At 67.8% G+C, this 113,332-nt stretch carries 110 protein-coding genes and 2 tRNA genes (2 of these 112 cut by a window edge); 63 read left to right on the top strand and 49 right to left on the bottom strand.

Features of this window, described 5'->3' with window-relative positions; translation table 11 throughout:
* Together cysS and GO308_RS05770 are read right to left on the bottom strand one after the other, a co-directional pair.
* On the bottom strand, window positions 1–720 hold the start of the coding sequence (cysS, locus tag GO308_RS05775) for a cysteine--tRNA ligase (protein ID WP_240884474.1). It extends 729 nt beyond the left edge of the window; only the first 720 of its 1,449 coding nucleotides appear in the window; the start codon lies at window positions 718–720; its stop codon lies beyond the left edge, outside the window.
* A 22-nt stretch (window positions 721–742) separates the two neighbouring features.
* Window positions 743–2,344, bottom strand: coding sequence for an NAD(P)/FAD-dependent oxidoreductase (locus GO308_RS05770; protein WP_240884471.1), 1,602 nt, complete (start codon window positions 2,342–2,344; stop codon window positions 743–745).
* An 86-nt stretch (window positions 2,345–2,430) separates the two neighbouring features.
* Between GO308_RS05770 and GO308_RS05765 the strand changes: the two genes are divergently transcribed.
* Window positions 2,431–2,820, top strand: coding sequence for a hypothetical protein (locus GO308_RS05765; RefSeq protein ID WP_240884469.1), 390 nt, complete (start codon window positions 2,431–2,433; stop codon window positions 2,818–2,820).
* 70 nt (window positions 2,821–2,890) lie between these two features.
* Window positions 2,891–3,292 carry a glycine zipper 2TM domain-containing protein gene (locus GO308_RS05760; RefSeq protein ID WP_066480899.1) on the top strand — a complete coding sequence of 134 codons (402 nt, stop codon included), beginning with the start codon at window positions 2,891–2,893 and terminating at the stop codon, window positions 3,290–3,292.
* Between the two features lie 13 nt (window positions 3,293–3,305).
* On the opposite strand, the gene GO308_RS05755 is transcribed toward GO308_RS05760, so the two are convergent.
* From GO308_RS05755 to xseA, 5 genes are all read right to left on the bottom strand, one after another.
* A complete protein-coding gene (locus GO308_RS05755; RefSeq protein ID WP_240884467.1) occupies window positions 3,306–3,731 on the bottom strand; it encodes a hypothetical protein in 426 nt (141 codons plus the stop codon).
* Between the two features lie 68 nt (window positions 3,732–3,799).
* Entirely contained in the window at window positions 3,800–4,330 is a 531-nt protein-coding gene (locus GO308_RS05750) for a superoxide dismutase family protein (protein ID WP_082731840.1), read from the bottom strand.
* Between the two features lie 42 nt (window positions 4,331–4,372).
* A complete protein-coding gene (locus tag GO308_RS05745; RefSeq protein WP_240884465.1) occupies window positions 4,373–5,311 on the bottom strand; it encodes a M23 family metallopeptidase in 939 nt (312 codons plus the stop codon).
* The gene (locus GO308_RS05740; RefSeq protein WP_066480896.1) at window positions 5,308–5,508 is read right to left on the bottom strand and encodes a DUF2093 domain-containing protein; all 201 of its coding nucleotides are present in this window, start codon (window positions 5,506–5,508) and stop codon (window positions 5,308–5,310) included. The genes GO308_RS05745 and GO308_RS05740 overlap by 4 nt, the downstream gene beginning before the upstream one ends.
* A gap of 19 nt (window positions 5,509–5,527) precedes the next feature.
* A complete protein-coding gene (gene xseA / locus GO308_RS05735) occupies window positions 5,528–6,910 on the bottom strand; it encodes an exodeoxyribonuclease VII large subunit (protein WP_240884463.1) in 1,383 nt (460 codons plus the stop codon).
* On the opposite strand from xseA, the gene purD reads away from it, so the two are divergent.
* Both purD and GO308_RS05725 read left to right on the top strand, forming a co-directional pair.
* On the top strand, window positions 6,909–8,168 hold the full coding sequence (purD, locus tag GO308_RS05730; RefSeq protein ID WP_240884460.1) for a phosphoribosylamine--glycine ligase: 1,260 nt from the start codon (window positions 6,909–6,911) through the stop codon (window positions 8,166–8,168). The two genes, xseA and purD, sit on opposite strands and share 2 nt — an antisense overlap.
* A gap of 47 nt (window positions 8,169–8,215) precedes the next feature.
* Window positions 8,216–8,827 (top strand): hypothetical protein, encoded by a 612-nt coding sequence (locus GO308_RS05725; RefSeq protein ID WP_240884458.1) that lies wholly within the window; start codon window positions 8,216–8,218, stop codon window positions 8,825–8,827.
* A 9-nt stretch (window positions 8,828–8,836) separates the two neighbouring features.
* Here the strand turns inward: GO308_RS05725 and GO308_RS05720 are convergent, their stop codons facing one another.
* The 3 genes from GO308_RS05720 to GO308_RS05710 form a co-directional block, all read right to left on the bottom strand.
* Window positions 8,837–10,306, bottom strand: a complete 1,470-nt coding sequence (locus GO308_RS05720; RefSeq protein ID WP_066551072.1) for a methyl-accepting chemotaxis protein — start codon at window positions 10,304–10,306, stop codon at window positions 8,837–8,839.
* A 98-nt stretch (window positions 10,307–10,404) separates the two neighbouring features.
* Window positions 10,405–11,772: an FAD/NAD(P)-binding protein gene (locus GO308_RS05715; RefSeq protein ID WP_066672854.1), complete on the bottom strand. Its 1,368-nt coding sequence runs from the start codon at window positions 11,770–11,772 to the stop codon at window positions 10,405–10,407.
* A gap of 14 nt (window positions 11,773–11,786) precedes the next feature.
* Window positions 11,787–12,875: a Gfo/Idh/MocA family oxidoreductase gene (locus GO308_RS05710; RefSeq protein ID WP_240884456.1), complete on the bottom strand. Its 1,089-nt coding sequence runs from the start codon at window positions 12,873–12,875 to the stop codon at window positions 11,787–11,789.
* A 31-nt stretch (window positions 12,876–12,906) separates the two neighbouring features.
* Here GO308_RS05710 and GO308_RS05705 point away from each other — a divergent pair, with 31 nt between their 5' ends.
* Together GO308_RS05705 and GO308_RS05700 are read left to right on the top strand one after the other, a co-directional pair.
* Entirely contained in the window at window positions 12,907–13,803 is an 897-nt protein-coding gene (locus GO308_RS05705) for an aldo/keto reductase (RefSeq protein ID WP_240884434.1), read from the top strand.
* Window positions 13,800–14,891, top strand: coding sequence for an LLM class flavin-dependent oxidoreductase (locus GO308_RS05700; RefSeq protein WP_240884433.1), 1,092 nt, complete (start codon window positions 13,800–13,802; stop codon window positions 14,889–14,891). Before GO308_RS05705 ends, GO308_RS05700 begins: the two co-directional genes overlap by 4 nt.
* Window positions 14,892–14,958: 67 nt before the next feature.
* Here the strand turns inward: GO308_RS05700 and GO308_RS05695 are convergent, their stop codons facing one another.
* Complete coding sequence (locus GO308_RS05695; protein ID WP_066480884.1) at window positions 14,959–15,456, bottom strand: MucR family transcriptional regulator; 498 nt, start codon at window positions 15,454–15,456, stop codon at window positions 14,959–14,961.
* A 454-nt stretch (window positions 15,457–15,910) separates the two neighbouring features.
* Here GO308_RS05695 and GO308_RS05690 point away from each other — a divergent pair, with 454 nt between their 5' ends.
* A complete protein-coding gene (locus tag GO308_RS05690) occupies window positions 15,911–16,564 on the top strand; it encodes a Crp/Fnr family transcriptional regulator (protein ID WP_066480883.1) in 654 nt (217 codons plus the stop codon).
* Between the two features lie 9 nt (window positions 16,565–16,573).
* Here the strand turns inward: GO308_RS05690 and GO308_RS05685 are convergent, their stop codons facing one another.
* From GO308_RS05685 to GO308_RS05650, 8 genes are all read right to left on the bottom strand, one after another.
* Window positions 16,574–18,058, bottom strand: coding sequence for a tetratricopeptide repeat-containing protein (locus tag GO308_RS05685; RefSeq protein WP_240884432.1), 1,485 nt, complete (start codon window positions 18,056–18,058; stop codon window positions 16,574–16,576).
* Between the two features lie 53 nt (window positions 18,059–18,111).
* Window positions 18,112–18,603, bottom strand: coding sequence for a nucleotide synthetase (locus GO308_RS05680; protein WP_156442224.1), 492 nt, complete (start codon window positions 18,601–18,603; stop codon window positions 18,112–18,114).
* 5 nt (window positions 18,604–18,608) lie between these two features.
* The gene (locus GO308_RS05675) at window positions 18,609–20,225 is read right to left on the bottom strand and encodes a toll/interleukin-1 receptor domain-containing protein (RefSeq protein ID WP_066672864.1); all 1,617 of its coding nucleotides are present in this window, start codon (window positions 20,223–20,225) and stop codon (window positions 18,609–18,611) included.
* Window positions 20,226–20,421: 196 nt separating this feature from the next.
* Window positions 20,422–21,357, bottom strand: a complete 936-nt coding sequence (locus GO308_RS05670; RefSeq protein WP_240884431.1) for a hypothetical protein — start codon at window positions 21,355–21,357, stop codon at window positions 20,422–20,424.
* Entirely contained in the window at window positions 21,348–24,038 is a 2,691-nt protein-coding gene (locus tag GO308_RS05665) for a protein kinase/lanthionine synthetase C family protein (RefSeq protein WP_240884429.1), read from the bottom strand. Before GO308_RS05665 ends, GO308_RS05670 begins: the two co-directional genes overlap by 10 nt.
* A 57-nt stretch (window positions 24,039–24,095) precedes the next feature.
* Window positions 24,096–24,512 (bottom strand): hypothetical protein, encoded by a 417-nt coding sequence (locus tag GO308_RS05660; RefSeq protein ID WP_066480873.1) that lies wholly within the window; start codon window positions 24,510–24,512, stop codon window positions 24,096–24,098.
* Window positions 24,513–24,705: 193 nt separating this feature from the next.
* Window positions 24,706–27,057 (bottom strand): EAL domain-containing protein, encoded by a 2,352-nt coding sequence (locus GO308_RS05655; protein WP_240884421.1) that lies wholly within the window; start codon window positions 27,055–27,057, stop codon window positions 24,706–24,708.
* A gap of 73 nt (window positions 27,058–27,130) precedes the next feature.
* Window positions 27,131–28,819, bottom strand: a complete 1,689-nt coding sequence (locus tag GO308_RS05650; RefSeq protein ID WP_240884419.1) for a FecR family protein — start codon at window positions 28,817–28,819, stop codon at window positions 27,131–27,133.
* A gap of 133 nt (window positions 28,820–28,952) precedes the next feature.
* On the opposite strand from GO308_RS05650, the gene GO308_RS05645 reads away from it, so the two are divergent.
* On the top strand, window positions 28,953–30,611 hold the full coding sequence (locus tag GO308_RS05645; RefSeq protein WP_240884417.1) for a ShlB/FhaC/HecB family hemolysin secretion/activation protein: 1,659 nt from the start codon (window positions 28,953–28,955) through the stop codon (window positions 30,609–30,611).
* Window positions 30,612–30,668: 57 nt separating this feature from the next.
* On the opposite strand, the gene GO308_RS05640 is transcribed toward GO308_RS05645, so the two are convergent.
* On the bottom strand, window positions 30,669–31,682 hold the full coding sequence (locus GO308_RS05640) for a sugar kinase (RefSeq protein WP_240884416.1): 1,014 nt from the start codon (window positions 31,680–31,682) through the stop codon (window positions 30,669–30,671).
* Between the two features lie 304 nt (window positions 31,683–31,986).
* Window positions 31,987–32,076: transfer RNA gene (locus GO308_RS05635), tRNA-Ser, on the bottom strand.
* A 108-nt stretch (window positions 32,077–32,184) separates the two neighbouring features.
* Here GO308_RS05635 and GO308_RS05630 point away from each other — a divergent pair.
* From GO308_RS05630 to mazG, 10 genes are all read left to right on the top strand, one after another.
* Complete coding sequence (locus GO308_RS05630) at window positions 32,185–33,231, top strand: lytic murein transglycosylase (protein WP_240884414.1); 1,047 nt, start codon at window positions 32,185–32,187, stop codon at window positions 33,229–33,231.
* Entirely contained in the window at window positions 33,215–34,027 is an 813-nt protein-coding gene (locus GO308_RS05625; protein ID WP_240884412.1) for an SPOR domain-containing protein, read from the top strand. Before GO308_RS05630 ends, GO308_RS05625 begins: the two co-directional genes overlap by 17 nt.
* A 30-nt stretch (window positions 34,028–34,057) precedes the next feature.
* Window positions 34,058–35,227, top strand: coding sequence for a D-alanyl-D-alanine carboxypeptidase family protein (locus GO308_RS05620; RefSeq protein WP_066478706.1), 1,170 nt, complete (start codon window positions 34,058–34,060; stop codon window positions 35,225–35,227).
* Complete coding sequence (gene tmk, locus GO308_RS05615; protein ID WP_240884410.1) at window positions 35,224–35,847, top strand: dTMP kinase; 624 nt, start codon at window positions 35,224–35,226, stop codon at window positions 35,845–35,847. Before GO308_RS05620 ends, tmk begins: the two co-directional genes overlap by 4 nt.
* Window positions 35,844–36,815, top strand: coding sequence for an AAA family ATPase (locus GO308_RS05610; RefSeq protein ID WP_240884408.1), 972 nt, complete (start codon window positions 35,844–35,846; stop codon window positions 36,813–36,815). Before tmk ends, GO308_RS05610 begins: the two co-directional genes overlap by 4 nt.
* A gap of 9 nt (window positions 36,816–36,824) precedes the next feature.
* Window positions 36,825–38,378, top strand: coding sequence for a methionine--tRNA ligase (metG, locus tag GO308_RS05605; protein WP_240884404.1), 1,554 nt, complete (start codon window positions 36,825–36,827; stop codon window positions 38,376–38,378).
* Window positions 38,375–39,181: a TatD family hydrolase gene (locus tag GO308_RS05600; protein ID WP_240884402.1), complete on the top strand. Its 807-nt coding sequence runs from the start codon at window positions 38,375–38,377 to the stop codon at window positions 39,179–39,181. Before metG ends, GO308_RS05600 begins: the two co-directional genes overlap by 4 nt.
* Window positions 39,178–39,942, top strand: a complete 765-nt coding sequence (locus GO308_RS05595) for an MBL fold metallo-hydrolase (RefSeq protein ID WP_240884399.1) — start codon at window positions 39,178–39,180, stop codon at window positions 39,940–39,942. Before GO308_RS05600 ends, GO308_RS05595 begins: the two co-directional genes overlap by 4 nt.
* Complete coding sequence (locus GO308_RS05590) at window positions 39,939–40,568, top strand: TIGR02281 family clan AA aspartic protease (RefSeq protein WP_240884397.1); 630 nt, start codon at window positions 39,939–39,941, stop codon at window positions 40,566–40,568. The genes GO308_RS05595 and GO308_RS05590 overlap by 4 nt, the downstream gene beginning before the upstream one ends.
* A 143-nt stretch (window positions 40,569–40,711) precedes the next feature.
* Window positions 40,712–41,440, top strand: coding sequence for a nucleoside triphosphate pyrophosphohydrolase (gene mazG / locus GO308_RS05585; protein WP_240884395.1), 729 nt, complete (start codon window positions 40,712–40,714; stop codon window positions 41,438–41,440).
* Window positions 41,441–41,456: 16 nt separating this feature from the next.
* Here mazG and GO308_RS05580 read toward each other — a convergent pair whose 3' ends face one another.
* The 4 genes from GO308_RS05580 to GO308_RS05565 all read right to left on the bottom strand — a co-directional run bounded on the left by GO308_RS05580 (window position 41,457) and on the right by GO308_RS05565 (window position 45,500).
* Complete coding sequence (locus GO308_RS05580; protein ID WP_066478689.1) at window positions 41,457–41,942, bottom strand: SH3 domain-containing protein; 486 nt, start codon at window positions 41,940–41,942, stop codon at window positions 41,457–41,459.
* A gap of 4 nt (window positions 41,943–41,946) precedes the next feature.
* Window positions 41,947–43,350, bottom strand: coding sequence for a nitronate monooxygenase (locus GO308_RS05575; protein WP_240884394.1), 1,404 nt, complete (start codon window positions 43,348–43,350; stop codon window positions 41,947–41,949).
* An 84-nt stretch (window positions 43,351–43,434) separates the two neighbouring features.
* Entirely contained in the window at window positions 43,435–44,571 is a 1,137-nt protein-coding gene (locus GO308_RS05570; RefSeq protein WP_240884385.1) for a glycosyltransferase family 4 protein, read from the bottom strand.
* A gap of 5 nt (window positions 44,572–44,576) precedes the next feature.
* Window positions 44,577–45,500: an alpha/beta hydrolase gene (locus tag GO308_RS05565; RefSeq protein WP_240884383.1), complete on the bottom strand. Its 924-nt coding sequence runs from the start codon at window positions 45,498–45,500 to the stop codon at window positions 44,577–44,579.
* A gap of 18 nt (window positions 45,501–45,518) precedes the next feature.
* On the opposite strand from GO308_RS05565, the gene GO308_RS05560 reads away from it, so the two are divergent.
* From GO308_RS05560 to GO308_RS05525, 8 genes are all read left to right on the top strand, one after another.
* Window positions 45,519–46,907 carry a protein adenylyltransferase SelO family protein gene (locus tag GO308_RS05560; RefSeq protein WP_240884381.1) on the top strand — a complete coding sequence of 463 codons (1,389 nt, stop codon included), beginning with the start codon at window positions 45,519–45,521 and terminating at the stop codon, window positions 46,905–46,907.
* Window positions 46,908–46,984: 77 nt separating this feature from the next.
* A complete protein-coding gene (astD, locus tag GO308_RS05555; protein WP_066478677.1) occupies window positions 46,985–48,397 on the top strand; it encodes a succinylglutamate-semialdehyde dehydrogenase in 1,413 nt (470 codons plus the stop codon).
* A gap of 116 nt (window positions 48,398–48,513) precedes the next feature.
* On the top strand, window positions 48,514–49,302 hold the full coding sequence (gene cobA, locus GO308_RS05550) for a uroporphyrinogen-III C-methyltransferase (protein WP_066478675.1): 789 nt from the start codon (window positions 48,514–48,516) through the stop codon (window positions 49,300–49,302).
* Window positions 49,299–49,595, top strand: a complete 297-nt coding sequence (locus GO308_RS05545; RefSeq protein ID WP_066670605.1) for a DUF2849 domain-containing protein — start codon at window positions 49,299–49,301, stop codon at window positions 49,593–49,595. Before cobA ends, GO308_RS05545 begins: the two co-directional genes overlap by 4 nt.
* Window positions 49,595–50,041, top strand: coding sequence for a hypothetical protein (locus GO308_RS05540; RefSeq protein ID WP_066670591.1), 447 nt, complete (start codon window positions 49,595–49,597; stop codon window positions 50,039–50,041). The genes GO308_RS05545 and GO308_RS05540 overlap by 1 nt, the downstream gene beginning before the upstream one ends.
* A 29-nt stretch (window positions 50,042–50,070) precedes the next feature.
* Window positions 50,071–51,702 carry a nitrite/sulfite reductase gene (locus GO308_RS05535; RefSeq protein WP_066478669.1) on the top strand — a complete coding sequence of 544 codons (1,632 nt, stop codon included), beginning with the start codon at window positions 50,071–50,073 and terminating at the stop codon, window positions 51,700–51,702.
* A complete protein-coding gene (locus tag GO308_RS05530) occupies window positions 51,695–52,120 on the top strand; it encodes a DUF934 domain-containing protein (protein ID WP_066478665.1) in 426 nt (141 codons plus the stop codon). The genes GO308_RS05535 and GO308_RS05530 overlap by 8 nt, the downstream gene beginning before the upstream one ends.
* A complete protein-coding gene (locus tag GO308_RS05525) occupies window positions 52,113–52,886 on the top strand; it encodes a phosphoadenylyl-sulfate reductase (RefSeq protein WP_240884379.1) in 774 nt (257 codons plus the stop codon). Before GO308_RS05530 ends, GO308_RS05525 begins: the two co-directional genes overlap by 8 nt.
* Window positions 52,887–52,894: 8 nt before the next feature.
* Here GO308_RS05525 and GO308_RS05520 read toward each other — a convergent pair whose 3' ends face one another.
* The gene (locus GO308_RS05520) at window positions 52,895–53,677 is read right to left on the bottom strand and encodes an enoyl-CoA hydratase-related protein (protein WP_240884377.1); all 783 of its coding nucleotides are present in this window, start codon (window positions 53,675–53,677) and stop codon (window positions 52,895–52,897) included.
* A gap of 77 nt (window positions 53,678–53,754) precedes the next feature.
* Between GO308_RS05520 and GO308_RS05515 the strand changes: the two genes are divergently transcribed.
* From GO308_RS05515 to GO308_RS05430, 18 genes are all read left to right on the top strand, one after another.
* A complete protein-coding gene (locus GO308_RS05515; protein ID WP_066478759.1) occupies window positions 53,755–54,516 on the top strand; it encodes a class II aldolase/adducin family protein in 762 nt (253 codons plus the stop codon).
* A gap of 48 nt (window positions 54,517–54,564) precedes the next feature.
* Window positions 54,565–55,098, top strand: a complete 534-nt coding sequence (locus GO308_RS05510) for a (2Fe-2S)-binding protein (protein ID WP_066549442.1) — start codon at window positions 54,565–54,567, stop codon at window positions 55,096–55,098.
* 98 nt (window positions 55,099–55,196) lie between these two features.
* Complete coding sequence (locus tag GO308_RS05505) at window positions 55,197–56,162, top strand: RcnB family protein (protein ID WP_240884375.1); 966 nt, start codon at window positions 55,197–55,199, stop codon at window positions 56,160–56,162.
* A gap of 87 nt (window positions 56,163–56,249) precedes the next feature.
* Window positions 56,250–56,942: a 2OG-Fe(II) oxygenase gene (locus tag GO308_RS05500; RefSeq protein WP_240884374.1), complete on the top strand. Its 693-nt coding sequence runs from the start codon at window positions 56,250–56,252 to the stop codon at window positions 56,940–56,942.
* Window positions 56,943–56,991: 49 nt separating this feature from the next.
* Window positions 56,992–58,755: a single-stranded-DNA-specific exonuclease RecJ gene (recJ, locus tag GO308_RS05495; RefSeq protein ID WP_240885201.1), complete on the top strand. Its 1,764-nt coding sequence runs from the start codon at window positions 56,992–56,994 to the stop codon at window positions 58,753–58,755.
* 67 nt (window positions 58,756–58,822) lie between these two features.
* A tRNA-Glu gene (locus tag GO308_RS05490) sits at window positions 58,823–58,898 on the top strand.
* Between the two features lie 396 nt (window positions 58,899–59,294).
* A complete protein-coding gene (locus GO308_RS05485; protein WP_240884372.1) occupies window positions 59,295–59,918 on the top strand; it encodes a response regulator in 624 nt (207 codons plus the stop codon).
* A gap of 100 nt (window positions 59,919–60,018) precedes the next feature.
* Window positions 60,019–61,845 carry a methyl-accepting chemotaxis protein gene (locus tag GO308_RS05480; protein WP_240884370.1) on the top strand — a complete coding sequence of 609 codons (1,827 nt, stop codon included), beginning with the start codon at window positions 60,019–60,021 and terminating at the stop codon, window positions 61,843–61,845.
* Between the two features lie 28 nt (window positions 61,846–61,873).
* Complete coding sequence (locus tag GO308_RS05475; RefSeq protein ID WP_066672914.1) at window positions 61,874–62,143, top strand: STAS domain-containing protein; 270 nt, start codon at window positions 61,874–61,876, stop codon at window positions 62,141–62,143.
* Complete coding sequence (locus tag GO308_RS05470; protein WP_240884368.1) at window positions 62,140–64,278, top strand: chemotaxis protein CheA; 2,139 nt, start codon at window positions 62,140–62,142, stop codon at window positions 64,276–64,278. Before GO308_RS05475 ends, GO308_RS05470 begins: the two co-directional genes overlap by 4 nt.
* Window positions 64,275–65,141: a protein-glutamate O-methyltransferase CheR gene (locus tag GO308_RS05465; protein ID WP_240884366.1), complete on the top strand. Its 867-nt coding sequence runs from the start codon at window positions 64,275–64,277 to the stop codon at window positions 65,139–65,141. Before GO308_RS05470 ends, GO308_RS05465 begins: the two co-directional genes overlap by 4 nt.
* Window positions 65,138–66,166 (top strand): chemotaxis response regulator protein-glutamate methylesterase, encoded by a 1,029-nt coding sequence (locus tag GO308_RS05460; RefSeq protein ID WP_066478636.1) that lies wholly within the window; start codon window positions 65,138–65,140, stop codon window positions 66,164–66,166. The genes GO308_RS05465 and GO308_RS05460 overlap by 4 nt, the downstream gene beginning before the upstream one ends.
* Before the next feature lie 34 nt (window positions 66,167–66,200).
* Window positions 66,201–66,722, top strand: coding sequence for a chemotaxis protein CheD (locus tag GO308_RS05455; protein ID WP_240884364.1), 522 nt, complete (start codon window positions 66,201–66,203; stop codon window positions 66,720–66,722).
* Between the two features lie 22 nt (window positions 66,723–66,744).
* On the top strand, window positions 66,745–67,113 hold the full coding sequence (locus GO308_RS05450) for a response regulator (RefSeq protein ID WP_066478750.1): 369 nt from the start codon (window positions 66,745–66,747) through the stop codon (window positions 67,111–67,113).
* A 24-nt stretch (window positions 67,114–67,137) separates the two neighbouring features.
* Window positions 67,138–67,578 carry a chemotaxis protein CheW gene (locus GO308_RS05445; protein WP_066549454.1) on the top strand — a complete coding sequence of 147 codons (441 nt, stop codon included), beginning with the start codon at window positions 67,138–67,140 and terminating at the stop codon, window positions 67,576–67,578.
* Window positions 67,579–67,615: 37 nt separating this feature from the next.
* Window positions 67,616–68,659 carry a chemotaxis protein CheB gene (locus GO308_RS05440; RefSeq protein ID WP_240884363.1) on the top strand — a complete coding sequence of 348 codons (1,044 nt, stop codon included), beginning with the start codon at window positions 67,616–67,618 and terminating at the stop codon, window positions 68,657–68,659.
* On the top strand, window positions 68,649–68,972 hold the full coding sequence (locus GO308_RS05435; protein WP_066549457.1) for a hypothetical protein: 324 nt from the start codon (window positions 68,649–68,651) through the stop codon (window positions 68,970–68,972). The genes GO308_RS05440 and GO308_RS05435 overlap by 11 nt, the downstream gene beginning before the upstream one ends.
* Window positions 68,969–69,385 (top strand): response regulator, encoded by a 417-nt coding sequence (locus tag GO308_RS05430; RefSeq protein ID WP_240884361.1) that lies wholly within the window; start codon window positions 68,969–68,971, stop codon window positions 69,383–69,385. Before GO308_RS05435 ends, GO308_RS05430 begins: the two co-directional genes overlap by 4 nt.
* 186 nt (window positions 69,386–69,571) lie before the next feature.
* On the opposite strand, the gene GO308_RS05425 is transcribed toward GO308_RS05430, so the two are convergent.
* Window positions 69,572–70,570, bottom strand: coding sequence for a tetratricopeptide repeat protein (locus tag GO308_RS05425; RefSeq protein ID WP_240884359.1), 999 nt, complete (start codon window positions 70,568–70,570; stop codon window positions 69,572–69,574).
* 145 nt (window positions 70,571–70,715) lie between these two features.
* On the opposite strand from GO308_RS05425, the gene GO308_RS05420 reads away from it, so the two are divergent.
* A complete protein-coding gene (locus tag GO308_RS05420) occupies window positions 70,716–71,537 on the top strand; it encodes an alpha/beta hydrolase (protein WP_240884358.1) in 822 nt (273 codons plus the stop codon).
* 43 nt (window positions 71,538–71,580) lie between these two features.
* Here GO308_RS05420 and GO308_RS05415 read toward each other — a convergent pair whose 3' ends face one another.
* Window positions 71,581–73,314, bottom strand: coding sequence for a DUF885 domain-containing protein (locus GO308_RS05415; protein ID WP_066478624.1), 1,734 nt, complete (start codon window positions 73,312–73,314; stop codon window positions 71,581–71,583).
* 135 nt (window positions 73,315–73,449) lie between these two features.
* On the opposite strand from GO308_RS05415, the gene GO308_RS05410 reads away from it, so the two are divergent.
* The 3 genes from GO308_RS05410 to GO308_RS05400 are packed head-to-tail and all read left to right on the top strand — an operon-like array spanning window position 73,450 to window position 77,082.
* Window positions 73,450–74,781: an MFS transporter gene (locus GO308_RS05410; protein WP_240884357.1), complete on the top strand. Its 1,332-nt coding sequence runs from the start codon at window positions 73,450–73,452 to the stop codon at window positions 74,779–74,781.
* Complete coding sequence (cysK, locus tag GO308_RS05405; protein ID WP_066478620.1) at window positions 74,778–75,698, top strand: cysteine synthase A; 921 nt, start codon at window positions 74,778–74,780, stop codon at window positions 75,696–75,698. Before GO308_RS05410 ends, cysK begins: the two co-directional genes overlap by 4 nt.
* A 37-nt stretch (window positions 75,699–75,735) precedes the next feature.
* Complete coding sequence (locus GO308_RS05400) at window positions 75,736–77,082, top strand: cell wall hydrolase (RefSeq protein ID WP_240884356.1); 1,347 nt, start codon at window positions 75,736–75,738, stop codon at window positions 77,080–77,082.
* Here GO308_RS05400 and GO308_RS05395 read toward each other — a convergent pair.
* The 12 genes from GO308_RS05395 to GO308_RS05340 all read right to left on the bottom strand — a co-directional run bounded on the left by GO308_RS05395 (window position 77,016) and on the right by GO308_RS05340 (window position 88,169).
* Entirely contained in the window at window positions 77,016–78,590 is a 1,575-nt protein-coding gene (locus GO308_RS05395; protein ID WP_240884354.1) for a PH domain-containing protein, read from the bottom strand. The genes GO308_RS05400 and GO308_RS05395 overlap by 67 nt on opposite strands.
* Entirely contained in the window at window positions 78,587–79,066 is a 480-nt protein-coding gene (locus GO308_RS05390; protein ID WP_240884348.1) for a PH domain-containing protein, read from the bottom strand. The genes GO308_RS05395 and GO308_RS05390 overlap by 4 nt, the downstream gene beginning before the upstream one ends.
* A gap of 57 nt (window positions 79,067–79,123) precedes the next feature.
* Entirely contained in the window at window positions 79,124–80,926 is a 1,803-nt protein-coding gene (locus tag GO308_RS05385) for an acyl-CoA dehydrogenase C-terminal domain-containing protein (RefSeq protein WP_240884342.1), read from the bottom strand.
* Between the two features lie 11 nt (window positions 80,927–80,937).
* On the bottom strand, window positions 80,938–81,369 hold the full coding sequence (locus GO308_RS05380) for a MerR family DNA-binding transcriptional regulator (RefSeq protein WP_066478609.1): 432 nt from the start codon (window positions 81,367–81,369) through the stop codon (window positions 80,938–80,940).
* A gap of 31 nt (window positions 81,370–81,400) precedes the next feature.
* The gene (locus tag GO308_RS05375; protein WP_240884341.1) at window positions 81,401–81,907 is read right to left on the bottom strand and encodes a hypothetical protein; all 507 of its coding nucleotides are present in this window, start codon (window positions 81,905–81,907) and stop codon (window positions 81,401–81,403) included.
* Window positions 81,904–82,260: a phosphoribosyl-AMP cyclohydrolase gene (gene hisI, locus GO308_RS05370; protein WP_066478605.1), complete on the bottom strand. Its 357-nt coding sequence runs from the start codon at window positions 82,258–82,260 to the stop codon at window positions 81,904–81,906. The genes GO308_RS05375 and hisI overlap by 4 nt, the downstream gene beginning before the upstream one ends.
* 55 nt (window positions 82,261–82,315) lie before the next feature.
* On the bottom strand, window positions 82,316–82,873 hold the full coding sequence (locus tag GO308_RS05365) for a DUF924 family protein (protein ID WP_240884339.1): 558 nt from the start codon (window positions 82,871–82,873) through the stop codon (window positions 82,316–82,318).
* The gene (locus tag GO308_RS05360) at window positions 82,870–83,670 is read right to left on the bottom strand and encodes an SDR family oxidoreductase (protein ID WP_240884336.1); all 801 of its coding nucleotides are present in this window, start codon (window positions 83,668–83,670) and stop codon (window positions 82,870–82,872) included. The genes GO308_RS05365 and GO308_RS05360 overlap by 4 nt, the downstream gene beginning before the upstream one ends.
* 12 nt (window positions 83,671–83,682) lie before the next feature.
* Window positions 83,683–84,450 (bottom strand): SDR family oxidoreductase, encoded by a 768-nt coding sequence (locus GO308_RS05355; protein ID WP_240884334.1) that lies wholly within the window; start codon window positions 84,448–84,450, stop codon window positions 83,683–83,685.
* 163 nt (window positions 84,451–84,613) lie between these two features.
* On the bottom strand, window positions 84,614–85,660 hold the full coding sequence (locus tag GO308_RS05350) for a phosphotransferase family protein (RefSeq protein WP_240884332.1): 1,047 nt from the start codon (window positions 85,658–85,660) through the stop codon (window positions 84,614–84,616).
* Complete coding sequence (locus tag GO308_RS05345; RefSeq protein ID WP_240884330.1) at window positions 85,657–86,742, bottom strand: Zn-dependent alcohol dehydrogenase; 1,086 nt, start codon at window positions 86,740–86,742, stop codon at window positions 85,657–85,659. The genes GO308_RS05350 and GO308_RS05345 overlap by 4 nt, the downstream gene beginning before the upstream one ends.
* 143 nt (window positions 86,743–86,885) lie before the next feature.
* Entirely contained in the window at window positions 86,886–88,169 is a 1,284-nt protein-coding gene (locus tag GO308_RS05340; protein ID WP_240884328.1) for an acyl-CoA dehydrogenase family protein, read from the bottom strand.
* Window positions 88,170–88,332: 163 nt separating this feature from the next.
* On the opposite strand from GO308_RS05340, the gene GO308_RS05335 reads away from it, so the two are divergent.
* Both GO308_RS05335 and GO308_RS05330 read left to right on the top strand, forming a co-directional pair.
* Window positions 88,333–89,598, top strand: coding sequence for a TetR/AcrR family transcriptional regulator (locus GO308_RS05335; protein ID WP_240884326.1), 1,266 nt, complete (start codon window positions 88,333–88,335; stop codon window positions 89,596–89,598).
* A 92-nt stretch (window positions 89,599–89,690) separates the two neighbouring features.
* Window positions 89,691–90,245, top strand: a complete 555-nt coding sequence (locus tag GO308_RS05330) for a hypothetical protein (RefSeq protein WP_231726078.1) — start codon at window positions 89,691–89,693, stop codon at window positions 90,243–90,245.
* Window positions 90,246–90,252: 7 nt separating this feature from the next.
* Here the strand turns inward: GO308_RS05330 and GO308_RS05325 are convergent, their stop codons facing one another.
* A complete protein-coding gene (locus GO308_RS05325) occupies window positions 90,253–91,560 on the bottom strand; it encodes an MFS transporter (protein WP_240884324.1) in 1,308 nt (435 codons plus the stop codon).
* Between the two features lie 64 nt (window positions 91,561–91,624).
* Entirely contained in the window at window positions 91,625–94,348 is a 2,724-nt protein-coding gene (locus GO308_RS05320) for a TonB-dependent receptor (RefSeq protein WP_066549504.1), read from the bottom strand.
* Between GO308_RS05320 and GO308_RS18590 the strand changes: the two genes are divergently transcribed.
* Entirely contained in the window at window positions 94,302–94,436 is a 135-nt protein-coding gene (locus GO308_RS18590) for a hypothetical protein (RefSeq protein ID WP_276616513.1), read from the top strand. The two genes, GO308_RS05320 and GO308_RS18590, sit on opposite strands and share 47 nt — an antisense overlap.
* A 118-nt stretch (window positions 94,437–94,554) precedes the next feature.
* Here the strand turns inward: GO308_RS18590 and GO308_RS05315 are convergent, their stop codons facing one another.
* Window positions 94,555–95,628 carry an acyl-CoA dehydrogenase family protein gene (locus GO308_RS05315; protein ID WP_240884322.1) on the bottom strand — a complete coding sequence of 358 codons (1,074 nt, stop codon included), beginning with the start codon at window positions 95,626–95,628 and terminating at the stop codon, window positions 94,555–94,557.
* Between the two features lie 51 nt (window positions 95,629–95,679).
* On the bottom strand, window positions 95,680–96,894 hold the full coding sequence (locus tag GO308_RS05310; protein WP_240884321.1) for an acyl-CoA dehydrogenase family protein: 1,215 nt from the start codon (window positions 96,892–96,894) through the stop codon (window positions 95,680–95,682).
* A gap of 217 nt (window positions 96,895–97,111) precedes the next feature.
* Between GO308_RS05310 and GO308_RS05305 the strand changes: the two genes are divergently transcribed.
* The gene (locus tag GO308_RS05305) at window positions 97,112–97,807 is read left to right on the top strand and encodes a glutathione binding-like protein (protein ID WP_240884319.1); all 696 of its coding nucleotides are present in this window, start codon (window positions 97,112–97,114) and stop codon (window positions 97,805–97,807) included.
* 37 nt (window positions 97,808–97,844) lie between these two features.
* Here the strand turns inward: GO308_RS05305 and GO308_RS05300 are convergent, their stop codons facing one another.
* Window positions 97,845–98,642: an SDR family oxidoreductase gene (locus tag GO308_RS05300; RefSeq protein WP_240884317.1), complete on the bottom strand. Its 798-nt coding sequence runs from the start codon at window positions 98,640–98,642 to the stop codon at window positions 97,845–97,847.
* 103 nt (window positions 98,643–98,745) lie between these two features.
* Here GO308_RS05300 and GO308_RS05295 point away from each other — a divergent pair, with 103 nt between their 5' ends.
* From GO308_RS05295 to pyrF, 9 genes are all read left to right on the top strand, one after another.
* Window positions 98,746–100,278: a class I adenylate-forming enzyme family protein gene (locus tag GO308_RS05295; protein WP_240884315.1), complete on the top strand. Its 1,533-nt coding sequence runs from the start codon at window positions 98,746–98,748 to the stop codon at window positions 100,276–100,278.
* Window positions 100,275–101,045: a thioesterase family protein gene (locus tag GO308_RS05290; RefSeq protein ID WP_240884314.1), complete on the top strand. Its 771-nt coding sequence runs from the start codon at window positions 100,275–100,277 to the stop codon at window positions 101,043–101,045. The genes GO308_RS05295 and GO308_RS05290 overlap by 4 nt, the downstream gene beginning before the upstream one ends.
* Before the next feature lie 123 nt (window positions 101,046–101,168).
* Window positions 101,169–101,804: an EF-hand domain-containing protein gene (locus tag GO308_RS05285; protein WP_066675190.1), complete on the top strand. Its 636-nt coding sequence runs from the start codon at window positions 101,169–101,171 to the stop codon at window positions 101,802–101,804.
* 110 nt (window positions 101,805–101,914) lie between these two features.
* Window positions 101,915–102,631, top strand: a complete 717-nt coding sequence (locus GO308_RS05280; RefSeq protein ID WP_066478736.1) for a response regulator — start codon at window positions 101,915–101,917, stop codon at window positions 102,629–102,631.
* Window positions 102,628–103,983 carry a HAMP domain-containing sensor histidine kinase gene (locus GO308_RS05275; protein WP_240884312.1) on the top strand — a complete coding sequence of 452 codons (1,356 nt, stop codon included), beginning with the start codon at window positions 102,628–102,630 and terminating at the stop codon, window positions 103,981–103,983. The genes GO308_RS05280 and GO308_RS05275 overlap by 4 nt, the downstream gene beginning before the upstream one ends.
* Before the next feature lie 39 nt (window positions 103,984–104,022).
* On the top strand, window positions 104,023–104,721 hold the full coding sequence (locus GO308_RS05270; protein ID WP_066675201.1) for an endonuclease/exonuclease/phosphatase family protein: 699 nt from the start codon (window positions 104,023–104,025) through the stop codon (window positions 104,719–104,721).
* 24 nt (window positions 104,722–104,745) lie between these two features.
* Window positions 104,746–107,043: a patatin-like protein gene (locus GO308_RS05265; RefSeq protein WP_240884311.1), complete on the top strand. Its 2,298-nt coding sequence runs from the start codon at window positions 104,746–104,748 to the stop codon at window positions 107,041–107,043.
* A 76-nt stretch (window positions 107,044–107,119) separates the two neighbouring features.
* Window positions 107,120–107,479, top strand: coding sequence for a lipopolysaccharide assembly protein LapA domain-containing protein (locus tag GO308_RS05260; protein WP_240884309.1), 360 nt, complete (start codon window positions 107,120–107,122; stop codon window positions 107,477–107,479).
* Complete coding sequence (pyrF, locus tag GO308_RS05255; protein WP_240884300.1) at window positions 107,479–108,153, top strand: orotidine-5'-phosphate decarboxylase; 675 nt, start codon at window positions 107,479–107,481, stop codon at window positions 108,151–108,153. Before GO308_RS05260 ends, pyrF begins: the two co-directional genes overlap by 1 nt.
* A 6-nt stretch (window positions 108,154–108,159) precedes the next feature.
* Here the strand turns inward: pyrF and rmuC are convergent, their stop codons facing one another.
* The 3 genes from rmuC to recR all read right to left on the bottom strand — a co-directional run bounded on the left by rmuC (window position 108,160) and on the right by recR (window position 110,781).
* Window positions 108,160–109,548, bottom strand: a complete 1,389-nt coding sequence (rmuC, locus tag GO308_RS05250) for a DNA recombination protein RmuC (RefSeq protein ID WP_240884298.1) — start codon at window positions 109,546–109,548, stop codon at window positions 108,160–108,162.
* A gap of 66 nt (window positions 109,549–109,614) precedes the next feature.
* Complete coding sequence (gene def / locus GO308_RS05245; RefSeq protein WP_066478552.1) at window positions 109,615–110,139, bottom strand: peptide deformylase; 525 nt, start codon at window positions 110,137–110,139, stop codon at window positions 109,615–109,617.
* Between the two features lie 45 nt (window positions 110,140–110,184).
* Window positions 110,185–110,781, bottom strand: a complete 597-nt coding sequence (gene recR, locus GO308_RS05240; RefSeq protein ID WP_240884296.1) for a recombination mediator RecR — start codon at window positions 110,779–110,781, stop codon at window positions 110,185–110,187.
* Window positions 110,782–110,839: 58 nt separating this feature from the next.
* Between recR and fmt the strand changes: the two genes are divergently transcribed.
* Both fmt and truA read left to right on the top strand, forming a co-directional pair.
* Window positions 110,840–111,742 (top strand): methionyl-tRNA formyltransferase, encoded by a 903-nt coding sequence (gene fmt / locus GO308_RS05235; protein ID WP_240884294.1) that lies wholly within the window; start codon window positions 110,840–110,842, stop codon window positions 111,740–111,742.
* Window positions 111,739–112,497, top strand: a complete 759-nt coding sequence (gene truA, locus GO308_RS05230; RefSeq protein ID WP_240884292.1) for a tRNA pseudouridine(38-40) synthase TruA — start codon at window positions 111,739–111,741, stop codon at window positions 112,495–112,497. Before fmt ends, truA begins: the two co-directional genes overlap by 4 nt.
* Here truA and GO308_RS05225 read toward each other — a convergent pair.
* Window positions 112,484–113,332 carry the 3' portion of a class I SAM-dependent RNA methyltransferase gene (locus tag GO308_RS05225; protein ID WP_240884284.1) on the bottom strand. It continues 363 nt past the right edge of the window, so only the last 849 of its 1,212 coding nucleotides appear in the window; the start codon falls outside the window, past its right edge — the gene reads right to left on this strand; the stop codon is at window positions 112,484–112,486. The two genes, truA and GO308_RS05225, sit on opposite strands and share 14 nt — an antisense overlap.

Here is a 113,332-nt window from a genome sequence, read left to right as displayed (position 1 = left end):
GCCGGTGTGGATGTCGAACGGGAAGCCGAGCGTCTCCTCGCTCATCACGCTGCATTCCAGGTGCCATCCGGGCGCGCCTTTGCCCCAGGGGGAGTCCCATTCCATCTGGCGCGTCTCGCCCGGTGGGGTCTTGCGCCAGATCGCGAAGTCGGCGGCGTTGCGCTTGCCGTCGACCGGGTCGATGCGGCTCTCGCCCTCCTCGGTGCTGGCGCGCGCGAGTCGGCCGTAATCGGCGACGGTCGACACGTCAAAATAGAGGCCGCTCGGCAGCTCGTAGCAATGCTTGTCGGCGATCGACTTCGCGAATTCGATCATGCGGGGCACATAGTCGGTGGCGATCGTCCACTGCGCAGGCTCGGTGATGTTGAGCGCCTTCACGTCGGCCCAAAACGCTTCGGTATAATGGTGCGCAATGTCCCAGATCGACTGGGCGCGCTGGGCGGCGGCCTTTTCCAGCTTGTCCTCGCCCGCATCGGCATCGTCGGTCAGGTGGCCGACATCGGTGATGTTGATGACATGGGTGAGTTTATAGCCCTTGTAGCGCAGCACGCGCCCCAGCGTGTCGGCGAACACATAGGCGCGCATATTGCCGATATGCGGATAGTTATAGACCGTCGGGCCGCAGCTATAGACGCGCGCCTCGCCGGGGTGGACGGGCTCGAAGGTCTCGAGCCGGCGCGTCAGGCTGTTGTAGAGCCGCAGGGGAGGGGCGTCGGTCATAGGCGCAGGCTTTAGCGGCGGCTCAGCGGCGTGCAAATCCCCGGCGTTTCCAATCGCGCACGATGGCCCGCGCGGCATTGTGGCCGGGCGCGCCGGTGACGCCGCCGCCGGGATGCGCGCCGGAGCCGCACAGATACAGCCCTTTGAGCGGCATTCGATAATCGGCATGGCCCAGCATCGGCCGCGCCGACCAGAGCTGGTCGAGCGACATGCGGCCGTGGAAAATGTCGCCGTCGACCAGCCCGAACTTGCGCTCCAGGTCGAGCGGGGTGTGGACCTGGCGCGCGACGATGCTGGCGGTGAAGCCGGGGGCGAAGCGTTCGACGGTGGCGATCGCGGCGTCGGCCGCGTCCTCGCGCGCGTCGTCCCAGCTGCGGCCGTCGGGCAGCATGGGGGCGAAATGCTGGCAGAACAGGCTGGCGACATGCGCGCCCGATGGGGCAAGGCTGTCGTCGAGGGTCGAGGGGATCAGCATCTCGACCACCGGCTCGCGCGACCAGCCGTGAACCCGCGAGTCCTGCCAGGCGCGGTCCATGTAGTCGAGGCTGGGGGCCATGATGATTCCCGCGCCGAGATGCGGCCCGGCCTCGGGCAATGCGGTGAAGCGGGGCAGGGCGGAGAGCGCGACGTTCATCCTGAGCGTGCCTGATCCGCCCTTCAGCCGCGCGGCGCGCGCGCGGAAATCGGCGGGCAGATCGCTTGGGTCGATCAGGCGGTTGAAGAGCAGCTTCGGCCCGACATTGGAGACGACGCGCACTGCCGCGATTTCCTCGCCGCTCTCCAGCCGCACCCCGGCGACGCGCCCGCCATCGGCCAGCACCCGCGCAACCGGGGCGTCGGTGCGCAGCGTCACGCCGGCCGCGCGGCATGCCGCCGCCATCGCCTGGGTGATCGCACCCATGCCGCCGATCGCGTGGCCCCACGCGCCCTTTTGCCCGTTCACCTCGCCGAAGACGTGATGAAGCAGGACATAGGCGGTGCCCGGCGTGTCGGGACTGGCGTAATTGCCGACGATTGCATCGAAGCCGAACAGCGCCTTGACCGGATCGCTATCAAACCAGCCGTCGAGAAATTCGCGCGCGCTGAGCGTGAAGAGGTCGAGCAGGTCGCGCTGGGCGGCAAGATCGAGCCGCGCCAGCCGCCGCGACTGGCCGAGTGCCGCCAGCATCGCGCCGACGCCGCCGCCGACATTGGGCGGGGCGGTGAGCGCCAGGTCGCGCAACACGTCCGCCACCCGATCGAGCGCCGCGGCATAAGCAGGCAATGCATCGGCATCGCGGACCGAGAATTTGGCAAACTCGGCTCGGGTATCGGCCTGTCCGCCCGACAGCAGATAGCGGCCGTCGGGCAGCGGCAGGAAATTGGCGATCGGCCGGTCGACGACGCGATAGCCGTGATCGTGCAGCCGCATGTCGGCGATGACGCGGGACTGGAGCAGGCTGACCGTGTAGCTCGCGGTCGAATTGCGGAAGCCGGGGTGAAATTCCTCGGTCACCGCCGCACCGCCCAATATCTCACGCCGTTCGAGCACACAGGTCTTCAGCCCCGCCCGCGCGAGGTAGAAGGCACAGACCAGGCCGTTATGACCGCCGCCGACAATGACGGCATCGAAGCGGGTCGACATGGCGCGCACGCTAACGATCCGCACATGGCTGGGAAAGGGCGGCGCCAGCGGGTAGAAGAGGCCAGCATGGAAAGCGAGGCCGCGACGTGATCTATATCCTGCTCAATTTCGGCGCGATCGCCGCGGCAACGCTGGCCGGGCTGATCATCGGCGTCGCCTTTCTGCGCCTTGGCAGCGTGCGGGCACGTCCCGGCGTCCGGTTGCTGCTGGTCGCGATCGTCATGGAGTTCTGGCTGGCGTCGATCCTGGCGGGCGCACTGATCCTCGCCCCGCCCAAGGGCGGCGAATGGACGATGGCGATCGGGTCCGCCTTCGTCATCTGGATCGGCTTCGTCCTGCCCGTCCTTGCCGTCGGCCACACCGCGCGGGGACAGGGCGCGCGCGTCGTCGTCGCCGACGCGGCGCATTGGCTGGCGGTGATGCTGGCGCAGGCGGTCGTGCTCAAGCTGATCGGCTTGGTGCCGCCGCCGGCCTGACGCCCGCTGCAACCTTTCGCACCCCCCAGCGGTTCACTTGTCCGAGAACAACATGGACGGGAGATCGGCGATGCGCGCGATGATGATGGGTGTTTCGGCGGCTGTGCTGCTGGCAGGCTGTACCGGGCTGAACCAGTATGACGACGGCTATTCGAACTATCGCAACTATGACTATAACCGGCCCGACCCGTCCTATGGCGGTTATGACGCGGCGCGCTATTACCGCGAGGATCGCCGCGCGCGCGAACGCCGGCTGGCGGAAAATGAGCGCATCTATCGCGGCCAGGACGGCCGTTATTATTGCCGCCGCCCCGATGGCACGACCGGGCTGATCGTCGGCGGTATCGCCGGCGGCGTGCTGGGCAACCTGATCGCACCGGGCGGATCGGAGACGCTGGGCACCGTGCTGGGCGCGGCCGGCGGCGCGATTGCCGGGCGCGCGATCGAGCGCGGCCGGGTCAGCTGCCGCTAGGACGCCGCCGCCGCTAGCTGGCGGGTGTGCGCGGCTTGCGAACGGCAGGCCGCGCCGCCGCCGGTTTGCGCGGCTTTGCGACCGTCGGCTTGGGGGCGGCCGGCTTTGGTGCTGCCGGCTTGGGCGCGGCCGGCTTCGCCGCAGTCTCCGTCGGCGCAGCGGGTGCCGGCGTTTCGGTGGGTATTGCCGCCGCCTTCACGGTCTTGCGCTTCGGCGCAGCGGTTGAGCTGTCCTTCACACGCGCACGGATTTCGCCCGCCAGTGCCTCAAGTGCGATTGCGGCGAGTTCGGCCAGAACCGGATGCTTGGCGAGCGCCTTCGCGCTCGGTTTGCCGAGCGGAAAATCCCTGGGCAGATTGAGCGCAGCGAGCGCACGTTGCGCGGCGCTGCCCTTCTTGCCTTCGCCCGATTTCTTTGCGTCCGCGTTCTTCTTCGGCATCGCCTGGTCTCGCCTCCACTGGGGGAGGCGAGTGTTCCGCGCGGCGACCCGCTTGTCAACGCGGCCGCTCAGGACGCGGCGAACACTCCACAGGCGACTCGACCGCCGCTGTTGCCCGACGGATCGGTCTTCAGATCGTCGGGGCCGGCATGAACGACGAACGCCCCGCCGTCGGCATCGAGCAGACCGTCCATCGTACCGCCCGCCAGCGTGAATTCGACGCGGCCATTGCCGGCGGCATCGACAGTGAGGTTGGGCAGGTCACCCGAATGCGGGCCGGCGGGGTTCATGCTGCCGTGCTGACGCGCGGTCGGGTTCCAGTGGCCCCCGGCGGTCGTGAAATCGGGTGCGTCGCACCGACCCACGGTGTGGACATGGATCCCGTGCTGGCCGGGCGTCAGCCCGCGCGCGTCGACGCGGACCTCGATCCCCGTCGCGGCGGCGGTGGCGGTCACCCGGCCCGCGTCGCCGCCCGTCGCCGTGCGCAAATCGGCCACCGCGATCGGCCCGGCCGTATCCGCCGTCGCAACCGTTTCGCCATCCATCGCGCAACCCGCAATCAGGGGCAGGGTCATCAGAGTGATCAGGGTCAGTTTCATCGCGTGGCGCTCCCATGTTCCGGTTCGGCTCGATGTTCAGCTTCAATCCTCCGCGGCGCGCGCGGTTCCGCTGGTGCCCGTTCTCTGCGCGTCGAAACGCGAGATTTCTTGCGCGTTCCCGGCATCTTCGCGCGCGGGCGGGCCAAGCAGCACGACCGGATCGATGCGCGCGCCGTGCCAGGTGACCCCCCAATGGAGGTGCGGCCCCGATGCGCGACCGCTCGCCCCGATCGCGCCGATCGGCTGACCCTGACGCACTTGGTCGCCTTCGCGCACGTCGATGCGTGACAGGTGGAGAAAGGCGCTGTTCAGTCCCATGCCGTGATCGACGATCAGCAGCCAGCCCTCGAGCGTGAAGGGCGAGTCCGCGGCGAGCGTGACCACGCCGTCGGCGGGCGCGACAACCGGCGTGCCGGCGGCGCGCGCGACGTCGACGCCCGAATGATAGGCACCGGGTTCGCCGCGATAGATGCGCTGTGATCCGAACCGCCCCGAAATGCGGCCGTTCGCCGGCCAGACAAAGGCTTGTCGCCAGCCCGCGCTCTCGCTCATCCGGTCGCGCGCGGCGGCGATGCGGGCCAGCTCGACGGGACGCCGGGCGGCGAACTCGGCGCTCGGCTGGGGAAAGCGCGCTACCCTGTCGAGCCGCTGGATCGGCCAGTCGCGCGGGGCGACCGCGATCTGCTGGCGATGCAGGACACCGGCTGCGTCGGTGAGCGCCAGCGTCGCCATCGGCCCGGCATCGCGATCGATCGCGACCAGGAAGCTTCCGTCCCCGGCGACCCCGACCGCGCGATCGTCGAGCATGAGCCCGCTCCAGCCGCGCGGGACCCGGCCGCGCGCAATGCCGCCCTGAACGAACGGGCGATCGAGCTGGACCACGGCCATCAGCGAAACGGCCCGATCGTCATTCCGGGCCAGCACTGGCGACGCGACGACGACCGCCGCGATCACACAGGCACCAACCGTGCGCAGCCTCATCCGCCCGCAAGCCGCGCGGTGGCGATCTCCGCACTGGCATAGGGTTCCTGGCGCGCGACGCTCCAGTAGCGCAGCGCGTCGAGCGGAATGCGCTCGCCGCTGACCGCGCAGACCACATGATCGCCCGCGCTGAGCATCCGATAGCCGTTGGCGAGATAGTGGAGGCGCGCCGCGCGCGCGGTGTTCGACATCAGCATGGCTGGCCTGTTTCCTGGTCTAGAGCAGGCGTTGCTGCTCGGGTTTGTCGTCAGGATAGGGCTTCGATCCCGCGCGCTCAACCTTGGCATCAATCGCGCCGTCGCGGAAATGGAGCGTCAGCGCGCCCGTCGCGCGCGCATCCGCCGCGCTCGTCACCGCCTGGCCGTTGAGGCGCGCGGCCACGCGGACATAGCCCTTGGCGAGCAGGTTGTCGGGATTGCCGGCATCGAGCCGCGCCCCCGCCAGCCGCAGCGCGGCGCGGGCCGCATCGAGCCGCCGGTCGAGCATCGCCGGACGCAGGGCACCGCCCGCGCGGTCGAGGCTGCGCCGCGCCAGCACCACCCGGCGCTCGAGCGCGAGCCCGAGACGCTGCGCCAGGTCGTCGGTGCGCTGGCGCTGCGGGCCGAGCAGCGCCTCGCGCCGCGGGATCAGCCGGGCAAGCGCGGCCAGCCGCTCGGCGGCACGATCATGATAGCGGCGCGCGCACCGTTCGCTGCGCAGCGCCAGCGTCGCCACCTGATGGCGCACATCTGCGAGCACCGGCACCGCAATCTCCGCAGCCGCGGTCGGTGTCGGCGCACGCAGATCGGCGGCGTAGTCGGCAAGCGTCGTGTCGGTTTCGTGCCCGACGGCCGAAATGACCGGGATGGTGCAGTCGGCGATCGCGCGCACCACCACTTCTTCGTTGAAGGCCCACAGATCCTCGATCGAGCCGCCGCCGCGCGCGACGATCAGCAGATCGGGGCGCGGCATCGGCACGCCATCGACGGGCAGGGCGTCGAAGCCGCGGATCGCGCGCGCCACCTGGGCGGCGGCGCCGTCGCCCTGGACCTGGACCGGCCAGACGATCACATGGCTCGGGCAGCGATCGGCGAGGCGGTGCAGGATGTCGCGGATGACCGCCCCGGTGGGCGAGGTGACGACGCCGATGACGCGCGGCAGAAAGGGCAGTGGCCGCTTGCGCGCCGCGTCGAACAGCCCCTCCGCGCCAAGCTGTGCCTTGAGCTTTTCGAGCAGCGCCATCAGCGCGCCTTCGCCGGCCAGCTCCAGCCGGTCGATCACGATCTGATATTTGGACCGGCCCGGATAGGTCGTGACCTTGCCCGTCGCGATCACCTCGATCCCGTCCTGCGGGGCGAAGGGGATGGCAGCGGCGGCACCGCGCCAGATCACCGCATCGATCACCGCGCCTTCGTCCTTGAGCGCCAGATAAACGTGCCCCGACGCCGCGCGCTTGTAGCCGGAAATCTCGCCGCGCAGCCGGACCTGGCCGAACTCGCGCTCGACGGTGCGTTTCAGCCGGCCCGACAATTCGCTGACGCTTTCCGGCGCGGCGTTGTCGCCCGGCACCGTCTCGGCTACCAGCCGCGTCACTGAATCGTCGAACAAGGGATCGGGCATGAACGTCCTGCTGATCGGATCGGGCGGGCGGGAACATGCGCTTGCGTGGAAGCTGGCGCAATCGCCGCGTCTCGATACGCTTTATGTCGCGCCTGGCAACCCCGGCATGGCCGCGCACGCGACCCGGGTCGCGCTCGATCCCGCCGATCACGACGCGGTCGTCGCCTTTTGCGGCCGCCACGCGATCGCCTTCGTGGTGATCGGGCCGGAAGCCCCGTTGGTCGCGGGCCTTGCCGACCGGCTGCGCGCCGAGCGCATCGGCGTCTTCGGCCCCAATCGGGAGGCCGCGCAGCTGGAAGGATCGAAGGGCTTTACCAAGGACCTGTGCGCGCGCGCCGGCATTCCGACGGCGCGCTATGTACGCGTCGCATCCCCCGACGCCGCGCGCGGGGCACTGGCCGGCTTCACCCTGCCGTTGGTGCTCAAGGCCGACGGACTGGCGGCGGGCAAGGGCGTGATCATCGCAACCACGCCCGACGAGGCGGACACGGCGATCGTCACGCTGATGGCCGAACCCGGCGCGGAGCTGGTCATCGAGACGTTCCTGACCGGCGAGGAAGCGAGCCTGTTCGTGCTGACCGACGGGACGCACCTGATGCCCTTTGGATCGGCGCAGGACCACAAGCGGGTGGGCGAGGGCGATACCGGCCCCAATACCGGGGGCATGGGCGCCTACAGCCCAGCCGCGGTGCTGACGCCGGAACTGATGCAGCGCGCGCTGGACGAGATCGTGCGGCCGACGATCGACACGCTGCGGCGCGACGGCATGCCTTATTCTGGCGTGCTTTATGCCGGGCTGATGCTGACCGACGGCGGTCCGATGCTGATCGAATATAATTGCCGCTTTGGCGACCCGGAGACGCAGGTGCTGATGATGCGGCTGGAGGACGACCTGCTCGAGCTGATGCTGGCGACCGATGCGGGCACGCTGGGCGACCATGCGCCGGCGCGCTTCGCCGACGAGGCCGCGCTGACCGTCGTGATGGCGGCTAGCGGCTATCCCGGCCAGGTGGCGCCCGGCGCGCCGATCGCCGGCATCGAGGCGGCCGAGGCAACCGGCGCGCGCGTCTTTCACGCCGGCACGCGGCTGGCCGACGACCGGCTGGTGGCGAGCGGCGGGCGGGTGCTGAACGTCACCGCCACGGGGCAGAGCGTCGCTGCGGCACAGACGGCGGCCTATCGCGCGGTGGACCGCATCGACTTTCCCGGCGGCTTTTGTCGGCGCGACATCGGCTGGCGCGAAGTCGCGCGCGGCTGAACCGACCGGCACTGGTCGGCGGCGGCATCGGTGATATGAGTGCGCCCATGGACAAATCGCTTCCGCCCTCGACCCCCCTGGCTGCCGCCGACCGGATGTGGCCTTTCACGCTCACCCATTTCGTCCTGATCGGGCTGTTCGCGCTGGTCGCGCTTTACATCATCTGGCGGGGACGGCGGCTGAAGCAGCGGCGGCGCGAGGCGGAGGCCGAGCTGCTGGAAAGCGGGCATGGCTTTCGCCTGGACGCGGGCAGCCCCGATATCGAGGATCAGCCCGCCCCGGTCGCACCGGTCCCGCAAGAAGCTCCGGCACCGCAGCTGCAGGCCGCACCGGTTCCGTCGCAAAATCCGAAACCGCAGGTGCAGGCCGAACCGCCGCCGGCGTCACCCGCCGCTGCATCGGACCTCACGATCCTGAAGGGCGTCGGGCCACGGGTCGCGGCGCGACTGGCCGAGGAGGGCGTGACGTCGTTGGCCGTGCTCGCTGCGCTGACGCCCGAGCGTGCCGCGACGATCGACGCCGCGCTGGGCAATTTTGCCGGGCGGATGGCCCGCGACAAGTGGGTCGAACAGGCGCGGCTGATCGTGGCGGGCGATGTGTCGGAATATGAGCGGCAGTTCGGCGCGCTCGATCGCGGACGGCCCGCGCAATCGGGCTGAGCCGCGCGATCAGGCGGTCGCTTCGACCAGCTGGTCGCCGGCGTTCACCAGACTTTCGGCCAGACCCGACGCACCGATCGCCAGCGATCGGGCATCCTGGGCATCGACATAGGCAAATTCGAAATTGCCCCAGCGCCGGCCCCGGAACCAAAGCGGCACGAACACCGTCTTAAGCGGCAGGAAATCCTCCTCGCCCAGCGCCATGCGGTAGCAATTGAGCATCGCCGGCGCGCTGCTCTCGATCGCGCGGCGGGTGGCGTCGTCCATCATGATCCGGCGGTCGCGGCACCATTTCATGTTCCAGGCGATGTCCTTGCCCTGGCGCTGGGAGCGCAGCGTCAGGTGGGTGGGCAGATAGCCGTTCACGTCGCTGATGACCGATCCGATCATGCCCGGCGACCAGGTGCTTTCGCGGTCGAGGATCGGCCGGATGTGCCGGTCGGCGAAATCGTTGAACCCCGTATCGTAGCGCGGCGGGTTCGACCCAGGGATCAGGCGGTAGTTGCAGTCGAACACCGCATCCTCGCTCACCTCGCCACGGGCGATGCCGGCCTCGACAAGCCGCTCGATCTCGCGTGCGACCTCCTTCGCGCGCTCGATCGATGGCGTGTCGCCCGTTTCCAGCCCCGACATCGCAAGCCGGTCGAGCGTCAGATTGGCTTCGACCTCGAGCGTGTCCACGCGGGCGCGGGCGCGGGAAAGGTTCACTGCGTTGATTCGCAGCGCATCCGCGAATTTGGCGATGTCGCGGCTGGCCTCGGCCACACTCGCCTCGATGCCCGCGACCGCCTCGGTCACCTCCGCCGACTGGCCGTCGACCATGGTGATGATCTCGCCGGCATCGACCATGCTCGCCCGGATGCGTGCCAGTCCGCGTTCGGCCGACAGGCTGCGCATCATCCCGTGCTCGATCTCCTGGACCAATCGCGATGCTTCACCCGACAGCACGTCGATCGTCGTGTCGATGCGGCGGGTGGCTTCGCGGGTTTCGCTGGCCAGCCCCTTGACCGCGGCGGCGACGACGCCGAATCCGCGGCCCTCGACCCCGGCGCGCGCCGCCTCGATTGCGGCGTTGAGCGCGAGCAGGTTGGTCTGCGTCGCGATCCGCGCGATCACGTCGGAGACCGAGCGCACCTCGCTCATCGCGTTCGACAGGTCGGTGACGTGCGCCCCGAGGCCACTTACCAGCGTCGTGAGTTCGCCGAAGCTCGACGTGGCTTCCTCGATTGCCTGGGCGTTCTGTTCGAGCTTGCTGCGGACCTGATCGGACAATTTGCGGGTCTGGGCCGCGGCATGATCGGCGGCCTGCTGGTTGATGACCAGCCGGTCGACGACGCGCGACAATCCGCCCAGATCGACGCTCTGTTCGCTGATGTCGGAGGAAACCTGGCCAAGCTGGCCGGCGATATCGGCGCAATTGATGACCAATGCACCAAGCGCCCGCGACGTCTCCTCGATTGCGTTCCCCGTTCTGGTCACCGCGCCGCTTCTCTGAAACCGTGGTTAACGCGATCTAACGCCGCAATCTTATGATATTCCTAATTTCGTGCGGTGGTGCGCGCGTCGGGTGCGTTCGATCAAAGTCCCTCGCCGCCGACCCAATGCGCGTTGGACAGGGTACGCGCGACGTTCCAGGTCTGGACGCGGATGTCGGGCACGGCGACGACCTCCCAATAGGCACCCCGCGTCATCGGGCCGATCGCGTGGATTCGCGGGTCGGGCGTCCCGTCGCGGCCGAGCACGCAGGTGTCGGCGGCGATGTCGATCCCCAGCCGCGCGGCGTCGGGCCGGATGCGGCCGCTGTCGAGCAGCTGGCGCAGCAGCGGCTCGGTGCTGCGGAGCAGGTCGCCCTGGGGCCCGGTGCAGTTGACCATCCGGCGGACATGCTCGCGCACGCTTCGTTCGTCGCCGCGCGGTTGCCATTCGATGGCCAGCCCGGAAATGTCGGACACCGCGCTTCGCACCCGCCCGGCGCGGAAGCTCAGCCGGCCGGCCGCGACGAGTCGATCGATCCGCTCCGCGATCTCCGGTGCCAGCCGGTGGCGATGCACATCCCAGAATGGGCGCAGATGGCGCAGGAAGCGCCGCCGCGTCGCGACATCCGCACCCGACCACATCAGCTGGGTCACCGGGCGCAGCGCGTCGACCGCACAGCGCCAGTCGCTGCCCGGGGCCGCCGCCGCGGCCCGGACCAGCCGCGACAGCTCCGACAGGCGCTGGGCGGGCTTTTCGTGCCAGGGGGTCACCGGCGGCTGGCCGATCATGTGCGCGCGCGGACGCAGGCCCCGCCGCGACATGGCGACGATGCGCCCGCGAAACCCGCGCCGGTCGAGTAGCAGCGCGGCGTCGACGGCGGTCAGCCCGGTGCCGAGCAGCAGCACCGTATCGTCGTCGGTCAGCCCCTCGGCGATGTCGGCGGCCCATGGGTCGTCGCAATACTGGTCGCGCGGCAGCCTGTCGGGATCGACGCCCGGTGGCGCATGCGGCGGCAGGTTGCCGAGCGCCAGCACCGCGCGCTCGAAACGCGCCGCGGTGCCATCGTCAAAGCGCGCCTCGACACCCGTTGCGTCGCTGGCGAGCGCGACGACGTCGCCGTTGACGACGCGCAGCCGATCACCGGCGCGCGCGCGCGTTTCCGCCAGCAGCGCGGCGAGATAGCGGCCATAGGCGGTCCGCCGGACGAAGCTGGTCGCGCCACCCTCGCCATTGGCCTCCAGCCAGCGGACGAAGTGACCGGGGTCGTCGGGCAGGGCGCTCATATTGCCGGCGCGCACATTGAGCAGGTGGCTGTCGTCGGCGGCGCTGTAGGCCACCCCGCGCGCGACCTGGCCGGGCCGGCGTTCGACCAGCGTCGCGCGCGGCCCATCGTGGCGCATCAGGTTGATCGCGAGCAGCGTGCCCGAAAAGCCGCCACCGACGATCAGCACATGATCGCCCGGGTTCATCGGCGCGCTCAGGCTCAAAGGCCCAGCTCCGCCATCGCGACGACGCGGTGTTCGCGTGCGCTGAGTTCAGCGGCGGCACCCATCGCCACCGCGCGCAGCCCGTCCTCGGCGGTTACCTGTACCGGACCTTCGCCCCGGATCGCGGCGGCAAATGCCTGATGCTGATAGAAGGTCGCGCCGTGGTGCGAGCCCGCCGCCATCGCGGCCTCATCGACGGGGACATGCCAGCGTTCGACCGCCTTCGGCCCGCGCCAGTCGACGCGCGGGCTGAACACGAGGTCGCCGGGCGGGATCAGCACATCGAGGCGGGCGCGATCGCCGGTGGCCGACATCTCCTCCTGATGCTCGGCGCCTTCGGCAAACATGCACAGGTCGAGCATCGCGCGCACGCCGTTGGCGAAATCCACGACGGTGTAGCTGTTGTCGAGAATGTCGGGGGCGCGGCCTTCATAGCGTTCGTCAAGATGATTGACGTCACGGCCGCCCGAACAGAAGACGCGCACCGGCTCCGACCGCACGATCAGTCGCATCAGGTCGAAGAAATGGCAGCATTTCTCGACCATCGTCCCGCCGGTGTTGCGGGCGAAGCGGTTCCAGTCGCCGACCTTTGGCAGAAAGGGAAAGCGATGTTCGCGGATCGACAGCATCCTGAGCTGGCCGACTTTGCCCGCATGCACCTGCGCGATGAACTCGGCCGCCGGCGGCATGAAGCGATATTCCATCGCGGTCCAGAAGGGGCGGGCGCGGTCCCGTGCCTGATCGACCATCCAGCGCGCGTCGGCGATCGTGGTGGCCAGCGGCTTTTCGCACAGGATCGCGACATCGCGGTCGAGCAGACGCGCCACGACATCGCGATGCGTGTGGTTGGGCGCGGCGATGACGATCGCATCGACATCGGCGGCGGTGGCGAACGACGCCACGTCGTCGAACGCGCGCACGCCCGCGGCCCGGTCCCCCAATGCGGCGCGTGCCCAATCGAGCGAGGCGGCGACCGGATCCGCGATCGCGACGATTTCGGCACCGGGCAGGATCATCAGGTTGCGCAGATGTTCGACCCCCATCATGCCCGTGCCGACAACGCCGTAGCGGATCGCAGCTACCATCCGTCAAATCCCTGTGCCAAAGATCGTCGCCATGACGAGCCTCCGCCTTTCTCCCGATCCGCGCCCGCTGGGCAAGAGCGAACTGATCGTATCTCCGATCGCGTGGGGGATGTGGCGCTTCACCGGCACCGACGTGGCGGCGGCGCGCGCGCGTGTCGATGCCGCGCTTGAAGCGGGCATCACGCTGTTCGATACCGCCGACATTTACGGCTATGGCACGCCGGAGGGCTTCGGCTCTTCGGAGGCGCTGTTCGGCCGGGTGCTGGCCGACGCACCGGCGCTGCGCGACCGCATGGTCATCGCGACCAAGGGCGGCATCACCCCGCCGCGCCCCTATGATTCGAGCGCGGCCTATCTGGCGGCAGCCGTCGACGCCTCGCTGGCGCGGCTGGGGATCGACGTGATCGACCTCTACCAGATCCACCGCCGCGATTTCATGACCCACCCGCAGGAGGTGGCCCACGCGCTCGCCGCAATGGTCGCCGCCGGCAAGGTCCGCGCGATCGGCGTGTCCAATTACAGCCCCGCGGAGGTCGACGCGCTGCAGGCGTTCCTCGACCTGCCAATCGTCACGACCCAGCCCGAATTCTCGCCGCTGCGCGTCGCGCCGCTCTATGACGGCACGCTCGACCAGGCGATGGCACGCGACATGGCGGTGCTCGCGTGGTCGCCGCTCGCCGGCGGTCGGCTGCTCGACCCCGATCATCCCGCGCATGGGCTGCTGGCCGAACAGGGTGCGGCCCATGGCGTCGACGTGACGGCGGCGGCGCTTGCCTGGGTGATGGCGCATCCAGCGCGGATCATACCGATCGTCGGATCGCAGCAACCCGACCGCATCCGCGCATCGGCCGACGCCTACAAGGTCGAATGGACCCGCGACCAATGGTATGCGGTGATGCAGGCCGGGACAGGGGAGCGCCTGCCATGAACGGAACCGAACAGCCGTGTGAGATCAGCTGGTTCTCGGCGCTGTGCGACGATGATTATGAATTTCTGGGGGTCTCCGATCCCCGGCTGAAGTCGAGCTGGGAACATTGCCGCGATATCGTGCTGCAGGCCGAAAGCGGCGGCTTCGACAATATCCTGCTGCCGTCGGGCTATGCGCTCGGCATCGACACCACCGCATTCGCCGCGGGCATCGCCGCGCTGACCCGGCGCATCCGTTTGCTGATGGCGGTCCGGATCGGCGAGAGCTGGCCGCCGCAGCTGGCCCGCCAGATCGCGACGCTTGACCGGATGCTCGGGCTGACCGGCGGCGGGCTGCCGCGGCTGACCGTCAACATCATCTCCAGCGACCTCCCGGGCGAGACGCTGGACAGCGCGCCGCGCTACCAGCGCACGGTCGAGGCGATGCACATCCTGCGCACATTGCTCAACGGCGAGCATTTGAAGTTCGACGGCGATTTCTGGAAGCTCGATCTGGCGCCACCGGGGGTCACCACGCTGACCGGGAAATGCCCGCCGCTCTATTTCGGGGGCCTGTCACCCGCCGCGCGCGAAGCCGCCGCGCAGGGGTGCGACGTCTATCTGATGTGGCCGGATTCGATGGCCGGCGTCCGCGCGATCATCGCCGATCTGCGCGAGCGGGCCGCGCGCCACGGCCGCACGCTCAAGTTCGGCTATCGCGTCCATGTCGTGGTGCGGGAGACCGAGGCCGAGGCGCGCGCCGCGGCCGACCGGCTGCTGTCGCGACTCGATGCCGAAACCGGGGCCGCGATCCGTGCACGCTCGCTCGACAGCCAGTCTGCGGGCGTCGCGCGCCAGGCGGAGCTCCGCGAAGCCGCCAGCGCCAGCGACGGTTATGTCGAGGACAATCTGTGGACCGGCATCGGCCGGGCGCGTTCAGGCTGCGGCGCGGCGATCGTCGGCGATCCGGATCAGGTCCTCGCCAAGCTGAACGCCTATCGCGCGGAAGGCATCGATGCCTTCATCCTGTCCGGCTATCCGCACGCCGCCGAAGCCGACCTGTTCGCACGTCACGTATTGCCGCGCATCGCGCACGCGCCGCTCGGCTGAGCCAGACGTCAGCGGCAAGCGCGCGATTTCGCGCGCAGCGGGCGACCTGCACCCGCTGCGCGGCCGGTCAACCCTGCTTGGTTGCGCGGCGCCGCGTCGGTGCCGCCGGCGCGTCGGTTTCGGCGGCCTTGGGGCGACGGCCCCGCGATCCGAGCCCGATCTTTTTGGCCATGGCGCGCCGCTGTTCCGAATAGCTTTCGGCGACCATCGGATAATCCGGGCGCAGATTGTACCGCTGACGGTATTCCTCCGGCGTCAGGCCGTGAGTCGAGAGATGACGGCGCAGCGTCTTGTAAGGCTTGCCGTCGATCATCGAAATGATCGCGTCGCGCGATGCCAAAGACTTGCGGACCGACACCGCAGGCTTGTGCTCCATCGAGCCCGCCGAGTCTTCGCTCTCGCCACCGGCATCAGCGGCGCCGGCAAGACCGGTCAGCGTCGTATGCATGGTCCGAAGAAAAGCGGGGACCTCTTCCGCCGCAATCCGGTTGTTCTGATTGCCGAGCCAGGCGATCGTCAATTCGGTCGCGAGCTCGACTGGGTTAAGCGCGGTTTCGTCTGTCATGGTTTCTCTTTCTTGCTTCATGCCGCGGATAATCGCGCGCGATTAATCCATTTCGGCGCTATTTTAATTTGACGCAAGGTGAAACCTCTTCCCGGGGGCAAGTTCATTCACGCGCGCAATCGATTGGCGTTCGATTTCGGGACTGGTCCGGGCGCGACCGGCCCGTCAGGTCCCGGCAATCCGTCGTCACCAATCCACGACCTTGCGCGAGTCGACCTTTTCGCCCGCGAAAAGGCGGCCCGGCCGCGAGCGGCCGGGCCAAGGTGCGGTCCCGCCTGACGACGGTTCCGTCGGGTCGCGATATCGTCATAGGCGCGTCGGGCAGGCCGCGTCGTGATGAAGGTCACGCCCGGTCGATCCAAAGTTGCGCGTGTCGTTCAAAGCGATGGTATAGGGGTGCGCACGGTCGACGGCGGCGGGTGCCCGTCGCGGGTTAGTTCCGGGGGGAAGCGAGGTGCCGAGAGTTGATCGGATCGCAGCCGTTTCGGCGTTCCTGGGATGCGAAACCCACCTGGCAACCGTGCTCGAGGCCCAGATGAGCCGCGTCGCCTATGCCCGGTCCGACGTGATCGCGCACCAGGGCGACGCCGCCGACCGGTGCTGGCTGATCATCGACGGGCTGGTCAATGTCGAGTTCATCGGGTCGGACGGCCAGCGGTCGCAATTGACCTTTCACGGTCCGGGCGAGGTCATGGGCGCCTATCCCGCCGCGACGACGCATCGCGCCGACCTGATCGTCCAGCGCGATGTGGAGGCGCTGACCATCGCGTCGCGCTCGCTCGACCGGCTGGCGACCGAGCATCAGCAGATCGGCGCCGGGCTGGCACGGCTCTTCGCGCGCCAGCTCGACTTCGCGCTCGATCGCATGACCGCGCGGTCGACGTTGAGCGCGGTCGGACGCGTCTATGCGGAAATCCTTCGGCTTGCGGGCGAGACCCGCCGGATCCAGCCCCTGCCGAAGGTCACCTCGCTTGCCGTCGCGGCGAACACGACCCGCGAGACGGCGTCGCGCGCCATCGCGGTTCTCGAGCGTCGCGGCATCGTCGAGCGGGCCGGCGGTGCGCTGACCATCGTTTCGCCTCGGTTGCTCGCCGAACTGATTGCCTGATCGGCGCCGCTACGCGTCGCGCCCCGCGCCGGCCACCGTCCAGACAGGCATCTCGCCATAGGCGGTCGACAGTTCCTGGTCGGATTCGCAGCGCAGCTCGGGCGCGAGCAGCAGCAGCGCCAGCCCGACCGCGCGCGAGGCAAGCAGCTGGCCCGGCGCGGCCGCCGACGCGATCAGCCCCGCCAGCTCGACCAGCCGAGCGGCGTCGTCGCTGCCGATCACCGGACCCGCGGTCAGGCCCAGGCGAAGCGCGGGCGCGCTTGCCAGCGCATCGAGCGCGACCCTGGCGGCGGCGGCAGGATCGGCGGCACGATGATGGCCTTCGGGCGCGATGCGGCTGAAAATGTCGGGGGCAGCTCCGGTTGTGCCACGGGCGGGCGGGGCGGCAACGATTGCCGTGATTTCGGCGTGCGGAATCGTCGCGACCGGCGCGCTCGATCGGGGTGCGGCAACGCGGATGAGCGGCAGTCCCATCCGTTCCCACGCTCGGTCGCTCGCCGCCGATGACTGGGCGTCGCCCGCAGCCTGATCGACCAAACGGAGCGCGACCGCCTGCGCTTCGAGCGCGCGTGCCTGACAGATCGCCGAGCCCATCGCGACCTGCGCCGCGAACTCGACGGCCGCGAGCGACACGTCCTGCCCCTGTGCAACCACCTCCACCGAGGCACTCCGCGCGAGCAGGCGGTCATACCGCTCGCCCCAATGATCGCCGAACGGCATCACCGATTGCCGCCGGAAAATGTCGGGACGCGCCGGCAGGACCAGATGCAGTTCGGCACCGCGATCCACCAGCAGCTCGGCGATGACGATGTCGGCGCCCGCCGCGAGCGCGCCATAGGCAAAGCCGCAGCGCAGCCGGTCGAGCCGATCGGCAAGGTCGCGACCGGATCCGCCGATCGTGGGGTCAAAGTGGATCAACCCGCTGAAGTGAAGCGCGGCGGGTGGAGCCAGCTGTTCCAGCCAGCGGTCGTCCGCACCGACGCAGCCGAGCAGCAGCCTGAACTGGCGCAGCGTGGAGGCGTGATCCTCCCACGCGTCGGGCGCGAGCGCGATCGCGTCGCGGAGCAGGTCGGCGGCCGTCTCGACCGGTCCGGTGTGCAGCGCGGCCTCCGCCCGGGTGGCGGCCAGCCAATAAGCGGTGTCCGGCTCGTGATCGCCCTGGTCGAGCAACGCGATCGTGGCGGCGGCGAACTCGCGCGCACGCGCGAAATTGCCGGCGAGCCGCTCGATCGCGGCCGCATTGATCAGCGGATAGGTCGCGCGACGACGCCGGGCAGCGGAAAGGTAGGCGTCGCGCGATTCCGCCAGCAGGCGCGAACGATCATCGCCCTGGGCGGCGACCGCCCGGTCCTTCAGCAGTCGCCCCCTGAGGTTCAACAGATCGTAATCGTCTTCGGCATGGCTGCCCGCCGCCTGCTCGAACATGCGCCAGGCACGCAGCGTATCGCCGGACCGCGCGACCCGGACGATCCGGCGCAGGTCGAGCCGATCCATCTAGAGCCGACCCGGGCAGGATGGTGCGAGCGAAAGGCGCATGAGACTGGCCATCAGCGGAAATTGTGCATGCGCGGCGGCGGATTGGTGATGTCGGGATCGACCGTCAGGGGCACGAAACGCACATTCTTGCGATCCTTCCCCCGCTGCAGGAGGTCGAGATTGATGTTGAAGCCGTGACGCGTATCGAACTTGCCGCCACGGTTGAACCGAGCCGTGAAGCGCGCGCGCCGATAGCGATCGAGCTTCTCGTCATAATCGAGATATTCGATGCCGCCGTAAAGCGAACGCTGGTCCGACTTGAAGGTAACGGCGTCGAACTGCTTCGAAAAGAAGATCTGCCGGCCCTCGAGCCGAACCTCGACGATCGAATCGCGTTCGATGGCGATGATGTCGGGTACCTTCAGATCCTGTTGCTGAAGCGTCAGCAGCACCTCGCCATTGTCCGCCGCAAGGCCGACGGTGAAGACGATCACGTCCTTCACCTCGTCGGACACCGTGGCCCGCGTGTTGAGCGGAACGTGCGTGGGAATGGTCGTGCACATCATCGTCACCTTTCATTTGAGGGAAATTGCTGCTCGATTCTGGCGTTCCAGGTCTTCCAGTCGCGATTGGCGGGATCGGAGCGCTGGAGCGCCGCCATTGCCGCATGCGCGGTGCCCGCCATTTCGACCGCGCGCGCTTCCGCGCCGGACTTGCGAAGGATCTGGGCCAGCGAGAAACGCGCGAGCGCCGCGTCCTGGCGGATGCGGGCGTTGCGCGGATCGCCCGCAACCAGCCGGTCGAGGATCGCGATCTGGCGGTGGCGCTGCGCCAGCGCCGACGTGATCTGGCCGTTCGCCTCCAGCGCCTGCGCCATCCAGGCGTGCCGGTTGGCGAGATCGAGCCGCAGCGCGGTATCGTGAGGCGCAGCCGCGGAAAGGCGGGCCATCGTCGCCAGCGCACTGGCGCAGCTTTGCAGGGCGGCGGGGAGGGTGCGTTGATCCTCGACCTCCACCGAACAGAGATTGCCGTGCGCATAGGCAAGTTCGCGCCGATAGGCAGGGTTGTTGCGATCGGCCGCCACCAGCCGCAACGCCAGCGCCTTGTATCGTGCGAAATGCGCCGACGCCGCCGGGCGCGCCTTGCGCATGAAGGCGACATAGCCGAGCCAGAACTCGCTTTGGGCATGCGCATAGAGGCGCTCGGGATCGTCGGGCGCGGCGGCGAGCAGCGCGGCGGTCGCCTGATGCGCTTCGGCGAACTTGGCGGCGGCGGTGGCGAACGCGCCCGATCGCTGCTCGTCCTCGCCCATCGCGTGCAGCACGCGCGCGCGGCGCTCGAGCGAGCCGGTCGGGAGTGCGGCCAGGTCGCCCTGCGCCGCATAATAGGCCATGGCGCGGCGATTGACGACGTCGAGCACGTCGAGGCGGCCCACGCCGCGCAGCCGGCCGCGAAGGTCCGTCAGCATGAATTCGATCAGCTGTTCCGCCTGTTCGCGCTGCTGCTCCGCCTCGCGCTGGGCGCGGATGGCCATGATCAGCGCCACCGCCAGAACCAGCACCGACAGCGTGGCCAGCGCCGTCGCGATCGCCACGCGGCGGAGCCGCCGCTGGACGTGCCGCTGAACCAGCAGGTCGAGCGGCACGCCGATGACCCCGGCGACCAGCTTCAGATAGGCGAGGAGACGGCCGTCGCCATGGCGCGTGAAGTCGGCCGCCGCGGGTTCATCGACGGCGCCAAACGACCGCGGCTGGCAGATGCCCGGCGGAAAGGCGGTTTGCGGCGTTCCCCTGACCAACGCGGCGAGGACGGGGCGATCGGGATGCAGCTGGCGGAATCGCCGGATCTCCAAGTCCACCCAGGCAGATTCGCGCGCGGCCGGCGAGCAGAGCACGATCAGGCAGGCGGACGCCGCCAGCGCCTCGTCCACCGCACCGCTCAGGCTGGCGGACGCGGCGAGCTCGCTGCGATCCATGAAGATCGGCGTCAGGCGGCGCGGCGCGACTCCACGCGCGGTCGAACGGCCGACCAGATGCCGGGGCACGCGATACCCTTCCAGCCAGCGATGGATCGCGCGCGCGATCGGCGCGTCGCTGTGGCTGTAGCTCAAGAATGCGCGATATTCCGGCTCAACGGCGACCTCGGGCTCCGCCGGTGGTGTCTCGCCTGGCGCGCTGGTGCCCATATCGCCCTCACGCGGCACGGACTCCCGGCCTTGGAACAAGGCACGCTGCTCCGCCCCCGCGCAACCCTGCGGTAACGCGGCCGGTGAAGGCAAGTGCAAACCCCGAACAACCGCAAATTGCGGGGGCAGCCGGCCCCGGCGCCCCGGTCCCGGACGATTTCCGCCGGAGACATGCCGTCGGCGTGCGGCACGGCCGTCACGCATCCGCGCGCGCCGACCGCGAGCCGAGCTGGTCGTCGACCGCGCCGAGCAACAGCCTGGCGGCGTGCGCCAGCCTCGGCCGGTCCATTTCCAGGAAGCGCGCGGCGTGGCGCGAAAAGTCGGCGTCGTTGCCGCGCCGCAGGGCGATCAACGCGCGGATCCAGTGCAGCCCGGCGACCAAATCGGGATGGGTATCCGCCGGGCCGATCGAAGGCCCTTCGCACGCGCGCAAATCGACCTCGGGGATGGCAAGGTTCATCAGCGCTTCGTCCATCAGCGCGGCGCGCTGGGCATCGGTCAGGGCGACCGGGGTCCGCCACGTGACGGGGATGGCGAGCGTCCATTCCGCGCACGGGTCGGCGGCCGCGCGCAGCAGCGTCAGCACCTGATCCAGCGTGACCTGGGCCGGAACGGAATAGCTGTAGGTGCGGATAACGTTGCGCACGAGATGCAGGCAACGAAACCCCATGTCGTGACCGAATTCGCGCTCGAGACGGCAGCACAGGCGGATGGCGGCGAGCAGGCGGTTGATCGCGCCCTGAAGATCGCCGGTGCGGTAGGCGAGATACGCCTCCGCCGGCAGCTGGAACGAGGCGGACGCGATCTGGGCATGTATCGACACCTCCGGCGCGGACGCGATCGCCTCCGCGCGCGCAAAGAGGTCGCCGGCCTCGACCATCATCCCCTTGCGGACAGCCACCAGGCCGCTTTCGCGAACCTCCTCCGCCGCGATGATCGCGGTGACGTCGGCGAGTGGCAGCGACGTGGCGAGTTTCATCAAGTAAGTGCTGCTGAAATCGCGGGCTGCATCGACCGGTGCGGTCGTGACATCGTGCCTGAGAAACACGCGCCGGGCGTCGGCCAGCCGGCGATCCGCAGGGGGACGCGGCGCAAGACTGCGCGGGTGAGCCGTGGTCGTCATCAGTTGCATGCCAACGCTCCCTTCATCGCTTGGGGCTTGAGGTTCAGGTCCGCCGTCAGGTCGACGCCCAGCGGCATGCCGACGGCAAGGACGTCCGCCCGCGCCAGCCGCGCCAGGAAATGCGCGACGCCGGCGCTGCCGATCATCAGGTCGGCGGTGGGGATGTGCGGGTTCTCGACCATCCAGGAGATCCCGTGCGCGTCGCGGCGCTGCAGGCCGATCAGCGTCGCGGAAATGCGCCGCGCGCGTGCGAGCCACTGCGGGTCGTCGAGGACGCGGGCGGCCTCCAGGTAAATCTCGCCCAGGCCGGCAAGGCCGTGGCACTGGCTGAGATTGGGATGACAGGGGCTGAGTGCGTGCGCACCCAGCGCATCGCGGGCAAGGTCTGCCCAGCGCGCGTCGCGATCGAGCGCGTAGAGCGCAAGCAGCGCCAACGCGATCCCCGGACCGCCATGGCACCACCAGTGCCACGCATCGTCGGGGTCCTGCGCACGCGGCCACCAGCTGTGCGCTCCGTTGCGTCGCGCCTGTCGAACCAGCCATTCCCCACCGGCCCGTGCCGCCGCCATGGCGTCGCGGTCCCCCCGGGCGCGGGCGTGCACCGCCAGGAAGTGGACGATTCCGGCGACGCCATGTGCGAACCCGGTATAGACGGTGCCCTCCATCCCGCTGACCCCGTCGGGCCACGCCCAGCTGCCGTCGGCGCGCTGACGATCGATCAGATAGCGCGCGCACTGGTCGGCATAGCGCGCCAACCCCGGCAGGCGCGCACCATGCGCGGCCTGGAGCGCCGCCAGTCCCTGGCCGGCGGCGCCATGCGTCAGATCGGGCCAGTCGAGCGGGCCGGAAAACACCTGGTCCAGATAGGCCTCGAACCAGCGGCCGCGATCGATGAGGCCGGCGTCGACCGCCTCGACAAAGGCGAGCGCGACCCCCGCCTCGCCGAAATGCAGGCCGGGCATCTGATCGTCGGGCGTCGCCGCATGCGCGAGCAGCCAGTCCACCGCGCGTTCGGCGAAATCGCCGACCTGCGCGGCGCGCGCGCCCAGCCGCACCAGCCGCGCCGCGCCATAGAGCACGCCCGCGACGCCGCGGTTCGCGCTGCGGAACAGCCGATAAGCCTGCGGCACCGACAGGCTGGCGTCATGGCCCAGTGCCTGGAGTTCGGGGGAGAGCGGCAATCCCGTGCGATCGTCGCGCAGACCGCCCGCGACCAGCCAGCTCAACGCACCGTCGAGCAGGGCGTCGTCGGCGCGGTCGGCGCGCGAGCTGATCGCGATCGTCCGCGCATCGATCCGGCGCAAGCGGGCCTCGACCTCGGCAATCGCCGGGCGGTCGGCCGGATCGGCGGCGAGCAGATCGACCGCCAGCGCGATCAGCGCCGACGGCGCACCGCTCAGCATCGTGAGGCGACCGGCAAGATCCGCATCCGCCGCCAGTGACATGCGCCGCGGATCGAACCCGGTGATCGCATTGGCGATCAGCGCGCCGACCGCGTACAGATCGTCGGCAAACGCGGCCGCGCCGCCGGCCTGTTGCTCGGGCGAGATGAAGCCCATCGTCCCCTGCATGAACAGCGCGTCGCGCTCGCCGACGGGGGCCGCCATTTCGAGGTCGAGGAGCCAGGTCCGGCCATCCGCCCCGACGCGGACGTTGCGGGGCGACAGGTCGCGATGAACGACCCCGCGGCGATGCAGGTCGCCGAGCGTCGCGGCGAGCCCGATCAGGTCGCCGATCAGCTGTTCGCGATGCGCGATATCGGCGCGATCATAGCGGCGGGCGGGTCGATCGGAAAAGTCGCGACCCTCGACATGATCGATCGCGAGGAACAGGCTGTCGTCGCGCTCGAACACCATATGGTGCCGCGGAATGGTGACATCGTCGCTGAGCCACGCGGCGAGCGCATGCTGATGCGTCAAGCGGTCCCACATGTCGCGTCCCTTGGGGTCCGACATGCAATGGCGTCGGCCTTCCTTCAGTACGATCAGGCCGCATTGCTCGGCGGACCGCATGTCCGCAGAGAGGAACACCGATCCCTTGGGGTGCGCGCTCAGCGAATCGAGCAGGAGGAAGCCGGGACCGATGAGGCGCGAGGCGAGCGACGAGTCGGTTGCCGCGGCGGGTGCCGATGAGGGCGCGGAGGTCGATCCCCCGGCCGTGGGCCAGGCCGCGAACGGATTGGCAATGCCATCGGGCGCGACGAAGGGGACGCGATATTCGGCCCCCGCAGGTGCCGAGCCGGCGGCCAGATTGCCGAGCCGGTCGCGCGTGAATGCCGGGTCGAACTGCCCGAAACGCGCATACAGCGTTTCGCCGAGCGGCAGGTCGGTGACGATCCGGGGCCCCGACAGGCCGGAAAGCAGGGGCAGGAGCGCTCGGGCCAGCGTCAGCGCCAGCGTGTCGGACGCGGGATAGATCGTCGCGAACTTTCCGATCTGGGTCGCGCCGAACGTCCCCTCGTTCAGCTCGCCGAGGATGCGTGCATCGCGGGCGATCTTGAACGGCGTGGCGTGCGCGCGCAGCACCGGCAGGATGCGCGCGATCACCGTCGGTGCCTCCACCTGGATCGACGAGATGTGCAGCTTCCAGCCGAAATCGCGGTCGGGCCTGCCCACCGCCGCCCATACGCCGGTGTCGCGGACCTCAAGGCCCCTTGACGTCAATTCTGCCAGATAGTCGGTCGGCTGCATCTTTTCAGTCCCTCGTCATGACATCCGGGTGCCCGCCGGACACCCGGATGCCGGCGGTCAGCGCATGAAGCTGGCGAACCGCTGGTTGATCTCCGCCTGGACCCGCTCGCCGATTTCGGCCGGGTTGATCACCAGGCTGCCGGGATCGGTGCGCAGGCTGCTCGTCGCGCAGCTCACACCGCAGCTCACGCCGCAGCTGCCACCGCAGCTCACGCCGCAGCTTCCCCCGCAGCTGCCGCCGCAGCTGGCGCCGCAATTCTCCGCCAGGCTGCCGGGCGAGAAACGCCCGGTCGCCAGGCCGACGACCAGGTCCTCGGGGTTGATGCGCAGGATCGCGGCCTTTTCCTCACGCGAGAGGAAGCCGACCGAGCCGAGCGTCTCTTCGGTCTTCCAGACGAGATTGTGGAAGAATTTGGGGTCTTCCTTGGCCTGCCGGATCAGGTTGGCCATTCCCTCGATGTTCTTGCCTTGCATGATGTGTCCTTCCTCTGAATGTGCGTCTGCGACCCGACATTCAGGAGGGAGGCGATCCGGTTTCGATGGAGACCGGTCGTCTCGTTCGCTCCGACACCGTAACTGCACGGTTGCGGCGGGGACGAATGTGACCAAGATCACGCCTGGAGGATTTTTTCGGTCGTCGTGCTGGCCGACCGCGAGCGGGGAACGGTTATCCCGCGCGTTTCAGGGCCAGCGGGGCAGCAGCCGCCGCCGGTTCGACGGGCACTCCGGCTGCGTCACTTGCCAGGCGCTGAAGCAGGTCGCCGGCGGGCATCGGCCGGCCGATGAAATAGCCCTGCGCCATGTCGCAGCCGATCGACTTCAGGAAGTCGAGGCACGCGCTGTCCTCGACGCCTTCGGCCACGACCTTGAGCCCCAGTTCGTGCGCGAGGTTGATCGTCGAGCGGACGAGCACCCCGTCGCTGCGATTCTGGTGGGCGAACTGGATGAAGCTGCGATCGATCTTCAATTCGTTGAGCGGCAGCTGCTTGAGGTAGGTCAGCGTCGACTGGCCGGTGCCGTAATCGTCCATCGAGATCGCGATGCCCATGGCGCGGAACGACTGCAGCGCGGCGACCGCGCGATCGGGATCGTTCATCGTCGCCGATTCGGTCACTTCGAAAATGAGCGAGGCGGGCGCGACTCCGCTGCGTTCGATCAGCCCCCGCAACGCGGTGATGAACTCTTCCGAACTCAGCAGCTTGGCGGAGATGTTGACCGCACCGTTGATCGCATGGCCCTTAACGCGCCAGGCGCGCAGGTCGTCGATCGTCTGGGCAAGCACGTGGAGGGTCAGCTTCGCGATGCGATCATTCTGCTCGGCGAGCGGGATGAACAGGTCGGGGCGAAGGAAGCCGCGGACCGGGTGCTGCCAGCGAACCAGCGCCTCGACACTCGCGATCCTGCCCTCGCGCAGGTCGAGCTTCGGCTGATAGGCGACCTGGATCTCGCCGCGTTCGATCGCCTCGTCCAGCTCGCTCAGCAGCGACAGCTCGCGGTCGATCGCCTCGTCGTCCTGGGACTGGTGGACGTACCACCCGGTCCCAAGCGCAAAGGCCTGCGCCGCGGCGAGGCCGGCCTGGGCGACGGTACGATCGAAATGCGCCACCCCCGCGTCCTCGGCAAAACCGATGGCGAGGGTGACGTCGACGCGGCGCCCGGCGACATCGATCGGGCTGAGCATCGTGGCGCGCAGCGCCGCCACCCGCTGTTCGATGTCGGTCCGGTCGTAACAACGCCAGGCGAGCACCCGATCCTCGATACGATAGACGGTCGCCCCCTGGGACACGAGCGCGACCCGGTCGCGAACGCGCCGGACCAGCTCTGCCGTCGCCGCACCGCCCAGGCCCGCCGCGATCTTTTCGAAATCGCCGACATAGGCGGTGAGCACGCCTTCGCCCCGATAGGTCTTGAGCGCGTCGATCAGCGCATGACGATTGGGCAGCCCAGTCTCAGGATCGTGCAGCCTGCGGCGGCGTGCGGCGGCGGCGGCGCGCATGCAAAGCGTGGCAATCCCGGCACAGGCGATCGCGACCAGTGCGGGGGCGAGCGGGAAAATCCAGTCGAGGCGCGCGTCGACGAGCAAGGCCGCTCCGACCAGCACGGTCGGGCCGCCGACAACCATCACGGCCAGGGTGCGACGCGAACGCGCATTGAGGATCGCGACCCCCAAACCCAGCCCGATCAGCAGCGGAAGCGGCCAGCCGCCCTCGCGCGGGCGCCCGTTGCGAAGCGTTTCCGCCGCCAGCGCCTGGATCACCACGCCGGGGATGACGCCATGCCTGGGCACCGCGTAACGATCGCCCAGCTCGACCGCGGTCGCGCCGATGACGATACTTTTGCCGCGAAGGGTGGCGGGGTCGAAGCGGCCGTCACGAATGTCGATGAAACTATGCCTGGGGATCGATCCCGGCTCGATCGCGAAGTCGATCGGAAAATCGGTATCGGCCGACCCGTTGACCCCCGCGATCATGGCGGAAAGGGAAGGGCGCGGCGTGCCGTCCGTCACCGTGCCGAGCAACATCCGGCGCACCAGCCCGTCCGCGTCCGGCTGGACGGTGACTGCCGCAAGCGCGGCATGCGCCCGAAAGGCGGGGATCGGGAGCGAATCGGTCCAGCTGTCGGCGTTGCTGCCGGTCCGCTGGCTGAAGGTCGGCAGGACGACCTTTCCGTCGGCGCGGGCGATCGATGCGGCGAAGGCTGCATCTTCGGCCGGTACGGAGGCCGAGGAGACATCGACGTCGAACGTTATGTTGGTTACGCCAGCCGCGTGAAGACGATCGACCGCGCGCGCATATTGGCCGCGCGGCCAGGGCCAGCGATCGATCGCCCCGATGCTGCGTGCATCAATCTCGACAATGTGAAGCTCGCCCGATGCGGGATGGGCGCGAAGCTGCCAGCTGAGTTGCCGGATCACCCGGTCAACGCCGACCCCCCACCCGAGAATACCGGTCGCGAGGGCGAGCGCACAGCTCAACGCCGCCGCGGCCAGCCGCCAGTGATGGTTCAATCTCTCGTGCAAGTGCGTGCCAACCTTCGGCGCGCACCGTAGCACCCGGGTGCTAACGGCGCGTCAACAAGGCGACGGCGTGAGGTTACCGGTCCTTGCCCTTGCCGCCGCCGTTGCCGTTGCCGTCGCCGTTGCCGCCCGCGTTACCGTTGCCGTTCCCGCCAGCGTTGCCATTGTCGTTGCCACCGGCGTTCCCGTTGCCGTTCCCACCGGCATTGCCGTTGTCATTGCCACCAGCATTGCCGTCGCCGTTCCCGCCAGCATTGCCGTTGCCGTTCCCACCGGCATTGCCATTGCCGTTGCCGCCAGCATTGCCATTGCCGTTCCCGCCAGCGTTGCCGTTGCCGCCAGCATTGCCGTTGTCGTTCCCGCCGGCATTGCCGTTGCCGTTCCCGCCGGCATTGCCGTTGCCGTTCCCGCCAGCATTGCCGTTGCCGTTTCCACCGGCGTTGCCATTGTCGTTCCCACCGGCGTTGCCATTGTCGTTCCCACCGGCGTTCCCGTTGCCGTTGCCGCCAGCGTTGCCGTTGTCGTTCCCACCGGCATTGCCGTTGCCGTTGCCGCCAGCATTGCCGTTGTCGTTGCCACCAGCATTGCCATTGCCGTTGCCGCCAGCGTTGCCATTGTCGTTGCCACCGGCGTTGCCGTTGCCGTTCCCGCCGGCGTTGCCGTTGCCATTGCCACCAGCGTTACCGTTGTCGCTCCCGCCGGCGTTGCCGTTGCCATCGCCACCAGCGTTACCGTTGTCGCTCCCGCCTGCGTTGCCGTTGCCGTTGCCGCCAGCATTGCCGTTGTCGGTCCCACCGGCGTTGCCGTTGTCATTGCCGGCAGCGCTTCCGTTGCCGTCGCCGCCGTTATTGCCGCTGGCGTTGCCGTCCAGGTTGTTGGCCACACCGTCATCAATCGTTGGGGCGCGCACATCGGCAATCACCGCGCGGATCGTCGCTGCCTCGATACTGGCGATCTGCATCGCGGTCGAACCGCCGACCAGGCCATTGGTCACCTTCCCGAGATCCGCTGCGGTGGCCGTGATCGGGCTGGTGATCATCTGAACCTGATCGATTTCGACGGCGCGATCCACGCTCGCAGGCGTGGTGGTCGCAACCTGGCCATCGGTGCGGGCGTCGGCCTCTGCGGTGCCATCGGGATCGGCGGGCGCAGGGGCGGGCGCCTGCGCACCCGGCGCATTGCGCTGGGGCGAATCGATCGTCCGCGTATCCCGGCCCTGCACGGTCAGTCGAAACCGGTCCGCGGCAGACACGATCGCCACCACACCCGGACGAATCAGTTCGCGCGCGCCGCCGTCGCTCGTCGCGGTTTCCACGGCTCCTTCGACGACCTGAAGCGACGATCCCTGGTCGGTGACGGTGATGGAGAAGGTCGTGCCCTTCACCACCGCGGCGAGATAGGGGGTGCGCACGCCGAAATGCGGATTGGGCTTCTTCTCGATCTGGAAGATCGCGTTGCCCCAGTCCTGCAGCACGTCGACGACGCCGCGCTGCGCCGTCGCTTGCGGGATGCGCACGCGGCTGTTGGCGTTGACGGTCATGAAATCCTTGCCGCGCACCACCACGACGCGTCCGCCCGCACCAGTCGCGACGGTGGCACCTTCGGCGACCGGCGTGCCGCGTTTCGCCGCGTGCTTGCCGGCCGCGTCCTGGATCGTCACCGGCCCGGATGCTTCGCTGATGGTCCAGCCGTTGCCCTGGGCCAATGCCGCCGGGCTGGCGGACATCAGGAATGCAATTGCGGCGATCTGAGCGAACCGATTCATGGTCAAAACCTTTGTATGGAGTTTGCCATTTATCGGGCGAGGCTTTCGCGGATGTTTTCATGCCTGGTTAACGCACTGATCCCTTGAGGAAGTTGTAACGCTTGGCACGCTATTGCGGCGTCGAAGATTGACCATGTCCACGATCCGCACCACCCTCTTGGCGCTCGCCCTTTTCGTTGCGCTTCCGTTCGGAGCCCCTGCTTTCGGGCAGAACGCGCTCGACCGCGTACAGCCGCCCGCCACGCGCGAGGAGCGCGCGCCGGCCGACACCCGCACCGAAAGCGAGCCCGTTCAGGTCGATGTGGACCAGCCGGCAACGGCGGCATCCCCGTCAAGTCGCGCGGTGATGGTGGGCGCGATCGCCCTAAAAGGGCTGCGCAGCCTGGCCCCGGCCGATTTCGCCGACCTGCTGGCGACGCGGGTGGGGCGCACGCTGACCCCCGATGCGCTTGCCCGGCTGGCATCCGACATCGCGGAACGCGCCCGTGCGCGGGGACTGGTGTTCGCGTCCGCCTGGATCGGCATACAGCAGATCGAGAATGGCGTGCTGACCATCGAGGTCGACGAGGGCCGGATCGAGGAGATCCGCTTCGACGGTGCCGAGGACCGGGCGGTGCGCGCGGCGCTGAGCCCGCTGATCAGCGACGCGCCGGTGCATGTCGGCGCGCTTGAACGGCGTTTGCTGATCGCCGGCGATATCGACGGGGTGCAGATTCGCAGCAGCCGCTTCGTGCGCGAGGGCGGGCGAGGGATTTTGATCGTGCGCGTCGTCCGTGACCGGATCGCCGGGCGGCTTACGTTCGCAAACGAAGGGACCCGGCCGATCGGCCCCGAACAGCTGACGCTCGACGTCGATTTCAATGCGCTGCTGGCCACCGACGATTCGCTGACCCTGACCTGGTCGGGAACCGCGATCGAGCCGAACGAGCTGCAGTTCGGCCGGATCCGCTATGAAAAGCGCATCAACCGCAGCGGGACCGAATTGTCGGTCACCGCGACAGGATCGGGCGCGCGCCCCGGTGCCTATCTCGAGCCGTTCCGGATCCGCAGCCATAGCTGGTATGTCGGCGGTGCGGTTCTTCATCCACTGTGGCGGCGTCGCTCGACAAGCCTTTGGTTCGAAGGCGAATTGGGTGTCCGTAACCTGATGCAGTCACGCGCCGGCCAGCTGGTTCGCGACGATCGCATGGCCACCGCGCGCGGCACGATCTATGGCCATCGCGACATCGCCGGCGGCCGGTTGCGCATCAGCGCGAGCGTGTCGCAGGGCCTCGACCTTTTCGGCGCGACCGATGCCGGCGATCCGATGGCGTCGCGGCGCGATGCGGATGCGACCTACACCACGGTCAGCCTGTGGACCGACTGGTCGCGCGACCTTGGCGGCAATGCGAGCGTGAGGCTGGCGGCGCTGACCCAGCTTTCGTCGCAACCCCTGCTCATCGCAGCCGAAATCGGGCTGGGCGGCACCGGTTTCTTGCGCGGATATGACTGGTCGGAACGCAGCGGCGACCAGGGCGCGATGGGCCTGGCCGAATTGCGCTACGCGATCGACCGCCCATTCGGCATCGCACGAAGGGCCCAGCTTTACGCCTTTGTCGACGGCGGCAGGGTGACGAACCTGCGCAGCGGCTTCGGCAGCGGTTCGCTCGCCTCGGCCGGCGGCGGGATCAGGGCGGATATCACCCCGAAATTCGGGGCAAGCCTTGAAGTTGCCGCCCCGCTGACCGGACGACGCTACGACACCAGTGATCGCACGCCGAAGATCAATTTCAGGCTTGTGCGGTCCTTCTGAGCGTTTCCGGGCGATGACGTCATCCGGGCGAGGCCGCCGCGCATCCCGACCGCGCGCCTAGCGCCGGACGTCCAGCGCGCCCGCATGGAACAGCGCGATATCGGCGCGCCCGAACAGGCTCGCATCGCCGGGCAGGGTGTGTTTCAGGCAGGCCAGCGCCAGTCCCGACGCGGCAATGCCCTGCAAGTCCTGGCCGCAATGCAGGCCGTGCAGGATGCCGGCCGCAAACGCATCCCCCGCGCCGATCCGGTCGACGATGCCGTCGACCACGACCGCGTCGGTCTCATGGCCTTGCGCGGGCGTGTCGATCCGTGCGGACAGGGCGTGGCGGTCGCTGGTCTGGACCTCGCGCGCGGTCGACGCGATGTATCTGAGGCCGGGAAACGTGCCGAATGCCGCTTCCGCCGCACGGCGGCGGCCGTCGGGATCATTCCCGTCGAATGGCTTGTCGAGCAGCAGGCTGACATCGCGATGATTGCCGAACAGCATGTCGGCCGCGGCAATGAGCGTCGACAGCGTGGCGCGCGGATCGCTGGTCCAGCGTTCCCAAAGCTTTGACCGATAATTGCAGTCGAACGAAACCGGGATTCCGGCCGATCGCGCAAAGGTCACGGCGTCGATCGCGGCCTGCGCGGCATTCGGCCCCAGCGCCGCGGTAATCCCGGAGACGTGCAGCCGCGCCGCACCGGTCAGCAGGCTGGGCCAGTCGAACGCGTCGGCGGGCGCATCGGCAAAGGCGGAGGCGGTGCGATCGTAAATCACCTCGGACGGGCGCATGCCGCTGCCCGGCGACAGGAAATACAGACCCATGCGTCCGTCCCCGAAGGACACCCGGCTGCAATCGACGCCACGGGACCGCACCGCGGCGACGGCCCCGCGCCCCAGCGCATTGTCGGGAACGATGCTGATCAGCGCACTGGCATGACCCAGGCAGGCAAGCGCCACCGCGACATTCGCCTCCGCGCCGCCGACCTCGACATCGAAACGGCCGCTCTGCATCAGCAGCTCCCGCCCCGGCGCGGCCAGCCGCAGCAGCAGCTCGCCGAAGCAAATGATCTGACCGGCGCTCATGCAGGCTTCCCCCTTTTCAGGCGTGTTCGCACACCCCGACACCATTTGACATTTGAACGAACCGGTTATCGGTTCAATCCCATCGGCAGATCGCGTCTACGAAACAACCAGAAACCTGTTCAATGCCGAACTTCGCCGCCTCGACCAAAAGGCGACCGGCCTGAAAGGGTTGCTAAGAGGGGGCTTTGTTCTTTTATTATAGATACTTGGATGCTTTTATTGATATCGAGTGCGAGGTTTGAGCAGGACGTCCGGGCGTAATTCCGCGCAGCCGTCCTTTTGCCAACCGGCCCGATTCAAAATGTGGCGGATGGGGTGGGATTCGAACCCACGGTGAGCTTGCACCCACGGCGGTTTTCAAGACCGCTGCCTTAAACCACTCGGCCACCCATCCGTCCCGGCGTGGCCATTTGATCGGCTTTCGGATCGCGCGCAAGCCGCATGTCGCGCCCTGAGCCAAACGGGGGTTCATCGCGCGCGCGGGCTGTGGCAGGGTATCGGGATGTTAAGAAAGCTGCGTTCATCATTTCGCCCGTTCACGCTTGCCGCGGTCGGTGCGGCGGCGCTCGTTCTGGGCCCGGCCGCGCCCGCGCAGGACGATGCGGGCTTCGCGCGCTACTTGGAGGAACTGCGCGGGCAGGCGACCGCCGCCGGGGTGTCGCGCGCAACCGCCGACGCGGTCTTCCCCACGCTGACGCTCAACCCGCGCGTGATCGAGCTCGACCGCGCGCAGCCCGGCGGCGGGTCGACCGCGGCGATCCCCGCATTTGCGCCCTATCGCGCGCGGCATGTCGATGCGGCGCGGATCAGCCGCGGGCGGGTCGCCTATCAGGCCAATCGCGCGCGCCTTGCCGGGATCGAGCGCGACACTGGCGTGCCCGAATCGATCATGGTCGCGATCTGGGGGCATGAGACCAATTATGGCGGCTATACCGGCGATTTCGACCTGCCGCGCGCGCTGGCGACGCTGGCCTATGAGGGGCGGCGGCGCGAGCTGTTCGCGGGCGAATTCATCGCGACGCTCAAGCTGATCGATCGTGGCATCCCGCGCGAACGGCTGAAGGGCAGCTGGGCCGGGGCAACCGGCTATCCCCAGTTCCTGCCTTCCATCTACCTGCGCGTGGCGCGCGACGGCGACGGCGACGGCACGGCCGATATCTGGCGCAGCGAAGCCGACGCGCTCGCGTCGATCGGCAATTACCTCGTCGACGCGGGCTGGCGGAAGGGCCAGCCCTGGGGCGTCGCGGTGAACGTGCCGGCGACGCTGGACCGCGGCGCGCTGGGCAACGCGACCGTCTCGCCGCGCTGCCCGCGCGTGCATGAGCGGCACAGCCGGTGGCGGACGATGGCGGAATGGCGGGCGCTGGGAATCGTACCGCAAAATGGCGCATGGCCCGCCGACGACGTGCTGGCGACCCTGCTGGAGCCCGACGGACCGGGGCAGACCGCGTATCTGCTGACCGGCAACTACCGGGTCATCCTCGATTATAACTGCTCCAATTTCTATGCACTTTCGGTGGGGTTGCTGGCCGATGAAGTCGCGCGTTGACCTGACGTTGGCGGCGCTGCTGTCGCTGGGCGCGGCCACTGCGGCGGCGCAGGACACGCCCGCCACGCTTTATCCCGCAGACGCGGCGGACAAACCGCGCGGCAGTTCGGGCGAAGGTGCTGCCGCGCGCCATGACGAGGTCGGGCCGGTCGGCGTGCAGTCCGACCTGGCCGGGATGCGGGTCGTCCATCCCGCACTCGCCGCAGGCGACGTGGTCGAGGTGACCGCGCTTGCCAACGGCCACAACGTGCTGGCGATCGTCCAGGCCGGCGCGGCGGACCGCGGGCGGATCGCGTCGATTTCCCCCGCGCTGGCCGACGCGCTCGGCATCGCGGCTGGCGATGCGGTGCGGCTGCGCAAGGTGGTGGCCTCGGCGGCCGATCGCGCGGCGTTGCGGGCAGGTGGCAAGGCAGCGGCGCGGCTCGACTCACCGCCCGCCTTGCTCGCCGGACTGCGCGCGACTCTGGCCGCGCGCGCCCAGCCGGCCGCATCGGCACCGACGCCTTCGGTCACCGCGCCGACCCGCAGGCCGGCGACCCCGCCCGTACGGTCGGTGGCGAAACCGACGCGTGTCGCGGTTCCCGCGGGGACCGGCTATTTCGTGCGGGTTGCCGTGCTGTCCATCCGCGAAAGGGCCGACAGCGTGGCGCGCGAGCTGGACGGCGAGGTGGTCGCGGCGGGCAAGCTGCATCTCGTTCGAATCGGGCCCTTGCCTGATCGCGCGGCGGCTGCGAAAGCTCGCGAACGGGCGGTCGCGCGCGGGTTCAAGGACGCGCTGATCGTCGCTGCGCCCTGACGTCCACTTTCATTCGAGTTCCCGATTGCCATGAAGAAATTGTCGCTCGCCACGCTCGCGCTGCTCGCTACCCTGGCGCCTGCCACCGCGCAGACGCCGCCCTTCCAGACCCCGGCCCCGGTCGCGTATCTGGAGGACCTGTCCTCGGGCGCGGTGCTGTATGCCAAGGACGCCGACCGGCGGATGCCGCCCGCGTCGATGGCCAAGATGATGACCGCCTATGTCGCGTTCGACCTGATCAGGAAGGGCGAGATCAAGCTCGACCAGATGATCGAGGTGCGGCCGGAAACCTGGCGCAAATGGCATGGGCCGGAAGCGGGATCGACGATGTTCCTGTCGCCCGGCGAGCGGGTCAGCGTCGAGAACCTGCTCTATGGCATCGTCGTCCTGTCGGGCAACGACGCCTGCGTCGTACTGGCGGAGGGAATTGCCGGAACCGAGGAAGCGTTCGTCAACCTGATGAACCAGCGCGCGAAGGAACTGGGCCTGGCCAACAGCCAGTTCGGCAATTCGAACGGATGGCCCGACGAGGGCAGGACGTTCGTGACCGCGCGCGACCTCGCCCGGCTTGCCACGCGGACGATCCAGGATTTTCCGGGCCTCTACAAGCAGTTCTACAGCAAGGACAGCTTCACCTGGGGCAAGACGCTGGGCAAGGGCGATGCAATCACGCAGGCCAATCGCGATCCCCTGCTGGGCCGCGTGCGCGGTGCCGACGGGCTGAAGACCGGGCATACCGAAGAGGCCGGATACGGCTTTACCGGTTCGGCCGAACAGGAAGGCCGGCGGCTGGTGATGGTGCTCGCCGGGCTGAACAGCTTCAACCAGCGGATCGAGGAATCGGTGCGCTTCATGGAATGGGGTTTCGGTGCGTGGAAATCGCGCCCGATCGTGAAAGCCGGGCGGCGGGTGGAAAGCGCCGATGTCCAGCTGGGCGCGGAGTCGACCGTGGGGCTGGTCGCGCCGCGCGACCTGGCGGTCACGCTGCCGGCGGGCCTGTCGCCGCAGCTGAGCGCCAAGGTGGTCTATGACGGCCCGATCAAGGCGCCGATCCGCAAGGGCCAGCAGATCGCGCAGCTGGTCGTGCAGGCGCCGGGCATGGCACCGCAGTCGTTGCCGCTGGTGGCCGAGGCCGATGTGGGCGAGGCGGGCTTTTTCGGGCGCGCCTGGGCCGGGCTGAAGTCGCTGTTCGGCGCTTGAACGGCCGCTTCATCACGCTGGAAGGCGGGGAGGGGGCGGGCAAGTCGACCCAGGCCCGGTTGCTGGTCGACGCGCTCGCCGCGCGCAGCATCGACGCGGTGCTGACCCGCGAGCCGGGCGGCAGCGCCGGCGCGGAGGCGGTCCGCGCGCTGTTGATGCAGGGCGATGTCGGGCGATGGAGCGGGCGCAGCGAGGCGCTGTTGTTCGCCGCCGCGCGCGCCGACCATGTCGAACGGCTGATCCAACCGGCGCTGGCGGCCGGACGCTGGGTGGTCTGTGACCGGTACATCGACAGCACGCGCGCTTATCAGGGTGCGCAGGGCATTGCCGACGCCGATATCCTCGCGCTCCATGCCTTTGGGTCGGGAGGTTTGATGCCCGATCGCACGCTGCTGCTCCACGTCGATCAGGCGACCGGCACGGCGCGGATGCGCGCGCGCGACGGCGGGGCGATCGACCGCTTTGCAGAGCGCGACGCGGGGTTTCATCGGGCGGTCGCCGCCGGGTTCGACCGGATCGCCGCGGCGGAGCCTGCGCGTGTGCGCCGGATCGACGCCGGCGATGCCCCGGACATCGTCCATGCCGCGATCATCGACATGATCGCCGACCTGCTGCCATGACGTCACTGCGCGGCAATGCGGCCGCGATCGCGGCGTTCGATGCAGCGATGACCGGGGGCAAGCCGCATCACGCATGGCTGATCGCCGGGCCGCAGGGCGTGGGGAAGGGTGCCTTTGCGCGCGAGGCGGCGCGGCGCATCCTGACCCGCGCGGCGCCGCTACCCAATATCGACGATCTGATCGCGGCGGGGTCGCACCCCGATTATCGCGAGCTGGTGCGCCTGCCCAAGGATCCCGAGAAGCCCGAACAGGACATCGCACGCAGCATTCGGATCGATCAGGTCCGCGCGCTGCAGCCGGTTCTGGCGACCAAGCCGGCCTTGTCGCCCGTGCGCGTGATCGTCATCGACGCGATCGACGACCTCGAGCGTCCGGCCGCCAACGCGCTGCTGAAGAATCTGGAGGAGCCGCCGACGGGGACCATTTTCCTCCTGGTCAGCCATGCGCCGGGCCGGCTGCTGCCGACGATCCGGTCGCGATGCCGGCTGCTGCGCTTCGCGGCGCTGGGCGACGACGACATGGCGGCGGTGCTGCGCGAAGCGGTGCCGGAGGCGAGCGAGGCCGAGATCGCCGCGCTGGTGCGCGCCGGCGCGGGATCCCCGGGCCGCGCGCTCGCCTTTGCCGGGCTCGACATGGCGGCAATCGAGCGCGACCTGGCCGAGATCGCGCGGACCGGCGACCCGGACAGCGTGATCCGGGTGCGGCTGGCCGGGGCGCTGTCGGGCAAGGCGGCGCAAGCGCGCTATGAAGCCTTTCTGACGCGGACGCCGAGCTTCATCGCGGAGCAGGCGCGCGGCCGATCCGGAGGGGCGCTCAAGACCGCGCTCGACGCTTATGCCCGAACGCGGTCGATCGCAGCCGCCGCGATCGGCCTGTCGCAGGACGTGGTGACGACCGTGTTCGAGCTGGCCGCCGAAGTCGCGACGCTGGCGCCGACGGGGCTTCAACCCGGCGAGACGATGCACTAGGGCAAGGCGATGGCCGACCCCTATTACATCACCACCGCGATCCACTATCCCAATGGCCGCCCGCATATCGGCCACGCCTATGAGATGATCGCGGCCGATGCGATCGCGCGTTTTCAGCGTCAGGCGGGGCGCGACGTGCGGTTTCAGACCGGGACCGACGAACATGGCCTGAAAATGGTCCAGACCGCGCGCGCCCAGGGCAAGGAGGTTCGTGCGCTGGCCGATGAAATGTCTAACTATTTCATTGAAATGGCCGACAGTCTTGATATTTCGTGCGATCGCTTCATCCGCACCGTCGAACCCGATCATCACCGCGCGAGCCAGGCGATCTGGCAGGCGATGGCGGACGCCGGCGACCTGTATCTCGACCGCTATGAAGGCTGGTATTCGGTCCGCGACGAAGCCTTTTACGAGGAAAAGGAACTCGTCGAAGGGGAAGGGGGCGTCAAGCTGTCGCCCCAGGGCACGCCGGTCGACTGGACGACCGAGGAGACGTGGTTTTTCCGCCTGTCGAAATATCAGCAGCCGCTGCTCGACTTCTACGCCGCCAACCCGGATTTCATTCGTCCGGACAGCCGCCGCAACGAGATCCTGCGCTTCGTCGAGGGTGGGCTGGTCGACCTGTCGGTCAGCCGCACCAGTTTTGACTGGGGCGTTCCCGTGCCGGGCAGTCCGGGGCATGTCATGTATGTCTGGGTCGACGCGCTGACCAACTATCTGACCGGAGCGGGTTATCCGGACGCGCCACAGGGCGACCGCTACTGGCCCGCCGACCTGCACCTGATCGGCAAGGATATCGTGCGCTTCCACACGGTTTACTGGCCGGCGTTCCTGATGTCGGCAGGGCTGCCGCTGCCGCGCCAGGTGTACGGCCACGGCTTTCTGCTCAACCGCGGCGAGAAGATGTCGAAATCGACCGGCAACGTGGTCGATCCGATCGCGCTCGCCGAACTGGTGGGCGTCGATGCGCTGCGCTATTTCCTGCTCCGCGACATCAGCTTCGGCCAGGACGGCACATTTAGCGACGAGGCGATCGCGACCCGCGCCAATGCCGACCTTGCCAACAGCTTCGGCAACCTTGCCCAGCGCACGCTCAGCTTCATCGCCAAGAATCTGGATGGCGCATTGCCCGACGCGGGGCGGGGCGACCCGGCCGACAGCGCACTGCTGACCCAGGTCAACGATGCGATCGCCGACTTTGCGGTGCAGTTCGCCGATCTGGCACTGTCGCAGGCGATCGAGGCGTGGATGCGTGCGGTATTCGCGTGCAACCAGTATATCGATGCGCAAGCACCCTGGGCGCTGCGCAAGACCGATCCCGAGCGTATGCACGCGGTGCTCGGCACGCTCGTCCGCGCGATCCGCCAGCTTGCCATCGCGATCCTGCCGGTCATTCCGGGGTCGGCGGGCCGGCTGCTCGACCAGCTGGGTGCGGCGGCGCGCGATCACGCCGCGCTCGAGGATCGCGACTGGTATGTGCGCCAGCAGGCGGCGGGCTTCCGCCTTTCGCCGCCGACCCCCATCTTCCCGCGCATCGTTCTGCCCGAACCGGAGGCGGTGTGAAGCTCGCCGACAGCCATTGCCACCTCAATTACAAGGGGCTCGTCGAGCAGCAGGGCGAGGTGCTGGCCCGCGCGCGCGATCGCGGGGTCGTCGCGATGCTCAACATCTCGACGCGCGAACATGAGTGGGACGACATACTGGGCGTCGCCGAGCGCGAGCCCGATGTCTGGGCGACGATCGGCATTCATCCGCATGAAGCCGACGCGCATCCGCATGTCGACACCGAGAAGCTGGTCGCACGCGCAGCCCATCCCCGGGTGGTCGGGATCGGCGAGAGCGGACTTGATTATTATTACGAGCATAGCGACCGCGATCGGCAGAAATCGGCGTTCCGTGCGCATCTGGCGGCATGCCGTCACACCGGTTTGCCGATCGTGGTGCACACCCGCGATGCGGAGGACGACACCGCCGAAATCCTGACCGACGAGCTGGGGAAGGGGGGCTTTCCCGGCGTTATCCACTGCTTCACCGCCAGCGCGGAATTCGCGCGGATCGCGCTCGACCTCGGCTTTTACATCTCGATTTCGGGGATCGTGACGTTCAAGAATGCGCGCGCGCTTCAGGACACGGCGAAATGGCTGCCTCGCGACCGGCTGCTGATCGAGACCGACGCACCGTTCCTCGCCCCGGTGCCCCATCGCGGCAAGCCGGGCGAGCCGGCGTTCGTGGCCGACACCTGCCGCTTTCTGGCCGAGCTGCGCGGCGAAGATGCCGAGCAGCTGGCGGACGCGACGCGCGCGAATTTTCACCGCCTGTTCGCCAAGACGCTGGCAGGGGCGCCCGACGGAAGCGGCACGGCGTGAAGCTGCGGCTGCTCGGCTGCGGGACATCGTCGGGGGTGCCGCGCATCGGCGCCGACTGGGGACGGTGCGATCCCGACGAGCCGCGCAACTGGCGGATGCGGACCGCTGGCCTCGTGTCGACCGGGCGCACCCGCGTGCTCATCGATACCGGGCCCGACATGCGCCGGCAGCTGATCGACGCACGCGTGGCCAGCGTCGACGCGGTGATCTGGACCCACGCGCACGCCGATCATGTCCATGGCATCGACGATCTGCGCCAGCTGTTCCACAACTCGGGCGCGCCCGTCCGCTGCTTTGCACGTGCGGCGACGATCGAGGATCTGCGCGCGCGCTTTGCCTATGTCTTTCACGGCCGCGCCGGCTATCCCCCCGTCGCGACGCTCGATCCGCTGCCCGACCGGATGGAGATCGGCGACCTGGTCGTCACCACGGTCGATCAGCCGCACGGCGCGATCACCAGTGCCGGGCTGTGCTTTGCCCATGAAGGCAAGCGCATCGGATATTCGACCGATTTCAGCGGAATGACCGACGACATGCGGCGCGTGTTCGACAGTATCGACGTCTGGGCCGTCGATGCGCTGCGTCGCGAACCGCACCCAACGCATCCGACGCTCGATCAGGTCGTGGCGTGGGTAAGCGAGCTTGGCGTGCGGCACGCGGCGTTGATCCATATGGACAACAGCATGGATTACCGAACGCTCTGCGCCGAACTGCCCGAACATATCCGGCCCGGCCATGACGGGATGGAGTTGATACCGTGAATGAACAACAGGCCATCGGGCTGATCGGCAGCGTCGGGTTCCTGGTGCTGGTTCTCGCGTCGCTGGCGGCACGTCGTCCCAATATGTCGCTTGTCCTCCGTTCGGCGCTGGGCTGGATTGCGATCGCGGCGGTGGTTGCGATCCTCGTCGCGTTTCGTGGCGAGATTGGCGGCTTCGTCAACGATGTCGGGGCGCGGCTTGGCTTTGCCGATCAGCGCACGCGGGGCGGCGCGTTGCGCATTCCGGCATCCGATGACGGCCATTACTGGGCCAATGTGCGAATCAACGGCGTGGCGCGCCGGATGCTGATCGACAGCGGCGCGACGACCACGTCCTTGTCGGTGGCAACCGCGCAGGCCGCGGGAGTCGCGATCGATGATAGCGGACTGGTTGCGGTCGTCGACACCGCCAACGGTCCGGTGGAGGCACGGCGCGCGCGGATCGACCGACTGGAGGTCGGGCCCATCCAGACCGAGGACCTTGGCGTGCTGGTCGCGCCCAATTTCGGCGACGTCGATCTGCTGGGCATGAACTTCCTGTCGCGCCTTGGCAGCTTTCGCACCGAGCAGGGGGTGCTCGTCCTCGAACCCGCCGGCACCGCGGCGTCAGCGGAGGAGTCGAACTGAATGCGCTTCGCCGTTTTACATAATGTATATTATCGGACTTTGCGATATGGCGCTGAGGCAGGCCCGGGATCGTCACCGCGCCCCGTCCAGCCCCTCTCTCGTGTCGCACGGGTAACTTGCCCCGCCAATGCGAGCGTCGGCGCATGATCGAACGCCTTGTCGCCATCATGGCGCGACTGCGCGATCCCGAGCATGGCTGCGAATGGGACCTCGCGCAGACGTTCGCGACGATCGCGCCCTACACGATCGAGGAAGCCCATGAGGTTGCGGACGCCATCGAGCGCAACGACATGGCGGACCTCCAGGACGAACTGGGCGACCTGTTGCTGCAGGTCGTCTTTCACAGCCGCATCGCCGAGGAAGCCGGCGCGTTCGACCTTGCCGACGTGGTCGCCGCGATCAGCGACAAGATGGAACGCCGCCACCCGCACATCTTCGGCGACGGAACCAACCCGGGCTGGGAAACGATCAAAGCACAGGAACGTAAACAAAAGAAGAACGATCCGAGTGCGCTGGCGGGTGTTGCCGCCGGCCTACCCGCCCTGCTGCGCGCGGAAAAGCTTCAGAAGCGCGCCGCGCGCGTCGGCTTCGACTGGCCCGACGCACAGGGCCCGCGCGCCAAGGTGGTCGAGGAGATCGCCGAGCTGGACGAAGCGACGCGCGACGATCAGCGCGCCGAGGAGTTTGGCGACCTGATGTTCGCGCTGGTCAATTGGGGACGCCATCTGGGGATCGATCCTGAGACGGCATTGCGCCAGGCCAACATGAAATTCGAACACCGGTTCCGCGCGATGGAGGCCCTGGCGGACGGCGATTTCGCTGCGCTCGGGCTCGATGCCCAGGAAGCATTGTGGCAGCGGGTCAAGGGCTGATCCGCCGTCTCGCGCGTCAGAATTCCTCGCCGGGGTCGACCCCCCACAGGCTTGCCTGCTCGATATAGCCCGTCCGGCCGCGCACGTCGAACAGGCACCACCCCGCGCGGCATTCGTCGAGCTTGCCGACCACGCCCGGTGCAGCACGCCAGTTGATCTTTGCACCGGGGCCGGGCGTCGCCCGCATCGGCGTCACGCCGCCGATCACGACCCCGGTGCGCTGGCTGCTTAACAGATTGACCAGCATCCATCCCTGGGTGCCGTCCGGATCCTCGATCTTGCGCCAGTCCTTGTAGATGTCGACGACGCGGATCGGCAGGTTGTCGCGCCGATAGAGCCATATCGCCGGATAGTTGCGCCCCGGCCCGGTACGCATCATCGCCCGGTCGGCGGCGATCGACGCGAAATACGGCGTCTTGCGCCGCTGGGCGTCCGCAGCGCCGCCGATGCCGGGCAGCACGAGCAGGACGGTCAGCAAGCGCCAGGGAAACCGCCACGCCATCGGCTCAATCCCCCGTCAGGATACGATCGACCAGCTGCTTGACGGTCGGCACGAAGCCGTTGGAATAAAAGGGATCGCGCTTGAACTGATAGGCGGCATGGCCGGCAAACATCAGATTTTGCTCGGTGTCGCCGCCATGCGCGATGTCCTGAAGCGTCTTCTGGATACAGAAGCTGCGCGGATCGACCGGCCGGCCGGTCGAATTGGTTTCGGTATCGGCCCAGGACGAAAAGGCGCACTGGCTGAGGCAGCCCATGCAGTCCGCCTGGTCCTTGCGAATTTCCGCCTTTTCGGCGGGCGTGACGAACACCAGCGTATTGTCGGGTGTCTTCAACGCTTCGGTAAAGCCCAGCCCATGCCATTCGCGCGCGCGGAGCAGGTCGCCACGCGTCACCCAGAAATTCTTGCCGCGCACGCCCACGTCGAGCTGGAAGGTGTGATCGCCGGCCTGCTGCGTCGAAAACGGGATCTGCCGTTCCGACCGCGCTTCCAGGTTGCGCAGGAACGGGTTGCGCACTGCGGAGGAATAGAAGCCGGTGGGCGAGAATTTGTGCAGGAGCACGTCGCCTTCCTCGATCGACATCAGCCTGGCCTTCCAGGCGTCGGGGATCGGGCTTTCCTGCGTCAGCAACGGCCGGGTCCCGAACTGAAAGGCGATCGCGCCCAGTTCGGGATTGTCGATCCAGTTCGACCAGTCGCGCAAATACCAGACGCCGCCGGCCATCACGATCGGAACATCGTCGGAAATGCCGCCCTCGCGCATCGTCTCGCGCAGCGACTTGACCCGCGGATAGGGATCCTGCGGCGCGCGGGGATCCTCGGCATTGCTCAGCCCGTTATGCCCGCCGGCCAGCCACGGGTCCTCATAGACCACCGCCGCCAACCATTCAGACGCCTTTGAATAAGCGCGCTTCCACAGCGCCCGGAAGGCGCGCCCGGAACTGACGATCGGCAGATAGTTGACGCCATAGGACGCCGCAATTTCGGACAATTTGTACGGCATCCCCGCGCCGCAGGTGACGCCCGCAACCATGCCGCGGGTGCGTTCGAGCACGCCGTGCAGCACACGTTGCGCGCCCCCCATTTCCCACAGCACGTTGATGTTGATCGCCCCGCGCCCGCCCGCGATCTCGAAGGCGCGCCGGACCTGCTGGACCGCACCCTCGATGGCGTATTCGATCAGCTCCTCATGCCGTTCGCGGCGGGTAAGTGCGCGGTATATCTGAGGAATGATCTTGCCGTCGGCGTCGTAGCTGTCGGCATTCACCGCCGATACAGTCCCGATCCCGCCAGCCGCGGCCCATGCCCCCGCACTCGCGTGATTGGTGGCGGCAACCCCCTTGCCCCCCTCGATCAGCGGCCACACTTCCCGACCATGATAGGTGATCGGCTTGATGCCCTTGAACAACGACTTCTCCTGTAAAACCGGCGCGACGATAGCGGCATCACGAAAACGAATCGAGCAATTCCTGCAAAGACAGGCGCGGGCGACTCATGCCGACAGGTCGATTCCGCCGATCGCCCCGCCATAAAGCTTGCCATAGGCTGCGATCATCGCTTGTTCGTCGAACAGTGCGTGGGCCCGTGCGAGGTTCGCCGCGCCGATGCGCGCGCGGGCGGACGCGTCGTTGGCCAGTGCCTGGAGCCGGTCGCGCAGATGCACCTCGTGGCGGTCGATTCCCATATAGGGCAGGTTCTCCGGCGCGACCATTTCGGGGATGTCGCCCAGCGGCGGCGCGACAACGGGCAACCCGCTCGCCATCGCCTCCATCACCGAAATCGGCTGCTGCTCGCTGCGCGATGACAAGGCGAAGATGTCGAAGAGACCGATATAGCGGTGCGGTTCGGGCAGGAATCCGGGCAGGTGGACCTGGTCCCCCATCCCCATCAGCTCGGCCGCCTGCACGATCGCCGCGCGCTCGGGCCCCTCGCCCGCGATGACCAGCCGGGTACGCGCGCCAACCACGCCACCGGTGGCGCGGACGAGGAGTGCAAGGTCCTTGACCGGGCGCAGACCGGCGATGGCGCCGATGACGACTTCTCCCGGCCGTCGTCTGAACCCCGGAATGGCGTTGGCGCGCGGCCGGGCGGTGGCATAGCGGTCGACCGGGATGCCGTTGCTGATCCGCGCGACGCGGGCCGCGGGCTGCTTCCACGTGCGCGTCGCGATCCGCGCCAGCGTATGCGATGGCACGACCAGCCGGTGCGCCGCCGCCAGCGCCAGCCGGCGATAGGCGTTGCGCATTGGGTTGAGGCCATTGGCCTCGTCGTCGTTGAAGCCGTCTTCGTGATGGATGACCGGCGGCATCCCCTTGCCGAACACCCGGCGCGCCATCACCCCGTCGATCGCGCCCCAGTTATACGTCAGCACCAGGTCGAAACGGCGCATGAACCGCGCGATCGCCTCATAGCGCGCGACCGACGGACGCCCGGTCAGCGGCGGCGGGTCCTGCGCGATTTCATAGGCGATGCCCGGCGCGATCGCATCGCGCGCGCCCAAAGCGCCCGGCACGCCGGAGACGATGACGTGGCGTGCGCGGTCGCCAAAGGCGTTCATCAGCCGGACGGCACGCGCCTCCTTGCCGCCCAGATCGAAGCTCGAATGCAGATGCAGGATGCGGACCGGCATCGGGTTCAGGCACGCGCGCCGCTGGCCAGCCGCGCGAGCAGCCCGTCGACCGCCGCGACCGCCGCCGGCTCGTCGAGCGTCGGGGCATGGCCGGTGTTCGGAACCGTCACGAGTTCGCCCTGCGGCAGTCGATCGCGCATCCGCCGCGCGACCTCATCACTGAGAATATCCGAGCAGGCCCCGCGCAGGACGAGCACGGGCACACCCGCCAGCGCATCGAGCGCCCCCCACATGTTGAGCCCCGCCTCGTTGCCCGGCACCCGGAACGGTTCGGCGATGCGCATGTCGTAGTCGAGCACGATCCGCCCGTTGGAATTGAGCCGGTACAGCCGCTTGGCCATGCCCAGCCAGTCCTGGATCTCATAGGTGGGATAGGCGTCGGCATTCGCCTCCGCCACCGCGCGCGCGGCATGCATCCACGTCGGGTGCCAGCTGCCCTTGCCGACATAGCCGCGGATGCGCGCGAGGCCCGCCGGGTCGATCTCCGGCCCGACATCGTTGAGCACGGCGCCGACGACCCGCCCCCGTTCGGCCGTCGCCAGCAGCATCGCCAGGATGCCGCCCAGCGACGTTCCGACGAGCACGATCCGCGGCAGGTCGAGCTGGCGCAGCAGCACCTCCAGATCCTGCAGATAGGTAAGCGGGACATAGGTCATCGGGTCGCGCGCATAGGCGCTTTCGCCCCGCCCGCGCAGATCGACGACGATCAGCCGCCAGTCACCCGCCAGCCGCGCCGCCAACCCGTCGAAATCACGGGCGTTGCGCGTCAGGCCCGGCATGCACAGCAGCACCGGGCGATCGTCCGGCCCGGCATAGTCGCGATAATGCAGCCGCAGACCGTCGTTCGACCACCAATAACCGTCCTGCCAGGCGGGTGTGGGCCCGGCCGGGTCGGTCGGTCGCGAACCGTGGTTGCGTTGCGTCGCCATGCCACCCCATATCGCCGCATGTCCAAGCCCCCGCAAGCGCCCGTGTCCTTTCATCCCGAACGCGCGATCCTCGAACTCGGCGACGGCTTCTACGACCCGGTGCGACCGGCGGCGTTCCCCGCGGCGATCCTGCGTTTCCGCAACGACCGCCACGCCGCCGCGATCGGCCTCGACCAGCTCGACGATCGCGCGTGGATCGATCATTTCGCGCGGTTCACCCCACTGCCGGGCAGCCTGGAGGCGCCGCTGGCGCTGCGATATCACGGCCACCAGTTCCGCGTGTACAATCCCGACATCGGCGACGGGCGCGGTTTCCTGTTCGCCCAGCTCCGCGACGGGACCGGCCGTCTGCTCGACCTGGGCACCAAGGGTTCGGGCCAGACACCCTGGAGCCGCTTCGGCGACGGCCGGCTGACGCTCAAGGGCGGCGTGCGCGAGGTGCTGGCGACCGAGATGCTCGAAGCGCTGGGGGTCGACACATCCAAAAGCTTTTCGCTCGTCGAGACCGGCGAGGCGCTGCATCGCCGCGACGAGCCCTCCCCCACCCGGTCGAGCGTGCTGGTCAGGCTGAGCCACGGCCATATCCGGATCGGGACGTTCCAGCGTGTCGCCCAGCTGCGCGACGAGGAAGCGATGCGGCGTCTGATCGCCTATGTCCTGCGCCACTTTTATGGCGAGGAAGCGGAAGACCCGTCGGATGCCGCCCCGCGCCTGCTCCGCCATGTCGTCGGCGCGACCGCGCGGCTGGCGGCGGGGTATATGGCGGCGGGCTTCGTCCACGGCGTGCTCAATTCGGACAATATCAACGTCACCGGCGAAAGCTTCGACTATGGCCCGTGGCGGTTCGCCCCGACCTGGGACGCGACGTTCACCGCGGCCTATTTCGACCATGGCGGCCTGTACGCCTTCGGCCGGCAGGCGGAGGCGATCCACTGGGACGTGATGCAACTCGCCGTCAGCCTGCGCATCGTCAGCGCGGCCGAGCCGTTGATCGCGGCGCTCGATGCGTTCGAGGTCGAATATCGGGCCGCATTACGCAACGCGCTGCTGTGGCGCCTGGGGCGCACGCCCGGCGATCCTGACGACGGGGACGCGCTGGCCCGCGCGCTCGACACCGCACTGGCGCAAAGCCAGGTGCCGATCGACCGATTCTTCTTCGACAGCTTCGCGCGCGACATTCCCGACAGCTACGGCCCGGCATTCGACGACGTGCGCGCGCTGTTGGCGCGTCACGCCCCGCGCAGCGCGCGCAACGATCGCTACTGGCATGGCGATGCGCCGTGCGCGCTCGACATCACGGAGGTCGAGGCGATTTGGGCACGCATCGATCAGGCCGACGACTGGTCGGCGTTCCACGCCAAGATCGACGCGATCCGCGCGATGGGCGCGGCACTGGCGGACGGGTAAGTGCCTGCGTTCGCCAGGTGACTGGCATCGGCGGCAAATCTGGTGCATGAGCCCGGCAACTGGCCGCAGGATGCTGAATGCCGCAGGAACTGATTTCGACCGAGCCCGCCACCGGCGCGGTGTTGTGGCGCAAGCCCCACGGAAATGCCGATACAGAAGTGGGGATCGCGCGCGCCGCGTGGGCGGAATGGGCCGCACGCCCCTATACGGTGCGGGTCGAGACGATGCGCCGCTTTGCCAATGTCGTACGCGCCCGCGCCGACGCGATGGCCGACCTGATCGCCCGCGAAACCGGCAAGCCGTTGTGGGAATCGCGCACCGAAGTCGAAACCGTGATCGGCAAGGTCGACATCTCCGTCAACGCGCATTCGGAACGGACCGGCCAGCGGCGGATGGAAGCGCCGATGAACGGCCGGGTCGCGCTGCGTCACAAGCCGCACGGCGTGCTGGCGGTGCTGGGACCCTACAACTTCCCGGCGCACCTGCCCAACGGCCACATCGTGCCCGCGCTGCTCGCAGGCAATGCGGTTGTGTTCAAACCGTCGGAAAAGACCCCCGCGGTCGGCGAGATGCTGGTCGACTGCTATCGCGCGGCGGGCGTGCCGGAGGGTTGCGTCCGCCTGCTGATTGGCGGACCGGAAGCCGGCAAGGCGCTGGCGGGCCATCCCGACATCGACGGGCTGCTGTTCACCGGATCGGCGCGCACCGGCATCGCGCTCAACCGGATGTTCGCCGAGCATCCCGAAAAGATCCTCGCACTCGAAATGGGCGGCAACAACCCGATCGTCGTATGGAGCACCCCGGACCTCTACACCGCGGCTGTGCTGGTCGTGCAGTCGGCGTTCACCACCGCGGGCCAGCGGTGCGCCAACGCCCGGCGGCTGATCGTCGACGAGCGGCTGGCCGATCCGCTGATCGCGGAGATCGAGAAGCTGGTGGCGCGGATGATCATCGGCGAACCCCATGCCGACCCTGCCCCGTTCATGGGCCCGGTGATCGACAACGACGCCGCCGACCAGCTGACCGAGGCGTTTGTCGGGCTGCTGACGCGCGGCGGCCGGCCGATCCGCCACCTCCACCGCCTGATCGAGGGGCGGCCATTCCTGTCGCCGGGCATCATCGACATGACCCATGCGACCGATCGGCCCGACGGCGAGCTGTTCGGCCCGGTGCTGCAGGTGTTTCGTACCGCGACCTTCGACGAGGCGATCGCCGAGGCGAACAACACCCGCTACGGGCTGTCCGCCGCGCTGATCAGCCAGGAGCCGACGCTGTACGAGCAATTCTGGTCGAACATCCGCGCCGGCGTGGTCAACTGGAACCGCCCCACCAACGGCGCATCCTCGTCCGCGCCGTTCGGCGGCGTCGGCTGGTCGGGCAACCATCGGCCGAGCGCCTATTATGCGGCGGATTACTGCGCCTATCCGGTCGTGTCGTCCGAAGCCGAGCTCGCCCGGGCATCGATCGGCATCGGTCTGCGCGACGGGTGACGTCCAGCGCCAGTCCGGCGTGATTTGGTCCGCGTCCGGCGCGGAAAAGTTCTGCTACGGTGACGCCAAGCATCGATCGATTGCAACTTGCGCGGCGGCGGCGCATCTCGAACGGCATGACAGAGGCGCACTCCGCTACCCGCGACGGCCGGGTCATCCTGGTCGGGGCCGGCCCCGGCGATCCGGGGCTGCTGACCCTGCGCGCTGCCGATGCCCTGCGCATCGCGGATGTCGTCGTCCATGACGGCCTGATCGACCCGCGCATGCTCGACCTGGCACCGCGGGCGGCGGCGCGGATTTCGGTGGCCAAGCAGCGCGCGCGCCATACCCTGCCGCAGGAGGCGATCAACGCGCTGCTCGTGGCGCACGCCCGCCGCGGCGCGACCGTCGTCCGGCTGAAGGGCGGCGATCCGTTCGTGTTCGGCCGCGGCGGCGAGGAGGTCGAGGCGCTGCGCGACGCGGGCATCCCGGTCGAGGTCATTCCGGGCGTATCGGCGGCGCTCGGCTGCGCGGCGCAGGCGATGCTCCCCCTCACCCACCGCGACTGGTCGAGCACGGTCAGCTTCGTCGCCGGCCAGTGCAAGGGGCTGTCGGAACAGGACTGGTCGGGGCTGGCCGGCAACGGCCGGACGCTTGTCATCTACATGGGCGTCGCCACGGCTGCACAGATCGCGGAGAAGCTGATGGCCGACGGGGTTGCCCCCGATATGCCCGTCGCGGTGCTGGAGCGCGGCACCCATGCGGATGCCCGCGCGCTGCGCACCCTGCTCGCCGATCTCGGCGCGATGGTCGCGCGCCAGCGCGTCGCGTCGCCGGCCGTCATCGTCGTCGGCGAGGTGGCGCGGCTGGCCGATGCGCAGGATCAACTGGGGCAATGGGCAAAAGCGGCGGAGGCGCTGGCGTGAAGATCCTGACCGGCAATGACCTGAAGACCGGCGATGTCGTGTGGTGGACCGGCAGCGGGTGGTCGCGCCACGTCGCCGACGCGATCGATGTCGCCGAGCATGGCGAGGCGATCGCGCGCGAGGAGGAAGCCGCGCGGCGCGTGAACGTGCCCTATGTCATCGATGCCGTGCTGGGCGGGGATGGCCCGCGTCCCGAGCATATCAAGGACCGGATCCGCGCGCTCGGGCCGACGGTGCGCGCCGACCTGTCGCTCAAGCCTGCCGACCCGCAAGCCGGCAGCTGGGTGATCTGATGCGCGCCGGGCATCTGGCCGTGCTGGCGCTCGCGTGCGCGGCACCCTCGTTCGCGCCTGCCTCCGCCCTCGCGCGAGCGCCCGGCGAGGCGCGCGAAACGCGACATGTCACGCAGACCTATCTGCGTGCGAAGCCCGGACTGCGCGCCGATCTGATCGCCTATTTGCAGGCCAACTGGTTCGCGATGGACCGGATCGGCGTCGAACGCGGCCTGTTCACCAGCTATGCGCTGCTGGAGCGTGGCGACGAAAGCCAGGCCGAGTGGGACGTGATCGTCACTGTCGGCTATCCGACCGAAGCGGGCTATGACGCGCCGGGTGTCGCCGAGGCTTTTCAGGCCATCCGCGCGGCACACCGCGAAGTGAAGATCGGCGGGCGCGGTTTCGCCGAGCTGGGCGAAATCGTCCAGCACCACCCGCTTGCCGTGGTCACGCACAACCCGTGACCCGCCGACGCAGATAGAGGCCCGAGCCGATGTACCGATACGACCAATATGACCAGGCGATCGTCGATGCCCGCGTTGCCGAATTCCGCGATCAGGTGGAACGCCGCATCGCGGGACAGCTGACCGAGGACCAGTTCAAGCCGCTGCGGCTGATGAACGGCCTCTATTTGCAGCTGCACGCCTATATGCTTCGGGTCGCCATCCCCTATGGCACGCTCGACAGCCGGCAGATGCGGATGCTGGCGCACGTCGCGCGCAAATATGATCGCGGCTACGGCCATTTCACTACGCGCCAGAACCTGCAGTATAACTGGATCAAGCTGGCCGACGCGCCCGACATCCTCGCCGATCTGGCGACGGTCGAGATGCATGCGATCCAGACCAGCGGCAATTGCATCCGCAACATCTCGTCCGACCAGTTCGCCGGTGCGGCCGCGGACGAGCTGACCGATCCGCGGCCATGGGCCGAGCTGATCCGGCAGTGGAGCACGTTCCATCCCGAGTTCACCTACCTGCCGCGCAAGTTCAAGATCGCGGTGATCGCGGCGGCGGAGGATCGCGCGGCGATGCGTCTGCACGATATCGGCATCCAGATCGTCGCGCGCGACGGCGAAATGGGTGCGCGGATCTTCGTCGGCGGAGGCATGGGTCGCACACCCATGATCGCGCCGGAAATCCGCGATTTCGTGCCGCTCGGCGACCTGCTGAGCTATCTGGAGGCCTGCCTGCGGGTCTACAACCGCCATGGGCGCCGCGACAATCTCTACAAGGCGCGGATCAAGATCCTGGTGCACGAGATCGGCGCGGACGAATATCGCCGCCAGGTCGAAGCCGAGTTCGTCGCGGTCAAGGCGCTGGGCATCGATCCGCCGGCCGCCGAGTTCGATCGCATCGCGGCATTCTTCGCGCCGCCCCCCTTTGAACAGGGTCTCGACGACACGGTCGACCGCAGCGATCCCGATTTTGCGGTGTGGATCGACCAGAATGTGAAGGCGCACAAGCAGCCGGGCCATGCGATCGTCAACATCTCGCTCAAGCCGGTGGGCGGCATTCCGGGCGACGCGAGTGCCGACCAGATGGACGTGATGGCCGACCTTGCCGCGCGCTACAGCCATGACGAGCTCCGCGTCACGCACGCTCAGAACATCGTGCTGCCACATGTGCGCAAGGCGGACCTGCACGCGATCTGGCAGGCGCTGGCGGCCGCCGGGCTGGCGGAGGCTAATCTGGACCTGATCAGCGACATCATCGCCTGCCCGGGCCTCGACTATTGCAGCCTCGCCAATGCACGCTCGATCCCCGTCGCGCAGAAGATCGCGACGCGTTTCGCCGACCTCGACCGGCAGCGCGACCTGGGCGAGCTCAAGCTCAAAATCTCCGGCTGCATCAATGCGTGCGGCCATCACCATGCCGGCCATATCGGCATTCTGGGCGTCGACCGGAAAGGCGTCGAAAACTACCAGCTGTCGTTCGGTGGATCGGGCGCGGAGGACGTCAGCCTCGCCCGCATCACCGGACCGGGATTTACCGAGGACGGCGTCGTCGACGCGGTCGAAAAGGCGACCGAGGTCTACATCGCGCATCGCGAGGCGGGCGAGCGTTTCGTCGACACCTATCGTCGGATCGGCATGGAGCCGTTCAAGGAAGCGATCTATGGATAAGTTGTTGCGCCTGCGCGACGACGAGCCGCACGAGGAGCCGGCGGTCACGCTCGACGCCTTTCTGGGTCAGTCGAATGCGACTGCGGTCAGGGTCGAGGCCGGCGAGGATGTCCGCGCGCTCCTTCCCTTTCTCGACCGGCTGGCGTTGGTCGAGATCAGTTTTCCGAGCTTTCGCGACGGTCGGGGCTATTCGGCGGCACGCATCCTGCGCGAGGCCGGCTATGGCGGCGAGTTGCGCGCCGAGGGCGACGTGCTCGTCGACCAGATCCCGCTGATGCGGCGGTGCGGCTTCGACAGTTTCGCGCCCGCCTCTCCGGTCGATCAGGCGACGCTGGCCGCGGCGATTGCGCGGCATGACCATGTTTATCAGGCCGCGGCCGATGAACGCGTGCCGGTGTGGAAGCTGCGCCATGGCTGACCTCGACATCCGAGCGGTCGACCGGATCGATGTCGCGCCGCGCTTCATTCCGGCGGATGCGCTGCGCCTGAACGACCGGTTTCGCGGGGAGGATGCCGCGACGATGCTGCGGACGGTGCTGGGCAACCGGATGCTCGGCGACGTCGCGCTGCTTTCATCCTTCGGCGCCGAATCCGCGGTGCTGCTGCATCTGGTCGCCACGGTCGATCCCGCGATCCCGGTCCTGTTTCTCGATACCGGCAAACATTTTCCGGAGACGCTGGCGTATCGGGATCTGCTCGCAGACCGGCTTGGGCTGCGCGACCTTCGCAATCTGACCCCCGATCCCGCCGCGCTCGCTGCTCGTGACGCGGCCGGCGAACGCTGGTCCTACGATCCCGACGGCTGTTGCGACCTGCGCAAGGTTCAGCCGCTCACCCGCGCACTGGGCGGCTTCGACGCGACAATTACGGGGCGCAAGGCGTTTCAGGCGGATACCCGCGCCGCGCTCGAACGGTTCGAGATCGACGCCGCCGATGCGCAGGGTCGGTTGAAGCTCAATCCGCTGGCGACGTGGCATCGGGCGGACCTCGACGCCTATTTCGTCGCGCACGACCTGCCCCGCCATCCGCTCGAGGCACAGGGCTATCCCTCGATCGGCTGCGCACCGTGCACCAGCCCGGTCTCCACCGACGGGGATGACGTCCGCGCTGGACGGTGGCGCGGCTTTGCCAAGACCGAGTGCGGCATCCACCTGCCCGCAGGTGCCGCCAAGCCGGCGGCGTAAGCCGGGCTTCAGCGGCCCTTGAATTCGGGCGGTCGCTTCTGGAGGAAGGCCATGCCGCCCTCCACCGAATCCGCGCTGCCCCGCGCTCTGCGCTGCGCCTCGGCCTCCGCCAGCATCGCTTCGGCATGGCCGGTGTCGAGCGCGCGCCAGACCGCGCGGCGCATCAGGCCAAGCGCGACCGTCGGGCCGCGCGCAAGCCGCTGCGCCAGCGCCAGCGCCTCCTCATCCAGCCGTTCGTCGGTGACCACCCGGTGGATCAATCCCCATTCCAGCGCGCGTTCGGCCGACACCCGTTCGCCAAGCATCATCATTTCCATCGCGCGCGCGCGCCCGACGATACGCGGCAGCAGCCAAGTCGCGCCGCCGTCGGGCACCAGCCCGATATTGACGAACGCCTGAAGGAAATAGGCGGTCGGGCTGGCGATGCAGAAGTCCGCGGTGAGCGCGAGGCTGCTGCCGATGCCCGCCGCCGCGCCGCGCACCGCACTGACCACCGGTACCGCAAGGTCGGCGATCGCAGCCAGCGTAGGATTGTAATGTTCGGTGAGCGCCGCGAAGGTCGCGGCTTCGGGATCGTCGCTGCCCAGTGCGCCGCCCCCGACATCGGCGCCCGCGCAGAACGCCCGCCCCTCCCCCCGGATCAGCACCGCGCGCGCCCCGTCGAGCCCGGCGAGCGCATCGCGGATCTGGTCGAACATCGCCGTCGGCGCGGCATTCAGGCGATCCGGACGATTGAGCGAGATGACCAGCACATCGCCATCGCGTTCGACCCGGATCATCGCTTCGCTCATCACCCTGCCTCCAATTGATCGTTCCCCGCCCCGTATGCCATACTGCATCTTCGAAACAATGTCGGATGGAGAAGATCATGGCCACCGCGATCAAGTCGCCCGCGACGATGAGCGATGCGGAGCGCGATGCGCGCCAGCAGCTCGCGGCCTGTTACCGCATTTTCGACATGCTCGGCTGGTCAGAGATGATCTACAACCATATCACGCTGAAGGTGCCGGGCGAGGACGGCGCGTTCCTGATCAATCCCTTTGGCCTGCACTTCAGCGAGGTAAAGGCGTCGAACCTCGTCAAGATCGACATCGACGGCAACAAGCTCGACCTGAATCCGCACCCGGTCAACCTCGCCGGCTTTACCCAGCATGCGCTGTTCCACCGCCACCTGCCCGACGCGCATTGCATCATGCACACCCATACCACCGCCGGCATGGCGGTGAGCGCGGTCGAAGGCGGCCTGCGCCCGACCAACTTCTATGCCTGCAACTTCGTTGGCCAGATCGCATACCATGATTTCGAGGGGGTGACGGTGCGCGCCGAGGAGGGCGAAAGGCTGATCGAACATCTGGGCGACAAGCGCGTGATGCTGCTGCGCAACCACGGCATCCTGGTGATGGGGCGCACCCTGCCCGAGGCATTCATCAAGCACTGGTCGCTGCAGCGCGCGTGCGAGATCCAGGTGGCGACCGCGTCGATGGGCACGCCGATCGAGGTTCCCGCCGACGTCGTGGCCATCCATCAGCGCGACCTGCACAAGGTGCAGATCCCCGGCGGCGCGGGCGCGGCGGATTTCGCCGCGATGGTGCGATTGGTCGACCGCATCGACCGCAGCTGGCGCGACTGATCTGGCGCGGGTTCCTCGCCGTCCGATCCTGCGCTATCCGGAACCGCGATGACCCGTTTCACCGTCAACAACCAGCCGGTCGAATACCGGCTCGATCCCGCGACGCCGCTGCTTTGGGCACTGCGCGACGCGTCCAACCTGACCGGAACCAAATATGGCTGCGGCACCGGCGATTGCGGGGCGTGCACCGTGGATATCGACGGCCAGGCGGTGCGATCGTGCCAGGTGACGATCGCGGCGATCGAGGGGACGTTCGTCACCACGATCGAGGGCCTGTCGCGCGAACGCGACCACCCGGTCCAGCAGGCGATGATCGCGGCCAACGTGTCGCAATGCGGCTATTGCCTGCCCGGCATCGTCATGGCGGCGGCGGTCCTGCTGAGGCGCAATCGCGACCCGTCCGAAGCCGACATCGTCGACGCGCTCGGCAACCTGTGCCGGTGCGGCATCTACCCACGCCTGGTCGACGCGGTCCAGATGGCGGCCCGGATCGCGCGGGGCGACGAGACTATCCCGGTGCCGGCCCAGCCGGGCATCGACCCGCGCGAAGCTGCGCGCAGCGTACCGGCCCTGCGGCCTTGAGCTTTCCTTTCTGATTGCTGTCAACGCAATTCAGAAACGGGTCATCGCAGCGTGGATAGACGACAGGTATGTGGCGATCGTGCCACGGAGACGTGACGATGCGAAATATCCTCTTGAGCCTGTTGATCGGCGCCACCGCGCTGACCCCCATCGCTGCCACTGCCCAGGATCGTGACGGTCGTGGCGGGCGTGGCGGTCGCCCCGAACGTGCCGAGCGCGTCGACCGCGGGGGGGCGCCCCGAGCTGCCGAACGCCGCGAAGCGGGCGAGGAACGTCCGGCCTTTCGTCAGCAGCGAAACGAAGCGAGAGCCGAGCGCCGCGAATTTCGTCAGGAGCGCCGGGAATTCGGCGAAGATCGGCGCGCCTTTCGTCAGGATCGTGCCGACGATCGCCGCGACTTCGCCCGCGAACGTCAGGATGACCGGCGCGATTTCCGTCGTGGCGAGGTGACGCGCGAGGCGTTCCGCGCGGATCGCCAGGACGATCGTCGCGACTTCCGTAACGAGCGGCGCGACGATCGCCGCGACTTGGCCGGCGAGCGGCGCGAGTTTCGCAACGACCGTCGCGAATTCCGCGATTTCCGCAATGACCGGCGCGACGTTCGCGATGATCGTCGCGACTTCCGCGACAACCGCCGCGATTTCCGGGATGACCGACGCGATTTCCGTAACGATCGTCGCGACTGGAACGGCCGCCGCTTCGGCGACTGGCGCGACGACCAGCGGTATCGGCGCGGTTGGGATGACCGGCGCGACTGGAATCGCGGCTGGCGCGGCGACAATCGGTACAACTGGCGCGACTGGCGCGGCCGCAATCGGAACCTCTATCGCCTGCCGCGCTATTACGCGCCGAACGGCTGGAATTACGGCTATCGCCGCTTTTCGATCGGCCTGACGCTCGGCTCGCTGCTGTTCGCTCCGCAATACTGGATCGACGATCCGTTCTACTATCGCCTGCCGCCGGCCTTTGGTCCGTACCGTTGGGTGCGCTATTACAATGACGCGTTGCTGATCGACATCCGGTCGGGTCGCGTCGTCGATGTCGAGTACGATATCTTCTGGTGACGATCGCCGGATGGCGAAGCGCGGAGGCCCGGCGGCGACGTCGGGCCTCTTGCGTTTCGGGGGCGGCTTTGTGCAGGGTCGGCGACGATGTTCTGGTCCCGCCGCCGCAAAGCCCCTGCCCGTCCCGGCCCGCCGTCGCCGGCGCGCCGTGACATCGGCGTGCAGGTTGCGGCGCGACTGGCCGCGACCCCGGGCATGCGCCGCGTGCCTGTCGACGGCGCACAGATGTTCACCCACCCCGACTATCTGTCGCCGGCGCAATGCCGGCTGCTGATCGACCTGATCGACGCGGGCCGCCGCAAGTCGACGCTGTTGTCGACCAGCAACGACCCCTATTTCCGGACGAGCGACAGCTGCGACCTCGACCGCTGGTCGCCCGACGTCCAGCCGATCGACGAGGCGATCGCCGACCTGCTCGGCATGGAACCGCGGCAGGGCGAGACGATCCAGGGCCAGCGATATGCGCCCGGCCAGCAGTTCCGCGCCCACCACGACTATTTCAACGAAAACGAGCCCTATTGGGAAACGATGAGGCCGTTCGGGGGCCAGCGCACCTGGACGGCGATGGTCTATCTGAATGACGTGTCAGATGGGGGATCGACCTGGTTCCCGCGGTTAGGCGTGCGTTTCAAGCCCGAACGCGGCCTGCTCGTCGCCTGGAACAACATGAGCGAAGACGGCAGCCCCAACGAAGCGACGCTCCACGAAGGGGTCGCGGTCACGCGCGGGGTCAAATACATCGTCACCAAATGGTTTCGCGAGGGCAGCTGGATCAAATGATCCCCGTGCTGGACCGCGCCCGCGCGATCGCCTAGCCCCGGTGGCAGCCATGTCAGCGATCCTCAACATCCGGCAATCGATCCTCGGCCAGCCCTGGCAGTGGCGCGGCCTGGCGAACGACGCGGGCGGCGCGGATTACACGCCCGACGATCTGGTCACCCAGCTGTTGCTGGCGCGTGGCTGTGCGCGCGAGGATCTCGATCGCCATCGTGCGCCCAGCATTCGCGCATTCATGCCCGACCCGTCGATCTTCCGCGACATGGACCGCGCGGCCGAACGGATCGCAGACGCCGTCGCCGCGAACGAAAACGTCGTGATCTTTGGCGATTACGACGTCGACGGCGCGACATCGGCGGCGCTGCTGATCCGCCTGCTGCGCGACCTGGGGCTGGCGGCGCGCGCCTATATCCCCGACCGGCTGATGGAGGGCTATGGCCCCTCGGGCGAGGCGCTGGTGCGGTTGAAGCGCGAGGGCGCGGACCTGATCGTCACGGTCGATTGCGGCGCACAGGCGTTCGAGGCGCTGGAGATGGCGCGCGACGCCGGAGTCGACGTGATCGTCGTCGATCATCACAAATGCGCAGCCGCGCTGCCCGTCGCGCATGCGGTGGTTAACCCGAACCGGCTGGATGAGGCGGAAGGCGCCGAACACGGCCACCTCGCCGCGGTCGGCGTCGCGTTCCTGCTCGGCGCGGCATTGCTGCGGGTGCTGCGCGCGCGCGGCTGGTTCGCTGGCGGCCGGGCCGAGCCCCGCCTGCTCGACCTGCTCGACCTGGTGGCGCTCGGCACGGTGGCCGACGTCGCGTCGCTGCGCGGGCTCAACCGCGCCTTTGTCGCACAGGGGCTGAAGGTCATGGCGGCCCGGCGCAATATCGGGATAAACGCGCTGATCGGAGCTTCCCGCCTGACGCGCGCACCGAGCTGCAGCGACCTGGGCTTCGCGCTGGGCCCGCGGATCAACGCCGGCGGGCGCGTCGGCCGCGCCGACCTGGGCGTGCGGTTGCTGACAACCGACGATCCCGACGAGGCACGACGAATCGCCGCCGAGCTCGACCAGCTCAATCAGGAGCGCCGGACGATCGAGGGCGAGGTGCAGGCGACCGCCGAGACGCTGGCGGGCGGAACGGCACATGCGGTCGCGGTCGTCGCGGCACCGGGATGGCATGCCGGCGTAATCGGGATCGTCGCGGGGCGGCTGAAGGAAAAGCTGGGTCGGCCGGCCATCGTCATCGCGATCGACGAACAGGGCATCGGCAAGGGGTCCGGACGGTCCGTCTGGGGGGTCGACCTGGGCGCGGCGATTCTGGCCGCGAAGGAAGCCGGTCTGCTGATCGCCGGCGGTGGCCACGCGATGGCGGCCGGGCTGACCATCGCTGCCGACCAGGTCGATGCGCTCACCGCGTTCCTCGACGCGCGCCTGGGCGAAGCGGTTGCGCGTGCCGGGATCGGGCGCGCGCTGCTGGTCGACGCCGTGCTTGCGCCGCGCGCGGTCAACCCGGTGCTGGTCGATGCGCTGGAACAGGGTGGGCCCTATGGCATGGGCTGGCCCGCACCGCGCGTCGCCGCGGGCCCGGTGCGCGTGGTGAAGGCGGATGTGGTCGGCACCGGCCATGTCCGCGCCATCCTGTCGGGCGACGACGGCGCGACGCTCAAGGCGGTGGCGTTTCGCAGCGCCGACACGCTGCTCGGCCAGGCGCTGCTGGCCGCCCCGCCCCATCGCCGGCTTTGGGTGGCGGGACGTGCGCGGCGCGACGATTGGGGCGCGCGCCCGGCCGCCGAACTGCATCTCGACGATGCGGCATGGGCGGAGTAGGCGGTCGAAAAGGATCGCTTGACCGCCGCGGATCATTTTTATAGGTGCGCCCGACCAGCCAAGGCATGGCCCCTTCGTCTAGCGGTCTAGGACGTCGCCCTTTCACGGCGAAAACACGGGTTCGAGTCCCGTAGGGGTCACCATCGTCAAGCTGAGAGTATCGGAACTGCGCCGTTCCGCATGATGTGGTGAAAACGGCTCCCAAGGTTTATCCTACGGACCATAGGCGCCCATCCCGAGCAAATTTCCGCTTGTTGCCGCCGGGCGAGCGTTCAGCCGGATCGATCAGACCAGCGCCGCCTGGCTGCTGACGCTGGCCTAGGCTTTGACCCGCGTCATCTGCGCGCGCACCGCACCGGGAGCAGCACCGCCTAGGCTGGGTTGCGCCGCTGCCGCAGGCCTTAAAACACGACGCCGGCGATCTGCAGCCGGACCAGCCCAACGAGCGGGTCGACCGCTTGTTTGGCTTGACCCGTTGCTCCCGGCCATAGCACGTTCGATCGGCGCAAATCGCGTTGACGTGAGCAACCAGGAATAAGATGCGGGCAGTCTACCTCGTCGATGACGACGATATCATTCGGAATCTGCTGCGGGATGTCCTTTCGGGCATTCCGGACCTGCTGCTGTTCCCCTTCCGCGCCGGGAATGATTTCATCGCCGCCCTTCCCGATCTGGCAGGCGGCGTGCTCATGTTGGACATGAAGATGCCCGGCATGAGCGGCCTTGATGTCCTTGAGGCGATCCACCGTCAGGAAGGTCGTTTCACCACCATCCTGATGACAAGTCGGCCGGCTGTCGCCGATGTCGTAAAGTGCATCAAGATGGGCGCTTACGATTTTCTCGAAAAGCCGATCGATCCGGGCGCCCTGGTCGACTGCATTGAATCGGCACTTGAGTCGCTCTGGGAAACGCGCGCGAAGCTCGCAGCCAGGGCGGAGGCAATGAAGCGGATCAACCGTCTGACCGATCGCGAACTGGGAATACTCGACCTTATGGTTGACGGGTTGCCCAACAAGGTGATCGCCGACCGCCTGTCGCTCAGCACGCGCACGGTGGAGGTTCACCGCGCCAGTCTGATGGCGAAAATCGGCGCGGAATCTTTGTCCGCTGCGGTTCGCATGGCGGTTCTTGCCAACCCGTATATTCTGCAGGAATTGCCTTAACCGCAGTTTGCGGAAACTACGTACGCCCCCCAAAACGCTCTGGTTACGGCCATCGCCCTACGCTTCCCGACACAGTTTCCGGGATAGGGATGAGGTAGACATGAGCATCAAGGGCAAGGGCCAGGTCGGGGGTGCCGTCATACTGGGCGCAATGGCCGTGTCCGTTATTTTCACCAGCGTGCAGATCGACAAGATCCGCTTCGGCGGCGACATGGATCGGCGCAACCAGCAGGTCAGTGACCTGACCGCGGATATTCTTCCGCCGCCCGAATATGTGATCGAACCCTATCTCGAGGCGACGCTGCTGGTCGCTAACCCGTCGACGCTTCCCGACCGACAAAAGCGCCTGGCCGAGCTCGAGCAGCAATTCAATGATCGCTATGCGTACTGGAAATCATCGGACCTCCCGCCTGCACTGAAAGAGCAGATCCTGAATCGATCGGGTGCGAAGGCAATAGAATTCTGGACCGAACTGAATCAGCGGCTTCTGCCCGCCGTCGCCGGCGGCAATATGGACCGAGCACAGGCCAGCTATGCGCGTCTCACCGATGACTATGTCAGCCATCGTGCAGAGATCGACAAGCTGGTGGTCGCGGCTGGCGAGGCCCAGACTCGCCTGAGCGAGGATAGCCACGCGACTCTCGCGTCGACGATCCTGTGGCTCAGCGTGCTCGGCGTCCTGATCGTCGCCATGCTGGTCGGTGGAATCTTTTATCTGATCCGCAATGCGCTGAACCCGCTATCGGCAACCGCCGACGCCATGCGCCGAATGGCAGAGGGCGATTTCGACGTCGCGGTCGAAGGAAACGGCCGCAAGGATGAAATCGGCACCATGGTCCAGGCTATCGAAGTGTTTCGGGCAGCGTCGAAGGCGCAGGCCGAGGCCGAAAGCAAGCAGCGTCAGGTCGTGGAAGACCTCGCTGCCGGTCTGCGCCAGGTCGCCGATGGCAACATGACCCATCGCATCGATCACCCATTTGCAAATGAATATGAAACCTTGCGCACGAGCTTCAATGAGACGGTGGAAGGACTTGCGACCATTCTCGCGCGCGTGTCAGGCTCGGCATCCAGCGTTCACACTGGCGCTTCCGAAATCCGCGCCGCGTCCGATGATCTAGCGCTCAGGACCGAACAGCAGGCGGCAAGCCTTGAGGAAACCGCGGCGGCCATGAACCAGGTTACCCGCATGGTTCAGGAAACCGCGCGCAGTGCCGCGGAGGTCAACGGCTCGATTGCCCAGGCGCACCGCGAAGCGACCGAGGGCGGACAGGTTGTGCGGCGCGCAGTCAGCGCAATGGGCGCGATCGAGAAATCGTCTCAGGAAATCAGCCAGATCATCAACGTGATCGACGGTATCGCCTTCCAGACGAACCTTCTCGCGCTCAATGCCGGGGTGGAAGCCGCCCGCGCCGGTGATGCCGGAAAGGGGTTCGCGGTGGTCGCGAACGAAGTACGCGCGCTTGCCCAGCGCTCCGCCGACGCCGCCAAGGACATCAAGGGCCTGATCATGACCAGCAGCGAGCAGGTCAGCGACGGCGTGACGCTCGTCGGCGAAACCGGCTCGCTTCTCGACCGCATCGTCGAACGCGTCGGCGCGATCAGCGCGCTGATCACCGCGATCGCCGAATCCGCCGAAGTCCAGTCGGCCAACCTGCAACAGGTAAATGGCGCAGTGGGCGAGATGGACAAGATGACACAGCAGAACGCCGCGATGGTTGAAGAATCGACCGCCGCCGCACGCAGCCTGGCCGGGGAAGCCGACGAACTGTCCAGCCTCGTCGCCCGCTTCCGCACGGGCAGTGTCGAGGAAATGCCGGTAGCGATGCCGGCCCCGGTCCGCCGTAGCCGCACGCCGCGCCGCGCGCCGGTCGTGCAGGGCAACCTCGCGATGAAGCCCGTGGATGACGAGGACTGGTCGGAATTCTGATCGGTCGCCGGGGGCAAGGAACAGGATCATGCACATCATTGCGCTACCCGCGCGATGCGACGCGACGGCGGTCGACGCAGTTCTTCCCGAGCTGATCGCCGCACTCGCATCCGGCCCGACCACGATCGACGGCAGCCATGTCGTGCAGATCGGACAGGCTGGCCTGCAGCTGCTCGTCAGCGCGCGGAAAAGCGCGGATGCTGGCAACCGGGCCTTGTCGATCCTCGCGTCGGATCCGCTGCGGGACATTGCGTCCGTTACCGGCCTCGACACGCTTCTTTTCGGGGCGGCGGCATGACGAGCGACGAAATCCAGGCAATCTTCTTCCTTGAATGCGAAGAAGCGCTGGCGGCTGCCGAAACCGCGCTCGATGCCTGCCGTGCCGGCAGCTACGATGCCGATACGATCAACGCGATTTTCCGAGCGGTACATTCGATCAAGGGGGGCGCGGGGGCATTCGGGTTCACGGCGCTTCAGCACTATACGCACGGGTTCGAAACACTGCTTTCGGACGTGCGCGACGAAACCGTCACTCTCGGACCGGAACTGGTCGACCTGATGCTGCGCGCGCTCGACGTGCTGAACGATCATGTTGCTTCGGCACGCGGCAATGACGGACCGCCCGATGATGCAGCATTGCTGAAGCAACTGGCTGCGGCCCAAAGCGGTTCAGCTCCTGAACAGCCCACAGAAGGGGTAACGCACGCCGCTTCGACACCCGTTCCCGCCGTGGGCGATGTCGCCGATCTCGACTTCGACCTTGACGCCATGCTCGGCGACATCGCTGCGGAAGTCGCGCCGGAACGCGGCGGCCGTTCGGCACATATCCGACCACTTGATGCCGCGATGCAGAATGGCGGGGAGCCGGTTCTGCTGCTGCGCGAGCTCGTTCGCTTGGGTGCGATCTGTACCGCGGTAGACTGCGCCGCCGTACCCGCGCTCGAACAATACCGCAGTGCCGCTGCCTGCCTCGCCTGGACATACAGCCTGCCGGGCACGGTATCCGACGATGCCGTGATGGAGATATTCGACTTTTTCGGCGACGATTTCGTCATCACCATCGCCAGCGGTGAAGCGCAGCAACATGCGGAGCAATCCTCCGAATCGACGGTGTCGATGGCGGCGTCGTTGGCCGCGATCGACGCTGCCATCGCCGGACCAGAAGTTGCAGTCCCGGCGGTCGCCACGACGCCGTCCGTTCCGGAAACCAAGTCCGCCCCGGTCCCCGCGGCCGCCGCAGCGGCACCGGCGGCAGGCGGCCAGTCGATCCGCATCGACCTGATCAAGCTCGACCGGCTGATCGATGCCGTCGGCGAACTGGTGATCGCGCAGGCCATGATGGCCCAGCGGCTTTCCGGTCACGGACTGGCCGGGATCGAGGAACTGGCGATGCTGGACGGGCTGACCCGCGACATCCAGGAAAACGCAATGGGCATCCGCGCGCAGCCGATCGGATCGGTATTCAGCCGCGTGCCGCGTATGCTGCGCGAACTCGAAGGAACGACCGGTAAGCGCGTGACGCTCGAAGTGAGTGGAGAGGCGACCGAGCTCGACAAGACCGTCATTGAACGGCTCGGTGAACCGCTCACCCACCTCATCCGCAACGCGGTCGATCACGGTATCGAACCCCCGGCGGATCGGGTCGCCGCCGGCAAGTCACCCCAGGGGACGCTGCGCCTGTCCGCTGAACATCGCAGCGGTCGCATTGTCATCCGTGTCAGTGATGACGGAAAAGGCATTGATCGCGAACGCGTGCTGGCAAAGGCGGTCGAGCGCGGGCTGGTTTCTGCGGACGCCACACTGTCGAGCGAAGAAATCGACAACCTTATCTTCGCGCCCGGCTTCTCGACTGCGCAGACCGTATCGAACATCTCCGGCCGCGGCGTCGGAATGGATGTGGTGCGCCAGAATGTGAAGGATCTGGGCGGTCGAATCAGCATCGAATCGACTCCCGGCGCGGGCAGCGTTTTCACGCTCGCTTTGCCGCTCACGCTGGCGATATCCGACGGGATGATCGTCACGGTCGGCGATCAGACGCTGGTCGTGCCGCTTGCGCATGTGGTCGAGAGCCTGCGCCCTGAACCGGGCGACGTAAAACGGCTCGGGACCGATCGAACGATGCTCGACGTGCGCGGTAAGTTCATCCCGATCCTTCCGCTTAACCGGGCGGTCAACGCGAACGGCGCGGTCGCCGATCCGTGCCAGTCGGTATTGATCGTCGTCGATACCGAGATCGCCGGAAGGGCCGCGCTTCAGGTCGATGCGATCTGCGACCAGCGCCAGTTTGTGATCAAGAGCCTCGACACCCATTACCGGCCCGTCGACGGGGTGGCCGGCGCGACCATATTGGGGGATGGTCGCGTTGCACTCATCGTCGACGTGGACGCGCTCGTGTCGAACGCGGTCACAAGCCCGCTCAGGGCTGCCGCATGAACGCCGCGCTCGCCCTCGACCGGATGCCGGGAATCAGTCCCGACGTCTATCGCACCGCCGATTTCGAAGCTGTGCGCGACATCGTGCACGGCGAGGTCGGCATCGTCCTGCCAAACGGCAAGGCGATGCTGGTCTATTCGCGCCTCGCGCCGCTCGTCCGCAACGCCGGCTGCGGCACCTTTGCCAATTATGTGAAGCGGATCGAAAGCGACCAGACCGAGCGCAAGCGGGCGATCTGCGCGCTTACCACCAACCATACCTTCTTCTTTCGCGAAGGCCATCATTTCGATCACCTGCATGACGATGTCCGACCCGCGTTGCAGCGCAAGCTGTCGGCGGGGCAGCCCGTGCGCATCTGGTCCGCCGGCTGCTCGAGTGGTGAAGAAACCTGGTCGCTCGTCACGACGATGCTGGGGGAGGACCGCGGCGTGGGACGCCGCATGGCGGAAAGCGACCTGATCGTCCTGGCAAGCGATATTGCCGACCACGCCCTCATCAGCGCGCGTCAGGCGACCTATTCCGCAGCATCGCTTGAAGCTGTGCCCGTACCCCTGCGCAAGCTGTGGTTCGACGAACGGGACGGCCTTGCCACGGTATCGGCCGCCGCCCGCGCGGTCGTGCGCTTCCGTACGCTCAACCTGCTCGGTCCTTGGCCGATGTCGCGCCAGTTCGACGTCATCTTCTGCCGCAACGTGATGATCTATTTCGATCAACCGACCAAGGAACGGCTCGTCGCCCGCTTCGCCGAACAGCTGCTCCCCGGGGGCACGCTCTACATCGGACACAGCGAACGCGTGACGGGTCCCGCCACCGCACTGCTCAGCCCGATTGGACCCACCATCTATCGAAAGTCCGCACGATGAGCATCCGGGTTTTGATCGTCGATGATTCGCCGACCATGCGCGCGTTGCTGAGCGAGTTGCTGCGCCGCGAAAGCGACATTGAAGTGGTCGGCACCGCAGTGGATGCCGCCGATGCACGCGCCCAGATGCGGTCGCTGAATCCCGACGTGGTGACGCTCGACATCGAAATGCCGGGCATGGGCGGGCTCGACTTCCTGGAAAAGATCATCCGCCTGCGCCCCACGCCGGTCGTGATCGTGTCCGGGCTGACCCGCGACGGGGCCGATGCCACCGCCCGCGCGCTCTCGATCGGGGCGGTCGATTGCTACGCCAAACCGCAGGGCCGCGCCGGGGAATTGTTGACCAGCGACGGGGGGAAGCTTGCCGACCTGATCCGTGCCGCCGCAATGGTGCGCAACGCACCGCGGCAGGCCAAGGCCCCGGCGCCTGTCATGCCGTCGCTTGGCACGGCGCGGGGTGCCGCGCGACTGATCGCGATCGGTGCGTCGACCGGGGGGGTAGAGGCGCTTCAGCAATTGCTTACCCGCTTCCCCGCGGACTGCCCGCCGGTCGCGGTGGTCCAGCACATCAACGGTCATTTTGCCGAAGCGGTCGCGCGGCGGCTTGATGCGCAATGCGCAGCCCGCGTTGTCATCGCGGAGCCCGATGTAACAATGCAGCGCGGACACATCTATCTGGCCGGCGGCAATGAACGCCACCTTCAGGTGCGCAGCGGAAGCCAGCTGTACACCCGTGTTCGCCCCGGCGAAAAAGTGGGCGGCCATCGTCCAAGTGTCGATGTCCTGTTCCACTCGGTCGCCGAAACGCTCGGTGCCGATGCGGTCGGCATCCTGCTGACCGGCATGGGAAGCGACGGGGCACGGGGTCTGCTGGCGATGGCCCGGGCAGGAGCGCAGACCATCGTTCAGGACGAAGCGACCTGCACCGTATTCGGCATGCCCAAGGCGGCAATCGCGCTGGGTGCTGCGGGTGTCGTCGCCCCGATTCACCAGATCGCCGATTATGCACTGGCAAGGGCAGCCTGACATGTTGATGACCGCCACCCAATCCTGCCCGAAAATGGCCCGCCTAACCGTCATGCAGGGTCAGGTACGCGTCAGCGACAGCGCGCGCGTCGAACTCACCACTGTGCTTGGCAGCTGCATCGCCACCTGCCTTTTCGATGCCCAAGCGGGCGTCGGCGGCATGAATCATTTCCTGCTTGGCGAGCCCAAGGCTTCGCAGGCTTCGGCGGCGGTCGACGAACATTACGGCGTCTATCTGATGGAAGTGCTGATCAACGAAATGCTCGCCTATGGTGCGACACGTTCGGGACTGCGCGCCCGGATTTATGGCGGCGCCAACATGCACAGCGGCATGGCGCGGATCGGCACCGCGAATGCACAGTTCGCCAAAGTGTTTCTGGAACGCGAACGCATCGCGCTCGTCCATGCCGACCTTGGCGGAGTGCGTGCGCGCCGCGTCGATTTTCGCCCTGCATCGGGCCAAAGCCGCTGCCGGGTCGTCGCCGAAGCCGTTGCCCCTGCCCACCTCCCCATGCCGCGCCACGACGTATCGAGCGGCGACGTCGAACTCTTTTGATCAAGCGAGACCGGACATGACCATGACCTGCACCCGCATCCTTACCGTCGATGACAGCGCCAGCATGCGCGCGCTGCTGAAACACGCGCTGACGGCGGAGGGATTTGTTGTCGATCAGGCCGTCGACGGCATCGATGCGCTGAGCCGGCTTTCGGTGGCTGATTACGATGTGGTTATCACCGACATCAACATGCCCAATCTCGACGGATTCGGCCTGATCGAGCGGGTGCGCGGCCAGGGTCTGCATCAGGGCCGACCGATCCTCGTGCTCACAACTGAAAGCTCCGACGAGAAGAAGGCGCGCGCGCGTGCTGCCGGGGCGACTGGCTGGATCGTCAAACCCTTCGATGCCGCCAAGCTGGCGACCGCCGTTCGCAGAGTCGCCCACTGATCACCTTTGCGCAGGGAGAAGGAAATGACCCGTCAGCTCATCACGTTCGAAGTCGAACAACAGGTGTTCGGCATCGACATCATGGCCATCCGCGAAATCCGTGCATGGACGCCGACCACGCGCCTGCCGCATGTGCCGCATTTCGTCGTTGGCGTCGTCAATCTGCGCGGCACGGTGTTGCCGGTGTTCGACCTCGCGGCACGGCTGGGTTGGCATCCGTCAGAACCGACCAGCCGGCACGTCATCATCGTGACCCAGGTGGAGGGCCAGTTTCGCGGACTGATCGTGGACTCGGTCAGCGACATCGTCACCATTGGCCCAGACGCGCTGCAGCCGCCACCTGCCACCACCAACGACAGCGTCGTGCCGTTCCTCGAAGGCCTCGCCGCGATCGAGGACAGGATGGTGATGGTGCTCGACCTGCGCGAACTCACGCAGGGTCAAGACATCGCCGAGGCCGCGTAGCCAGAAACAGTAACGATCACCATTCGGGATACATCACATGACCGCCAAGAAAGTACTTATCGTCGACGATTCAATGACCATGCGCGCGCTGTTCACGAACGCGCTTGAGCGCAGCAAGGATCTGGTGGTGGTCGGTGCAGCGAACGGAGCCGACGAAGCGCGAGATATGATTGCCGAACTGCGCCCGGACGTGCTGACCCTGGATGTGGAAATGCCCGGCATGACCGGCATCGAGTTTCTGGAAGAATTGATGACCTCGCGGCCCGTACCGGTCGTGATGCTCTCCACCCTTACGCAAAAAGGCGCTGACGTTTCGTTGCGTGCGATCGAACTCGGCGCGGTCGACTGCTTTCCCAAACCGGCGCGCGCCACGCCCGACGAGTTTGAAAAGATCGTGGGCAAGCTGTGCAAGACCGTGCTGACCGCGGCGAGCACAAATCTTGCTGCCCGCCGCGCGCAGAAAGCCGCCCGGCCTGCCGCCGGCCCAGGCACATATCACTGGGACGGGTCGCTTGTCGGGATCGTCGGCGGCATGGGCGGCATCGAGGCTGCGTCCGAAATGCTCGCCGGCTTCCCCGCGAACTGCCCGCCGACCATCCTGATGCTCGCGATCGACGAAGGCTTCGGCGTGCCCTTTGCTGCCAAGCTGTCCAGATCGATCGCGCCAAAGGTGAAGCTGGCGGCGGATCACGAACCGCTCGAACAGGGCACCGTATACATCGCGGTCGATCCTACACGGCATGTTGTGATCGATCGCTGGCCGGGTGGCACAATACGCCTGGTTGATCGCGAACCGGTAAATGGCTGTCGTCCCTCTGCAGACCTGCTGCTAGGTTCGATCGCAAAGACCGCGGCAGGCAAATGCCAAGCCGTGATCCTGTCGGGTGGTGGCAGTGATGGTCGCGCCGGAATGGCCGCGGTTCATGGATCGGGCGCGAGATGCTTCGGTCAGTCAGTCGAAACCGCGCTCGTCGCCGACGCCATCATCGCAGCGTCCAGCGCCTGCCCTCTCATCAGTGTCGCGCCAGCCGATCTGGCGGCCGCTATCACCCAGGCGCCTGTGGTGCAAAATGCAGCATGACCTTTCCCGCCTGCGCCGCGAGTGGGATCGCCTCATCGCTTCCGAACTGCGTGCGCTGAGTGCGCAGATCGATGCGTTGGGCGCAATTCTGTGCGACGATTTAGCGGTCGTCTCGGCGCATGGTGAAACGCTGCAGCAGATCGACCGCATCGCCCAGGAACAACGCTGCCTCGCCGATCTCGTCGACGCGACGTGCCGCAACCATGCCGTCAGCGGGTTGACCCTCGACAATCTCGCGGCCCGCCTCGCCCGCGCCGCCGTTGCGTCCGATGTCGGCTGCGCCGTCCCCGCCGCACAAGAGGTTCGACCATGACCGGGCAGCCGTTGAACGTACTGATTGTGGACGATTGCGAAATCGTTCGTAATCTTCTCGCGAGCCTTGTCCCCTCTCCGATATTTCGACCCTGGTTTGCGGAGAACGGACGACAGGCGCTGGCTTGGCTCGAACTTCAAGAATTCGACATAATGTCTACCGATTACAACATGCCGACCATGGACGGCCTTGAACTGGTTGCGATGGTGCGCGGTAATTCACGCCATGACGGGATGCCAATTCTGATGATATCGAGCGAGCGGAACCGTGCGATTCACGATCAGGCGATCGCGTATCGCAATGTGCACTGGTTGCCCAAGCACGCGGCGATGCTCAGTTACCAGCAGGCGCTGATCGCCAGTATCGACAGCGCAGCGAGTGAACGGCCAAATCGAAATTGCGCGGCGGCGTGAGCCCTCGCTCCCCTATCCTCCGCTGCCCAAACTTTCCAGGATATGCTTGCCTGAATGTGCCGGAATGTCGAACTGGGATGGTGCCGCCTTCTCGGACAGGTCGGCGGCTCCACGCCTGCAATACGAAACGCGCGATGATCGAGACGCCCTGCCCTGCGAAGTCACGCCTTCTCGCGTTATGGAACGTCAGCGCGCGGGATAGCGGTCGGCGTCGGCCTCGAAGGCAATGCGGCGTGTGACGCGATCGATTCCCGCCCGGATGTCGCCGGCGCGCGGATCGATGTCGGCGGCGCGCTGATAGGCGCGCAGCGCATCATCCAGCGCCCCCGCCGCTTCGGCACAGAGCGCAAGATTGAACGCGATCGACGGATGGCCGGGCAGCTCGGCATCGATGCCCCGCCACGCCGCACAGGCAGCGTCAGGGTCGCGTTCGGAAACGAGCACCGCGGCCCGGAAACGCTGGCCGATCTCTTTCGGCATCTTCGACCGGCCTTCGCGATACCGGATGCTTTCGCGCACCGCATAGGGCGCGATGTCGTGGCGAAAAGCGGCGGCATGGCTGGCGATCTGCGCGCCGATCATGTCCTCGACCGTCCGCTCGGGTCGTTCGCCCGGACACCAGCTCAGCTCGGCCCGCTCGGGACGTGCGGTACGGTAGACGACGACATCGTCGGACACCCGCGTCAACCGCAGCGTGACGTCGACCGCGACGATTCGCTGACGGCACAGCGTGTCAACATCCGCCTCCTTCAGGCATTTGCCCTCCCGCGTGCCGCCCTCGCGCTCGACGCACTTGCGCACCTTGCGCTTGACCTCGTTCTCCTCGACATCGGTGGCGACGGTGCCGGTGATCACGCCATCCGCGCTGGGCGCCTCGCCGCCGCGATACCTGCTCGCGCCCGAGATGACGGTGAAATAGCGGGTGCCGTCGATATCGGCGCGGTCCAGTGCCTCCTCGATCGCAAAGGCGAGCTGCGCGCCGTCCGCACCCGCGACCCGGTCGACCGCCATTCGGGTGAGGAAACTCGCGTCGCGGTTGGGCGCGGGATAGCGCGCGAGGAAGTCGGCGGTCTCCGCCTGCGCGCCGGGGGCCATGGCGAGCGCCGCGATGGCGCCGCCAAGCACGACCATGCGCCGCCGCCGCAGATCCCGCCGTCCCGCATACGCCCCGCGTGCACGCGCCATGTCGATTCCCCCCGGAATGTCGTTTCGTACCGATGATGATAGCCGATCCGGCGAGCGGGAAAAGACTGTCGCGCGGGGCGACCGGGTGACGCCATATTGTCACCACGTCGGGCTAGCGTCGCGCCGTTAGCCACCGGAGACCCCCATGCCCTTCATCGAAACCCGCGACGAGACCGAGCTGTACGTCAAGATGTGGGGCGATGGCCCGCCCGTCGTGCTGGTCCATGGCTGGCCGCTCAATGCCGACAGCTGGGACGCGCAGGCGCTCGGCCTGGCGGAGGCGGGCTACACCGTCGTCGCCTATGACCGGCGCGGGTTCGGCCGCTCCGAACAGCCGTGGCACGGCTATGACTATGACACCTTCGCCGACGACCTGGCCGACGTGCTCGACGCGGTCGATGTGGAGGATGCCGCGATCATCGGCTTTTCGATGGGGGGCGGCGAGATCGCGCGCTATATGAGCCGGCATGAGGGTGCGCGGGTCGTCAAGGCCGGGCTGATCGGCGCGGTCACCCCCTTCCTCCTTCAGACCGACGATCATCCCAATGGTGCGCCGCAATCGGTGTTCGACGGCATGATGGCGGGCGTGCGCGCCGATCGTGCCGAATTCATGCAGGGTTTTCTGAAGGGCTTTTTCGGGCTGGAGAACAACCCTGAGGCGTTGAGCGACAGCGCGGTGCATCATCACTGGAACATGGCGATGATGGCGGGCCTTCACCCGACGCTGCAATGCATCGCGGCGTTCGGCACCACCGACTTTCGCGCGGACATGGCGGCGTTCACCGTACCGACGCTGATCGTTCATGGTACCGCCGACAGCATCGTGCCGATCGACATCACCGCGCGCGTCGCCGCGACGATGATTACCGATGCGACGCTGATCGAATATGACGGCGCGCCGCACGGGCTGGCGGCGACGCATGCCGACCGCCTGACCGAGGACCTGATCGAGTTCCTCGACGGCTGAGGACGAAGCGTCGCCCTGGCGCAGGCCGGGGCGACGCCCTTTTTCAGAACAGGGCGCGCGGGGTATCCTCGTTCATCATTGCCTGACGGACCAGCGGGATCGGCGGGCCGCCATAGCTGAGGAAGCGGTCGTGGAAGCCCTTCCACGCCTCGCGCCCGCCATTCTTCGCGGTCCAGTCGGCGCGCAGCTTGCGGATCATCAGCTTGCCGAGCGTGTAGTTGAGATAGGCGGGATCATAGGTGCCACGCGCGGCCTGTTGCCGCGCGTTACCTTCGTCCTGGAAACATTCGTCGCGGAACATCGCCTGCGACTGCGCCTGCGTCATGCCGCGCGCGTGCAGCCCGATCGCGGACAGGAACCGGCAGTTGCGCAGCAGCGCGTTGGACAGCTGGCCGATATGCGTCTCGGGCGTGCCGCGCAGCCCGGCCTCCCACATCATCTCCTCGGTATAATGCGCCCAGCCCTCGGCAAAGGCGTAGCCGACGAACAGCCGGCCAAAGAGCGATTCCGAGCGGTTGGCGTGGAGGAATTGCAGGAAGTGGCCGGGAAATACCTCGTGCACTGTGGTGAACAGCAGGTCGGGCTCGCCGGGAATATAGGCCGCCTGCACCGCCGGCGACCAGGACGGATCGGGCGGCGAGATGTAGTAGATCGACGGAATATTCTTCTCGAAGGGTCCGGGCGGGTCGATATAGGCCGAGTTCTGCCGGTTATAGGGCGGACTTTCGCGGACCAGCGCTTCCTCGGTGCCGGGAATGGTCACCAGGTCCTTTTCGATCAGGAAGGCGCGCAGTTCGGGGATCTGGCGACGGGCCGCGGCGACCGGCCCGCCCTCGGGCTTGATCGCGTTGATCTCGCCCATGCATTGCGCGATCGATTTGCCCGGCGCGAGCTTGGCGCATTCGGCGCGCAGCATCGCCTGGTTGCGGGCCAGGTCGGCGCGACCGACGCGTTCCAGCGCGTCGAGCGAGATGTCGACGGCTTCGGTCGCCTTCAGCATGCGCGCGAAGCGTTCGGGCCCGAGCGCGAAATCAGTGGTCGCGTCGGCCTTGCTGGCCTCGAGCCAGTCGCCCAGCCCGCGTGTTGCCTTCGCCGCGGCCATGGCGGCGGCGTCGAACTCGCGCTGCAGCGTCGGGTCCTTGACCTCGGCAAAGGCCGCCTTGGCATCGCCGGTATAATAATCGGCAAAACCGCGGAAACCGGCCACCCCATAGTCGACAAAGCTGACCGGCAACGGAAGCTTCAGGTTCGCCTTGATCTGCTCGACCGCGCCGGGCACGCCCTTGAGGAAACGGGTGAGCGCCTGCAGCCGCGTCGCCGGATCGGCATAGTTGCGCGCGACATAGACGTTGGGATCGAGCCCGCCGATGTAGAAGGCGGGGTTGCGATGCGGCTGATCTGCATCCTCCAGCCAGAACAGCTGGCCTTCCGCCACCTTGGCCAGGTAATCGCGCTCGAAACGCTGCTGGGGGGTCAGATCGCGAAACCGGCCGGCCTCGCGGATCGTCACCTTCAGGAAGTCCGCGCGCGCCTTCAGTCCGGCATCGCTCCAGTCGGGCAGCTTGCCGTCGAAATCATGGCGGCCCTGATAGACCGCGAACGCCGGGTCGAGCGTGAACCAGCGCTCGATCGTCCGGTCGACAAACGCCTGCCAGTCGGCCGAGCCGGGTGCGATCACCGCAGTCGCCTGCCCGTCATTGCCGTCGCCGCCGGGCGAGCAGCCGAACAGGGCCAGCGCCGCTGCCGAAACCACCGCTGCGCGCAGATATTTCCGCATCCAATCCTCCGATTCGTTGCCAACATGCTGACAGGTCGGGGGATGAAGGGCCAGCACGGACAAGCCACGCTTGTTCGCGGCCCCAGCAAAGCGTGGTTGCCGCCGCCCCCGCGATACCGGTAGAGCGCGGGCGAGATGGTTGCTGTCGCCCACCCCTTTCGCGTCCACAACTTCCGCGCCTACTGGGTGGCGCGGCTGGCCACGACCCTGGCGCAGGTCGCGATGGTCGTCGTGATCGGATGGCAGGTCTACGATATCGCGCGCCGCACCATGGGGATCCGCGATGCCGCGATTCAGTTAGGCCTGATCGGGGTCGCTCAATTCCTGCCGCTGCTCGTCCTGTCGCTATGGGCCGGATGGGTCGCCGACCGGGTCGATCGCCGCTGGGTGGCGCGGGGTGCGGTGGCGCTGGAGGCCGGATGCGCGCTCACCCTCGCCTGGCTGACCTGGTCGGGCACGATCACGCTCGGCGCGCTGTTCACCGTCGCCGCCCTGCTGGGCGTGGCGCGTGCCTTTGCCGGGCCGGCGCTGCAGGCGCTGTCGCCCAATCTGGTCGCACCGGCGGTGCTGCCGACCGCGATCGCGCTCAGTTCGATCGCGTGGCAGTCGGGTTCGGTGATCGGTCCCGCGATGGGCGGCTATCTCTATGCCGCCGCGCCCTGGCTGCCCTACGCGATTTCGGGCGGGCTGTTCCTGCTGGCCCTCGTCATGCTGATGCTGATTTCAGCCGTTCCGCGCGCGGCGATCCGGGGCACGACCAATCCGTGGGCGCAGATGGTCGATGGGCTGCACTATGTGCGCCGCAACCGGCTGGTCTTCGGTGCCATCTCGCTCGATCTGTTCGCGGTGTTGCTGGGCGGCGCGACCGCGATGCTCCCGGTTTATGCCCGCGATATCCTGATGGTCGGGGCCGATGGGCTGGGCCATCTGCGCGCCGCCCCGGCGGCGGGCGCAGTCGCGATCGCGCTCGTCTTTTCCTGGCGGCCGCTGCGTCGGGATGTCGGGCGCAAGATGCTGCTGGCGGTGGCCGGGTTCGGCGTTGCGACGGTGATTTTCGGGGCGGCCGGTCCTTTGCTGCAACGCTGGCTCGGACCCGACGCAGTCGGCAGCGACGTCGCGCCCGCCGTCCTGGTGTCGCTCGCGGCGCTGTTTGTGCTCGGCGCGGCCGACATGGTTTCCGTCTATATCCGCCAGTCGCTGATCCAGCTGCACACGCCCGACGAGATGCGCGGGCGCGTCGGTGCGGTGTCGACCCTGTTCATTTCGGGATCGAACGAGCTCGGCGAGGCGGAGAGCGGCTTCCTCGCCGGTCTGATCGGACCGGTGGCCGCGGTCGTGGCCGGCGGGATCGGCGCGGTCCTGGTGACGATCGCCTGGGCGCGGATTTTCCCAGAGCTGCGCCGCGCGCGGACCTTCGGTCCGCCCGAAACATTTGAATTTGTCCCCGTAAAGGAGAAGCCGGCATGAAGGCGAACACGATTCTGGCGACGATCGGCAACACCCCGCACATCCGGGCGAGCCGCCTGTTTCCCGACGCGGAAGTGTGGATCAAGTCCGAGCGGTCGAACCCCGGCGGCTCGATCAAGGACCGCATCGCGCTCGCCATGATCGAGGCGGCGGAGGAAGCCGGCGCGCTGAAGCCCGGCGGTACGATCGTCGAGCCGACCAGCGGCAACACGGGCGTCGGGCTTGCCATGGTCGCGGCGGTCAAGGGCTATCGCCTGATCCTGGTGATGCCCGAGAGCATGTCGATCGAGCGTCGCCGCCTGATGCTCGCCTATGGCGCGACCTTCGACCTGACTCCGCGTGAAAAGGGGATGAAGGGCGCGATCGAGCGCGCAACCGAGATCGTTCAGTCGACGCCGGGCGCGTGGATGCCCCAGCAGTTCGAAAACCCGGCCAATATCGCGGTGCATGTGCGCACCACCGCCAATGAGATCCTGGCCGATTTTGCCGAGTCGCCGATTGATGCGATCATCACCGGGGTCGGCACCGGCGGGCATATCACCGGCGTGGCCGAGGCGCTGAAGCCGCATTGGCCGGCGCTCAAGGTCTATGCGGTCGAACCCGCCGCCTCGCCGGTCATTTCCGGCGGTCAGCCCGCGCCGCATCCCATCCAGGGGATCGGCGCCGGCTTCGTCCCCGCCAATCTGCACACCCCCGCGATCGACGGCGTGATCCAGGTCGATGCCGGCGAGGCCAAGGAAATGGCGCGCCGCGCCGCGCGTGAGGAGGGGATGCTGGTCGGCATCTCGTCGGGCGCGACGCTCGCGGCGATCGCGCGCAAGCTGCCCGAACTGCCCGCGGGATCGCGCGTGCTCGGGTTCAACTACGACACGGGCGAGCGGTATCTGTCGGTGCCCGACTTCCTGCCCGAACATTGATCCGGAACGATCGCGCCGACGACGGCGAAATCGCGTGATGCGTGCCGATCCCAGCGCGGGGCTGTCCGTGCCGCTGCGCGCCGCGATCGCACTGGTCGGCGGCATCGCGGTCTTGCTGCCGGCGGTCATCGTCACGGCGGTGCCGCCCGCCCGGCCGCCATCGCAGGCTGCGCGCGCGGCCGAGGCCCGGGTCATGCCCAAGGTGGTGGTGCCGCCGGTCGAGCCGATCCGGCTGCGCGAGCTGGCCCCGCGCGACGCGGTTGCGCTCAATGCGTCGGTTCCGTTTTCTGACGCACCCAACCCCGCCGCGCGGCCGTTCCGTTTTCGCGGTGCCCCGGAGGACCGTTCGCGCGCGATCGACTGCCTGGCGGCGGCGATGCTGTACGAAGCCGGCGACGATCCCGACGGCCAGCGGCCGGTCGCGCAGGTCGTGCTCAACCGGGTGCGCCACCCCGCCTTTCCCAAATCGATCTGCGGCGTGGTGTTCCAGGGATCGGACCGGCGGACCGGGTGCCAGTTCACCTTCACCTGCGATGGCGCGCTCGCCCGCGCCTATGCGCCGGCGCAATGGCGTCGTGCCCGCGATCTGGCGGCTGCCGCAATCGACGGTCGGGTCGACCGCCGGGTCGGGCATGCCACGCACTACCACACCGACTGGGTCGTGCCCTATTGGAGCGCGAGCCTGGACAAGATCGTCGCTGTCGGCACGCACCTGTTCTTTCGCTGGACGGGATGGTGGGGCACCCCTGCGGCGTTCCGCGGCAATGCGAGCGGTGTCGAGCCGCGTATCGCGCTGCTTGCCCCCTATTCGGCAAGCCATGAGGGCGCAGAGTCGGCGACGGCCGAGGATCCCGGCACCAACATGATCGACGCGGTGCCCGGCGGCGCGGTTACGTCCGCACCCGATCCGGTTGCGGACTTCGATACCTTTCTGGTCGCGCTGGATCCGCGTCTCGGTGCGTCGGCATATCCGGACTATGCGCGGCGCGTCTGCGGCCCACGCGACAGCTGCAAATTGCTGGGATGGCGCGACGCGGCACTGGCGCGCGAGGCGATCGCGAAGGATGGCGTGCTGTCGCCCAGGCTGCTCGCCACGATGTCGTTCAGCTATCTGCTTGACCGCAAACGCGGCTTTCAGCGTGTCCTGTGGAACTGCGCCGAGTTTCCGCGCGACAATCCGCGTGACTGCATGCGACGCGGGCTGGCGGCGGAGCGGCCCACCCCCGCCCCGACGCCGGTCCCGGACGCCAGCACCGGCCCGAAACCGCTCGACGGAGTACGGCGAAAGCGCCCGCAGGATGCCGCGCCGCCGGCGGTTCAGGTGGTGCCCGCCCCTACCGCCTCGCCGGCCGCGCCGGTTTCCGCCCCCGCGTCTGCCAACTGATCCGCCCAGATCGCGCGCGCGGCAATTGCTGCACCCATGTCGCGCGCGATCGCGGTGTCGACGTCGATGATGCGCGGCGCGCGGATCTTGCCCGCCCCGGCGGTATCGATGTGGATGCTGGCGATGCCGAGCAGGCGCTGCAACGGCCCCTGGCGCATGCGCACGACCTGAACCGCGCGGTCGGGGACGACCCAGGCTTCGCGCGACAGGACCCCGCGCGTCACCTGGAGCGAGCCGTCGAGAAGCGCATAGCGGTGATAACGCCGCGCGAGCAGCGCCGCGACGACCGGCAGCGGGGTGAGGACCAGCAAGGCGACCGCGGGCGGAAAGACGATGGTCGCGATCAGCACGGCCACCAGCGGTCCCGGCACGTTCAGGATCAGCGAGCGGACGATGTGGCGCGGCGAAACCTCGCGCAGTGGCAGCGGCTCGAACGGCGGCAGCACGGCGGCGGCGAGGATCGGGGCAATTTCATCGGGACGCGCGAGCGGTGCGATCGACTGGCGCCCGCCCTTGTCGTTGCTGCCGCCGAGTGTCTGGAGCTCAAGCGCCCGCCAGCCCAGCAGCCCGCTGATCGCGCCACGCCGGATCAGGGCGAGCTGGACACGGTTGATCGCGATGACGACCTCGGTTCGAGTCAACAGGCCGCGCACGCGGCGCAGCCGCTGCTCGATCCGGGTGAGGCGAAACCCGAATTCGCCGAGCAGGGTCTGGAGGACGCCGCTGGCCAGGCCGAGCATGATCGCCAGCACGCCGACGATCACGAACGACGCGATGTTCAGATAATGTGCGGCCTCGCGCTTGCCCGCCCGATACCACTCGTCGATCAGGTCGTAGTCGAAGTCGATCGCATCGCCGAGCGTGTTGAGGATCCCGAAGATCACCGCGATCCAGACCAGCGAGAACCGGAACAGGCCGAGCGTGAGGACGCGGCGAAGGTCCATCGCGAACAACGAATGTTCGTGGTCGGCGGCTGCGTCGGCATCGGGTCCGGCAAGCGGCGCGTCGCAACCGTCGCTGGCGGCGACACGGCGACGAAGGCTGCTCGCACGGATCGTGGCGCGCAGCCGTTCGGCCTCCGCGGTGGCGACGCTGTCGAGCGTCGCTTCATCGGCATCGCTACCGCCGGTTTCGATCCGCACCGTGACCAGCCCGAACAGCCGGGCGAGCGGCTTCTGCTCGAGCGAGACGTCCTGCACGCGCTCGAGCGGGATCGAGCGTCGGCTCTTGTTGAGGATGCCGTCGGCGATGACCACCTCGTCCGCGGTGATCCGGTAGGTGAACGCGCGCCAGCGAAGCCATGCGACCAGGAGGCTGACGAGCCCGATCAGCCCGAGCACGGCAATCCCGACCAGCAGGCCGCGACGGTTGATCAACGGGATCAGCGCCGGAAGCCCCAACAGCGTGCGCGGGCTGGCGGCCAGGATACGGAGCAGGACGGTTCCGGGGTGAAGCCGGCGGGCCGGGTCTGCCGCGTCGGCCACGGCGTCGACGGTCAGGTCAGTCATCCCCGCGCCGCGATCGCTTCGCGGATGGTATCGCGGATCGCATCGGCGGTGTCGCGGGCGATGCCGGGCAGGTGCACGACGTTGCTTTCCGAACCCGCGGTGTAGAGCGACAGGCTCGCCACCGCGTAATGGCGTTCGACCGGCCCCTGGCTCACATCGATATGCTGCACGCGGCTGACGGGCACGATGGTGTGGCTGCGGAACAGCCAGCCCGACGCGACATGCAGTTCCCCGCCGGTAAAGGCGTAGCCCCAACGCGACCAGCGCCGCCGGGTGGAAAACAGGATCGACCAGATCGCGAGCACCAGGACCGGCACGGCGACGAGGCCCGATACCGGCAGACGGTCCGCCAGCGCGACCTCAATGCCGATCGCGCCCGCGATTGCGACGATGGATTTCAGCGCCGCATCGACGCGCATGACACCGAGTTGCCCCGGCTCGAGCGGTTGCAAGGCAATCGGGGCGAGCATCGCCATCCCTATGCGTCAGGCGGGCGCGGTCGCTCAAGCGAAACCGCACCCGCCCGCATGCGGTCACGCGGCCAGGAACATTTCCGGGTCGAGCGCCATGATGCTGTCGCTGCCGCCCTCGATCTTGCGGCGATGCGCCCCTGCCTCGGGCAGGATGCGCTCGGCGAAGAAGCGCGCGGTCACGATCTTGCCCTCCATGAACTTCGCATCGCCCTGCCCTTCGGCCAACGCGGCGTGCGCCGCCTTCAGCATGCGCAGCCACATCATGCCGAGCGCGACGATGCCCATCAGATGCATGTAGCTGTAGGCGCCGGCACCGACCTGATTGGGGTTCTGGAGCCCGTTCTGGAGGAACCAGCCGGTCGCGGCCTGAAGGTCGTTGAGCGCACGCTCGAGGCGGGTGGCGAAGTCGGCGAGCTTGTCGTCGCCCTTTGCCGCGGCGATTTCCTCGCCCACCAGCTTGAACAGCGCCTGCACGGCGCGACCGCCATTCTGGGCGAGCTTGCGCCCGACCAGGTCCATCGCCTGCACGCCATTGGTGCCTTCGTAGATCATGGCGATACGGGCATCACGGACATACTGCTCCATGCCCCATTCCGCGATATAGCCATGGCCCCCATAGATTTGCTGGGCATCGGTCGCGATCTTGTAACCGAGGTCGGTGCCATAGCCCTTGATGACCGGGGTCAGCAGGCCGATCAGGTCGTCGGCAAGCTGCCGCTCCGCCTCGTCGGGGGCCATATGCGCAAGGTCGACCTGGAGCGCGCCCCACAGGCACAGCGCGCGCAGCCCCTCCAGGCTCGCCTTCGCCTCCATCAGCACGCGGCGGACATCGGGGTGGACGAACAGCGTGTCGGCCTTTTCGCCGGGCTCCGCCGCGCCGGTCAGCGCGCGTCCCTGACGACGGTCGCGCGCATAGTGCACCGCGTTCTGGTACGCGGTTTCGCCGACACCCAGGCCCTGCAGCCCGACGCCCAGCCGGGCGACGTTCATCATGATGAACATCGCGGCGAGGCCCTTCATCTCCTCGCCGACCAGCCAGCCCTTCGCGCCGTCATAGTTCATCACGCAGGTCGAATTGCCGTGGATGCCCATCTTGTGCTCGATCGACCCGCAGGTGACCGCGTTGCGTTCGCCCAGCGAGCCGTCATCGTTGACGATGAACTTCGGCACGACGAACAGGCTGATCCCCTTGGTCGATTCAGGCGCGCCGGGCGTCTTGGCGAGCACGAGGTGGATGATGTTGCTGGTCAGGTCATGTTCGCCCGACGAGATGAAGATCTTCGTGCCCGTGATCGAGTAGCTGCCGTCGGCATTGGGTTCGGCGCGGGTGCGGATCAGCCCCAGATCGGTGCCGCATTGCGGCTCCGTCAGGTTCATCGTGCCGCCCCATTCGCCCGACACCATCTTGGGAACGTATTTTTCCTTCTGCGCCTGCGACCCCTTGGCGAGCAGTGCTGCGACCGCGCCGTGGGTCAGCCCGGGGTACATGGCGAACGCCATGTTGGCGGAAATCATATATTCCTGGAACGCGGTCGAGATGAGGTGGGGCATCCCCTGACCGCCGAATTCCTCCGGCGCCGACAGCGTCGACCACCCGCTCTCGACCAGCTTGTCATAGGCTTCCTTGAAGCCCGCCGGCGTGGTGACGCTGCCGTCCGCGTGCCGGGTGCAGCCTTCCTGGTCGCCCGACTGGTTGATCGGGAACAGCACCTCGGCAACGAACTTGCCGCCTTCCTCCAGCACCGCGTCGACGATGTCGGGCGTCGCGCCGGTGAATCCGGGCAGATTGGCGAAGCGGTCGAGGCCGATCACATGGTCGAGCACAAAGCGCGTGTCGCGCACCGGCGGCGTATATTGCGGCATGTCGGGCGATCCTAGTCCTGAGGGTGTGTTTCGGTTTCGAGAAAGGTGACGAACTGCTGTAGCTCGGCGATCGCGGCGTCGATATCGCGTTTCTGCGCCCGCAACAGCGCGACGCGATCGCGGCAGCGCTGGATGGTCACGCGGCGCTGCACCCGGCGGCCGTCGCCGATATCGTAGAGGTCGATCATCTCGCGGATTTCGGCCAGGCTGAACCCGACGCGCTTCCCGCGCAGGATCCAGGCGAGCCGCGCACGGTCGCGATGCGAATAGATGCGCGCCAGACCCCGCCGCTCGGGCGAAATCAACCCTTCGTCCTCATAGAAGCGAAGCGCGCGCGGCGTGACGTCGAACTCGGCACACAGGTCCGAGATCGAGAAATATTCGCGGTCCGGCCGCGGTTCGATCGGGGCGAAAGTCGCGATCGTGGGCACGTTCGTCGCCATGGCGCATTCCTACGCCAGGTTTACGTGAACGTCAACTCCCGCAGAGCAATCGGCCGCGCGGATCGCGCAGCAATTGCGCCTCCGCCGGCGCATCGCTCAGGCGCTGGACCCGGAGCGCGGACAGGCTGGCCCGGCCCCGGCAGAGCGCCGCGCAACCCGTGGGAATGCGCGCCGGAAACGCGATCTCCTCCCCCTCGATCCGTGCGTCGAAGGCGCAGTCGCCCAGCTCGATGCGCAGCGCGGAACCCGACTGGGCGACCGTGCCGCGCGCGGTGCATCCGATCCCGTCGCCGTAATCGATCGTGACGCCGATGCGATAACGATCGCCCGCCGACACGACGCAGACGCGGTCGGTTTCGCGGACGAAGACTCCAACCGGGTTGGCGACTCCCGGCGGCGGCACCAGCCCCTGCCGGATCGCGACGGCTTCGATGGCGGCACCGGCATCGGCGGCGGTCGCCCCCTGCCCTTCCCCGCCGCCGCAGCCGGAAACCAGCCCGGCCAGCGCGATGATCAACGGAAGCGTCCGGCGCGTCATTCGCGAACCAGTGCCCGCCCCTCGATCCGGCGGTAGAAGCAGCTTCGCGCACCGGTGTGGCATGCCGGCCCGGCCGGGGCGACGCGCAGCCAGACCGCGTCCTGATCGCAGTCGATGCGCGCTTCGAGCACGTGCAGCACGTGGCCCGAAGTCTCGCCTTTCTTCCACAGGCGCGCGCGGCTGCGCGACCAGAAATGCGCCTCGCCCGTCGCCAGGGTAAGGTCGAGCGCCTCGGCATTCATGTGTGCCACCATCAGCACTTCGCCGGTTGCGGCATCGGTGGCGACAGCGGTGATCAGTCCGCCGGCATCATAGCGGGGGTCGAGTGTCAGCCCGGTTTCGCGAGGATCCATGCCGCCGCGTTAGCGGCTTGCGCGACGGCGGCCAAGCCAGAGGTGCCCCCCGCCGTCACCAACCCGCGTCGCGCCGGGCCAGATAGGCAAGCTCCGCCGCGCTGCTTTCGCGCCCGAGCGCGGCGTTGCGCGACGGAAAGCGCCCGAAGCGATCGATTACCTCGGCATGGGCGCGGGCGAAGCGAACCTGGTCGTCGAGCCCGGCGGCCTCAAAACATTCGATCGCGAAATGCTGCAGCCCGGCATGTTCGGCGTGCATCAACGGCATATAGAGGAACATGGCGCGTTCAGGCGCGAGTGCACGATCGAACCCGCGCCGGATCGCGCCGAGCGCGAGGGCCACCGCCAGCGTGTCGCCCCCGAACGCCTCACCAGAGCCGCGATGGATGTTGCGTGCGAACTGGTCGAGGACGATGATCGCGGCGAGGGTGGTGTCGGGGGTGTCGGTCCACCCCGCCGCGCCGCCGGCCTTCAACCGATCGAGCAGAGGCGCGAAGCGGGCGGCGATGCGGCGGTCCAGCTCCTCGTCCTTGGCGAAATGCGCGTCGCTGGACAGCGCAAACCAGAAGTCCAGGACCCCGGCGGCCTGGTCGGGGATCGTCGCCGGCGTCATGCGGCGGTCTTGCCGAACTCCTGGCGGGTCACGGGATGGCTGGAGGACAGCCCGCCATCGACCACGATCGCCTGGCCGTTGACATAGCTCGCCGCGTCGGAAGCAAGGAACAGCGCGACCTGCGCGATCTCGTCCGGCTCGCCGCCCCGGCGCAGCGGATTGAGGCGGCCGATGCGATCCTCCTTGCCGTGCTCGCGCGCATATTCATAGGCGCGCGCGGTCATGCCGGTTTCGATCAGGCCGGGACAGATGGCGTTGACGCGCACATTGCTGCCCGACAATTGCTGCGCGCTGGTCTGGACCAGGCTGATGACGCCCGCCTTCGATGCCGAATAGGGCGGACCGCCCGCGCCGGATCGAAGCCCCGCGACGCTGGCGGTGCAGACGATCGCGCCGCCGCCGCGATCGACCATATGCGGCGCGGCGTGCTTGATCATCAGGAACGGGCCGATCAGGTTGACGCGCAATATCTCCGCCCAGTCGTCGGGCGTGACGTCGAACAATCCGGCGATGCCGCCCGAGATACCGGCATTGGCATAAGCGATGTCGAGGCCGCCGAATGAAGCGACCGCCAGCTCGACGGTGCCGATCACGTCCGCTTCATCGCCTGCGTCCATCTCGATCGCCTGGGCAGTGCCGCCCGCTTCGGCGATCATCGCGACGGTCTCATGCACGCCCACACTCTTGTCGGCGCAGAAGACGCGCCCGCCCTCGGCCGCAAAGGCCCGCGACGTCGCGCGGCCAATGCCGGAGCCAGCGCCGGTGACGATGATCGACTTGTCCTGAAAGCGCATCATCCGTTTCTCCGATCAGATCGTGACACCGCCGTCGATCACCATCGCCTGGCCGGTCATGAACGCGCTGGCCGGACTGGCGAGATAGACGACCGCGCCGGCGATATCCTCCGGTTCGCCGATCCGGCGCAGCGGCGTGCGGCTGTTGGTCGCGGCGATCCGCTTGGGGTCTTCCCACAGCGCCCGGGCAAAGTCGGTCTTGACCAGCCCCGGCGCGATGCAGTTCACACGGACGTTGTGCGGTCCGTATTCGACCGCGTAGTTGCGCGCGAGCTGGAAGTCGGCCGCCTTCGACACATTGTACGCGCCGATCATGCCGTCGCCGCGCAGGCCGCCGATCGACGAGACGATGACGATCGACCCGTCGCGGCGCTCGATCATCTCGGGTGCGACCAGCTGGATCAGCCAGTGATTGGCGAGGATGTTGTTGTCGAGGATCTTGCGGAACTGTTCGTCCTCGATGCCCGCCAGCGGCCCGTAATAGGGATTGGATGCGGCGTTGCAGACCAGCACGTCGATGCGTCCGAATGTCGCGCGCGTCTGATCGACCAGATTGGCGAGTGCGGCTTTGTGCGACAGGCTGGCGGCGACCGCGATGGCGCTGCCTTTGCCGTGTTTCGCGTTCAAATCGGCGGCGACCGTGTCGCAAGCATCCTGATTGCGGCTGGAAATGACCACCTTCGCACCATGCGCGGCCAGCGCCTCGGCCGATGCCTTGCCGATGCCGCGCGACGATCCGGTGATGATCGCCACCTTGCCGGTCAGGTCGAACAGGTGAGTCATGGAAGGGGCTCCGGTTCAGAGGTTGGCGTCATCCCGGCGCAGGCCGGGATCTGTTGCCACATGGTGCGCTCATATGGCCTGAGACCCCAGCCTTCGCTGGGGTGACGGAAGGTGGGGATCGTCGTCCCGGCATAGGTCGGGACCGCCGTCAAATCGGGCGCGCTCACGCCCCGGCCCGCTCTGCGAAATGCCATGCCGCTGCGGCCAGCGCGGGCAGCCGCTCGACGGTCGCCGACGCCTGTTTGCTCGACGCATTACCGTCGATCATCCGCTTCTTGATCCCCTGGACGATGCCGGTCAGGCGGAACAGGTTGTAGCTGAAATACCAGTCGAGCTGGGGCACGCCGTCGCGGCCCGTCGCGGCGCAGTAACGCGCCACGACCTCGGCGATGGTCGGGATGCCGGTTTCCGGACCGTCCAGTCCCTTGACGCCCGAGCGCCCTTCCGGCTCGGTCACCCAGTTCATCAGGAAATAGCTGAAATCCGCCAGCGGATCGCCCAGCGTCGACAGTTCCCAGTCGAGCACCGCCAGCACGCGCGGGCCGTCCTGCGCGAAGATCATGTTGTCGATGCGGTAATCGCCGTGCACGATCGAGGTACGCGTCTGTTCGGGGACGCTCCTGCCCAGAAACGCAATGAGCCGCTCGACTTCGGGCACATCGTCGGTCTGGCTCATGCGATACTGCTTGGTCCAGCGGGCGACCTGGCGCTCGAAATAATTGCCGGGCTTGCCATAGTCGCCCAGCCCCGCCGCCTCGTAATCGACCGCATGCAGCGCCGCGAGCGTGTCGACCATCGCATCGTAATAGGCCCGCCGCTGTCCGGGCGTCATGCCGGGCAGCGCGCCGTCCCACAACGTACGCCCGTCCACCATTTCCATGACGTAAAAGGCCGCGCCGAGCACGCCCGCGTCCTCGCACAGCCCATAAGGCCGTGCGACCGGAAAGCCGGTGGGATGCAGCGCGGCGATCAGCCGATATTCGCGCTCGACCGCATGGGCGGACGGCAGCAGCGGTCCGAACGGCTTGCGGCGCAGGACATAGGCGCCGCTGGCCGCGTCGATGCGGTAGGTCGGATTGCTCTGACCGCCGGGGAATTTGGCATAGGCAAGCGGCCCCGCATAGCCCGCGACGTTGGCGGCCATCCACGCCTCGAGCGCGGCGGGGTTCAGGTCGTCGGTCGCGACCATCGGCGCCGTCGCCTCGCTCATCTGAAGCGGATCACCGAGCGGACTGAATCGCCTTTGCGCAACTTGTCGAGCGCATCGTTGACCTGATCCAGCGCGATCGTCTCCGCCACCATCGTGTCGAGATCGAGCAGCCCGTCGAGATACATGCGCACCAATCGCGGCAGGTCGATCGGGAACTGGGTGGAGCCGAGCAGCGACCCCTGCAGCTTCTTGCCGGTCAGAAAGGTCGGGCCCGGGATCGACACGTTGTTGCCAGGCGCGATCATGCCCAGGATGGTGGCCGTGCCGCCGCGGCGCAGGATCGCCCAGGCGAGCTCGGCGGTCTGCGGCCGGCCGACCGCCTCGATCGCATAGTGGACGCCGCCGTCGGTCAGCTTGAGGACCGACTTGACCGCATTGTCCTCGCCCGGATCCATGACGTGCGTCGCGCCGAGCTTGCGCGCCAGATCGCGCTTCTCCGCCACCGGGTCGATGGCCAGGATCATGCCTGCCCCGGCGATCCTCGCCGCGTTGATCGCGGCGAGCCCGATGCCGCCCGCGCCGATCACCGCGACGCGTTCGCCCGGCTTGACCTTGCTGTCGTTGAAGATCGCACCCGCGCCGGTAATGACCGCACAGCCGAGCAGCGCCGCACGATCGAGCGGCATCGCCTTGTCGATCGCGACACAGGCGTTTTCATGGACGAGCATCTGCTCGGCAAAGGCGGACAGGTTGAGAAAGGGGGCGAGCGGCGTGCCGTCGTCGAGGGTCAACCGCGGCGAAGCGTCCGCCGGGCGGCGCGTCGAGGGATTGATGCACAGCGATGGCCGGCCGCTGATGCAGAATTCGCACGAGCCGCAGAACACGGTGAAGAAGGTAATGACGTGATCGCCGGGGCGGACCGAGGTGACGCCCTCGCCCACCGCCTCGACCACGCCCGCCGCTTCATGGCCGGGCACCGTCGGCAGAGGGTGGGGAAAGGCGCCGTCGACAAAATGCAGGTCGGACCGGCAGACCCCGCACGCCGCGGTGCGGATCAGCACCTCACGCGGACCCGGCGCGTCGATGCGCACATCCTCGATGGTGAGCGACGTGCCGGGCTGGCGCAGGACGGCGGCCTTCATGCGAAACGCTCGGTCGTCCCGGCGGAGGCCGGGGACCTCAGGCAGAAGATGGTGCAATGGCCGGATAGCGGCCCCCGCCTGCGGGGTCCCCCGCAACGTGATAGTTTGCAAGGGCTCCTGCGCCGGGGCGACGTGGGTGGCGCTCACCGGGCCACCCCGATGTCGCCGCTCGACGCGCGGTCCGCTTTGTAATCGCCATATTTGCCCAGCTCGTGACGGGCGATAGTGCGGTTGTGCACCTCGTCCGGACCATCGGCGAAGCGCAGCGTGCGCATGCTCGCCCAGTTGTGCGCCAGCTCGAAATCGTCCGACACACCGCCGCCGCCATGCGCCTGGATCGCGTCGTCGAGGATCTGGAGCGCCATCGTCGGTGCCTGGACCTTGATCATGCTGATCTCCAGGTGCGCCGCCTTGTTGCCGGCGCGGTCCATCATGTCGGCGGCCTTGAGGCACAGCAGGCGCGTCATTTCGATGTCGATGCGCGCGCGGGCCAGTCGCTGCTCCCAGATCGAATGTTCGGCAATCCGCTTGCCGAACGCGACCCGCGACTGGAGCCGCCTGGCCATCGCCTCCAGCGCCTCCTCCGCCACACCGATCGTGCGCATGCAGTGATGGATGCGCCCCGGCCCGAGACGACCCTGCGCGATCTCGAACCCGCGCCCCTCCCCCAGCAGCATATTGTCGACCGGCACGCGGACATTGTCGAGCACCACCTCGCCATGCCCGTGCGGGGCGTGGTCATAGCCATAGACCGACAGCATCCGCTCGATCTTCACGCCGGGCGTGTCGAGCGGCACGAGGATCATGCTCTGCTGGGCATGGCGCGACGCGCCCGGATTGGTCTTGCCCATCACGATCGCGATTTTGCAGCGCGGATCGCCGGTGCCCGACGACCACCATTTGCGGCCGTTGATGACATAATGGTCGCCGTCGCGGACCATCGAGGTTTCGATATTGGTCGCATCGGACGAAGCGACGGCCGGTTCGGTCATCAGGAAGGCCGAGCGGATCTCGCCGTTCATCAATGGCCGCAGCCACTGCTCCTTTTGTTCGCGGGTGCCGTAGCGGTGGAAAACCTCCATGTTGCCGGTGTCGGGCGCGGAGCAGTTGAAGACCTCCGACGCATAGCCGATCCGCCCCATTTCCTCGGCGCAAAGAGCGTATTCGAGGTTGGTGAGCTGCTCGCCCTCGAACGCGAACGTGTCGTCGACATGGGTCTGACCCGAATGCGGCGGCATGAACAGGTTCCACAACCCTGCGGCGCGCGCCTTGGCCTTCAGCTCTTCGAGCACGGGCAGGACCTTCCAACGCTCGCCTTCGGCCATCTGACGGTGATAGTCGTGCCGCGCCGGACGAACATGGGTGGCGATGAAGCTGCGGACCCGATCCCGAAAATGGGTCTCCCGCTCGCTGAGCGTGAAATCCATGGCAGCCCTCCTATCCCGTTCGTTCGCGATTTGCAGGCTGACTTAGGCCATACCCGATCTTCGGTAAAGCAGCTTCGGTCGAGATTTGACGTCAGGGAACCGCCGTTTCGTCGCACGGAAAAAAGCCACTGTTCCTTCGAATCACTTTTGCTAAGCTGTCATAATGGATGTATCGGAAAGCCTCCGTCCCACCGGGGGCCGCAGCAACGGGGAAATCGGGACGAAGCGGTTCCAGGCCAAGCGGGACGCGATCCTTGCCGCCGCCGCCGAAGCCATCAACGAACAAAGCGCCAAGGGCATGACCTTTGCCGACGTCGCGCGTCGCGTCGGCCTCAACACCACCAGCGTCACCTATTATTTCAAGCGCAAGGAGGACCTTGCGGCTGCCTGCTTCGAGCACACGCTCGGCCGGTTGCAAACGATGCTCAACGAAGCACTGGAAGCGTCGACGCCGGACGCGCGGGTGGAACGCTATCTCGACCTCAACATGAATCGGCTCGCCCGCATTCGCCGTGGCGAGGAACAGGCCTTCGCGATCCTGTCCGACCTGCGCGCGATGGAGGAGCCCGCCAAGTCGGAGCTGCTCGTCGGTTGGCGCGAGGTGTTCCGGAAGACGCGCAACCTGTGGGGCACCGGGGGATCGCGCGCGCGCACCGACCTGCGCGGTGCACGCGCGCACGTCGTGCTGGAGAACACCTTCTGGCTGTCCGCCTGGCTCGACCGGTACGAACTCGACCAATATGAGCGGGTGGAAGCGCGGCTGATGGACGTATTCCGTCACGGCATCGCCGCGCCGGGCGCGCACTGGACCCCCGAGCTGCTCGACCTGGCACCCGCCGAGCCCGAGCCGGGCCGCGAGGCGTTCCTGCTCGCCGCGACCCGGCTGATCAACGAGCTCGGCTATCGCGGCGCGTCGGTTCAGCGCATCGCCTCCGAGCTCAACGTCACCAAGGGCAGCTTCTACCACCACCTCGATGCCAAGGACGACCTGGTCCTTGCCTGTTACCGGCGCAGTTTCGACCTGATGACCGCGGCGCAGCGCGCGGCCGACCAACGTGGCGGGTCGCACTGGCAACGCCTGATCAACATCATCGCGACGCTGCTCGACATCCAGTTTTCGGAGCGCGGACCGCTGTTGCGCACTACCGCGCTCACCGGCCTTCCGCCCGACGCCCGACAGGCGATGGTCGACCGGTCGAACCGGATCGCGCGGCGCTTCGCCGGCATGATCAGCGACGGCATCGCGGAGGGGTCGATCCGTCCGGTCGACCCGCTGGTCGCATCGCAGGCGCTGATGTCGTTGCAGAACGCCGCGTTCGACATGCGCAAATGGGCGAGCACGATGCCGCGCGAGCGGGCGGTCGCCTTCTACGCCTCGACGCTCGCTTTCGGGCTGTTCGACGACCGGATGCTTGGCAGCGACGATTGAGACAGCAGGATTGTAGAACGCTGCCCTGCAAAGCCTGTTATGATGCGATTTGCGTCACACCCGGCGCGCTTCCAGCCGAAACGGGGCCGAACATGCACGCCGACAAGCCGATCTTCCGTCACATCCTCCTGGTTTCGCTCGCGCTCGCTGGCGCGGCGCCCGTCACGGCCGTCGCCTCGGCGCCGCTGATGGGGCAGGACGCAAAGTCGAACGACGCCGCCCGGATGCAGGACGACGAGGACAAGACGAAGAAGAAGGCCGAGGACATTGCCTCCCAGCCCGCACGCGACATCGGCGCCAAGGAAATCAAGGTGCCGCCCCTGCTCGCCGCCGCAGCGGAAGCGCCCTATACCATGACGGGCGTGGGCACATGCACCGCGCTGGCCGGCGCGATCGCCGACCTCAATCGCGAGCTCGGTCCCGACTTTTCCGAAGAACCGGCAAAGGAGAGCAAGAAGGGCAAGCTTGCCGAAGCCGGCGGACGCGCGGTGGTCAATTCGATCATCCCGTTCCGCGGCATCGTCCGCGAAGTGAGTGGCGCGGCGGCGGCCGACCGGCGATTGCAGGCGGCAATCGACGCGGGCTATGCACGGCGCGGCTTCCTGCGCGGCGTCCATCGCGCGCGCGGGTGCAAGACCGCGATCTGACGCGCGATCAGGGCGCGCGGCGCAGCAGCACGCCCGCGCGCCAGTAGTGCCAGATCGCCCACGGCGTGGCCGCAGCGAACAGGCACATCGACCAGCGCAGCGATTCGGTACCCAGGCTGGGTTTCAGCACGTCGCTGATCACGCCGACCAGAGTGGGGCCCAGCCCAAGCCCGACCAGGTTGATGATCAGCAGCGTGATCGCCGCCCACAGCGCCCGCAGCCGCACCGGCGCCAGCCCCTGGATCAACGCGAAGGTCGGCCCGAGATAGCTGTTGGCCAGCAGGACGTAGAGGAAATAGCAAAGCAGCGCCGCGACGGGCTCATCGAAAATGAAAAAGCCCAGCGTGAAGGGCAGCGCCGCGGTCTTGAGCGCCGCCACCATCCAGGGTTGGGCATGGAGGCCGCGGTTGCGGGCGAGCCAGTCGGCCAGCCGACCGCCGCCTACCGCCGAGAGCGTTCCGACCACTGCGCCGATCGGCGACACGATCAGCGAGATGTCGAGCATCCGCAACCCGAGGGAGCGTTGCATGTAGCTCGGACCCCAGGCGGTCAGGCCATAGCCGATCATCGAGGTGAGGGTGACTGCCATCACGAGGTGAAAGGCGGGCGCGCTGATGGCCATTGCCCGAAAACCGTCGACCAGGCTGGGCATCGCCCCACGCCCGGCATCGGTGCGCCGATCCGCCATGCCGCGACGCGGTTCGACGACGAACAGGTAGACGATCACCGCCAGGGCCACCCCGGGCAATCCGATCGCGAACATCGCCACCCGCCAGCCATAGAAGCTGGCGATGGTACCGCCCAGAAAGGTGCCGATCGCGGCGCCGAGCACAACGCCGAGTGAATAGATACCCATCGCACCGGCGCGCTCTTCGGGCGGATAAAGATCGGCGATGATCGAATGGCTCGGCGGCGACGATCCCGCCTCGCCGATCCCGACGCCAATCCGTGCGGCCAGCAGCTGCGCGAAATTCTGGGCGAGCCCGCCGAGCGCGGTCATCAAGCTCCAGACCGCGAGCGAGACCGCGATGATGTTGCGGCGGTTGAAACGATCGGCAAGCCGCGCGACGGGGATGCCGAGCGTCGCATAGAACACGGCAAAAGCCAGGCCCGACAGCAACCCGAGCTGGGTGTCGGAAAGCTTGAGGTCGGCCTTGATCAGTTCCTGGAGGATCGCGAGGATCTGGCGATCCATGTAGCTGAAGAAGTAGGTGAGGGTCAGCAGCGCGAGCGTCAGCCCGCGACGATGCGTCGACCGGGCATCTGCGGCCGCCAAGGCATCGGCACCCATGTCCGTCACGGCGTCACTGCGCATCACCGCTTCCCGGACCCGGTCGCATGGAAATGGGGCGACCGCCTACGGCCGCCCCGCCCCACGATCAGAACTGCCCGCGCAGCGTGATCCCGTAAGTGCGCGGCTCCGCCAGGAACTGCGAGAAGAGCTGGCGCCCGCCGGGATATTGCGGATCGACGAACGGCGCGGAAGTCGTGCCCGCCTGGAACGGCGAGTTGAACGCAACCTGCGCATAATCCTCGTCGAACAGGTTCTGCGCCCAGAATTCGACTGCCCAGCGCTGATCGGGTCCGCGCACGCCGATGCGCGCGTTCATCACGAAGAAGCTGTCCTGTTCCTTTTGCGGGAACAGGTCGGATCCGGTGTTGTAGTCGTCGGTCAGTCGGCCATCGAGGTAGAACAGACCGCTCAGCCCCGAGGAACCGATGTCCGGCGTCCACGAAAAGGACGACGTCACGACGATTTCCGGCGCGTTGGACAAGTTGTCGCCCGGCAGCTTGCGCAACGCGGGATCGAGCGGCGCGCCGTTGCTGTTGCCGACGACATTGTCGGCATAGCGCGTGTCCGCATAAGTGAAGCCCAGGTTGACGTTGACGTCGCGCACCGGCGACAGCGACGCTTCGAGCTCGACACCCTGCGACACGACGCCATAGGTCGTGTCGTCGGCCGCGCACGCCCCCGTCGTCGCCGACGTATCCCGATCACCGCCATTCAGGTCGGAATTGCAGCCATTGACCGTCTGCACAATGAACACGGTTCCATTGAAGGTGTTCAGCTGGAAATTGTCGAACTCCTGGCGGAACGCGGCGAGGCTGACCGACACCGGACCGCGCTGATACTTCGCGCCGACTTCGTAGGCGTTGACGATTTCCTGGTCGAACTGGAGGTTGTTGACCAGCGCCTGCGCGCCGCCGACCGCCGCAAAGGGAAGGATCGGGCTCTTGAGCGCCGAACGGTCGAGATTGAAGCCGCCCGCCTTGTAGCCGCGCGAATAACTGCCGTAGAGCAGCAGATCGGGCGTCGCCTTCCACGACGCGATTGCGGTGCCGGTGAACTCGTCCTCGCTGCGACGATCGTTGATCGACACGCCGTTGAGCTCCGCCGTCGAATTGCCCTGGCAGGACAAGCCGATGATCCCGCCGGCCGTCGCGGCCAGCGTCGGGTTGGTCAGGAAGCTCGCGAGTGCCGCCTGGTTCCCCGTGCACGCAGTATTGTCGTTGCCGAACGTCGCATCGAACCGCTTGCGCTCGTTGGTGTAACGCAGGCCCAGCGTCAGATCGATCGTGTCGGTAATGTGGATGATATTGTGCGTGAAGAACGCATAGTTGCGGCTGTTCTGAAAATAGCGGTCACGGGTCGAACCCCGATTATTGAGCCCGTCGAGCCGATCCAGCGCGGCGTACACCAGCGGCGATGCGGCGCCGAACGCCGCTGGTCGCGCGGCAAGACATCCCGCCGAGGTCGGCGAATAGAGCGCCGCCAGACCGCCGCCCGACACAATCCGGCACGTCGCGAAACGGCCATATTGGTTGCCGAAGCGCAGATTGTCGGTGACGGTCAGGTCTTCGTCCGCGTAATAGGCGCCGACAAGCCAGTCGAGCCGGCCGTTGAACGCCTCGCCGTTCAGCCGCAGTTCCTGGCTGAACGTCTCGAAGCGACGGCTGGCCCCGCCATCGGCCGCGCGATAGAGGATGTCGACGGTGCCATAGTCGATGTCGCCGCCCTGATCGCTGTCGTAGCTGCGATATCCGGTGATCGACGTCAGCGTCGCGGCACCGAAATCCCAGTCGACCTGGCCCGAGAAGCCCCAGTCCTCGGTCGTACCATCAAAGGAGCGGCCGGGCGATACCGAGACGTCGCGCGAATAGCCGGGGTTGAGCGCACTCAGATTCTGGCCGAGATCGCGCAGCACGTTGACGATGTTGTTCCCGTTCGCCTGGAGCGGCGACAGCGGCGTCGACGGGTTGTTGAGGTTTCCGATGAACGGATTGACCGAATTGTCGACATAGGTCGCCGCGCAGCACTTCTCGTCGCGGCGGGTATAGTCGCCGATCAGGCGGACGCGGATGTCGCTCGACGGTTCGAACAGCAACTGGCCGCGGACGAAGAAGCGGTCACGGTCGTTGATGTCGGTGTCGTTGCGCGCGTCGTAGTAAAAGCCGTCGCGACGGGTATAGACTGCGTCGATCCGCGTCGCGAGCGTCTCGCCGAGTGGAACGTTGATGTTCCCGGCCGCGCGGAAATAGTCGTAATTGCCATATTCAAGCTGGCCGCCGCCGGAGAAGTCGAACGACGGCGCCTTGCTGACGATGTTGATGATACCCGCCGACGCGTTGCGCCCGAACAGCGTGCCCTGCGGCCCGCGCAGCACTTCGATCCGCTCGATGTCGCCAAGCTCGTTCAGGCCGATGCCCGACCGCGAGCGATAGACACCGTCGATGAAGACCGCGACCGAGCTTTCGAGGCCGGGATTGTCACCCACCGTGCCGATGCCGCGAATACGCGCCGAACCGTTGGCTTCCGAGCCCGTCGAGGACACAAGCAGCGACGGTGCGAGCTGGTTGAGCTGGCGAATGTCGGTCGCGCCCGACAATTGCAGGCTTTCCGCCGACACCGCGGACACGGCGACCGGCACGTCGGACAGCACCTGGGCGCGCCCCTGCGCCGTCACGATGATGTCGGCCGGGCCTTCATCCTCGCTCGCCTGCTGGGCCTCGCTTGCCGGCGCAGCGTCCTGCGCCAGGGCCGGCGCGGCCGCCATCATGAACGTCGAAATCGCGCAAGCAGAAAGCAGCTGCCGCTTCTTCATCATTCCTCTCCCGTCCTGGCTGCGCAGTCACCGCACATACCTGATACTCGAAGATGCGGCGATGTTGGCGCGGCGTCAAGCGCGCTGACCCCGCGCTAATCACGGTTTTCAGGGATTGTTGCCATTTTGACATAGCGCCGGGCCGGCCGGGCTGTCGCCCGGACCCGAGCTTTGAAAACGCCCTGGCGGTGTTGTCCGGAGGTGCCTCAGTAGCCGTTGAGGCGGGCGAAGCGTTCGCGGTGCCACGCCGCGTTGCCCCACATCGCCTCGACCACGCGCGACCGTTTGAGGACGAAGCCGACGTCATAGTCGTCGGTCATGCCGATCCCGCCGTGCAGCTGGATCGCCTCGCGGCTGACCAGGTTCATGACGTCGCCGGCGAACGCCTTGGCCAGGCTGACCGTCTGCGACAGGTCGGAGCGATTGGCGTCGATCGCCTCGAGCGCGCCCTCGACCACCGATCGCATCAGCTCGAGTTCGGTGAACAGCTTCGCCATGCGATGCTGGAGCGCCTGAAAGGTCGACAGCGGCTGGCCGAACTGGACACGCGTCTTCAGATAGTCGTTGACCGTCTGGAACGCGCTTTCGGCCATGCCCAGCATTTCGGCACACGCCGCCGCCGCCGCCCGGTCGGTAACCGCGGTCAGCAGCCCATCGCCGCCGCCCGCGAGCCGTTCTGCGGCCGCACCGTCGAAACGGATTTCGGCATGGCTGCGCGCGTCGGTCATGCGGCGTCGCGCACGCATAATCCCCTCGCCCGCCGGGACCAGGTAGACGCCGTCGGTTGCCGCGACGACGAACAGGCTCGCGCTGTCCCCCTCGGCCACGAACGCCTTGGTGCCGGTCAGCCGGCCATCGGCGACACGCGTGCTGATCCGGGTCGGGTTGAAATGCGGCCCCTCGTCCACCGCCAGTGCGGCGACGATTTCGCCGGTTGCGATGCGGGGCAGCCAGTGCGCCTGTTGGGCCTCGCTGCCACCGAGCAGGATCGCGCTGGTCGCCGCGGCCGTCGCCGCGAGGGGGGTCGCGACCAGGTTGCGGCCCAGCTGCTCCAGCACGATGCCGAGCGACAGATAGCCCATGCCGGCCCCGCCATGCGCCTCGGGCACAATGATGCCGGCAAATCCCATTTCCGCCTGCGCGCGCCAGTGCGCGACGTCATAGCCCTCGGGCGGCGCGGTGTCGCGCACCCGGCGAAAGGCGCTGACCGGCACCTCGTTGTCCGCCCATTCGCGCGCCAGATCGCGCAGCATCGTCTGCTCTTCGGTCAATGCGGCCATTTCAGTTCCTCTGTTCCGGTCGCCGCCCGGCGCGAGCCGGGGCGACGCCATTCACTGGTGGTCGAGCATCCCCAGGATGCGCTTGGCGATCACATTGTTCTGGATCTCGCTCGATCCGCCATAGATCGACACCGCCTTACCCCACAGCCACGCGCGCGTCTGGCCCAGCTCCTCCTCGGTGAAGCCCTCGCCTTCCCAGCCCAGGCCGTTCATCCCCATGATCTCGATCGCCAGTTCGGCGCGCTCCTGCATCACGCGTGCGCCGACATTCTTCATGATCGACGTTGCGGCTGACGGGCCCTGGTTCGACTTGGCGTCGATCGCGGCGCGGCGCAGCGTCATGGCAAAGGCGCGCATGTCCATTTCGTGGCGTACGATCCGCATGCGAAGGTCGCTGTCGGGGACGCGGCCATCCGCGTCGCCGAGATATTTCTTCGCCATCTGGCCCAGCGGCGTGCCGGCGAACATCCGCCCGGCGCTCGATCCGCCACCCGACAGGCTGGAGCGTTCGTGCTGAAGCAGCCGCTTGCCGATCGTCCAGCCCTGGCCCGGTGCCCCGACCAGATTTTCCTTCGGCACCTTCACGTCAGTGAAGAAGGTCTCGCAAAAGGGTGACGAGCCCGAAATCAGCTTGATCGGCCGCACCTCGACGCCGGGCGACTTCATGTCGATCAGCAGGAAGGTGATCCCCTCATGCTTCTTCGCCTTGTCGGTGCGGACCAGGGCAAAGCACTTGTCCGCCCATTGCCCGCCGCTGGTCCAGGTCTTCTGGCCGTTGACGAGATAATGGTCGCCCTTGTCTTCGGCAAAGGTCTGAAGGTTGGCGAGATCGGAACCGGCATTGGGTTCCGAATAGCCCTGGCACCAGCGTACCTCGCCCTTGGCGATCGCCGGAATGTGCTCGCGCTTCTGCGCCTCGTTGCCATATTCAAGCAGGGTCGGCCCGAACATCATCACGCCCATGCTGCCGCTGACCGGGTTCCAGGCACCGACGCGGCCCATCTCCTCGGCCAGGACGCGTGCCTCGGCGGGGCTCAGCCCGCCGCCGCCATATTCGACGGGCCAGGTGGGGACGCTCCACCCCTTCTCACCGATCGCCTTCTTCCACGCGGCCTCGTCCGGGCTCAGCTCTGACGGTCCCTCCAGCGCGGACAAGCCATGATCCTTGCCCTTGAGCGCGGGTGGGAAATGCTCGGCCAGCCAGGCCCGGGCGGTGGCCCGGAAGCTCTCGAGCGGATCGGTCACATCTTCGGCGCGCGTTGCCATCGGCTTCTCCTCTCCGGCGATCATCGGCCGGCACATCCACTTTCGAAACTGCGGTATGGCGTAATCGTCGTCAAGCCCGTCCATCGGCACGACCCTGCGGCGCACGCTGCACGCCGATCACTTGGCGCACGCGCTGCGCGGGCGGTTGCCGGGGCGCGCACCCCGCCCCACATGACGTGCGCCCAAGGCGCAAATACACACACGGAGTCCCGCTGCCATGATCGAACTTTTTTACTGGCCGACCCCCAATGGCCACAAAATCACGATGTTCCTGGAAGAAGCCGGACTCGATTACCGGATCACACCGATCAACATCGCGGCCGGCGAGCAGTTCGATCCCGGTTTCCTGAAGATCGCGCCCAATAATCGCATGCCCGCGATCATCGATCATGCGCCCGCGGATGGTGGCGACCCGATCTCGATCTTCGAATCGGGCGCGATCCTCACCTATCTGGCCGACAAGACGGGCAAGTTCTGCGGCGCGACCCCGCGCGCGCGGATCGAGGTTTCGCAATGGCTGATGTGGCAGATGGGCGGCCTGGGACCGATGCTGGGCCAGAACCACCATTTCAGCCGCTACGCGCCGGAAAAGATCGAATATGCGATCAACCGCTACGTCAACGAAACCAATCGGCTCTACGGCGTGCTCGACCGGCGGCTGGCCGGCCGCGACTTTGTTGCGGGAGACTATTCGATCGCCGACATGGCCGCCTATCCGTGGATCGTGCCGCACGAGGCGCAGGGTCAGAATCTCGCCGATTTCCCGAACCTGAAGCGTTGGTTCGAATCGATCGCGGCACGCCCCGGAACGAAGGCCGCCTATGCGAAGGCGGAGGGGTTGAATACGACCCCCGTGGTGACGGAGGAATCACGCAAGATCCTGTTCGGTCAGACCGCAAAGGCCGGCGGCTGAGCGGACGACGGCCCCGCACCCTAACGTGCGGGGCCGGTCAGAGCTCGCGTCCGGGCCGGCGGCTGAGCGCGACGTCAAGGTGCCCGCCCGCGTCGACCAGAATTATCTCGCCCGTCATCGCACGCATCGCCGGGTCGAGCAGCGCGACGATGGGCGCGGCGACGTCTTCGGCCATCGTCGCCATCGCCATCGGCACCTGGGCGGCGACGCGCTGATTGAGCGCGGCAAATCCCTCTGCGCCCAGCCGGTCCGAGTACCAGCCGGTTCCGACATAGCCGGGCGCGACCGCATTGACCCGGATGGCGGGGGCGAGCACGCGCGCCATGCTCTTGGTCAGCGTGATCAGCGCGCCCTTCGAGCAGGCATAGGCGACCGAGGAGCCCATGCCGAACGCGCCCGCCACCGATGCCACGTTGACGATCGCGCTCGCCGGCCCGGCGCGAAGCGCGGGCGCACAGGCCCGCGTCATCTGGAAGGCGGCAACGGTGTTGACCCGATAGATATCGACGAAATCGTCCGCCGACAGCGCCTCCAGATCCTCATGATTGGCGAACTTGGTCTTGCCGGCATTGTTGACCAGAAAATCGATGCGCCCGAACGCCGTCATCGTCGCATCGGCAAGCGCGCGACACGCGGTATCGTCCGCGATGTCGGCCTGAACCGCGATCGAGCCATTGGCGAGTTCTGCAACCAATGCTTCCGCCTTGTCGCGGCTGGTCGCGTAATTGATCGCGCAGCGCACGCCGCGCGCCGCCAGTGCACGCACCACCGCCGCGCCGATCCCCGTGCCGCCCCCGGTCACGATCGCGACGCGGCCGTCCATCGCATTCGCCATGCCTCGCTCCTTCTTTCAGCATCCCTGCGTTTTTCGAATGTCGCGTATGGCATTTGCCGATCCGATCGCCTAGCTGCGACCAGTCAACGGTGCGGGAGGAAGGATGGCGCGCGCGGCTGAACTGCTGGACGCCGATTTCGGCACGTTCTCGGACCTCGTGCGCGCGCATGGACGCGAGCGGCCCGATCATGTCGCGGTCATCGATGCGGCGGCGCGTACGACCTATCGCGAACTCGACCGCATGATCGACCGGATCGCCGCCGCCCTGCAGCGCGACGGGCTGGCAAAGGGTGATTGCGTCGCGATCCTCGCCCTGCCCTGCGCGGCCTATGTCGCGGTGACGATCGGAACGCTGCGCGCTGGTGGCGTGCCCGCCCCGCTTGCCCCCTCGGCGACCCCGGCGCAGCTTCGCGCGATGATCGCGGATTGCGGCGCCCGCATGCTGTTCGCCGATGCGGCCGGCGTCGAGGCGTTGGGGGACGACGCGACGAGCATCGTGTCGACCGTGCGGATCGACCAGCCGCTCGACACCTGGCTTGTCGACGTTGCCGAACCTGCGCCCGTCGCCGTCGGTCCGGCCGATGCGTTCACGATCATCTATTCGTCCGGCACGACCGGCACGCCGAAGGGGATCGTGCAGAGCCACGCGATGCGCTGGGCCTATGTGCGGGTCACCGCCACGGCGGGCTTTTCGGACGCGGTCACCATCGTCGCCACGCCGCTCTATTCGAATACGACCAACGTCACGTGGCTTCCGACGCTCGCTTATGGCGGCACGCTCGTCCTGATGGCGAAGTTCGATGCGCGGCGCTTCCTCGAACTCGCCGCGCAACATCGCGCGACGCACGTCATGCTGGTGCCCGTCCAGTATCAGCGGATCATGGCCGACCCCACGTTCGACCGGTTCGACCTGACAAGCTTCCGGCTCAAGGCGTGCACGAGCGCGCCGTTCAGCCCCGCGCTCAAGCGCGACGTGCTGGCCCGGTGGCCGGGGCTGCTCGTCGAATATTACGGCATGACCGAGGGCGGCGGGTCGACGATGCTGATCGCCAGCTACTTCCCCGACAAGCTCCACACCGTCGGGCGGCCGATGGAGGGGCACGACATTCGCCTGATCGACGACGAGGGGCACGAGGTGCCGCCGGGCGCTACCGGCGAAGTGGTCAGCCGGTCACCGGCGCGCATGTCCGGCTATCACAATCGCGACGACGCGACGCAGGCCGCGACGTGGATCGCGCCCGACGGGACGCGCTTCATTCGCCACGGTGATATCGGCCGCTTCGACGCGGACGGCTTTCTGATCCTGATGGACCGCAAGAAGGACCTGATCATCTCGGGCGGGTTCAACATCTATCCGTCGGACCTCGAGGCCGTGCTGGCGATGCACCCGGCGGTGGCGGACTGCACGGTGATCGGCGTGCCGTCCGATCAATGGGGAGAAACCCCGGTCGGCGTCTTCGTGCCCCGGCGGGACGCGGATGCCGCGCCTGACGAGATTCTCGCCTGGTTCAACGCGCAGGTCGGCAAGACCCAGCGCCTGTCCGCGCTCCACGCGATCGAGGAGCTGCCGCGCAGCGCGATCGGCAAGGTGCTGAAGCGCGAGTTGCGCGACCGCTTCGCGCGCGAGGCGGCATGACCGCGCTCGCCACGCTGCTGGCGGAGGCGCGTCCCGCCGGCGATGGCTTCGTCGCCACCATCCCCGAAACCTGGCTCCAGGGCCGCACGGCCTATGGCGGGCTTTCGGCCGCCCTCGCCCTGCACGCCGCGCTTGGCCTGGCTGACGACCTGCCGCCGCTGCGTTCGGCGCAGGTCAGCTTCATCGGGCCACTGGCCGGCGAAGTGACGGTCGAGCCGCTGCTGCTGCGTCGCGGCCGTAACGCCGCCTTCATCCAGGCCGATGTGCGGTCAGAGGCGGGGCTGGGCCTGCGCGCGACCTTCGTGTTCATGGCGCAGATCGCCTCGACCATCGCCCGGGATGCGGCGCCCCGCGCGCCGGTTCCGATCCCGCCCGCCGACGCGGCGCTCTATGTCGGTCCCGACACCTTCTTCACCGGCAATTTCGAGTTCTACAATGTGAAGGAGGGGCTTGGCCCTGCCGAATGGTTGCGCTGGGCGCGCCTGCGCCAACGCAACGGCCTTCATCCGATGGTCGAGATGATGGCGATCGGCGACGCCCTGCCGCCTGCCGCGTTCAAGCTGTTGAGCGAACCGCGGCCGTTGAGCTCGTTGACGTGGATCCTGAACCTGACGACACCCGCACCCCGGACCGATGATGGCTGGTGGCTGCTCCGGGCGAACAGCGATCACGCCCGCGACGGCTATAGCAGCCAGTCGATGCGCATCTGGAACGCGGCCGGCGATCCGGTGGGCGAAGGGATGCAGGGCGTCGCCATCTTTGGCTGATCGTGCCGCGGGCGGCGACAAACTGCGACAATTTCGTCACGCGGTGACATCGGTCTGCGACAGCATCCGTCGATAAACCTCTCCAGACGGCAACGGTGCCGCGTTGGAACGAGGACTTGCAAGATGAAGAAGCTCATACTCCTGGCCGCGCTGTCGGCGACGACGCTCGGCGGGGTGGCGGTCGCCACCCAGGGCATGGCGCCGGGCGGCGGCATGGCACGCGGCGAGCGCATGCTGAAGCGCGTCGACACGAACAATGACGGCGCGATCAGCCGCGACGAGATGCGCGCGCAGGCGGAAAAGCGGTTCGCCCGCCGCGACGCGAACGGCGACGGCAAGCTGACGGCCGAGGAACTGCAGCGGCGCGGCGGCAAGCGCGATGGGCGCGGCCATGCCGGCCATCATGGCGGCGGTCGCGCACCGGGCGCGATGATCGACGGGATGTTCGAACGGCTCGACACCAACCGCGACGGATCGATCACCCGCGCCGAAGCCGACGCCGCCAAGGCGCAATGGGCGGCGCGTGGCGAACAGGTGCGCGCGGCGATGCTGAAGCGCGTCGACACCAACGGTGACCAGGCGATCAGCAAGGCCGAGGCGCTCGCCCAGGCCGAACAGCGCTTTGCGCGTCTGGACACCAACCGGGACGGCCGCATCGATGCCGACGAGCGTGCCGCGACCCGCGCCAAGTGGCGTGAGCGGTTCCAGCGCGGCGCGCCGGGCCCCGATGCCGCACTCGAAACCCCCGCGGGCGAGTGACGGCCACGCATCGCCGGGCGGCGACTTCCCCTCCCCGAACCGCCCGGCGATGCGATTGCCGCCCTTGCGCGGCCTGTTTCCTTCTGTCCGGACTGTGCTAGCCGATGGACATGGCTGATCTTCCTCATCTGCTGCTGGTCGACGACGAGCGCTCGATCCGCGAGCCGCTGGCGCAATATCTCGGCAAGCAGGGCTTTCGCGTCACCCAGGCGGGTGACGCCGAAGGCGCGCGGTCGCGGCTGAGCGCCTATGCGATCGATCTTGCCATCGTCGATATCATGATGCCGGGCGAGGACGGGCTCAGCCTGTGCCGCCACATCCGCGCGACCAGCGACACGCCCGTCATCCTGCTGACCGCCAAGGCCGAAGAGACCGACCGGATCGTCGGGCTGGAAATGGGCGCCGACGACTATGTCGTGAAGCCGTTCTCCCCGCGCGAGCTCGCCGCGCGGATCAAGGTGGTGCTGCGCCGCGCCGCAACCGGCGTGCGCCAGCATGCGCCCGAAACCGGCGCCTTCGGCTTTGCCGGCTGGGTGCTCAAGACCGGCGAGCGCACGCTCGTCGACCGCGAGGGGGTCGAGGTGCCGATTTCGTCGGGCGAGTACAACCTGCTCCATGCGCTCGTGCTGCGGCCGCGCCAGGTGCTGACCCGCGACCAGTTGCTCGACCTGACCCAGGGGCGCGAGGCGCAGGCGTTCGACCGCGCGATCGACAATCAGGTCAGCCGGCTGCGCAAGAAGATCGAGCCCGACCCGAAGAACCCGTCGATCATCAAGACGGTCTGGGGCGGCGGCTATACGCTGGCCACCGAAGTCACCCGGCTGTGAAGCGGTTGCAGCTCTGGCCGCGCAGCCTGTCCGGCCAGATCGCGCTGCTCGTCGCGCTTGCGCTGTTCGTCGCGCAGGCGATCAATTTCGGGCTGCTGCTGCGCGAGCGCCGCATCGTGCGCTTCACCCAGGTGACCCTGCCCGCGATCACCCGCATCGTCGACGCGGTTGACCGCATCGAGAACGGGCGGTTCACCGGGTTGGGGTGGCAACGGCGCGGACGCGTGCGGCTGGTGGCGGCAAACCCCGTGCCGGGGCAGCTGCGCGCCGCGCGCGATGTCGAACGCGGCCTGGCGGAAGCGTTGGACGAAGCCGGTATCGTACATGGGCGCATCGTCACCGGGGTGCGCCCCTTCGACCGCGGCGATCCGCGCATCGCCACCCTCGCCCCCCGCCGGATCGAACGGCTTCGCCGCTTTGGCGCCGAATTGCTGGTCGCAGTGGAGCTGCCCGGGCGCGGCTGGCTGTCGCTCGCGATCCCCTGGCCGCGCAGCGACCTGGCCCTCATGTGGCGACTGATCGCCCAGACGGTCATCCTCTACATCGTCGTGCTGATCCCGATCCTGTGGGCGGGCCGGCGCATTTCCGAGCCGCTGCGCAGTCTTGCGGCGTCCGCGCGCGGCTTTCGCCCCGGCGCGCCGGCCGTCCGGATCGACGAGCGCGGACCGGGGGAGCTGCGCGATGTGATTTCCGCCTACAACGCGATGGGCGATCGCGTCACCACGATGCTGGACGAAAAGGACCGGATGCTGGGTGCGATCGGCCATGACCTGCGCACGCCGCTCGCCGCGCTGCGCGTCCGCGTCGAATCGGTGGAGGACGAGCAGGATCGCGCGCGAATGGCGGACATCATTGCGGAAATGAGCCGCACGCTCGAGGACATCCTGTCGCTCGCACGCCTGGGCCGGCCGAGCGAAGCGATCACCGATGTCGACCTCGCCGCGCTCGTCGACGCGGTCGTCGCCGACTTCCATGACCTTGGCGCGGACGTGGTGACCGAGGACGCGCCGCGCACGCCGATGCGGCTGCGCCCGTCGCTGATGCGGCGCGCGCTGCGCAACCTGATCGAAAACGCGGTCAAATATGGCGGCTCGGCCGAGGTTCGGCTGACCGCGACCGCAACCGAGGCCCGGATCGAGGTCTGCGATCGCGGCCCGGGCATCCCGGCCGGACAGCTCGACGCGGTATTCGACCCGTTCAAGCGTCTGGAGAACTCCCGCAATCGCGACACCGGCGGGATCGGCCTCGGCCTCGCGCTGGCCCGCGCGATCGTCGGCGATGCGGGCGGCGTGATCCGGCTGGCCAATCGCGACGGCGGCGGCCTGATCGCGACGGTCGTGCTGCCGCGCTGACTGGTCGCGGGGCGTGCGACCGCCTAGAAGCAGCGGGACATGATCAAGGTCGCGAGCTATAACATCCGCAAGGCGATCGGCACGGACCGTCGGCGGATGCCCGAACGGATCCTGGCCGTGCTCAACGAGATCGATGCCGATATCGTCGCGCTGCAGGAATGCGACCGGCGGTTCGGTGCGCGCACCGCGGTCCTCCCGCGCCACCTGCTCGACGAGCACAGCGACCTTCAGCCGGTGCCGCTCGCGCGGCGACCCGACAGCATGGGGTGGCATGGCAATGCGCTGCTGATCCGCAAATCGGCGTCGGTGCTTGCCGGCGAGGCATTGCACCTGCCCGCACTCGAGCCGCGCGGCGCGGTAACCGCGGACGTTCATCTCGCCGGCCGCCCGCTGCGGATCGTGGGCATGCACCTCGACCTGTCGGGGCTTTGGCGGCGACGACAGGCGCATGCGGTGCTGTCGCACCTCGACGGCGCGGTCGAACGGCTCCCGACGATCCTGATGGGCGACCTCAACGAATGGCGGCCGGCGGGCGGTTGTCTCGCCGATTTCGGCCGGGATCACCGGATCGTGCCGACCGGCCCCAGCTTTCACGCGCGCCGGCCGGTCGGACGGCTCGATCGGATCATCGTGTCAAGCGACTGGATTGTCGAAAGTTGCGGCGTCCATGCCAGCCGGGCGGCGCGCACCGCTTCCGATCACCTGCCGATCTGGGCTAGCCTTTCGCTGAAAAACTAGAACGGCAACGCCGGGGAGAGCGGCATGGAAGTGCGCGACAAGGAGCTGAGGCTCGCGCTGGTCTGCTATGGCGGCATCAGCCTGGCGATCTACATGCACGGCATTTCCAAGGAGATCTGGCACCTGGTCCGCGCCAGCCGCGCCTATCGCGAAGGCGAGCCCGCGACCCCGGGCAGCCAGGCAACCTATCGCGCGCTGCTTCACGAGATCGAGGCAACCGCCGGGATCAAGCTGCGCGTGCTGAACGACATCATCGCCGGCGCGAGCGCGGGCGGCATCAACGGCGTGTTCCTGGCCCAGGCGATCACCACCGGCCAGTCGCTCGACCCGCTGACCAATCTCTGGCTCGAGCTCGCGGATGTCGAAGCGCTGATCGACCCCGACCAGGCCCCGCAATCGGCGCTGACCAAGGCATGGGCGCGCCCGATCGCGTGGATGGCGCTCAACCGGATCAAGATGGTCGACGAGACGGTCGAGGCGAGCGCGCGCGAAGAGGTTCGCGACAAGCTCGACCATTTCGTGCGGTCGCGCTGGTTCGAGCCACCCTTTGGCGGCAAGCGCATGCTGCACATGCTGCTCGATGCCTTCGACGCCATGGCGGCGGCACCTGCGGGCCCGCGCCTGCTGCCGCCCGATCAGCCGCTCGACCTGTTCGTGACGGTGACCGATTTCGGCGGACATCCCGAGATGCTGCGGCTCAATTCGCCGCCCGAGGTGATGGAGACCGAACATCGGCTGGTGGTCGCCTTCAGCGATCGTGGCCAGGCGGGGGACGCGATCGGCGCACCCGCCGAGCTCGCCTTTGCGGCGCGCGCGACCTCGAGCTTTCCCGGGGCATTTCCGCCCTTTACGGTCGCCGAGCTTGACGAGGTGCTGGCCGAGCGCGGCGTCGAATGGACGGGGCGCGACGCGTTCCTCGCCCGCGCGCTGCCACGTCAGGCGGCTGCGAAAATGGCCGAAAGCGCGGTACTGATCGATGGATCGGTGCTGACCAACGCGCCGTTCGCCCCCGCGATCGACGCGCTGCGCGAACGCCCGGCGCGCCGCCAGATCGATCGACGCTTCGTCTATATCGACCCGACGCCGGGCGCGCGCTTCGGCCTCTACGGCCGTGCCAAGGGCCCACCCGGCTTTTTCCAGACGCTGATCGCGTCGATCTCGGAACTGCCGCGACACCAGCCGATCCGCGACAATCTGGAATCGATCGCGACGCGATCCGACCGGATCGAGCGGCTGCGCCGGATCGTCGAGACGATCCGTGCCGAGGTCGAGCACGAGGTCGAGAGCCTGTTCGGCTATACCCTGTTCCTCGACTTTCCCACGTCCAAGCGGCTGATGGCGTGGCGTAACCGCGCCCAGGCACAGGCGGTGGCGCGTGCGGGGTTCGGTCACGCCGCCTATGGGCTCGTCAAGGTCGAGGGCGTGGTCGACCGGATCGCGGACCTGCTGCTGCGGGTCGGCGACGAACCGGGACCCGAACGGCGGCGCGCCATCCGCCAGTCGATCGCGCAGTGCGTCCACGCCCGCGGCTATGACCGCTTCGGCGGCAGCCGCCCGGGCACCGCCGACTCGACGACGATCGATTTCCTGCGCACCTTCGACCTCGGCTTTCGCATCCGCCGGTTGCGCCTGATGGCGCGCCGCCTGACCGAGCTCGACGCACTGCACGTCGACAGCGACCTGCGGCCGATCCGCGACGCGGTCTATGCCGCGCTCGCCGTCTATCTCGATTGCGAGCGCCACAGCCGCTTCGCCGACCTGCGCCATGATGTCCGCGCGATGCGCGAGGAGGCAGGGCCGATCCTCGACCGGCTGGGCGCAGCGATGGACCTGCGCGCGCTCGACGCCCGGACCGAGGAACTGCTGTCGCAGGGGCTGTGCGGCCTGTCGCGCGAGTTGCGGCGGCCGTTACTGCTTGCCTATCTCGGCTTCCCGTTCTTCGACATCGCCACGCTGCCGCTCCTGCAGGGCGAGGGGCTGGACGAGTTCGATCCAATCCGGGTCGACCGCATCTCGCCCGACGATGCTCCAAGCATTCGCAGCGGCGGGGCCGCGGCGACGCTGAAAGGCATCCAGTTCAACTATTTCGGGGCGTTCTTCAGCCGCGCCTATCGCGAGAACGACTATCTCTGGGGCCGCCTGCACGGCGCCGAGCGCATGATCGACATCGTACTGTCCACGCTCGGCGCGAACGCGCACCTCCCGCCGGGGCGCGTAACCGCCTTGAAGCGCGCGGCTTTTCTGGCGATCCTCGACGAGGAGCAATCGCGGTTGCAAACAATCCAGCCGCTGTTTGCGGAGCTGCGCGCCGAAATCGGCTGAAACCGGCCTTCAAGCTGGCAATGCGCGCGCGGGACGCATAAGATCACCCCCGGGATAGGCGGATCAAAGGATCAACATGCAGTTTTTGCGGACCCTGTTCTGGGCGTTGCTCGTCGGGCTGGCCGTCGCGTTCGCGTTCAATAACTGGGTGTCGGTCGATGTCCGCCTGTGGGGCGGCCTCGTCGCCCAGATCAACCTGCCGGTACTGCTGCTGCTTACCTTCCTGCTCGGTTTCGTTCCGGTCTATCTGCTCTATCGCACGTCCCGCTGGCGGATGCGCCAGCGCCTCGCCGCGTCCGAGCGCAACGTGATGGAACTGCGCAACGCCGCCCAGCTTCCTGCCTTTCCGCCGGAAACCGCGCCTCCCGGCCCGGTGGAACTACGCGAAGATCCGGACATGCTGCCGCTGGGCGCGCCGCCGGCGGATGCACGCTGATGCGCTCGCCGCTCTTCGTTGCGCTCGACACGCCCGATATCGATCGCGCGCGGTCGATCGCCACCCGCGTCCGCAATCATGTCGGCGGCATCAAGCTTGGGCTGGAGTTCTTCGCCGCCAACGGCCGGTCGGGCGTGCGCGAGATGGCGGAAATCGGTCTGCCGATCTTTCTCGATCTCAAGCTTCACGACATCCCCAATACCGTGGCCAAGGCAATCCAGGCGCTGCGGCCGCTCGAGCCTGCCATCCTGACCATTCATGCCGCCGGTGGCCGCGCGATGATGGAGGATGCGAAGGCGGCGGCGCCCACGGGTACGCGCGTCGTCGCGGTGACGATGCTCACCAGCCTCGACGGCAGCGACCTGCGCTCGATCGGCCTGGCGCCCGATCCGCATGAACAGGTGGTGCGGCTGACCGAACTGGCGCGCGCCGCCGGCATCGACGGCGTCGTGTGTTCGGGTGCCGAAGTCGCCGCCGCCAAGCGCGCCTGGCCGCAGGGCTTTTTCGTCGTCCCCGGCGTGCGGCCCGCCGATGGCCATGCCGGCGACCAGAAACGCGTGGTGACGCCGCGCGCCGCGCTCGACGCCGGCGCTTCGATCCTGGTGGTCGGCCGCCCGATTACGCAGGCCGAAGACCCCGACCAGGCCGCCCGCGCGATCGAAGCGACGCTCTGACCCCCATTATTCCGCCGCGTCGGGCAGCGACGGCGCGATGCTCAGCTTGGTCAACGGGCGCGGCGACTGCTCGACCATTGGCAGCACGTCGATCGACTTGCCGCCGGTATCGACATTGAGCGTTTCGAACCGCCGCGCCTGCGTCATCACGTTCGATTCCAGGCTGCCGACGAACGCATTGTACGCCCCGTTCGCCAGTTCAAGATTGCGGCCGAGCCGGGCGACATGCTCGCCCATCTTGGCGACACGCGCGTGCAGTTCGCGCCCGAGCGCCGCGATCTCGCGTGCTTCGCCGGCCAGCTTCTCCTGCCGCCACACCGCCGCCACCGTGCGCGCGATCGCGATCAGGTTGGTCGGGGTCGCGATCAGCACGCGGCGATCGAACGCATAGTCCCAGAGGTCCGGCGCATGTTCTAGCGCGGCGGACAGGAAATGTTCGCCCGGCACGAACATGATGACGTAATCGGGCGCGTCCTCGAACTGCGCCTGATAGGCCTTGGCGCCCAGCGCGGTGACGTGCCCCTTCATCGACGCGACATGCGCGGCGAGGTGCGCGGCACGTTCGCCCTCGTCGACCGCGCCGAACGCGTCCTGATAGGCGTTGAGCGATACCTTCGCGTCGATGACCAGCGATCGCCCGCCGGGGATGCGCACGATCGCATCGGGGCGCAGCCGACCGCCGTCCGCCTCGACGCTGACCTCCATCTGGAAATCGGTGTGCTCGGCAAGTCCGCAGCTTTCGAGCACGTTGCGCAGCTGCTGCTCGCCCCAGCGCCCGCGGGCCTTGGGGGCGGAACGCAGCGCGTTGACCAGCTTCGCGGCCTCCGACTTGACCGATTCCTGGCCGACCCGCATCGCCTCCATCAGCCCGGTCAGGTTGCCATAGGCTTCCTTGCGCTCGCCCTCGACGCTGGCGATCTTTTCCTCATAGCGCTTGAGCGTCGCCTCGACCGGCTGGAGCAGCGCTTTAAGCTTGGCCTCGTTGCTCTCGCCGGCCTGGGAAAAGCGCGCGTCGGCACGCTCCAGAAACGCCTTTTGCGCTTCCGACAGCGATCGGTTGGCCAGCTCGTTGAATTGCGCCGCCATTAGCTCGCGCGCGTCCTTGAACTCCTGAAGCCGCGCCTCGAACGCCTCGGCCTTGGCCCGCAGGTCGACCAGCTCCAGCCGCGCCTGATCGCGCTCGTCGCGTAGCGACGCCATGGCCTCGCGCAGGACGGGCACTTCCCGCGCCTGCTCGCTTGCGCGCGCCAGGTCAGTGATCGCGGCCTTGAACTCGGCCTGGAAATGGTCGCGCTCGGCGCGCATCGCCGCGACGCCGCGATGGCCCAGCCACCAGCCGATCGCCAGCCCGCCGAGCAGCGCAAAGATAAAGAAAAGGGCGGTGATCGGGTCCATCTGCGCTCCGCAAGAAAAGAACGAAGCGCGAACCTATCCGCTGGCGTGCCCGACGGCAAGCGTCGATCAGGCGGCCTTGCGCGCCTTGTTCAGCTTCTTGAGGATCATCTCGCGCTTCAGGCGCGACAGATGGTCGAGGAAGACGATGCCGTTCAGGTGATCCATCTCATGCTGGATGCACGTCGCGAGCAGGCCGGTGAACTGTTCGTCATGCTGGACGCCATCTTCGTCGAGCCAGCGCACGCGACAGGTCGCCGGGCGCTCGACATCGGCATATTGGTCGGGGACCGACAGGCAGCCTTCGGTATAGACCGACTGCTCCTCGGACGGATCGACGATTTCGGGGTTGATGAACACGCGCGGCTGACGGATCGGCTTGCCGTCGGCGTCCTCCTCCTCTTGCAGGTCCATGACCAGCAGCCGCTTGGGCACGCCGACCTGGATCGCGGCCAGGCCGATGCCGGGAGCCGCATACATCGTCTCGAACATGTCGGCGATCAGCTGCTTGACCGCGTCGTCGATCGTCTCGACCGGGGTCGAGATCAGCCGCAGGCGCGGATCGGGCACTTCGATGATGGGAAGGATTGCCATGTCGGGGATTTAGGATTCGTCCGGTGCAGCGTCAAGCAACTGACGTCACGCCACCGGGCGGCGCGCGCGCAGCGCCTGCGCCAGCGTGCCCTCGTCCAGATAGTCGAGCTCGCCACCGACCGGCAGGCCATGCGCAAGCTGGGTGACGCGCACCGGGTGCCCCTCCAGCCGCTCGGCCAGATAGTGTGCGGTCGTCTGCCCCTCCAGCGTCGCGTTCATCGCCAGCACGACCTCGTCCACGCCACCGTCGGCGACGCGCCGGATCAGCGCGTCGATGCTCAGATCCTCCGGCCCTACCCCGTCGAGCGCCGACAGTCGCCCGCCCAGCACATGGAAACGCCCGGGGAACAACCGCGCGCGATCAAGCGCCCACAGATCGGCGACCTCCTCCACCACGCACAGCGCGCGCGCATCGCGGCGCGGATCGGCGCAGACCGCACACGGATCGCTCGTGTCGACATTCCCACAGGTCGAACATGGCGTCAGCCGTTCGGCGACCGCCTCCAGCGCACGCAACAGCGGTTCAAGCGCGGTTTCACGCCGCTTGAGCAGGTGGAGCACCGCGCGCCGGGCCGAACGCGGGCCCAGTCCGGGCAAGCGGGCAAGGGCTTGGGTCAGCGTGTCGATTTCGCGCGAGGCCATGGTCGCCGATCAGATAGGGGGTTGCGCATGCCTTTGCCAAGCGGTTGAGACGGAGGCGATGCGGATCATCTTCATGGGAACCCCGGACTTCGCGGTGCCGGTGCTCGACGCGGTTGTCGCGGCGGGGCACGAGGTCGCGGTCGCCTATAGCCAGCCGCCGCGCCGCGCGGGTCGCGGCAAGGCGCTGACCCCCTCCCCCGTCCATGCCCGCGCCGAGGCACTTGGCATTGCGGTGCGCTCACCCGAACGGCTGCGCGATCCGGCCGAGCAGGCGGCGTTCGCGGCGCTGGAGGCCGATGTCGCGGTGGTCGCCGCCTATGGCCTCATCCTGCCGCGCGCCGTGCTCGATGCGCCGCGGCTGGGCTGCCTCAACGTCCACGCGTCGCTGCTGCCGCGCTGGCGCGGGGCGGCGCCGATCCAGCGCGCCATCCTGGCCGGCGATGCCGAGACCGGGGTCGGCATCATGCAGATGGAGGCCGGGCTGGATACCGGCCCGGTGCGGCTGGAGGGACGGACCCCGGTCGCGCGCAAGACCGCGGGCGCGCTCACCCGCGAACTGGCCGATATGGGCGCGGCGCTGATGGTCGCGGTGCTGGCCGATCCCGCCGCCCATCCCCCGGTTGCACAGGCGGAAACCGGTGTCACCCATGCGCCCAAGATCGACAAGGCGGAAGCGCGCATCGACTTTGCCGCGACGGCGGATCAGGTCGAGCGTCAGGTCCGCGCCTTCAACCCCGCGCCCGGTGCCTTTTTCACGCTCGGCGACGAACGCGTGCGCGTGCTTGCCGCCGATGTCGTGGCGGGCAGCGGCGCGCCGGGCGAGGTGCTCGACGCGGCGCTTACCATCGCCTGCGGATCGGGGGCGATCCGCCCGGTGCAGGTCCAGCGCGCCGGGCGCGGCGTCATGACGCCGGGCGAGCTGCTGCGCGGCTTTCCGATCGCGGCAGGCACGCGGTTGTGACGCGATTTGCGCTGACCGTGGAGTTCGACGGCCGCCCGTTCATGGGCTGGCAGGCGCAGGCGCACGGCCCCAGCGTGCAAGCCGCGATCGAGCGCGCGATTTACGACGTCACCGGCGAGGAGGCGACCGTCCACGCCGCCGGGCGCACCGATGCGGGCGTGCACGGGCTGGCGATGCGCGCGCATTGCGATGTCGCGCGGTCGATCACCGCCTTTCGCCTGGGCGAGGCGCTCAACGCACGACTGCGGCCCGATCCGGTCGCGATCCTCGATTGCGTCGAGGTCGCCGAAGACTGGCATGCGCGCTTTTCGTGCACTGCCCGGCATTACCGCTATCGCATCGTCAACCGGCGCGCGCCGCTGACCGTCGATCTGGGGCTGGCGTGGCGGATCGCCGCGCCGCTCGATGCGGATGCGATGGGTGAGGCGGCGGCGGTGCTGGTGGGGCGGCACGACTTCACCACCTTCCGATCGGCACATTGCCAGGCGGACAGCCCGCTGCGCACGCTCGACCGGCTGGACGTCGCGCGCATCGGTGACGAGATCCACGTCCATGCCTCGGCGCGGTCGTTCCTGCATCACCAGGTGCGATCGATGGTCGGCTGCCTCGCGCTCGTCGGCCAGGGCAAGTGGCAGCCCGGCGATGTCGGCGCCGCGCTTGCCGCACGCGATCGCGCCGCGCTCGGCCTCAATGCCCCGCCCGACGGGCTTTACTTCCTGCGCGCCGACTATCCGGGCGAGGTCAGTCGCGGCTGAACTGCGCGGCGAGCTCGACATGGGTCGACCAGCGGAACTGGCCGACCGGCTGGACCCAGTCGAGGCGGTGACCGCTCTCACACAACATCTTCGCATCGCGTGCGAAGGTACTGGGATTACATGAGATATAACCGATCCTGCGCAAGCGCGATGCCGCCAGCGCCGTCGCCTGCTCGCGCGCGCCGGCCCGCGGCGGATCGAGCAGGACGCAGTCGAACCGTTCGAGCTCGGCCGTGTCGAGCGGGCGGCGGTACAGGTCGCGATGTTCGACGAACACCCGGCGCTGCATCGCATTGCCAGCGGCCTTGAGCGCGAGCACCGCGTCGCGCGCGCCCTCGGCGGCATAGACGCGCGCCGTCGCCGGCATTGCGAAGGTGAAGGTGCCGAGCCCCGCGAACAGGTCAGCAACGGTCGCCGCCCCCGCGGCCACTTCGCGCGCCGCCGCCGCCAGCGCCGCTTCGCCGTCCGCGGTCGCCTGGAGAAATGCGGCGGGCGGGAGCGCCACAGGCACGCCCGCCAGCGTGATCGTCACCGGTTCGGGCTCGAAGCGCGATTCCGGCCCCATGCCGTCGTCGACCGCGAAGCGCGCAAGGCCATGGCGCAGCGCGAAGGCGGTGATCGCCTCCGCCGCGCGCAGCCCTTCGAAATCATGCCCGGTGACAAGCACGTCGGGCCCCTGATCCGCGAGCGCGAGATGGACGTCGACCCGGCCGCTGCGGGGCAGCATCGCCGCGAGCAGCCCGCGCAATGGCTGGACCAGTGCGAACAAACGCGGGTCGAGGATCGGGCATTCGGCGATGTCGATCAGCCGGTGGCTGCGCGCCTCGGCAAAGCC

The organism is Sphingomonas sp. SFZ2018-12 (genome assembly GCF_022496715.1).
In the GTDB taxonomy this organism is placed as follows: domain Bacteria; phylum Pseudomonadota; class Alphaproteobacteria; order Sphingomonadales; family Sphingomonadaceae; genus Sphingomonas.
This window is presented reverse-complemented; position numbering and strand designations above follow the sequence as displayed.

Bases quoted from the DNA above. Each gene is read 5' to 3' on its own strand.
- GO308_RS05770 (WP_240884471.1), bottom strand. From the start codon at position 2,344: ATGTCGACCCGCTTCGATGCCGTCATTGTCGGCGGCGGTCATAACGGC.
- GO308_RS05760 (WP_066480899.1), top strand. From the start codon at position 2,891: ATGCGCGCGATGATGATGGGTGTTTCGGCGGCTGTGCTGCTGGCAGGC.
- GO308_RS05755 (WP_240884467.1), bottom strand. From the start codon at position 3,731: ATGCCGAAGAAGAACGCGGACGCAAAGAAATCGGGCGAAGGCAAGAAG.
- GO308_RS05750 (WP_082731840.1), bottom strand. From the start codon at position 4,330: ATGAAACTGACCCTGATCACTCTGATGACCCTGCCCCTGATTGCGGGT.
- GO308_RS05745 (WP_240884465.1), bottom strand. From the start codon at position 5,311: ATGAGGCTGCGCACGGTTGGTGCCTGTGTGATCGCGGCGGTCGTCGTC.
- GO308_RS05740 (WP_066480896.1), bottom strand. From the start codon at position 5,508: ATGCTGATGTCGAACACCGCGCGCGCGGCGCGCCTCCACTATCTCGCC.
- purD (WP_240884460.1), top strand. From the start codon at position 6,909: ATGAACGTCCTGCTGATCGGATCGGGCGGGCGGGAACATGCGCTTGCG.
- xseA (WP_240884463.1), bottom strand. From the start codon at position 6,910: ATGCCCGATCCCTTGTTCGACGATTCAGTGACGCGGCTGGTAGCCGAG.
- GO308_RS05725 (WP_240884458.1), top strand. From the start codon at position 8,216: ATGGACAAATCGCTTCCGCCCTCGACCCCCCTGGCTGCCGCCGACCGG.
- GO308_RS05715 (WP_066672854.1), bottom strand. From the start codon at position 11,772: ATGAACCCGGGCGATCATGTGCTGATCGTCGGTGGCGGCTTTTCGGGC.
- GO308_RS05710 (WP_240884456.1), bottom strand. From the start codon at position 12,875: ATGGTAGCTGCGATCCGCTACGGCGTTGTCGGCACGGGCATGATGGGG.
- GO308_RS05705 (WP_240884434.1), top strand. From the start codon at position 12,907: ATGACGAGCCTCCGCCTTTCTCCCGATCCGCGCCCGCTGGGCAAGAGC.
- GO308_RS05700 (WP_240884433.1), top strand. From the start codon at position 13,800: ATGAACGGAACCGAACAGCCGTGTGAGATCAGCTGGTTCTCGGCGCTG.
- GO308_RS05695 (WP_066480884.1), bottom strand. From the start codon at position 15,456: ATGACAGACGAAACCGCGCTTAACCCAGTCGAGCTCGCGACCGAATTG.
- GO308_RS05685 (WP_240884432.1), bottom strand. From the start codon at position 18,058: ATGGATCGGCTCGACCTGCGCCGGATCGTCCGGGTCGCGCGGTCCGGC.
- GO308_RS05680 (WP_156442224.1), bottom strand. From the start codon at position 18,603: ATGTGCACGACCATTCCCACGCACGTTCCGCTCAACACGCGGGCCACG.
- GO308_RS05675 (WP_066672864.1), bottom strand. From the start codon at position 20,225: ATGGGCACCAGCGCGCCAGGCGAGACACCACCGGCGGAGCCCGAGGTC.
- GO308_RS05670 (WP_240884431.1), bottom strand. From the start codon at position 21,357: ATGCAACTGATGACGACCACGGCTCACCCGCGCAGTCTTGCGCCGCGT.
- GO308_RS05665 (WP_240884429.1), bottom strand. From the start codon at position 24,038: ATGCAGCCGACCGACTATCTGGCAGAATTGACGTCAAGGGGCCTTGAG.
- GO308_RS05660 (WP_066480873.1), bottom strand. From the start codon at position 24,512: ATGCAAGGCAAGAACATCGAGGGAATGGCCAACCTGATCCGGCAGGCC.
- GO308_RS05650 (WP_240884419.1), bottom strand. From the start codon at position 28,819: ATGAATCGGTTCGCTCAGATCGCCGCAATTGCATTCCTGATGTCCGCC.
- GO308_RS05645 (WP_240884417.1), top strand. From the start codon at position 28,953: ATGTCCACGATCCGCACCACCCTCTTGGCGCTCGCCCTTTTCGTTGCG.
- GO308_RS05640 (WP_240884416.1), bottom strand. From the start codon at position 31,682: ATGAGCGCCGGTCAGATCATTTGCTTCGGCGAGCTGCTGCTGCGGCTG.
- GO308_RS05630 (WP_240884414.1), top strand. From the start codon at position 32,185: ATGTTAAGAAAGCTGCGTTCATCATTTCGCCCGTTCACGCTTGCCGCG.
- GO308_RS05625 (WP_240884412.1), top strand. From the start codon at position 33,215: ATGAAGTCGCGCGTTGACCTGACGTTGGCGGCGCTGCTGTCGCTGGGC.
- GO308_RS05620 (WP_066478706.1), top strand. From the start codon at position 34,058: ATGAAGAAATTGTCGCTCGCCACGCTCGCGCTGCTCGCTACCCTGGCG.
- GO308_RS05610 (WP_240884408.1), top strand. From the start codon at position 35,844: ATGACGTCACTGCGCGGCAATGCGGCCGCGATCGCGGCGTTCGATGCA.
- metG (WP_240884404.1), top strand. From the start codon at position 36,825: ATGGCCGACCCCTATTACATCACCACCGCGATCCACTATCCCAATGGC.
- mazG (WP_240884395.1), top strand. From the start codon at position 40,712: ATGATCGAACGCCTTGTCGCCATCATGGCGCGACTGCGCGATCCCGAG.
- GO308_RS05580 (WP_066478689.1), bottom strand. From the start codon at position 41,942: ATGGCGTGGCGGTTTCCCTGGCGCTTGCTGACCGTCCTGCTCGTGCTG.
- GO308_RS05570 (WP_240884385.1), bottom strand. From the start codon at position 44,571: ATGCCGGTCCGCATCCTGCATCTGCATTCGAGCTTCGATCTGGGCGGC.
- GO308_RS05565 (WP_240884383.1), bottom strand. From the start codon at position 45,500: ATGGCGACGCAACGCAACCACGGTTCGCGACCGACCGACCCGGCCGGG.
- GO308_RS05560 (WP_240884381.1), top strand. From the start codon at position 45,519: ATGTCCAAGCCCCCGCAAGCGCCCGTGTCCTTTCATCCCGAACGCGCG.
- astD (WP_066478677.1), top strand. From the start codon at position 46,985: ATGCCGCAGGAACTGATTTCGACCGAGCCCGCCACCGGCGCGGTGTTG.
- cobA (WP_066478675.1), top strand. From the start codon at position 48,514: ATGACAGAGGCGCACTCCGCTACCCGCGACGGCCGGGTCATCCTGGTC.
- GO308_RS05540 (WP_066670591.1), top strand. From the start codon at position 49,595: ATGCGCGCCGGGCATCTGGCCGTGCTGGCGCTCGCGTGCGCGGCACCC.
- GO308_RS05535 (WP_066478669.1), top strand. From the start codon at position 50,071: ATGTACCGATACGACCAATATGACCAGGCGATCGTCGATGCCCGCGTT.
- GO308_RS05530 (WP_066478665.1), top strand. From the start codon at position 51,695: ATGGATAAGTTGTTGCGCCTGCGCGACGACGAGCCGCACGAGGAGCCG.
- GO308_RS05525 (WP_240884379.1), top strand. From the start codon at position 52,113: ATGGCTGACCTCGACATCCGAGCGGTCGACCGGATCGATGTCGCGCCG.
- GO308_RS05520 (WP_240884377.1), bottom strand. From the start codon at position 53,677: ATGAGCGAAGCGATGATCCGGGTCGAACGCGATGGCGATGTGCTGGTC.
- GO308_RS05515 (WP_066478759.1), top strand. From the start codon at position 53,755: ATGGCCACCGCGATCAAGTCGCCCGCGACGATGAGCGATGCGGAGCGC.
- GO308_RS05510 (WP_066549442.1), top strand. From the start codon at position 54,565: ATGACCCGTTTCACCGTCAACAACCAGCCGGTCGAATACCGGCTCGAT.
- GO308_RS05505 (WP_240884375.1), top strand. From the start codon at position 55,197: ATGCGAAATATCCTCTTGAGCCTGTTGATCGGCGCCACCGCGCTGACC.
- GO308_RS05500 (WP_240884374.1), top strand. From the start codon at position 56,250: ATGTTCTGGTCCCGCCGCCGCAAAGCCCCTGCCCGTCCCGGCCCGCCG.
- recJ (WP_240885201.1), top strand. From the start codon at position 56,992: ATGTCAGCGATCCTCAACATCCGGCAATCGATCCTCGGCCAGCCCTGG.
- GO308_RS05485 (WP_240884372.1), top strand. From the start codon at position 59,295: ATGCGGGCAGTCTACCTCGTCGATGACGACGATATCATTCGGAATCTG.
- GO308_RS05480 (WP_240884370.1), top strand. From the start codon at position 60,019: ATGAGCATCAAGGGCAAGGGCCAGGTCGGGGGTGCCGTCATACTGGGC.
- GO308_RS05475 (WP_066672914.1), top strand. From the start codon at position 61,874: ATGCACATCATTGCGCTACCCGCGCGATGCGACGCGACGGCGGTCGAC.
- GO308_RS05470 (WP_240884368.1), top strand. From the start codon at position 62,140: ATGACGAGCGACGAAATCCAGGCAATCTTCTTCCTTGAATGCGAAGAA.
- GO308_RS05465 (WP_240884366.1), top strand. From the start codon at position 64,275: ATGAACGCCGCGCTCGCCCTCGACCGGATGCCGGGAATCAGTCCCGAC.
- GO308_RS05460 (WP_066478636.1), top strand. From the start codon at position 65,138: ATGAGCATCCGGGTTTTGATCGTCGATGATTCGCCGACCATGCGCGCG.
- GO308_RS05455 (WP_240884364.1), top strand. From the start codon at position 66,201: ATGGCCCGCCTAACCGTCATGCAGGGTCAGGTACGCGTCAGCGACAGC.
- GO308_RS05450 (WP_066478750.1), top strand. From the start codon at position 66,745: ATGACCTGCACCCGCATCCTTACCGTCGATGACAGCGCCAGCATGCGC.
- GO308_RS05445 (WP_066549454.1), top strand. From the start codon at position 67,138: ATGACCCGTCAGCTCATCACGTTCGAAGTCGAACAACAGGTGTTCGGC.
- GO308_RS05440 (WP_240884363.1), top strand. From the start codon at position 67,616: ATGACCGCCAAGAAAGTACTTATCGTCGACGATTCAATGACCATGCGC.
- GO308_RS05435 (WP_066549457.1), top strand. From the start codon at position 68,649: ATGCAGCATGACCTTTCCCGCCTGCGCCGCGAGTGGGATCGCCTCATC.
- GO308_RS05430 (WP_240884361.1), top strand. From the start codon at position 68,969: ATGACCGGGCAGCCGTTGAACGTACTGATTGTGGACGATTGCGAAATC.
- GO308_RS05425 (WP_240884359.1), bottom strand. From the start codon at position 70,570: ATGGCGCGTGCACGCGGGGCGTATGCGGGACGGCGGGATCTGCGGCGG.
- GO308_RS05420 (WP_240884358.1), top strand. From the start codon at position 70,716: ATGCCCTTCATCGAAACCCGCGACGAGACCGAGCTGTACGTCAAGATG.
- GO308_RS05415 (WP_066478624.1), bottom strand. From the start codon at position 73,314: ATGCGGAAATATCTGCGCGCAGCGGTGGTTTCGGCAGCGGCGCTGGCC.
- GO308_RS05410 (WP_240884357.1), top strand. From the start codon at position 73,450: ATGGTTGCTGTCGCCCACCCCTTTCGCGTCCACAACTTCCGCGCCTAC.
- cysK (WP_066478620.1), top strand. From the start codon at position 74,778: ATGAAGGCGAACACGATTCTGGCGACGATCGGCAACACCCCGCACATC.
- GO308_RS05400 (WP_240884356.1), top strand. From the start codon at position 75,736: ATGCGTGCCGATCCCAGCGCGGGGCTGTCCGTGCCGCTGCGCGCCGCG.
- GO308_RS05395 (WP_240884354.1), bottom strand. From the start codon at position 78,590: ATGACTGACCTGACCGTCGACGCCGTGGCCGACGCGGCAGACCCGGCC.
- GO308_RS05390 (WP_240884348.1), bottom strand. From the start codon at position 79,066: ATGGCGATGCTCGCCCCGATTGCCTTGCAACCGCTCGAGCCGGGGCAA.
- GO308_RS05385 (WP_240884342.1), bottom strand. From the start codon at position 80,926: ATGCCGCAATATACGCCGCCGGTGCGCGACACGCGCTTTGTGCTCGAC.
- GO308_RS05380 (WP_066478609.1), bottom strand. From the start codon at position 81,369: ATGGCGACGAACGTGCCCACGATCGCGACTTTCGCCCCGATCGAACCG.
- GO308_RS05375 (WP_240884341.1), bottom strand. From the start codon at position 81,907: ATGACGCGCCGGACGCTTCCGTTGATCATCGCGCTGGCCGGGCTGGTT.
- hisI (WP_066478605.1), bottom strand. From the start codon at position 82,260: ATGGATCCTCGCGAAACCGGGCTGACACTCGACCCCCGCTATGATGCC.
- GO308_RS05365 (WP_240884339.1), bottom strand. From the start codon at position 82,873: ATGACGCCGGCGACGATCCCCGACCAGGCCGCCGGGGTCCTGGACTTC.
- GO308_RS05360 (WP_240884336.1), bottom strand. From the start codon at position 83,670: ATGATGCGCTTTCAGGACAAGTCGATCATCGTCACCGGCGCTGGCTCC.
- GO308_RS05355 (WP_240884334.1), bottom strand. From the start codon at position 84,450: ATGACTCACCTGTTCGACCTGACCGGCAAGGTGGCGATCATCACCGGA.
- GO308_RS05350 (WP_240884332.1), bottom strand. From the start codon at position 85,660: ATGAGCGAGGCGACGGCGCCGATGGTCGCGACCGACGACCTGAACCCC.
- GO308_RS05345 (WP_240884330.1), bottom strand. From the start codon at position 86,742: ATGAAGGCCGCCGTCCTGCGCCAGCCCGGCACGTCGCTCACCATCGAG.
- GO308_RS05340 (WP_240884328.1), bottom strand. From the start codon at position 88,169: ATGGATTTCACGCTCAGCGAGCGGGAGACCCATTTTCGGGATCGGGTC.
- GO308_RS05335 (WP_240884326.1), top strand. From the start codon at position 88,333: ATGGATGTATCGGAAAGCCTCCGTCCCACCGGGGGCCGCAGCAACGGG.
- GO308_RS05330 (WP_231726078.1), top strand. From the start codon at position 89,691: ATGCACGCCGACAAGCCGATCTTCCGTCACATCCTCCTGGTTTCGCTC.
- GO308_RS05325 (WP_240884324.1), bottom strand. From the start codon at position 91,560: ATGCGCAGTGACGCCGTGACGGACATGGGTGCCGATGCCTTGGCGGCC.
- GO308_RS18590 (WP_276616513.1), top strand. From the start codon at position 94,302: ATGAACGTCGAAATCGCGCAAGCAGAAAGCAGCTGCCGCTTCTTCATC.
- GO308_RS05320 (WP_066549504.1), bottom strand. From the start codon at position 94,348: ATGAAGAAGCGGCAGCTGCTTTCTGCTTGCGCGATTTCGACGTTCATG.
- GO308_RS05315 (WP_240884322.1), bottom strand. From the start codon at position 95,628: ATGGCCGCATTGACCGAAGAGCAGACGATGCTGCGCGATCTGGCGCGC.
- GO308_RS05310 (WP_240884321.1), bottom strand. From the start codon at position 96,894: ATGGCAACGCGCGCCGAAGATGTGACCGATCCGCTCGAGAGCTTCCGG.
- GO308_RS05305 (WP_240884319.1), top strand. From the start codon at position 97,112: ATGATCGAACTTTTTTACTGGCCGACCCCCAATGGCCACAAAATCACG.
- GO308_RS05300 (WP_240884317.1), bottom strand. From the start codon at position 98,642: ATGGCGAATGCGATGGACGGCCGCGTCGCGATCGTGACCGGGGGCGGC.
- GO308_RS05295 (WP_240884315.1), top strand. From the start codon at position 98,746: ATGGCGCGCGCGGCTGAACTGCTGGACGCCGATTTCGGCACGTTCTCG.
- GO308_RS05290 (WP_240884314.1), top strand. From the start codon at position 100,275: ATGACCGCGCTCGCCACGCTGCTGGCGGAGGCGCGTCCCGCCGGCGAT.
- GO308_RS05285 (WP_066675190.1), top strand. From the start codon at position 101,169: ATGAAGAAGCTCATACTCCTGGCCGCGCTGTCGGCGACGACGCTCGGC.
- GO308_RS05280 (WP_066478736.1), top strand. From the start codon at position 101,915: ATGGCTGATCTTCCTCATCTGCTGCTGGTCGACGACGAGCGCTCGATC.
- GO308_RS05270 (WP_066675201.1), top strand. From the start codon at position 104,023: ATGATCAAGGTCGCGAGCTATAACATCCGCAAGGCGATCGGCACGGAC.
- GO308_RS05265 (WP_240884311.1), top strand. From the start codon at position 104,746: ATGGAAGTGCGCGACAAGGAGCTGAGGCTCGCGCTGGTCTGCTATGGC.
- GO308_RS05260 (WP_240884309.1), top strand. From the start codon at position 107,120: ATGCAGTTTTTGCGGACCCTGTTCTGGGCGTTGCTCGTCGGGCTGGCC.
- pyrF (WP_240884300.1), top strand. From the start codon at position 107,479: ATGCGCTCGCCGCTCTTCGTTGCGCTCGACACGCCCGATATCGATCGC.
- rmuC (WP_240884298.1), bottom strand. From the start codon at position 109,548: ATGGACCCGATCACCGCCCTTTTCTTTATCTTTGCGCTGCTCGGCGGG.
- def (WP_066478552.1), bottom strand. From the start codon at position 110,139: ATGGCAATCCTTCCCATCATCGAAGTGCCCGATCCGCGCCTGCGGCTG.
- recR (WP_240884296.1), bottom strand. From the start codon at position 110,781: ATGGCCTCGCGCGAAATCGACACGCTGACCCAAGCCCTTGCCCGCTTG.
- fmt (WP_240884294.1), top strand. From the start codon at position 110,840: ATGCGGATCATCTTCATGGGAACCCCGGACTTCGCGGTGCCGGTGCTC.